The 115,343-nt window shown below is 48.2% G+C and carries 110 protein-coding genes and 3 pseudogenes (1 of these 113 running past the window's edge); 56 read left to right on the top strand and 57 right to left on the bottom strand.

Annotated elements, in window-relative coordinates:
- The 6 genes from NC980_RS08825 to NC980_RS08800 form a co-directional block, all read right to left on the bottom strand.
- Nucleotides 1-806 carry the 5' portion of a hypothetical protein gene (locus NC980_RS08825; RefSeq protein ID WP_190375481.1) on the bottom strand. 43 nt of this gene lie to the left of the window's left edge, so only the first 806 of its 849 coding nucleotides appear in the window; the start codon lies at nt 804-806; its stop codon lies beyond the left edge, outside the window.
- A 5-nt stretch (nt 807-811) separates the two neighbouring features.
- On the bottom strand, nt 812-1,171 hold the full coding sequence (locus NC980_RS08820; protein ID WP_190375480.1) for a hypothetical protein: 360 nt from the start codon (nt 1,169-1,171) through the stop codon (nt 812-814).
- A gap of 80 nt (nt 1,172-1,251) precedes the next feature.
- Nucleotides 1,252-1,557: a hypothetical protein gene (locus tag NC980_RS08815; RefSeq protein WP_190375479.1), complete on the bottom strand. Its 306-nt coding sequence runs from the start codon at nt 1,555-1,557 to the stop codon at nt 1,252-1,254.
- A gap of 82 nt (nt 1,558-1,639) precedes the next feature.
- Nucleotides 1,640-1,840, bottom strand: coding sequence for a hypothetical protein (locus NC980_RS08810; RefSeq protein ID WP_190375478.1), 201 nt, complete (start codon nt 1,838-1,840; stop codon nt 1,640-1,642).
- An 88-nt stretch (nt 1,841-1,928) separates the two neighbouring features.
- Entirely contained in the window at nt 1,929-2,138 is a 210-nt protein-coding gene (locus NC980_RS08805) for a hypothetical protein (protein ID WP_190375477.1), read from the bottom strand.
- The gene (locus NC980_RS08800; RefSeq protein WP_190375476.1) at nt 2,131-2,424 is read right to left on the bottom strand and encodes a hypothetical protein; all 294 of its coding nucleotides are present in this window, start codon (nt 2,422-2,424) and stop codon (nt 2,131-2,133) included. The genes NC980_RS08805 and NC980_RS08800 overlap by 8 nt, the downstream gene beginning before the upstream one ends.
- A 715-nt stretch (nt 2,425-3,139) precedes the next feature.
- On the opposite strand from NC980_RS08800, the gene NC980_RS08795 reads away from it, so the two are divergent.
- The 4 genes from NC980_RS08795 to NC980_RS08780 all read left to right on the top strand — a co-directional run bounded on the left by NC980_RS08795 (nt 3,140) and on the right by NC980_RS08780 (nt 4,665).
- Nucleotides 3,140-3,394, top strand: a complete 255-nt coding sequence (locus NC980_RS08795) for a hypothetical protein (protein ID WP_190375475.1) — start codon at nt 3,140-3,142, stop codon at nt 3,392-3,394.
- On the top strand, nt 3,391-3,555 hold the full coding sequence (locus tag NC980_RS08790) for a hypothetical protein (protein WP_190375474.1): 165 nt from the start codon (nt 3,391-3,393) through the stop codon (nt 3,553-3,555). Before NC980_RS08795 ends, NC980_RS08790 begins: the two co-directional genes overlap by 4 nt.
- A 211-nt stretch (nt 3,556-3,766) precedes the next feature.
- The gene (rd, locus tag NC980_RS08785) at nt 3,767-3,931 is read left to right on the top strand and encodes a rubredoxin (protein ID WP_190375473.1); all 165 of its coding nucleotides are present in this window, start codon (nt 3,767-3,769) and stop codon (nt 3,929-3,931) included.
- A gap of 107 nt (nt 3,932-4,038) precedes the next feature.
- A complete protein-coding gene (locus tag NC980_RS08780) occupies nt 4,039-4,665 on the top strand; it encodes a hypothetical protein (RefSeq protein ID WP_190375472.1) in 627 nt (208 codons plus the stop codon).
- Nucleotides 4,666-5,289: 624 nt separating this feature from the next.
- On the opposite strand, the pseudogene NC980_RS08775 reads toward NC980_RS08780, so the two are convergent.
- A pseudogene (locus NC980_RS08775) lies at nt 5,290-6,154 on the bottom strand (IS630 family transposase).
- A gap of 408 nt (nt 6,155-6,562) precedes the next feature.
- On the opposite strand from NC980_RS08775, the gene NC980_RS08770 reads away from it, so the two are divergent.
- From NC980_RS08770 to NC980_RS08745, 6 genes are all read left to right on the top strand, one after another.
- Nucleotides 6,563-7,801, top strand: a complete 1,239-nt coding sequence (locus NC980_RS08770) for a DUF4331 domain-containing protein (RefSeq protein WP_190375471.1) — start codon at nt 6,563-6,565, stop codon at nt 7,799-7,801.
- A gap of 4 nt (nt 7,802-7,805) precedes the next feature.
- Complete coding sequence (locus tag NC980_RS08765) at nt 7,806-9,152, top strand: tetratricopeptide repeat protein (RefSeq protein ID WP_190375470.1); 1,347 nt, start codon at nt 7,806-7,808, stop codon at nt 9,150-9,152.
- 4 nt (nt 9,153-9,156) lie between these two features.
- Nucleotides 9,157-10,611, top strand: a complete 1,455-nt coding sequence (locus NC980_RS08760; protein ID WP_199298381.1) for a sulfite exporter TauE/SafE family protein — start codon at nt 9,157-9,159, stop codon at nt 10,609-10,611.
- Between the two features lie 165 nt (nt 10,612-10,776).
- Nucleotides 10,777-12,411 carry an iron uptake porin gene (locus NC980_RS08755; protein WP_190375469.1) on the top strand — a complete coding sequence of 545 codons (1,635 nt, stop codon included), beginning with the start codon at nt 10,777-10,779 and terminating at the stop codon, nt 12,409-12,411.
- 101 nt (nt 12,412-12,512) lie between these two features.
- Nucleotides 12,513-14,075 carry a hypothetical protein gene (locus NC980_RS08750; protein WP_190375468.1) on the top strand — a complete coding sequence of 521 codons (1,563 nt, stop codon included), beginning with the start codon at nt 12,513-12,515 and terminating at the stop codon, nt 14,073-14,075.
- Nucleotides 14,076-14,162: 87 nt separating this feature from the next.
- Nucleotides 14,163-14,288, top strand: a complete 126-nt coding sequence (locus NC980_RS08745) for a hypothetical protein (protein WP_277881307.1) — start codon at nt 14,163-14,165, stop codon at nt 14,286-14,288.
- 205 nt (nt 14,289-14,493) lie between these two features.
- Here the strand turns inward: NC980_RS08745 and NC980_RS08740 are convergent, their stop codons facing one another.
- The 3 genes from NC980_RS08740 to NC980_RS08730 all read right to left on the bottom strand — a co-directional run bounded on the left by NC980_RS08740 (nt 14,494) and on the right by NC980_RS08730 (nt 20,151).
- Entirely contained in the window at nt 14,494-14,757 is a 264-nt protein-coding gene (locus NC980_RS08740) for a hypothetical protein (protein ID WP_190375467.1), read from the bottom strand.
- A gap of 376 nt (nt 14,758-15,133) precedes the next feature.
- Nucleotides 15,134-16,084 (bottom strand): XdhC family protein, encoded by a 951-nt coding sequence (locus tag NC980_RS08735; protein WP_190375466.1) that lies wholly within the window; start codon nt 16,082-16,084, stop codon nt 15,134-15,136.
- Between the two features lie 158 nt (nt 16,085-16,242).
- On the bottom strand, nt 16,243-20,151 hold the full coding sequence (locus tag NC980_RS08730; protein ID WP_190375465.1) for a PA14 domain-containing protein: 3,909 nt from the start codon (nt 20,149-20,151) through the stop codon (nt 16,243-16,245).
- 625 nt (nt 20,152-20,776) lie between these two features.
- Here NC980_RS08730 and NC980_RS08725 point away from each other — a divergent pair.
- Nucleotides 20,777-21,820, top strand: coding sequence for a D-alanine--D-alanine ligase family protein (locus NC980_RS08725; RefSeq protein WP_190375464.1), 1,044 nt, complete (start codon nt 20,777-20,779; stop codon nt 21,818-21,820).
- Between the two features lie 70 nt (nt 21,821-21,890).
- Here NC980_RS08725 and NC980_RS08720 read toward each other — a convergent pair whose 3' ends face one another.
- On the bottom strand, nt 21,891-22,574 hold the full coding sequence (locus NC980_RS08720) for a TPM domain-containing protein (protein ID WP_190375463.1): 684 nt from the start codon (nt 22,572-22,574) through the stop codon (nt 21,891-21,893).
- On the opposite strand from NC980_RS08720, the gene NC980_RS08715 reads away from it, so the two are divergent.
- Entirely contained in the window at nt 22,557-23,855 is a 1,299-nt protein-coding gene (locus NC980_RS08715) for a glycosyltransferase family 2 protein (protein ID WP_242026542.1), read from the top strand. The genes NC980_RS08720 and NC980_RS08715 overlap by 18 nt on opposite strands.
- Here the strand turns inward: NC980_RS08715 and NC980_RS08710 are convergent.
- Complete coding sequence (locus tag NC980_RS08710; RefSeq protein WP_190375462.1) at nt 23,852-24,271, bottom strand: hypothetical protein; 420 nt, start codon at nt 24,269-24,271, stop codon at nt 23,852-23,854. The genes NC980_RS08715 and NC980_RS08710 overlap by 4 nt on opposite strands.
- A 73-nt stretch (nt 24,272-24,344) precedes the next feature.
- Nucleotides 24,345-24,665 (bottom strand): c-type cytochrome, encoded by a 321-nt coding sequence (locus NC980_RS08705; protein WP_190375461.1) that lies wholly within the window; start codon nt 24,663-24,665, stop codon nt 24,345-24,347.
- 90 nt (nt 24,666-24,755) lie between these two features.
- On the opposite strand from NC980_RS08705, the gene NC980_RS08700 reads away from it, so the two are divergent.
- Nucleotides 24,756-25,253, top strand: a complete 498-nt coding sequence (locus tag NC980_RS08700; RefSeq protein WP_190375460.1) for a sterol desaturase family protein — start codon at nt 24,756-24,758, stop codon at nt 25,251-25,253.
- A 1-nt stretch (nt 25,254) separates the two neighbouring features.
- On the opposite strand, the gene NC980_RS08695 is transcribed toward NC980_RS08700, so the two are convergent.
- On the bottom strand, nt 25,255-26,232 hold the full coding sequence (locus tag NC980_RS08695) for a TIGR03885 family FMN-dependent LLM class oxidoreductase (RefSeq protein ID WP_190375459.1): 978 nt from the start codon (nt 26,230-26,232) through the stop codon (nt 25,255-25,257).
- Nucleotides 26,233-26,524: 292 nt separating this feature from the next.
- Here NC980_RS08695 and NC980_RS08690 point away from each other — a divergent pair, with 292 nt between their 5' ends.
- Together NC980_RS08690 and aroF are read left to right on the top strand one after the other, a co-directional pair.
- The gene (locus NC980_RS08690; RefSeq protein ID WP_190375458.1) at nt 26,525-32,302 is read left to right on the top strand and encodes an AAA family ATPase; all 5,778 of its coding nucleotides are present in this window, start codon (nt 26,525-26,527) and stop codon (nt 32,300-32,302) included.
- 392 nt (nt 32,303-32,694) lie between these two features.
- Nucleotides 32,695-33,549 (top strand): 3-deoxy-7-phosphoheptulonate synthase, encoded by an 855-nt coding sequence (gene aroF / locus NC980_RS08685; RefSeq protein WP_190375457.1) that lies wholly within the window; start codon nt 32,695-32,697, stop codon nt 33,547-33,549.
- Between the two features lie 278 nt (nt 33,550-33,827).
- Here the strand turns inward: aroF and NC980_RS08680 are convergent, their stop codons facing one another.
- Nucleotides 33,828-34,742 (bottom strand): tetratricopeptide repeat protein, encoded by a 915-nt coding sequence (locus NC980_RS08680; protein WP_190375456.1) that lies wholly within the window; start codon nt 34,740-34,742, stop codon nt 33,828-33,830.
- A gap of 162 nt (nt 34,743-34,904) precedes the next feature.
- Here NC980_RS08680 and NC980_RS08675 point away from each other — a divergent pair, with 162 nt between their 5' ends.
- The 3 genes from NC980_RS08675 (at nt 34,905) to dusB (ending at nt 37,176) form a co-directional block, all read left to right on the top strand.
- The gene (locus NC980_RS08675) at nt 34,905-35,339 is read left to right on the top strand and encodes a DUF2294 domain-containing protein (RefSeq protein WP_190375455.1); all 435 of its coding nucleotides are present in this window, start codon (nt 34,905-34,907) and stop codon (nt 35,337-35,339) included.
- Nucleotides 35,340-35,421: 82 nt separating this feature from the next.
- On the top strand, nt 35,422-36,036 hold the full coding sequence (locus tag NC980_RS08670; protein ID WP_190375454.1) for a triacylglycerol lipase: 615 nt from the start codon (nt 35,422-35,424) through the stop codon (nt 36,034-36,036).
- Nucleotides 36,037-36,123: 87 nt separating this feature from the next.
- Nucleotides 36,124-37,176, top strand: coding sequence for a tRNA dihydrouridine synthase DusB (gene dusB / locus NC980_RS08665; protein WP_190375453.1), 1,053 nt, complete (start codon nt 36,124-36,126; stop codon nt 37,174-37,176).
- Here dusB and NC980_RS08660 read toward each other — a convergent pair.
- Together NC980_RS08660 and NC980_RS08655 are read right to left on the bottom strand one after the other, a co-directional pair.
- The gene (locus NC980_RS08660; protein ID WP_190375452.1) at nt 37,165-37,845 is read right to left on the bottom strand and encodes a Uma2 family endonuclease; all 681 of its coding nucleotides are present in this window, start codon (nt 37,843-37,845) and stop codon (nt 37,165-37,167) included. The genes dusB and NC980_RS08660 overlap by 12 nt on opposite strands.
- A gap of 19 nt (nt 37,846-37,864) precedes the next feature.
- Nucleotides 37,865-39,139, bottom strand: a complete 1,275-nt coding sequence (locus NC980_RS08655; RefSeq protein ID WP_190375451.1) for an ATP-binding protein — start codon at nt 39,137-39,139, stop codon at nt 37,865-37,867.
- 46 nt (nt 39,140-39,185) lie between these two features.
- Between NC980_RS08655 and glsA the strand changes: the two genes are divergently transcribed.
- Together glsA and NC980_RS08645 are read left to right on the top strand one after the other, a co-directional pair.
- Nucleotides 39,186-40,172 carry a glutaminase A gene (glsA, locus tag NC980_RS08650; protein ID WP_190375450.1) on the top strand — a complete coding sequence of 329 codons (987 nt, stop codon included), beginning with the start codon at nt 39,186-39,188 and terminating at the stop codon, nt 40,170-40,172.
- Nucleotides 40,173-40,223: 51 nt separating this feature from the next.
- Nucleotides 40,224-41,126 (top strand): hypothetical protein, encoded by a 903-nt coding sequence (locus NC980_RS08645; protein WP_190375449.1) that lies wholly within the window; start codon nt 40,224-40,226, stop codon nt 41,124-41,126.
- On the opposite strand, the gene NC980_RS08640 is transcribed toward NC980_RS08645, so the two are convergent.
- Nucleotides 41,123-42,088 (bottom strand): glutathione S-transferase family protein, encoded by a 966-nt coding sequence (locus NC980_RS08640; RefSeq protein WP_277881306.1) that lies wholly within the window; start codon nt 42,086-42,088, stop codon nt 41,123-41,125. The genes NC980_RS08645 and NC980_RS08640 overlap by 4 nt on opposite strands.
- A 489-nt stretch (nt 42,089-42,577) precedes the next feature.
- Here NC980_RS08640 and NC980_RS08635 point away from each other — a divergent pair, with 489 nt between their 5' ends.
- The 4 genes from NC980_RS08635 to NC980_RS08620 all read left to right on the top strand — a co-directional run bounded on the left by NC980_RS08635 (nt 42,578) and on the right by NC980_RS08620 (nt 48,403).
- Nucleotides 42,578-43,054, top strand: coding sequence for an MgtC/SapB family protein (locus NC980_RS08635; protein WP_190375448.1), 477 nt, complete (start codon nt 42,578-42,580; stop codon nt 43,052-43,054).
- A 220-nt stretch (nt 43,055-43,274) separates the two neighbouring features.
- Nucleotides 43,275-43,652: a hypothetical protein gene (locus tag NC980_RS08630; protein ID WP_190375447.1), complete on the top strand. Its 378-nt coding sequence runs from the start codon at nt 43,275-43,277 to the stop codon at nt 43,650-43,652.
- Nucleotides 43,653-43,964: 312 nt separating this feature from the next.
- Complete coding sequence (locus NC980_RS08625; RefSeq protein WP_190375446.1) at nt 43,965-47,939, top strand: magnesium chelatase subunit H; 3,975 nt, start codon at nt 43,965-43,967, stop codon at nt 47,937-47,939.
- A 107-nt stretch (nt 47,940-48,046) separates the two neighbouring features.
- Nucleotides 48,047-48,403, top strand: a complete 357-nt coding sequence (locus tag NC980_RS08620; protein WP_190375445.1) for a single-stranded DNA-binding protein — start codon at nt 48,047-48,049, stop codon at nt 48,401-48,403.
- Nucleotides 48,404-48,617: 214 nt separating this feature from the next.
- Here NC980_RS08620 and NC980_RS08615 read toward each other — a convergent pair whose 3' ends face one another.
- Nucleotides 48,618-49,085, bottom strand: a complete 468-nt coding sequence (locus NC980_RS08615) for a response regulator (protein ID WP_190375444.1) — start codon at nt 49,083-49,085, stop codon at nt 48,618-48,620.
- Nucleotides 49,086-49,513: 428 nt separating this feature from the next.
- On the opposite strand from NC980_RS08615, the gene NC980_RS08610 reads away from it, so the two are divergent.
- Nucleotides 49,514-50,827, top strand: a complete 1,314-nt coding sequence (locus NC980_RS08610) for a trypsin-like peptidase domain-containing protein (protein ID WP_190375443.1) — start codon at nt 49,514-49,516, stop codon at nt 50,825-50,827.
- On the opposite strand, the gene NC980_RS08605 is transcribed toward NC980_RS08610, so the two are convergent.
- The 4 genes from NC980_RS08605 to NC980_RS08590 form a co-directional block, all read right to left on the bottom strand.
- On the bottom strand, nt 50,824-52,071 hold the full coding sequence (locus NC980_RS08605) for an MFS transporter (RefSeq protein ID WP_190375442.1): 1,248 nt from the start codon (nt 52,069-52,071) through the stop codon (nt 50,824-50,826). The two genes, NC980_RS08610 and NC980_RS08605, sit on opposite strands and share 4 nt — an antisense overlap.
- A gap of 44 nt (nt 52,072-52,115) precedes the next feature.
- The gene (locus NC980_RS08600; RefSeq protein ID WP_190375441.1) at nt 52,116-52,532 is read right to left on the bottom strand and encodes a fasciclin domain-containing protein; all 417 of its coding nucleotides are present in this window, start codon (nt 52,530-52,532) and stop codon (nt 52,116-52,118) included.
- Between the two features lie 85 nt (nt 52,533-52,617).
- Nucleotides 52,618-52,878, bottom strand: coding sequence for a hypothetical protein (locus tag NC980_RS08595; RefSeq protein WP_190375440.1), 261 nt, complete (start codon nt 52,876-52,878; stop codon nt 52,618-52,620).
- A 71-nt stretch (nt 52,879-52,949) separates the two neighbouring features.
- On the bottom strand, nt 52,950-53,441 hold the full coding sequence (locus NC980_RS08590) for a TIGR00725 family protein (RefSeq protein ID WP_190375439.1): 492 nt from the start codon (nt 53,439-53,441) through the stop codon (nt 52,950-52,952).
- A gap of 29 nt (nt 53,442-53,470) precedes the next feature.
- On the opposite strand from NC980_RS08590, the gene NC980_RS08585 reads away from it, so the two are divergent.
- Both NC980_RS08585 and NC980_RS08580 read left to right on the top strand, forming a co-directional pair.
- Complete coding sequence (locus tag NC980_RS08585) at nt 53,471-54,442, top strand: glycosyltransferase (RefSeq protein ID WP_190375438.1); 972 nt, start codon at nt 53,471-53,473, stop codon at nt 54,440-54,442.
- 107 nt (nt 54,443-54,549) lie between these two features.
- The gene (locus NC980_RS08580) at nt 54,550-55,266 is read left to right on the top strand and encodes a response regulator transcription factor (protein ID WP_190375437.1); all 717 of its coding nucleotides are present in this window, start codon (nt 54,550-54,552) and stop codon (nt 55,264-55,266) included.
- Here NC980_RS08580 and NC980_RS08575 read toward each other — a convergent pair.
- A complete protein-coding gene (locus NC980_RS08575) occupies nt 55,229-56,068 on the bottom strand; it encodes a histidine kinase dimerization/phosphoacceptor domain -containing protein (RefSeq protein WP_190375436.1) in 840 nt (279 codons plus the stop codon). The two genes, NC980_RS08580 and NC980_RS08575, sit on opposite strands and share 38 nt — an antisense overlap.
- A 371-nt stretch (nt 56,069-56,439) precedes the next feature.
- Here NC980_RS08575 and NC980_RS08570 point away from each other — a divergent pair, with 371 nt between their 5' ends.
- Nucleotides 56,440-57,138, top strand: coding sequence for a PHP domain-containing protein (locus NC980_RS08570; RefSeq protein ID WP_190375435.1), 699 nt, complete (start codon nt 56,440-56,442; stop codon nt 57,136-57,138).
- Nucleotides 57,139-57,185: 47 nt separating this feature from the next.
- On the opposite strand, the gene NC980_RS08565 is transcribed toward NC980_RS08570, so the two are convergent.
- Nucleotides 57,186-57,947 carry an SDR family oxidoreductase gene (locus NC980_RS08565; protein WP_190375434.1) on the bottom strand — a complete coding sequence of 254 codons (762 nt, stop codon included), beginning with the start codon at nt 57,945-57,947 and terminating at the stop codon, nt 57,186-57,188.
- Nucleotides 57,948-58,153: 206 nt separating this feature from the next.
- On the opposite strand from NC980_RS08565, the gene NC980_RS08560 reads away from it, so the two are divergent.
- Nucleotides 58,154-59,437 carry a Glu/Leu/Phe/Val dehydrogenase gene (locus tag NC980_RS08560; RefSeq protein WP_190375433.1) on the top strand — a complete coding sequence of 428 codons (1,284 nt, stop codon included), beginning with the start codon at nt 58,154-58,156 and terminating at the stop codon, nt 59,435-59,437.
- 58 nt (nt 59,438-59,495) lie between these two features.
- On the opposite strand, the gene malQ is transcribed toward NC980_RS08560, so the two are convergent.
- Nucleotides 59,496-61,007, bottom strand: a complete 1,512-nt coding sequence (malQ, locus tag NC980_RS08555; protein WP_190375432.1) for a 4-alpha-glucanotransferase — start codon at nt 61,005-61,007, stop codon at nt 59,496-59,498.
- Nucleotides 61,008-61,111: 104 nt separating this feature from the next.
- Between malQ and NC980_RS08550 the strand changes: the two genes are divergently transcribed.
- Nucleotides 61,112-61,540 (top strand): NUDIX hydrolase, encoded by a 429-nt coding sequence (locus NC980_RS08550; RefSeq protein WP_190375431.1) that lies wholly within the window; start codon nt 61,112-61,114, stop codon nt 61,538-61,540.
- Nucleotides 61,537-61,926, top strand: a complete 390-nt coding sequence (locus NC980_RS08545; protein WP_190375430.1) for a RidA family protein — start codon at nt 61,537-61,539, stop codon at nt 61,924-61,926. The genes NC980_RS08550 and NC980_RS08545 overlap by 4 nt, the downstream gene beginning before the upstream one ends.
- Nucleotides 61,927-62,052: 126 nt before the next feature.
- Here NC980_RS08545 and NC980_RS08540 read toward each other — a convergent pair whose 3' ends face one another.
- Nucleotides 62,053-62,625, bottom strand: a complete 573-nt coding sequence (locus tag NC980_RS08540; RefSeq protein ID WP_190375429.1) for a thioredoxin family protein — start codon at nt 62,623-62,625, stop codon at nt 62,053-62,055.
- Nucleotides 62,626-62,654: 29 nt separating this feature from the next.
- Nucleotides 62,655-63,410 (bottom strand): HAD family hydrolase, encoded by a 756-nt coding sequence (locus tag NC980_RS08535; protein ID WP_190375428.1) that lies wholly within the window; start codon nt 63,408-63,410, stop codon nt 62,655-62,657.
- A gap of 113 nt (nt 63,411-63,523) precedes the next feature.
- Here NC980_RS08535 and NC980_RS08530 point away from each other — a divergent pair, with 113 nt between their 5' ends.
- Nucleotides 63,524-64,285, top strand: coding sequence for a hypothetical protein (locus NC980_RS08530; RefSeq protein ID WP_190375427.1), 762 nt, complete (start codon nt 63,524-63,526; stop codon nt 64,283-64,285).
- Nucleotides 64,286-64,291: 6 nt separating this feature from the next.
- On the opposite strand, the gene NC980_RS08525 is transcribed toward NC980_RS08530, so the two are convergent.
- Nucleotides 64,292-65,326, bottom strand: a complete 1,035-nt coding sequence (locus tag NC980_RS08525; protein ID WP_190375426.1) for a molybdopterin-dependent oxidoreductase — start codon at nt 65,324-65,326, stop codon at nt 64,292-64,294.
- Between the two features lie 126 nt (nt 65,327-65,452).
- Here NC980_RS08525 and NC980_RS08520 point away from each other — a divergent pair, with 126 nt between their 5' ends.
- Nucleotides 65,453-66,892 (top strand): serine/threonine-protein kinase, encoded by a 1,440-nt coding sequence (locus tag NC980_RS08520; RefSeq protein ID WP_190375425.1) that lies wholly within the window; start codon nt 65,453-65,455, stop codon nt 66,890-66,892.
- 41 nt (nt 66,893-66,933) lie between these two features.
- On the opposite strand, the gene NC980_RS08515 is transcribed toward NC980_RS08520, so the two are convergent.
- The gene (locus NC980_RS08515; RefSeq protein WP_190375424.1) at nt 66,934-67,497 is read right to left on the bottom strand and encodes a phycobiliprotein lyase; all 564 of its coding nucleotides are present in this window, start codon (nt 67,495-67,497) and stop codon (nt 66,934-66,936) included.
- A 113-nt stretch (nt 67,498-67,610) separates the two neighbouring features.
- On the opposite strand from NC980_RS08515, the gene NC980_RS08510 reads away from it, so the two are divergent.
- The gene (locus tag NC980_RS08510; protein WP_190375423.1) at nt 67,611-68,186 is read left to right on the top strand and encodes a Uma2 family endonuclease; all 576 of its coding nucleotides are present in this window, start codon (nt 67,611-67,613) and stop codon (nt 68,184-68,186) included.
- Here NC980_RS08510 and NC980_RS08505 read toward each other — a convergent pair.
- The 3 genes from NC980_RS08505 to lexA form a co-directional block, all read right to left on the bottom strand.
- On the bottom strand, nt 68,183-69,523 hold the full coding sequence (locus NC980_RS08505) for an MFS transporter (protein ID WP_347272562.1): 1,341 nt from the start codon (nt 69,521-69,523) through the stop codon (nt 68,183-68,185). The genes NC980_RS08510 and NC980_RS08505 overlap by 4 nt on opposite strands.
- Before the next feature lie 26 nt (nt 69,524-69,549).
- A complete protein-coding gene (locus tag NC980_RS08500; protein WP_190375422.1) occupies nt 69,550-69,705 on the bottom strand; it encodes a hypothetical protein in 156 nt (51 codons plus the stop codon).
- Nucleotides 69,706-69,797: 92 nt separating this feature from the next.
- Entirely contained in the window at nt 69,798-70,418 is a 621-nt protein-coding gene (gene lexA / locus NC980_RS08495) for a transcriptional repressor LexA (protein ID WP_190375421.1), read from the bottom strand.
- 179 nt (nt 70,419-70,597) lie between these two features.
- Between lexA and NC980_RS08490 the strand changes: the two genes are divergently transcribed.
- From NC980_RS08490 to NC980_RS08480, 3 genes are read left to right on the top strand one after another with little or no spacing between them, the layout of a single operon-like run.
- Complete coding sequence (locus NC980_RS08490) at nt 70,598-71,512, top strand: class I SAM-dependent methyltransferase (protein ID WP_190375420.1); 915 nt, start codon at nt 70,598-70,600, stop codon at nt 71,510-71,512.
- Nucleotides 71,513-71,515: 3 nt separating this feature from the next.
- On the top strand, nt 71,516-72,301 hold the full coding sequence (gene cbiQ / locus NC980_RS08485; protein ID WP_190375419.1) for a cobalt ECF transporter T component CbiQ: 786 nt from the start codon (nt 71,516-71,518) through the stop codon (nt 72,299-72,301).
- Nucleotides 72,283-73,119: an ATP-binding cassette domain-containing protein gene (locus tag NC980_RS08480; RefSeq protein ID WP_190375630.1), complete on the top strand. Its 837-nt coding sequence runs from the start codon at nt 72,283-72,285 to the stop codon at nt 73,117-73,119. Before cbiQ ends, NC980_RS08480 begins: the two co-directional genes overlap by 19 nt.
- 42 nt (nt 73,120-73,161) lie before the next feature.
- On the opposite strand, the gene NC980_RS08475 is transcribed toward NC980_RS08480, so the two are convergent.
- Complete coding sequence (locus tag NC980_RS08475; RefSeq protein ID WP_190375418.1) at nt 73,162-74,580, bottom strand: tetratricopeptide repeat protein; 1,419 nt, start codon at nt 74,578-74,580, stop codon at nt 73,162-73,164.
- 100 nt (nt 74,581-74,680) lie between these two features.
- Nucleotides 74,681-74,929, bottom strand: a complete 249-nt coding sequence (locus NC980_RS08470; RefSeq protein WP_190375417.1) for a Ycf34 family protein — start codon at nt 74,927-74,929, stop codon at nt 74,681-74,683.
- 182 nt (nt 74,930-75,111) lie between these two features.
- Between NC980_RS08470 and NC980_RS08465 the strand changes: the two genes are divergently transcribed.
- From NC980_RS08465 to NC980_RS08455, 3 genes are all read left to right on the top strand, one after another.
- The gene (locus NC980_RS08465; protein ID WP_190375416.1) at nt 75,112-76,413 is read left to right on the top strand and encodes a CCA tRNA nucleotidyltransferase; all 1,302 of its coding nucleotides are present in this window, start codon (nt 75,112-75,114) and stop codon (nt 76,411-76,413) included.
- Nucleotides 76,414-76,572: 159 nt separating this feature from the next.
- Nucleotides 76,573-76,758: a hypothetical protein gene (locus NC980_RS08460; protein WP_190375415.1), complete on the top strand. Its 186-nt coding sequence runs from the start codon at nt 76,573-76,575 to the stop codon at nt 76,756-76,758.
- 261 nt (nt 76,759-77,019) lie between these two features.
- Nucleotides 77,020-77,718, top strand: a complete 699-nt coding sequence (locus NC980_RS08455; protein ID WP_190375414.1) for a pirin family protein — start codon at nt 77,020-77,022, stop codon at nt 77,716-77,718.
- A gap of 144 nt (nt 77,719-77,862) precedes the next feature.
- On the opposite strand, the gene NC980_RS08450 is transcribed toward NC980_RS08455, so the two are convergent.
- On the bottom strand, nt 77,863-78,174 hold the full coding sequence (locus NC980_RS08450; RefSeq protein ID WP_190375413.1) for a DUF3181 family protein: 312 nt from the start codon (nt 78,172-78,174) through the stop codon (nt 77,863-77,865).
- Nucleotides 78,175-78,231: 57 nt separating this feature from the next.
- Complete coding sequence (locus tag NC980_RS08445) at nt 78,232-78,543, bottom strand: 2TM domain-containing protein (protein ID WP_190375412.1); 312 nt, start codon at nt 78,541-78,543, stop codon at nt 78,232-78,234.
- 192 nt (nt 78,544-78,735) lie between these two features.
- Here NC980_RS08445 and NC980_RS08440 point away from each other — a divergent pair, with 192 nt between their 5' ends.
- On the top strand, nt 78,736-79,173 hold the full coding sequence (locus NC980_RS08440; protein WP_190375411.1) for a response regulator: 438 nt from the start codon (nt 78,736-78,738) through the stop codon (nt 79,171-79,173).
- A gap of 70 nt (nt 79,174-79,243) precedes the next feature.
- Here the strand turns inward: NC980_RS08440 and NC980_RS08435 are convergent, their stop codons facing one another.
- From NC980_RS08435 to NC980_RS08425, 3 genes and pseudogenes are all read right to left on the bottom strand, one after another.
- Entirely contained in the window at nt 79,244-80,074 is an 831-nt protein-coding gene (locus NC980_RS08435) for a hypothetical protein (RefSeq protein WP_190375410.1), read from the bottom strand.
- Nucleotides 80,075-80,303: 229 nt separating this feature from the next.
- Nucleotides 80,304-80,549 (bottom strand): annotated as a pseudogene (locus tag NC980_RS08430) (type II toxin-antitoxin system HicA family toxin).
- Nucleotides 80,546-80,758 carry a 2-oxoisovalerate dehydrogenase gene (locus NC980_RS08425; RefSeq protein ID WP_190375409.1) on the bottom strand — a complete coding sequence of 71 codons (213 nt, stop codon included), beginning with the start codon at nt 80,756-80,758 and terminating at the stop codon, nt 80,546-80,548. The pseudogene NC980_RS08430 and the gene NC980_RS08425 overlap by 4 nt, the downstream one beginning before the upstream one ends.
- On the opposite strand from NC980_RS08425, the gene NC980_RS08420 reads away from it, so the two are divergent.
- On the top strand, nt 80,733-81,038 hold the full coding sequence (locus tag NC980_RS08420) for a hypothetical protein (RefSeq protein ID WP_206753802.1): 306 nt from the start codon (nt 80,733-80,735) through the stop codon (nt 81,036-81,038). The two genes, NC980_RS08425 and NC980_RS08420, sit on opposite strands and share 26 nt — an antisense overlap.
- A 21-nt stretch (nt 81,039-81,059) precedes the next feature.
- Here the strand turns inward: NC980_RS08420 and NC980_RS08415 are convergent, their stop codons facing one another.
- Nucleotides 81,060-81,203 (bottom strand): hypothetical protein, encoded by a 144-nt coding sequence (locus tag NC980_RS08415; RefSeq protein WP_190375408.1) that lies wholly within the window; start codon nt 81,201-81,203, stop codon nt 81,060-81,062.
- Nucleotides 81,204-81,419: 216 nt separating this feature from the next.
- Here NC980_RS08415 and NC980_RS08410 point away from each other — a divergent pair, with 216 nt between their 5' ends.
- Together NC980_RS08410 and mutL are read left to right on the top strand one after the other, a co-directional pair.
- Complete coding sequence (locus NC980_RS08410) at nt 81,420-81,635, top strand: hypothetical protein (protein WP_190375407.1); 216 nt, start codon at nt 81,420-81,422, stop codon at nt 81,633-81,635.
- Nucleotides 81,636-81,732: 97 nt separating this feature from the next.
- On the top strand, nt 81,733-83,370 hold the full coding sequence (mutL, locus tag NC980_RS08405) for a DNA mismatch repair endonuclease MutL (RefSeq protein WP_190375406.1): 1,638 nt from the start codon (nt 81,733-81,735) through the stop codon (nt 83,368-83,370).
- On the opposite strand, the gene NC980_RS08400 is transcribed toward mutL, so the two are convergent.
- Nucleotides 83,371-84,330, bottom strand: coding sequence for an aldo/keto reductase family protein (locus NC980_RS08400; RefSeq protein ID WP_190375405.1), 960 nt, complete (start codon nt 84,328-84,330; stop codon nt 83,371-83,373). It lies immediately after the preceding gene.
- Nucleotides 84,331-84,471: 141 nt separating this feature from the next.
- Between NC980_RS08400 and NC980_RS08395 the strand changes: the two genes are divergently transcribed.
- Entirely contained in the window at nt 84,472-84,723 is a 252-nt protein-coding gene (locus tag NC980_RS08395; protein WP_190375404.1) for a hypothetical protein, read from the top strand.
- A 110-nt stretch (nt 84,724-84,833) separates the two neighbouring features.
- On the opposite strand, the gene NC980_RS08390 is transcribed toward NC980_RS08395, so the two are convergent.
- The gene (locus NC980_RS08390) at nt 84,834-85,061 is read right to left on the bottom strand and encodes a hypothetical protein (protein WP_190375403.1); all 228 of its coding nucleotides are present in this window, start codon (nt 85,059-85,061) and stop codon (nt 84,834-84,836) included.
- Between the two features lie 213 nt (nt 85,062-85,274).
- Complete coding sequence (locus tag NC980_RS08385) at nt 85,275-88,178, bottom strand: pentapeptide repeat-containing protein (protein WP_190375402.1); 2,904 nt, start codon at nt 88,176-88,178, stop codon at nt 85,275-85,277.
- A 78-nt stretch (nt 88,179-88,256) separates the two neighbouring features.
- Here NC980_RS08385 and NC980_RS08380 point away from each other — a divergent pair, with 78 nt between their 5' ends.
- The 4 genes from NC980_RS08380 to frr all read left to right on the top strand — a co-directional run bounded on the left by NC980_RS08380 (nt 88,257) and on the right by frr (nt 91,314).
- Nucleotides 88,257-88,616, top strand: coding sequence for a CU044_2847 family protein (locus tag NC980_RS08380; RefSeq protein ID WP_190375401.1), 360 nt, complete (start codon nt 88,257-88,259; stop codon nt 88,614-88,616).
- Nucleotides 88,617-88,958: 342 nt separating this feature from the next.
- The gene (locus NC980_RS08375; RefSeq protein ID WP_190375400.1) at nt 88,959-89,849 is read left to right on the top strand and encodes an alpha/beta fold hydrolase; all 891 of its coding nucleotides are present in this window, start codon (nt 88,959-88,961) and stop codon (nt 89,847-89,849) included.
- A 201-nt stretch (nt 89,850-90,050) separates the two neighbouring features.
- Nucleotides 90,051-90,779 (top strand): UMP kinase, encoded by a 729-nt coding sequence (gene pyrH / locus NC980_RS08370; protein ID WP_190375399.1) that lies wholly within the window; start codon nt 90,051-90,053, stop codon nt 90,777-90,779.
- The gene (gene frr, locus NC980_RS08365; RefSeq protein WP_190375398.1) at nt 90,766-91,314 is read left to right on the top strand and encodes a ribosome recycling factor; all 549 of its coding nucleotides are present in this window, start codon (nt 90,766-90,768) and stop codon (nt 91,312-91,314) included. The genes pyrH and frr overlap by 14 nt, the downstream gene beginning before the upstream one ends.
- A gap of 153 nt (nt 91,315-91,467) precedes the next feature.
- On the opposite strand, the gene NC980_RS08360 is transcribed toward frr, so the two are convergent.
- Together NC980_RS08360 and NC980_RS08355 are read right to left on the bottom strand one after the other, a co-directional pair.
- Nucleotides 91,468-92,499 carry a tetratricopeptide repeat protein gene (locus NC980_RS08360; protein WP_190375397.1) on the bottom strand — a complete coding sequence of 344 codons (1,032 nt, stop codon included), beginning with the start codon at nt 92,497-92,499 and terminating at the stop codon, nt 91,468-91,470.
- Entirely contained in the window at nt 92,499-93,191 is a 693-nt protein-coding gene (locus NC980_RS08355; protein WP_190375396.1) for a sigma-70 family RNA polymerase sigma factor, read from the bottom strand. Before NC980_RS08355 ends, NC980_RS08360 begins: the two co-directional genes overlap by 1 nt.
- A gap of 136 nt (nt 93,192-93,327) precedes the next feature.
- On the opposite strand from NC980_RS08355, the gene NC980_RS08350 reads away from it, so the two are divergent.
- Nucleotides 93,328-93,888 carry a glyoxalase-like domain protein gene (locus tag NC980_RS08350; RefSeq protein ID WP_242026540.1) on the top strand — a complete coding sequence of 187 codons (561 nt, stop codon included), beginning with the start codon at nt 93,328-93,330 and terminating at the stop codon, nt 93,886-93,888.
- A 246-nt stretch (nt 93,889-94,134) separates the two neighbouring features.
- Here the strand turns inward: NC980_RS08350 and NC980_RS08345 are convergent, their stop codons facing one another.
- Together NC980_RS08345 and NC980_RS08340 are read right to left on the bottom strand one after the other, a co-directional pair.
- On the bottom strand, nt 94,135-97,686 hold the full coding sequence (locus NC980_RS08345; RefSeq protein ID WP_190375395.1) for an EAL domain-containing protein: 3,552 nt from the start codon (nt 97,684-97,686) through the stop codon (nt 94,135-94,137).
- Between the two features lie 218 nt (nt 97,687-97,904).
- Nucleotides 97,905-98,966 (bottom strand): hypothetical protein, encoded by a 1,062-nt coding sequence (locus NC980_RS08340; protein ID WP_190375394.1) that lies wholly within the window; start codon nt 98,964-98,966, stop codon nt 97,905-97,907.
- A gap of 110 nt (nt 98,967-99,076) precedes the next feature.
- On the opposite strand from NC980_RS08340, the gene NC980_RS08335 reads away from it, so the two are divergent.
- The gene (locus NC980_RS08335) at nt 99,077-99,997 is read left to right on the top strand and encodes a metallophosphoesterase (RefSeq protein WP_190375393.1); all 921 of its coding nucleotides are present in this window, start codon (nt 99,077-99,079) and stop codon (nt 99,995-99,997) included.
- Between the two features lie 124 nt (nt 99,998-100,121).
- Here NC980_RS08335 and NC980_RS08330 read toward each other — a convergent pair whose 3' ends face one another.
- Entirely contained in the window at nt 100,122-101,585 is a 1,464-nt protein-coding gene (locus NC980_RS08330) for a leucyl aminopeptidase (RefSeq protein WP_190375392.1), read from the bottom strand.
- Nucleotides 101,586-101,828: 243 nt separating this feature from the next.
- Here NC980_RS08330 and NC980_RS08325 point away from each other — a divergent pair, with 243 nt between their 5' ends.
- A complete protein-coding gene (locus NC980_RS08325; RefSeq protein WP_190375391.1) occupies nt 101,829-104,045 on the top strand; it encodes a transglycosylase SLT domain-containing protein in 2,217 nt (738 codons plus the stop codon).
- A 180-nt stretch (nt 104,046-104,225) separates the two neighbouring features.
- Here the strand turns inward: NC980_RS08325 and NC980_RS08320 are convergent, their stop codons facing one another.
- Complete coding sequence (locus tag NC980_RS08320; RefSeq protein WP_190375390.1) at nt 104,226-105,053, bottom strand: PHP domain-containing protein; 828 nt, start codon at nt 105,051-105,053, stop codon at nt 104,226-104,228.
- 22 nt (nt 105,054-105,075) lie between these two features.
- Between NC980_RS08320 and nei the strand changes: the two genes are divergently transcribed.
- A complete protein-coding gene (nei, locus tag NC980_RS08315) occupies nt 105,076-105,906 on the top strand; it encodes an endonuclease VIII (protein WP_190375389.1) in 831 nt (276 codons plus the stop codon).
- Between the two features lie 236 nt (nt 105,907-106,142).
- On the opposite strand, the gene NC980_RS08310 is transcribed toward nei, so the two are convergent.
- The 4 genes from NC980_RS08310 to tyrS form a co-directional block, all read right to left on the bottom strand.
- Nucleotides 106,143-106,664: a hypothetical protein gene (locus tag NC980_RS08310; protein WP_190375388.1), complete on the bottom strand. Its 522-nt coding sequence runs from the start codon at nt 106,662-106,664 to the stop codon at nt 106,143-106,145.
- A gap of 85 nt (nt 106,665-106,749) precedes the next feature.
- The gene (locus tag NC980_RS08305; RefSeq protein WP_190375387.1) at nt 106,750-107,145 is read right to left on the bottom strand and encodes a hypothetical protein; all 396 of its coding nucleotides are present in this window, start codon (nt 107,143-107,145) and stop codon (nt 106,750-106,752) included.
- Nucleotides 107,146-107,349: 204 nt separating this feature from the next.
- Nucleotides 107,350-108,054: an orotidine-5'-phosphate decarboxylase gene (gene pyrF / locus NC980_RS08300; protein WP_190375386.1), complete on the bottom strand. Its 705-nt coding sequence runs from the start codon at nt 108,052-108,054 to the stop codon at nt 107,350-107,352.
- Nucleotides 108,051-109,259, bottom strand: a complete 1,209-nt coding sequence (gene tyrS, locus NC980_RS08295; RefSeq protein ID WP_190375385.1) for a tyrosine--tRNA ligase — start codon at nt 109,257-109,259, stop codon at nt 108,051-108,053. Before tyrS ends, pyrF begins: the two co-directional genes overlap by 4 nt.
- Nucleotides 109,260-109,518: 259 nt before the next feature.
- Between tyrS and NC980_RS08290 the strand changes: the two genes are divergently transcribed.
- The gene (locus NC980_RS08290; RefSeq protein WP_190375384.1) at nt 109,519-111,432 is read left to right on the top strand and encodes a PBP1A family penicillin-binding protein; all 1,914 of its coding nucleotides are present in this window, start codon (nt 109,519-109,521) and stop codon (nt 111,430-111,432) included.
- A gap of 118 nt (nt 111,433-111,550) precedes the next feature.
- Here NC980_RS08290 and NC980_RS08285 read toward each other — a convergent pair whose 3' ends face one another.
- Both NC980_RS08285 and NC980_RS08280 read right to left on the bottom strand, forming a co-directional pair.
- Entirely contained in the window at nt 111,551-112,180 is a 630-nt protein-coding gene (locus NC980_RS08285; protein WP_190375383.1) for a hypothetical protein, read from the bottom strand.
- A gap of 135 nt (nt 112,181-112,315) precedes the next feature.
- Nucleotides 112,316-112,852 (bottom strand): phycobiliprotein lyase, encoded by a 537-nt coding sequence (locus NC980_RS08280; RefSeq protein ID WP_190375382.1) that lies wholly within the window; start codon nt 112,850-112,852, stop codon nt 112,316-112,318.
- A 201-nt stretch (nt 112,853-113,053) separates the two neighbouring features.
- On the opposite strand from NC980_RS08280, the gene NC980_RS08275 reads away from it, so the two are divergent.
- Nucleotides 113,054-113,962 (top strand): ABC transporter ATP-binding protein, encoded by a 909-nt coding sequence (locus tag NC980_RS08275; RefSeq protein WP_190375381.1) that lies wholly within the window; start codon nt 113,054-113,056, stop codon nt 113,960-113,962.
- Entirely contained in the window at nt 113,963-114,736 is a 774-nt protein-coding gene (locus tag NC980_RS08270) for an ABC-2 family transporter protein (RefSeq protein ID WP_190375380.1), read from the top strand. It abuts the gene before it with no gap.
- Nucleotides 114,737-114,790: 54 nt separating this feature from the next.
- On the opposite strand, the pseudogene NC980_RS08265 reads toward NC980_RS08270, so the two are convergent.
- Nucleotides 114,791-115,343: pseudogene (locus NC980_RS08265) on the bottom strand (hypothetical protein); the annotation flags it as partial.

Here is a 115,343-nt window from a genome sequence, read left to right as displayed (position 1 = left end):
GACCAGAAGATCTCAGCACCAAATACCGAAAGGAAGCCGTAGATCGAAGTTGTTACAACTGAAACGCCTGGCGCGGATGTCGCAAAGAACATTGCTCCTTCTGCAAGGTACACAACGAAGATTACAACGCCGTTAAAGAGGATCGCGCCGTTGCCATGCGTCTTAACTTGAACCTCTCGCAGCTTGGTTTCTAGTCGTTGCGCCTCTGCTTTCTTCTCTGCATAAGTCAGAGATTGCGCGATTTGCTCATCAGTTTGGATTGCGTTCTTAAGCTGGCGTTGCCTAACCTCTAACTTGACCCGTCGAAGGAACATCGCCTCGATCGCGTTGATTCCAGCCGCAATCAGAATTGCGATATAGAAGTCGCCATCGAACCAAACAATAAAATCAGGCTCACCAAAAGGTTTCCATTGAAGCTTAGAGCCATCGGGATTCCGAACGCCTACCGCATTCGGAAGGGTTGCTAAAGTCCCTGCTACCGCATTCCCAGCAGCACCTAAAGGCAATACTCGTTCAATTCTCGCACCGTCATTAATCAGAGGCTTGGGGATGAACCGAGCGGACTCTTTACCATTCAACATTTGGTAGGCGTTCTCTGCCGTCAAACCGCAAAGCAGAACAGCAAAGCCTTTCATTAAATACTGTCCGCCGCCGTCAGAATTGGGATTCGTTAGCCACTTAAATCCGTTGGATGCCCAATTGATCGGCTTAAACAGGGCATGACCTAAACCTGATTTACGCTTAGGCTTAAAGGTTTTGCTGCCGACTTCTTCGTACTCGATCGTTTTCGTTGCGCTAGTTTTCATTGGAGTTACCTTGCGATTTGTATACAGTCTTTCTTGATGTTGCAAACTTGCTTACCGTCGAATGAGCCGATCACGTTGTTGTGTTTGTCTAGCAGGGTTAACGGCTCCCCTTCGACCATCGAGTTGATTAGCACTTGAGCATTCCTGGATGCCAAGTCGATCACGTTTTGCTGAGTCCCGTTCAGGATGATGAAGTTGCGAACGGGTTGCCCTATTCCTGCTTTCTGATAGGTCTTAGCAATTTCACCCTTTGCCTCAATCTGGCGGGTTTGATTGCGTGTGGTTTGATCTATCTGCCCGTCTTTGATGGCTTGAAGCTGTGTCTGTTGACCGACGATCGACATTCCCGTAACGAAGGCAGTCACAGAAAACAGCCCCGCTATGACCGAACCGCACCAAAGGAACGTTCTAAAAGTTGTTCCATCGGAACTTGAAAGGCGTTTAATCATGCTTGATTAACCTCATGTCGCAACCGCTCAAGGATTGCTGCCATTAAACTCAAGGCATCACCTGGATCGATTTCCTCAATGATTGATACTGCCCTAGCGAGGTTGGGGGACATCGGGATCTCATTCCAATGGGCTGTATCAGGGATCGTCAGGTTATTACTGTCATCTGCCAGCCAGAGCGAGAGGGTTGCAATCAGCGCCAATTTATCGTTAGCGGCGAGCCTTTCGAGTGAGTCTCCGAAGGCGTGGATTAGATGATGGGACTCTGCGCAATTCGTGTAGTAACCAACGGCTTTAGGCATAATTAAAAAATCCTCAAATGATTTGCGTTGTTTGTTGGGTGAGCCGTCCGTTAGTTGGTAGCTGGGGACGGCTTCAAATTGCCTATCGTTTAGCGTCAAAGTTAGTGATCATCGGGCGATCGTTGGGCGCTTCCCGATAGACCTTAGACCCCGGTGCGGTTTGAGTGAAGACTGTCCCCGGCTTAATCGTGGGTTTTGCGCTTTGGGAACAGGCAGATAATGTCGCGGCAAGTAAAAAGACTGCCAGCATTGAAATTGAGAGTCGGTCAATAATACGCGCCATCTTAGGAGTAATCCTCATGTTGATAGTGGGTGATCGCCTACCGGAGCCGTGGAAAGTTTCCGGTAGGCATTAGAATTTTGCTTGTGTATTAAGCCTCTGGTGCTTGTCGATAGCTTTCGTTTCTCCGTTGCTCGATCTCGGTAGGTTCTATGAGATCCATCTCAGACATCCGATGGAAACTCGCGAACCATCGGAGCCGCGCTTTGTCGCCTTTGACTTCCTGGATCTGACCTCTAGCAAATGCCGATAGATGCCCTGGACACTCGCGCCAGCAAACAAAATCGCCAACCTTAAACACTGACAAGTCCCTCCGATTGAGTGAATAGTGCTGATTCTGCTTGCCGTTTCCAGCCCGATACGGCAGCACTGATCAATAGCTTTCGAGCGTTGCTATCGCCTCGCTTAACCATCTCAAGCAGTTGTCCGAATCGCGCACCTGAGTAGTTGACGTAAAGACTTAGGGAATCTTGAAACAGCTTGGAGTTGACTCCCCGCTTGCGTGGTGCTGGTCGCTCCCCAAGGACGATCGCGAGATAGTTAGCGAAAATCTCATCCATTCCGTTTGTATTAATCTGCGTGGTCATTGCTTGAGTTCCTTTGAGTGATTGGGCTTCATCGTCAATCTGAGTATTTGGGGGAGACTAGAACGGCAACAAATCGGCAAAGTGGCAAGGCTTCCGATCTGGCTTGACGTGGCAGTTATCCCAATCAGCACGCGCCCTCAGTTTGCAAAGTCCTTTGTCATACTCTCTGCACTGGGAACAGGTCGCAGTCGTTTGTACTATCATTGTGAAAACCTCTCTGTCATACGATGGGGTTGAGCCGTTCCCGTGGTTTGGTCGCTAGGGGAGCGGCTTTTGCTTTTCTGGAGAATCCAGAGGATCGGCTTCTGATAGTCAAAAGCTCGATCTCTGAAGTCTTTGTGTAGTGCCCTTCTGGAGTCCCCCTGTCGGTCTCCTTCCCAGATAGCGGCGTATTTACTTGGCTTGGTTCTGTGTTTGCCCTTAAGGGCTTCCGGTGTCTCTGGCAGCTTCATCAGCGCCCCCTGTGTCCGGGTTGTCTCAGGGTTGTTTCTCCCCTCGCATATTTCAATAGTACACCATTGTTTCTATTTTGGTATTACTTTTGAATTTAATTTTGTTATGTCTATCGTGTTAGAGAACCAGAACTAAATCCCCTATTAGCATCAAGTACGGAGATTTAGCTTGATTTCTAGGCGATAGTCTGTTCTTATCTTTTGGTATACTATTGAAAAAACAGAGTAGGATTAAACCATAGTTATTGATTGGAGATACAAAAATGGTCGCGAGTCCGGTTCTAATGCCACCCCGAAAAGCAAAGACATTTAAATTAGATGAGGAATTGATCGAAGCCCTGGAGCGTCTATCGGAAGGGTCTAATGAAAGCCTTGGGGCATATGTTGAGCGGATTCTGTGGCGGTACTGTCAGGGTGTAGGGGCTATCCCTCCAGATAAAGAGCCACCCAAAGACCCAAGGGGTGGTAGACGTGAGGGTGCGGGAAGAAAGCCCAAGTCGCAAGAGGACGAAGCATGAGTAAGAACCTAAGCACTGCCCAAAGTTTTATCGTTGATCTTGCGATCGCTTCCCAAGCTTTTCTGAAGGAATGCGCCCAAGCCAACCGATGCGCGATCGATGAGTTGGATGAAGAGATGATCCGAGAGTACGCAGCAACGCAGGTGAAAAGAAAAAAGTAGGGTTTTTTACCGCTACGGGTAAAAAAGCAAATCCCCTGAGAAGCATAAGCACTTATCGGGGGATTAATTTGTGGAACAGACAGGAGGCTTGTAAGTTATTCTTTGCAGGATAACCAGGCTTAGGGCGGGGCTTTCCTCCTTCTCAAGGTGGTGTGTTAGCAGGCACGATCCCGGTACAAGTAAAGGCTCTAGATCTTTAGGAGAGCAGCTTATGAAGAAATACATTTGTAGCGTCTGTGGCTACACTTACGACCCCACTGTAGGAGATCCGGATAGTGACATTGCACCGGGTACGGCTTTTGAGGATATTGCTGAGGATTGGGTCTGCCCGGTTTGTGGTGCGGCAAAAGAGGATTTTGAGTTGGAGGAGGGCTAGATAGATCTTGCGGTCGGGCAGAAGTTTCGACTGAAGACCAAATCTAACAGTGGCAGAGGAACAGCTGATCGCGTTATCCTTGGGTCGCACTGATGGAGCGGTGACAAATGGAAAGCGGCGATTCTAAAGCTGAATCAGCAAGACAACTTTCAAATCTAGAGGAAGGCGATATCGTTGTGCTAACGCTTGATCCTGGGTTCCATACAGAGCAACCAAAGCTTGGGTCACTCAACAGACCTGCTGTAGAAAGAACTGCAAGGATCACTCTCAAACTTGCCAACTCATTCACGGTTGAGAACAGACGCTTCTCGACTTCAAGCGGGAAAGAGATGATGAACGTTGGGAACGGTTGGCGCATTGATGCTGACAGTAAAGCTTTTATTTCAGTGCCGACTCCAGAACAACTTGAAAGACTCCCAGATCCCGATGGCAACTACACGGAAGCTCAGATACGTCGAAGAAACGAGAAGACAGTAGCAGAGATTCTAGAGGAGATTAAGCAGTATTTAGATGTAGATTCAAACGAGTTGAGAGAGAGAGTAAGAAACATTAAATATTTTCTTAAAGATGATACTCAGAAAGAAATCACCAGAGAAATCAACAGTGATGTGATTAGCGAGTTTGCTGATGAAAATCGAGATTTGAAAAAGAGACTTGCTCAACTCGTACCGTTAATAGAAGATGCCTTAAAAGTGGCGGTATATCACGGTGTAAAAACTGGAGTAATCAAGTAACCGCGCTTGCGGAAACTAAAGAACCTTCTCAGCACAACATTTTGATTTGATGAAGCAAGCAATCGTTCTCCCTGAGAATTCCGCTTTAGGCTGCATTATGGGTGCGTTGGACGTGGGAAAGACATGAACGGAAGAGCTTTGTTTATCGTAGCCGTATTGATTGGCTCAACTTGAGCGGGAAGCCTTGTGGGTCGTCAGATTGGTAATAAATTCTTGGGGACGGTCTTTGGGTTCTCCGTGGGGTGTTACGCTCTCGGAGCCACTAAGAAGCGCACTTTCCTCTAGGTTTTCCTAAGCAAACAGACAAAACCCCGAACTCTCCTAAGATTATCCGGGGTTGCTGCTTTTATAGTTGAGTTTTGACCTGCTCCCAGACACTCAGAGCGCCTTCACTCCATCCGTCCCGAAAAGCATCTTCAGCTGCTCGAAGGCAGTGCTTATCAACGTATTGAATATAATTCTCGTAGACCCAATCCGGTCGCCCGCCATTAGAACAGCCTCTAAAGCTTTGAGCTGTCAAGACTCGCATCTAGGACATCTACTTTTCCTGCTTCCACGCGGTCGATACGGCTTTTGTCATATATAGCGGTTGCTCATAAGCTTGCGGCAGCGATAGATATGAGATCAAACCGTTGCATCTTTGAGAACTGCTTCCATTGCATCACGCAAAGATGGAGCTTTGTCTAAGCGTTTGCGAATCCGACTTTTGAGCCAAGCCCAACACTGCTCAATCCGATTGAAGTCTGGCGAATAGGGCGGCAAATACAGCAATTGACAGCCTGCTGCTTCGATGACTCAGCAACCCGCCCGTCGTGATGAAAGGTAGCATTATCGAGAATCACCACTTGATTCGGCTGAAGTTGCGGAACTAAGCAGGTTTCGAGCCAGGTCTCAAAGACGGTGCGATTACATGCGCCTTCGACAGTGAACGAGGCAATGAGCTGTGCATTGCGATAGCCTGCAATCATGTTGATGCGTCCTCGTCGGTTCCCGGATTTGAGTGCAGACACTCGTTCTCCACGAGGAGCATACCCATAGTCATCGCGCTCATCCGTGCCGGACTCATCGACATACACGAGGTGAGGCGCTTTCAAGTCCCCGACTTCAGTGCAGAACGCACTGCGCCGCGCTTCGTCGCGCTGTTTATAGCCATCCGTTTTTTTGCGGGTATGGTCGATTTTCTGCAAGGCACGAGAAATCGTGCGTTGACTCACGCCACACCAAAGTTGAGCCAGTTCTGCTTGCGTTTTATCGTGATTCGTATGCACAAATGCTCGAAACTTCTCCCAGTCGGTGATTTTGCTGCTCGACTGCACAGTTTGTCTCGGTTTCGGCTTGATGTCTCCGGTTGCTGCTTTGCGCTGACACCACAGGTTAATCGTATTGCGACTGATGTTGAACAGTTGGCTTGCGGCGCTTTTTTCAGTCCGTCCATTTCGATGGCTTGCATTACTTTGCGCCGCAAGTCATCACTGTAAGGTTTTGCCATTGGATTAGTAGAGGGAGACGCGGAACTCTTTCAGCTTATGTCCTAGTTTGGCTGGCTACAGCTATATTTTCCACACACCATTCAAAGGAGCACAAATTTTGTCTTTCTACATTGCTTTCCTTACCCGGTCTCGGTAGAGTCAGTCTCACCATTCGCATTTCAAGCCATGTCGCCTTTCCACGAACAGTCACTCCGTCTGGAAGTCAATCTATCCTGCGAAGGGTTCTCCTTGCCGTATTAAAGGACTAGCATTCCATCATTGGCTTCACAATCCGTTTGATGTTGCGGTGGTCTTGCTCAATCCTGTTGTTCAAATGATGAATCCAGCTTGGATTGTTAAACGTACTTCTACAGGTGACCTTAGTTTTGTTTGAAGCTAAGCCTCTCACTCTCGCTCTCACACTAGGAATGAAACGTCTTTGGGGATTATCCATGCGGAAGATTCAGGCTACGATTTACATCTTTCTTGACTCGATACAGTCGCTCGCTCAACAGTTTATGAGTTGGCTTCGTATCGTTGGGGTTGGAATTGTGATGTCACTAACCTTGCTGTTGATCGCACTGCCAGCTAGAGCTTCAGACCATCAAGATACGACTTTTCTAGCAACCCAGCGCACAGCAGCAGATTTAACGGATTTGTATGTGTTTGAAAGCCCGACAGATCCAAGCAAAGTCGTCTTGATCATGAATTTTGATCCCTTAATTACTCAAGGCGAAAACCGCCCCTTTGATCCGAGTATTCTCTATCAATTCAAAATTGATAACAATGGAGATGCGATCGAAGATCGCGTGATCCAAATCAAAGTCAACGATAGAGGTCCTAATCAGACTGTCTCAGTCTTCGGACCCGATCGTCCAGAAAGAATCGGTACAGTTTCGACTCTACTCGGGCGCAGGCGGCAAGGCAGAATTAATGAAGTCTTTGCCGGTCCTGGAGACTCAACCGTTTTTGTTGGAACACGAAAAGATCCGTTCTTTTTCGATTTAGAACAGTTCTTTAAAATCATTCCTGATCGCAATTACTTAGTTCAGCCCAATCCCAGTCCGCCCTTTACAGTACAGTCTTTTCGTCCGCCGGGTGAAGCCCAAGATACTCTTGATCCGTTCAATATTCACTCAATTGTGATAGAGCTCCCCAGGGCACAGATTGGAACCGGAAAAATTGGGGTTTGGATGACAACCAGCGTTTCGGATCCAAGCCGTAGAGTTGGTAATTTTGCTCAGATCGAACGCCTTGCAGTTCCGGCTTTAAATGAACTCTTTATGGATTTCAGCGCGCACAACGAAAGTAACCTCAGGACACCGACAGAGGATGCTGCGAATCAATCGAACTTCATTCGTGCTTTTGTAAATGCGATCGGAAGACCTCAAGGAATTGCTGATGCCGTGATTTCAGTTGCAATTCCCGATGTGATACAAGCTGACCTCTCTAAATCAGCCGGAAGCTATTTCGGAACGCAACTCGGTCAAAACTTTGGAGGTAGACGACCGACCGATGATGTGATCGATGTGACTGCTTCAGTTGTTTTCGGAAGCGCTGTGACAAATATTACTCAAGGCGCAATTCCAGCGCTCACAACCGACAATGTGAATGCCAATCCTGCTAACTTTCTGCCTACATTCCCCTATCTAGGCAATCCTCGCTAAGCATATGGCTCAACGACTCCTAGGGCTATTCCTGGTGCTAGTTATTCTACTCGGTCTGCTCGGATCTCAGAATGTCCTGGCGCTTGGTGTCGACGGCACATCTATCTCTACTGAGGATTCAGATCGCGTATTTCCTGACTATTTAGAGCGCTCTAAAATTATCAGAAACTATGAAGGGCTAGTGCGTCAATCTCCGAACTCGTTTCTGCTGTTGCGTTTGTTAGCGGCTCAATATTTGAGGCGTTTCCGCGAAACAGCAGATGTCGAAGATCTACTCAGAGCCGAATATGCCGCAGCACGATCGCTGTCTCTACAGCCCCATCATAATGCTTCTGCTTCGATGCTTCTTGCTTCAGCCTTGCTCTCCCAACATCGCTTTCAAGAAGCATTACAGACCGCTACCAAAGCGCAGCAATCTGCACCTGATGATGTCAGTCTGAAGATGCTGAAAGCCTCGATTTTGATGGAGCTTGGGAACTATGAAGCAACAGAAAAACTTCTACAACCGATCGAGACTCAATCGGATTCTGGGCAAAGAGCGATCTCAGCTCGTTACCTAGAGCTAACAGGTCACTTAGCCTCTGCCCGAAGATTGATGGACAGTGCTATTCAAGAGATGGACAATTTCTATACGAATCCAGCAGAAACTGTTGCCTGGTTTCATGTGCGGGCGGGTGATTTGGCTTTCTTAGCTGGAGAGCTTGCCCAAGCTGAGCAACGCTATCACGAAGCACTGACCATATTTCCGCATGATGTAGCCGCGTTGACTGGATTGACTCGGCTATATGCTGTACAGCATCGCTGGCAGAATGTTCTAGAAACTGCCAATCAAGGCATCGATCAAATTCCTTTGGTCGAAACTCTAGGATATAAAGCAGATGCTCAACGGGCACTGGGAAACCCAGACGGAGCAATTGCAACTGAGGAGATTATTGAAGTCGTTGCTCATCTGAGTAAGGTTCAAGGCATCTACGATCGAGCTTTAGCGGTTTACTATAGTGAACATGGGATACATTTATCAGAAGCACTAGAGATCGCTCGTCGTGAAGTCAAGATTAGAGATGATATCTATGCCGAGGATACATTAGCTTGGGCTGCTGCTGCAAACGGTGCTTGGCAAGAGGCACAGCAGGCAGCAGAACGAGCAACCCGATACAAAACTGAAGATGCACTGGTGCAATTTCACCGTGGAATAATTGAGCTACATTGCGGAAATCGAGGGGAAGCAGTTCAACGATTGACGCAAGCTTTGACGCTGAACTCCCAATTTCATCCTAAGTATGCTGCCGAGGCTCGTCAAGCTTTGGCTCAACTTAAAGCTGCTACTGTTCAAGATTCATTAGCGTCTTAACTCAATGATGAAAATCTTAGTGCGTGGGTTAACTTGGATAACTGCGATCGCAGCGACCTCTTTATTCTGGATATCTCCGGCAGCTGCCCATCCCTTGGGCAATTTCACCATCAATCACTATGCAGGGCTGCAAGTCGCGCCCGAGCAAATCACGGTTGATTATGTGCTGGATATGGCTGAGATTCCAGCTTTTCAGGAGATTCATCAACTTGATACGAATCGAAACCGCAAAGCTGATACAACTGAAACGCTCAACTATCCGGCTGAGAAATGCCGTGAAGTTGGCGCTCATCTCAAGCTACAAGTTGACCATCAGCCGTTGTCTTTTTTATTAGACAATGCGAAGGTAGAATTTCCGCCGGGTGTGGGTGACTTAGCGACATTGCGCCTAACTTGCGCTTTTCAGAAAGAGATCGAGAGCCCTGCGATTCATAGTATTGAAGTTGAAGATCAACTCTATCCCCAGCGTTTAGGCTGGCGGGAGATGACTGTGGCTTCAGATGGCATTCCAATTCAGAGCAATTTCACTGCTTCTAGCATCACAAACCGTCTCACCCAGTATCCGACTGAGTTATTGATGAGTCCTCTTGACCAGCGAAAAATTACGGTTGAGCTAAATCCAGCCCAGCCCGCGTCTGTCCCCAAGCTTCCACCCCTGAATCATTCAAATCAGGCATTAGAAGGCAGAAGTAATGACGCTTTTACCCGCTTGATCACACTAGAGAAACTTGACCTTTCGACTACAGTACTGGCGTTAGCGATCGCATTTGTTTGGGGTGGGTTACACGCGCTTTCTCCAGGGCACGGCAAAACAATTGTGGGAGCCTACCTCGTCGGTTCTCGTGGAAAAGCAAAGCACGCTCTTTTTCTAGGATTAACTGTGACGCTAACGCATACCGCAGGCATCTTTGCGCTAGGGCTTCTGATGCTGAGTACTTCTCACTTTGTCCTCACGGAAGAAGTTTATCCTTGGTTGAGCGCGTTTTCTGGAATACTAATGGCAGGGATTGGACTGCGGTTATTGATGAAGCAAGCTCAACATCACTCTGAGCATCATCACGATCACCATCATGCCCATGAGCATCATCACGATCATCATCACCATCCCCATTCTCATTTGCCAACCACTCCAGATGGATCTGAGATTACCTGGTCTAGTCTATTAGCATTGGGAATTTCGGGTGGTTTGTTGCCTTGCCCTTCTGCGCTAGTTGTTTTATTAAGTGCGATCGCCTTGGGTCGAGTTGGGTTTGGACTGGCGCTAGTTTCTGCATTTAGCTTAGGGCTCGCAAGCGTTTTAACTGGAATTGGATTGCTTCTTGTTTATGCTAGATCGTGGTTTGAACAACTGCCTCTTCAAGCTCCTAGAAGTAACTTGTTTCCAGCCGCTAGTGCATTACTGATTACTCTAGTCGGTGTAGGAATTACAACAAAAGCACTGTTTACTCACACACTATAATGCTGTTTTGGAGAATTCATATGAAGCGATTTAGCTTGATCTTTTGGGTCACGGCTCTGTGTATTATTGTCTCTTTTGAAGCAACCGCAGCATTCAATGCGAGGCTTTTTTGGCTAAATCTAGGAATGTAGTAACATTGTAAATAAATTGTGAGAAGATTTTTCAATGTTAAAATTCAGCTTAAATGCTTTGGCTCTTTTAGGAGGCATCTCGATTGCTACTGCTGCGGGAGCTTCGCCGTTGCCGGAAGCAATCACCGAGCAGCGTCCTGGTTCATCTAGTCTAGATCGCAACACCGAAACACTTGAGCAGGTTACGTCTGTTTCTCAGCTTTCTGATGTTCGTCCGACCGATTGGGCATTCCAGGCACTTCAGTCACTGGTTGAACGCTACGGCTGTATTGCAGGCTATCCTGATAGGACATATCGCGGAAACCGTGCCCTGACTCGCTATGAGTTTGCCGCAGGTCTAAATGCCTGTCTCAATCGTGTCAATGAACTGATCGCGGCTTCAACATCAGACTTGGTGAAGAAAGAAGATCTAGCAACATTGCAAAAGCTACAGGAAGAGTTCTCGGCTGAACTCACTACTCTACGCGGTCGCGTCGATGGATTGGAGGCTCGAACCGCAACGCTAGAAAAACAGCAGTTCTCTACAACAACTAAGCTAGCGGGCGAAGCTGTCTTTGCCGTGACGGACGAGTTTGGAGTCAGGGAAACAGGAGGAAACAACGCTGTTCTACAAAATAGAATCCGATTGGCGCTCAATACTAGCTTTACAGGTCGAGATCTGCTCGTAACCCGTTTGACAGCGGGGAATGCGAATGCTTTTACTTTGACCAACCCGACTCTACCAGGTGGCACCAACGCTGAAGGACTACAAACCTTTAACTTTCGGAGTACAGGCGGCAATCAAATTAATCTCGATCGCGTATCCTATTCCTTTAATCTCAGCGATAAATTCAATGTCTACATTCCCGCAGTCGGAGGGCTCCACTCGGACTATGCACCTACGAACAATCCTGCTCTAGATTCTGGTACAGGTGCTACAGGTCCACTCTCCCTATTCGCTGAGCGCAACCCAATCTACTTGATTGGAGGAGGCACAGGCGTCGGCATTAATTTTCAGCCAAGTTCTGCATTAACAATCAGTGCGGGTTACCTAGCAGATAATTCTGGAACAACCAGTAATATTGCTCCTAGTGCAAATAGCCCGACGGACAAGAATGGTTTATTCAATGGAAGCTATTCCGCCCTCGCTCAGGTCACATTCAAACCCAATGAAGCGCTAAGTATTGGTTTAACTTACGTCAATGCTTATCGGCGCTCAGCCATTTTTGATGCAGGCAGTGGTGGTACGGGCGTACTGGGAACTCTGCTCGCAAATCAAGGATTCAATCTACTAGGGGATGTTGCTCCAGCCCAAGTCAATGCTTATGGTGCTGAAGTTGCCTTCAGGCTCAGTCAAAATCTGGTACTTAATGGATTTGCATCTTATGTGAATGCAAATTTTGTCGGAGATGGTCGAGGCTCACAGGATATCTGGACTTATGGGGTCGGGGTCGCGCTGCCTGACTTTGGTAAAAAGGGCAATTTACTAGGCTTTATTGCAGGAGTCGAACCTTATTTAGGTGATGCTGTGACCAATAGCAATCCCCTGCACTTTGAAGGTTTTTATAAGTACCAACTAAACGATCGACTCTCAATTACGCCAGGCGTAATCTATATCGTCAATCCCGGTCAAGACAGCAGAAACGACAATATTGTGATCGGGACGATAAGAACAACCTTTACGTTTTAGCTCCTTGCTGACGCTTCCATTGACAAGTCTCGCTTGTGCGGGACTTTTTTGGTTAGTGAGTTTGTTCAACCAGATCATTTGTCACTAGAGCCGTAAAGGTAATGCACCACTCCACTCGCCAAGCGATCGTGAAAGTTAGCTCTTTGATTTGGCTAACACAAGTCATGATGATTAATCCTGCCGCATCTAGCGAATTGCCGTCTTCTCCAACCATTGCACCATCCGTCGATCCTAATTTTTCAGATGTCTATCTAGATGATGCTCGCACTCAACTGATGAGAACCTACCAACTGAACCAGGTCAAAGCGACTTCTGATGCGATCGTGACTCAAAATTTAACGAGTTTGGCAGAAACTGGAGGCACAGTCAGCGGATCGAATACACCGAGCAGCTTTGGGGCAGGCACAACTGGTTTTAACGGGTTTGATGTGCGAGCTTCCGCTGCAACGGCTCAAACCTCAATCAAACGTGCAACAACGTCCGCAGAAAACGTCCGCTACCAAGGCGCAAAAGAATTTCTAGAACTTCTTGGAGCAAATCAAGGACTCTCTGATAAACCGGCTCGCCCTAGTTTGATCAATCCTATTAGTCCAAACCGTACAAATACTTTTAATCCGAATCCTACCAGTTCTTTTAATCCGAATCCTACCATTTCTTTTAATTCTCAGCCTTCCTCGGTTGCCGGATCCCCTCAAGCTGTTTTACCAGTCGAACCTCCATCAGTTTCTAAGTCGAGACTACTCAATGGGTTAGAAGTGATTGCTGAGCCTCGTACCAATACTCTGACATTAATCGGGTCTCGGCGCTTGGTCGAAATTGCAACACTGAAGTTGAAACAGTTAGATGTTTTAACCAAGCAAGTTGCAATCAACATCAAAATCATTGATGTTGATTTAATCAAAGGAAGTAACTCTAATGCCGATTTACAGTATCAGGCAAATCAAACGATTGGGTTAGGATTTGATACGACAGGTTCATTTTTTGCCAACTTAGGCAGAACTGCAACAGGAGCAGGGGCTGCTGTGCCTTTAGCTCGTAATTTTTTACTAAATTTACTAGCTTCAATTCAAAATCAATCTGCAAAGATTTTGACTAATCCTACTTTAGTTGTTCAGGAAGGCAGTTCAGCGCAAGTAAATCTTACTCAAGAGATCTTTTCAGGGTTTGAGACAATCGAAGATACTCGATTCCTAAATAACCCAACGACAGTTACTCCACTCCGCCGCCGCCCGATCATTCGACCTGCGGGTGTGATTGTGAATGTCACCGTTGATCGAATTGATTCGCAAGGCTATGTCACTTTAAATATCTCACCCGAAATTAGCGCACCTTCAGGAGCGGTTTTTGAAGATCAAGGAACTCAAGCTAGATTGTTGCTTCAACGTCGCTTAGAAACAGGTCGTATCCGACTGAAAAACCTTCAAACCTTGATTCTGACAGGCATTATTCAAGATCAAATTCAGTCTAATGTTACAAAAGTACCTTTGTTAGGAGACATTCCTCTGCTAGGTCGCCTCTTTCAACGTCGATCGACCACGACCGAGCGCCGAGAGGTTGTGATCTTAGTAACACCTCAAATCTTAGAAGATGGCGATAGTCTCCCTTTTGGAATTAACTACAAACCGGGTGCAGAGATACAAAAGCTGCTAGAGGAGCGAAACTGATCTAGATTGCGCGCAATCCAGCCTAAGTTTGAACCGAGCTTCAGCAGGGCTGTGTTAGCCCTGCTAAGGATTAAGCCGGATTAAGCCATGTCTAGCTGTCTTAAGCACGCTTCTAGCCAGGACGGCATCGTCCAAAACGTAGTTGCAGTCGGCGCAATCTGGGCAGTAGGGCTGGAAATTGCCTGTCAGGACTGCGAAAGTTCTCAGCCATAACAAAAAGCGCCCACAATCGAGCGCTTTTGATCAGATCTTATGAATGAGCTTTAGAGAGCGCTCAAGGCATCGTTGCAGCACTTTCTTGGGTCGGAGCGTCTACGGGGATGAGTTCATCAGGATCTTCTGAGGGGACGACTTCAGGACTCCCCTTCTGTGTCTGAAGATTCTCGTGCCTCTTCCCGACGCTCTCGACGAAGATACCTCACAAAGCTACGAAACTCTCGGCGATCTCCGGTTCTTCCCAGTATTCAGGAATTAACATACCTTGAAAGTTTAAGGTCTTGGTTGAGGTTTCATCGGTTCCGTAGTTTCTCAGCATGTACAGTGCTGTAGCGATCGCGTTTCTGATGATTGGATTCAGTTCCCTCATCTGGGCATCAGATAAATGCTGACAATGAAAATCCTCCATCTCATTGCGAACGTACATCGCAATGATCATCGCGGTGTCTTTATTCGTCTTTGACAACTGGGGGCGCTTTATCTCCATATCTGAGTATCCACTGGGATTTATCTCATATTAATCATGAGCGCTTTTCAAGTGAAAAAGCCCGCTTCAGATCATTTTCCAAATCACGCCGCTCCGACAGAATCCCCTAAGCCACTAGCCCAAGCATCAACAGAAGGAAGTTACCTTACTGTTACCTTTAGTTACCTTGATTTCTAAAAAAAGGTAACTCCTGAAATGCTCTTCACGTAAGGGTTTAGCCATATCAGTTACCTTAGTTACCTTAGTTACCTTAAAAAAACAATAAATAAATAAATAGGTAACAAGGTCTCTAAACTGGTACGAATTTGGTACACTACTTATTGACAATCCTTGAGATTGCTTATATTCGTGGGTTCTAGCCTTCAACTTGCCTCAACGATTGCGAGAGCGATCGACCTGTTCCCCCACGTCTGACTAAAATCAGTTCTGCACTGATGCTCACGGCGATTTCTTCCGGTGTTAATGCACCAATATCTAACCCGATCGGCGCGTAGATCGATCGAAGTTTCTCTGGTGAAATTCCGGCTTTCTCGATCGCTCGAAAAACCTGTTTTACCCGCTTTTCGCTGCCAATCATTCCAAGATAACGACAAGGCAAAGTACGATCGAGTAATGCTTGGAGGGCAGCTAAATCATACTGATACCCGCGAGTAACCAGCGCTGCATAAAGTTCTGTGTGTGTTGCAAGTTGAGCGACAGCATCAGCGATCGGACAGTTAAAAACCTCGGCATTGGGGTAGAGATTGGCATTTGCCCATTCTGAACGATCGTCTTGAACTATCACTTGAAATCCAATTAAATCGGCAACCTTCGCCAATTGAATCCCACAGTGTCCTGCTCCGACAATTAGTAATGTTGGGGATGGCTCAATTATTTCAATAAATGCTTCATCGAGACAGTCTTCTGAGAGATAAGGAGACTGATGTGGAGCGAAAGGAGTCACGATCGACACCGATTGTCCAGATTCGAGTTGGGTCAGGATTTGCTGAGTGAGAGCAAGATATCGATCGCTCTCCCAGCGCTCCAGCCAGACGCGCATTATTCCGCCGCAAATCCCTTGCGTGTCCCGTTGCGGTGCACCTGTGAGGTCAATTTCTACCCATTGCTTTTCTCCAGTTTGCAGCACCTTCCGAGCTTGCTGAATCACTTTTGCTTCTCCGGCTCCACCCCCGATCGTGCCAAAAATTTCGGTTTCGGTAATGATCATTTTCGCGCCGACTTCACGCGGTACAGAGCCTTGGACTTGCATCACGGTTGCCAGCACTGCAGGCATTTTTTCTAACAGTTGACGATAACAATTAAGCATGACCCAACTGAGCGGACATGACCTGATTGTAGATGAGAATCTCTGTGCTTCTAGACCTAATGGGGTGCGTTGATCGTGTCATTCCGCTTCGAGCATAAGCAGAATGGCACGAAAGACAGGGCTGTAAGCTTCAACCCTGTCTTTCAGATTAGTCCACGCTACGCGGGTCGCCAGCGTCCAACCTCACCCGTGACCAAGCTGGAATAGTATAGGTTGCCGTCAGTCCCGGTTTTGATTTGCGTTAAGCCAAATAGACCCTCGGCAAAGCGCCGCTGACCAACAACTCTACCTGTTTCATCGAAGATCAACGCATCCACAGTGCCCCGGCTCATATCGGTGATGAATAGATTACCGTCATAGACAGCAGGGAAAGTGCTTCCGGTGTAGAAGTCGCCAACATTGATCGCATTGCCACCGCCGCCATCGTGACGATAGCTATAAATCGGATTCGTCACCATTTGACCACTGCTATAAAATGCTTGGACATTGGGCAGCCTGTCATAGCCACCCGTTCTGAAGTTGCCTTCATATGCCACCCAGCCAAAGTTTGTACCAGCCCGTCCGGTGTTGACTTCTTCCCACTGTGACCAACCGACATCACCGATGTAGGGCTGTCCATTATTTCGGTTAATCGTAAAGCGGAACGGATTTCTCAAGCCAGATTGCCAGATCTTCGATCGATTGCTTTGCGGATTGCCATCAAAGAACGGATTCGAGGACGGCGCATTACCTGTGATTGGATCGATCCGCAGAATCTTACCGGATAGGTTGTCGAGCGTTAAGCTACGGAATGCTCTTGGATCAACTGAATTATATGAAGCACCATCGCCATTACTCACATACAAGTAGCCGTCCGTACCAAACTTCACGGTTCCGACTGTATGAGATTCACTATCGATAATCAGGAAGTCCTGAACGTAGTTGCCATTCGCGTCTTTCCCCGATTCGGGAACGTTGAAATCGTTGGTGCTGTTTAAGTCTGGGCGGCTGATGTACTGCCAAAGACTGTTTCTACCAAGAATCACCACTTCGCTGCCCGGAGCGATCGACACCACTCCGTTGGTAATCGTTGCGGTAAATCGTCCTAATCGTGCGGTACGGTTGCCTACGCCATCACGAGCCGCCAAGCCAGAAGCACTGCGCGTTTCAGGGGGATCATACGAATACAGCAAGTAGACATACGGATTGCCATTAAAGAATTGCGGATGCACCGCTAAACCGAGCAAACCACGATCGCGGGGACTATTGACAATCTCAGAGATGTCTACGACTGGCGTTTGTTGCAACACTCCATTGCGAGTGACTCGCACTACGCCATTTTTCTGAGCAACGAACATGTATTCACCGCCTGGTGTCCAATCGAACGCAGTCGGCTGCAAAAGTCCCGAAATTACTGCTTGACGACTGATATTACCAAAATCATTGTCTGCGATCGACAACATTGCGGTTGGCTGAGTGCCTAAACTACCCCCGATCGGATTGCTCAAGGTGACATTGACGGTTTCATTGCGCTCGCCTTCTGTATCATCTCTGAGCGCGATCGTGAAAGTCTTTCTGGTGTCTCCAATGGCAAAATTGAGGATCCCAGAAGCTGCGGTGTAGTCTGAACCAGCCGTCGCAGTCCCATTACTAGTGGCATAGTTAATGCTGCCAGCAATGGCGGTATTTCCATTGCGTTGAACAGTGATTGTTGCCGCTCCAGCATTCTCATTGACGTTGTATTCTGCGGCGCTAAATGTATAGCTGGATGGCGAATCATTATCGATAATCGTTATCACCGCCGTGCGGTTGATTCCCAAGGTGGCGGTCGTGTTTGCTCCTAACCCAGATAACCCAAGCTTAAAATTTTCGATGGCTTCTGCGATGCCGTCATCCAGAATTGGAATCTCTACTATGTTGCTGGTTTGACCTGGTTTGAATGTGAGTTCTTTAAAGGCGAGCGGACCTACGGTGGCGGTGAAGTCTGTCCCTGCTTTGGCGCTCTCTTCTTCGATAGTGTAGAGGACGATTGCTTCCCCATCGCTACCGCCGACTCGATCAACGCGAATCGATGCCGTGCCTGCATTTTCGTCGACGGTGACGCTATTTGTTCCGATGACGAACGCTCCCGGATTCGGCACGCTGTAAAGCTGCGATTGCGGAATGATTTGACGAGCTTGATTGGCACTAAACCAACCGAGTTGTGCCAAGGCATCGGAACCGTTTTCATAGTATTCCATGCGAATGTCGTATCGCTGTCCAGCTTGCAAGGCGATCGTGCCTCTGCGTTCAGTTGCAGGTTGATCCGCAAAGTTGTTAATGACCAGTTGCCCATCTACAAACAGCCGTATCCCATCATCGGTGGTGGTGAAGAAGGTGTAGGTATCGCTGTAGAGAGGCTGAACCTGACCCGTCCAGCGAACCGAGAAGGTATCAGGAGCAATGCTCGAATCAGGTGAACTCCTTGCCCAGTTAAAGTTCACGTTTGCATCAGTCCGAGCAAATTTAAAGGCTGTGAAATCGATGTTGTCAAAGTATTCACCGCGTAGACCATTACCCGTACCCGTGGGTGGCGGTGGCGGAGTACTTGGGGTGCTACTGTTAAACAGTTGAGTTGTCGGGACGACTTGCTTTGTGATCCCTGGAGCCGCCCAAGCGAGTTGTGCGACCGCTTGTCCTCCGTTCTCGAAATACTCCATACGAACGTCATACCGTTGCCCGGCAACCAGGTTAATCGTGCCGGTGCGCTCAGTTGCAGGTTGATTAACGAAGCTGTTGATCACCTGCTGTCCATTGATGAACAGCCGTACTCCATCGTCAGTCGTGGTAAAGAACTGATAGGTTCCGGTGGTAGGGGCAAGCAGTTGACCTGTCCAACGAACCGAGAAGGTATCTGCACCGATGCCAGCATCGGGTGAGCCGTTCCCCCAGTTGAAGTTTACGGTGCTATCGGTGCGGGTTAGTCTTGAATTCGTGAAGTCGATGTTGTCGAAGTATTCACCGCGTAGACCATTCTCAGATGCGAGGGGTGGGGGCGCAGTGCTAAACAGTTGAGTTGTCGGGACGACTTGCTTTGTGATCCCTGGAGCCGCCCAAGCGAGTTGTGCGACCGCTTGTCCTCCGTTCTCGAAATACTCCATACGAACGTCATACCGTTGCCCGGCAACCAGGTTAATCGTGCCGGTGCGCTCAGTTGCAGGTTGATTAACGAAGCTGTTGATCACCTGCTGTCCATTGATGAACAGCCGTACTCCATCGTCAGTCGTGGTAAAGAACTGATAGGTTCCGGTGGTAGGGGCAAGCAGTTGACCTGTCCAACGAACCGAGAAGGTATCTGCACCGATGCCAGCATCGGGTGAGCCGTTCCCCCAGTTGAAGTTTACGGTGCTATCGGTGCGGGTTAGTCTTGAATTCGTGAAGTCGATGTTGTCGAAGTATTCACCGCGTAGACCGTTCCCCTCGGCAAGTACACCTGTATAGGAGGCAAGCCGATCGCGCTCAAACGGTAAGGTGGACTCGATCGCACCTGTTGCTGCTTCGAGTATCCAGTTGCCACCTTGGGCAAGATTGCCTGTGATATCAACTGAACCTGCAACATCTGCTCCCGTAATTTCACTGAGTTGGGTGATGAGCGTCGAATTGTCAGCCGCAACGTTACAGCCGTACAGCAACAAATCTGCATCAGCAGAGAGCGCATCTGACCAGGTTTGGAGTTGATTACGGTAGTGAGAGATCGAACCGAGATCGAGTATTGCGCTGCCGAGAGTGAGGCTACCGATGCTGCCGTGAGACAGAATGTGAATGCTGGCAATGTCTCGATATTCTGCGAGAACTTTGCTAATTTGATCAACTCCATCGCTGCCGGGATCAAGCAGCACAACTTTTGTACCCGCGATCGCGCTTTGGGCAAAACTTTGAAAGTGTTCAACCGAGGAATCAATAAAAACCAAGCGATCGGGAGAGTTCGCTGGCTGCGCTGCCCGGAGTGTCTGCGAACTGGTTGAACTAGTTAGGTTAAACGGGGCAGGATCAAACAGGGAAGAATGTCTTAAATTCAGAACATTTAAGACATTAGAAGAATTTTGCATTTTTCTTAAACATAAAATCGACGGGGGGGCAAGCGCCAACATGACACTATAAATGAGGTCGCCAAAAATCGTAAGGCAAGACCCAACCTGACTTGAATCGGCAGATGTACAAGATGTAAGGTTGCGGCATCGATCACCCTGGGCGCCCTCTACATACTCGAGCGAGCATCCTGCGGACCACAGACTTAAAGCACTGTGATAAAGGTTAATAACGTTCTCGATAATTGCTGCGAATTGACCCGCGAAACATCAATTCAGATGTAATTCTGGCGGTGTAGGCGCTGACTTCAAATCCTGCTTGAGAATCTGACTCCATGCAGTAGATGAGGGGATGCTAGCTTATGGCGCTGTTTTGATGCACTTGCTCGAAGAGTATCACTGCTTCGGAAAACACGTAGAAGGCAGCGGCTGAACTTTAACGAAATTTTAAAGAGAAGTTTCCTTCTTAGAGCAAAGTTTCATAATGCTTGATGCCAAAGAAATGGGTGATCACGCTCTGTAGATGGTGTTATACCCATTTGATTTATGCACGTTGCGCTTGATCGATCGTTGCAGAATTTCTGGACTTCCCCTAGACGCAGTTCTCCAAATGGTCTAAAGTGCCAAAGAAAATTGGGATCAGATTATGACAAAGCTTAACGTTGGATTGCTTTTTGGTGGGCGCTCTGGTGAACATGAAGTCTCGATCGCATCGGCGCGATCGATTGCCCAAGCTCTCAGCGATCCGACCAATGCCGAGAAATACGATTTGATGCCGTTCTACATTCAGAAAGACGGACAATGGCGCTCGCCTGACGTGGCGCAGTCGGTGTTGCAGTCCGGTGCGATCGATTGTCCCGATCTCGCCACGAATCTCTGGCAATTTCCCTCAGAAGCGGCACAGGTCGATGTCTGGTTTCCGATTCTGCACGGGCCAAATGGGGAAGACGGTACGATCCAAGGCTTGCTGACCTTGATGCAGAAACCCTTTGTTGGCTCTGGAGTGTTGGGATCTGCGGTGGGAATGGACAAGCTGACGATGAAGATGGCATTTGCTCAAGCAGGCTTACCGCAGGTGAAATATTTGGCAGTCAGTCGGGCTGAAGTCTACTCAAATCCCTGTGTTTTTCCTAAGCTGTGCGATCGCATCGAAGCGGAGCTTGGTTATCCTTGCTTCGTCAAGCCTGCTAATCTCGGCTCATCAGTCGGAATCTCAAAGGTGCGGACTCGTGCAGAGCTAGAAGCAGCGTTAGACAGTGCGGCAAGTTACGATCGACGAATCATTGTTGAAGCGGGAGTCGTAGCGCGTGAAGTCGAATGTGCAGTGTTAGGAAATGATCAAGCGAAGGCTTCAGTCGTGGGTGAAATCCGCTTTGATAGCGATTTTTATGATTATGAAACCAAGTACACCGCAGGCAAGTCCAGCCATGTCATTCCAGCGAATTTACCTCCAGAAATTACTAGCTTGATTCAAGAGCGAGCACTACAGGCGTTTCGTGCCGTGGATGCTTCGGGCTTAAGCCGCGTGGATTTCTTTTATGTGGAATCCACGGGTGAAATCTTGATCAATGAAATCAATACATTGCCTGGTTTTACGGCAACCAGTATGTACCCGATGATGTGGGAAGCGGCAGGAATTTCTTATCCAAGCTTAGTAGATCAGTTAATTCAGCTTGCGCTGGAAGCTTGAGCGACGATCGCAACCCACTTTAGAATTTCTGGTAGCGACGCAATTAATCGCGTCGCTACAGTGCCGGATGCTATCGCACGTACCAGTAGTAAGTCACCATAGGAATTACCGTTGCTGCAATCAGCAAACCAACCACCCAGGGAAGTGCATTACTTTGCGCGGTTTCTTCTCGCGATGCGAAGGTTCCCTCGGTTTTCACCTGATCGACCACTACAGGAGGCCCCGGATCAGGTTCACCCGACAGCACCGCAACTAAACGATCGCCCACATCCAAAAATGCCTGATTGTAGCGATCGCCCTTCTGCAAGGGAACCTGCATCGTCTCCTGAGAGACACTCTGAGCAATCTGATCAGACAGGATAGACTTGACTTTTTCGCCAGTGACGATCGCAGAATTGTTCGTCACGCTGTCTAAAACCACCAGGGTTTGATTGGCGCTGGCTTCAGGCGTGGGGAACCATTGCTTGAATAATTTATCGGCAAACGAACCGATCGTTTCATCGTAGTCGAGCCGTCGAATCGTGACAAAGTGAACTTCTTGTCCCGTTTTGTTTGCTAAATCAGTGAAGGTTTCGGTCAGTTTGCCTTCATTGAAGCGACTGATAATCTCAGCTAAATCAACCACGCGCACGTCATCAGTAACAGGCGGCACTTCGTACAAACTGGTTGCAAAAGCGGGAGTAGTCCAAGCCAAGGTAGCCAAAACCAAAGCAAGGAGCCAGCCCCGGCAGAAAGGATGGAGGAGCTTTTTCATAGTGCGATCGTGGTATCTCTTTCTCTCTCAAAATACAACGGTTTTGAAATCTATGCGATAAGGTTAAAGGCGTTGGGTGTTAGGTTCGGCATGGTGTTGCTCGTTGCGTTTGTCCTGGTTGTTTCAGTCGTTGCGATCGCGATTTTTTCTCAAAGGCTCGATCAAGCGCTCAAAGATGCGCCGACGATTGCGGTGCGATCGCAGCCCGTTGAGCCGTTGCCCAAAGTCTCTGTGATTATTCCGGCGTACAACGAAGCTGCGAATATTGAAGCTTGTGTGACAGCCGTGCTGGGGAGTACAACGCTAAATGCGGATCAGCTTGAAGTGCTAGTCATCGACGATCAATCGACGGATGAAACTAAAGCGATCGTGGAGCTTTTTCAGGAGTCACGGCAGGATGAACGATTGAAGCTATTCTCGGCGGGAGAGCGTCCTGCGGGTGAAGTTTGGGTCGGGAAAAATTGGGCTTGTACTCAAGCGGTAAAACACGCACAGGGCGAATTTTTGCTGTTCATTGATGCGGATGTGCGACTCAAGCTGCAGTGTGTTGAAACGACGATCGCCTATGCTCAACAAGAAAAGATTGATCTATTATCGCTGGCAGTTGTGGTTCTTTGTCGGCACTGGTCGGAGTGGTTAGTGCAACCCCTGATTGTGATGCTGCTGGCGGTTGGGTTTGAGTTTGCCCCTGTTAATGATCCAAAGTCAGACACTGCATTTGCAGCCGGCCCGTTCATGTTGTTTCGACGCAGCGCGTATGAGGCGATCGGGGGCCATGCTGCCGTCCATGATTATGTGGTGGAAGATGTTGAGCTAGGTCGCCGGATTAAACAGAAAGGGTTGAAGCTGTGGTACGGCTTAGGGCGAGGACTTGCTGAGGTGCAGATGTATCGATCGTTTTCGGCTTTATGGGAAGGCTGGACAAAAAATTGGTTTGAGGGATCGAATCGCAATTATCAGTCTACGCTCTATTGTGTGTTTGTGACGCTGCTGATTTTTGCAGTGCCTTCGATTGGACTAGCGATTGGGCTAACGAATCTTGTATTTTCCGGTTTGACGATTTGGAACGCGATCGTTTTGGGATTGAGCGCGATCGCATTGTTGCAGCATTATTTGATTCGAGCTAGGAACGAACCGCTGCTCTCAATTTCGCCGCGATACTGGTGGGCAATGGGGATAGGCGGATTGCTTCTGTGTGCGATCGTGCTGGGATCGATCGTCAAAACCGAAACCGGATGGGGCTGGACATGGCGTGGACGATCGTTAAGTGCGCCTTCTTAGGTTTGCTTCAGCTTCGAGAGCATATCTACAGTGTCGCCTAGTGCGGTGGTCAGGTTGTTGCGGGTTTGAGCGTGGCTGAGTTGTTCGGCTTTGAGAGCTTGAGCGAGTTGATTGCGATCGCGCCAGACCTCAGTCAATTGGGCTTGCAGTTCAGCAACGGTTTGCAGTTGGGCAATTTCAGGATCAATTTCAGAAGAGTAGGGCTGACTTTTTAAGCGATCAAGTTCAGCCTGCAATTGCGCGATCGTCTGCTGCATCGCTTGGGTTTGATTGCGGCGCTGTTCGGCTTCAGTTTCATAGCGTTTACGCCAGTTATCGGCGCTGGCATGGGCCATGAGTTCCGAAGCCCGCACTGCTTTCACTTGCTGCTGTAAGTCTTTGACTTCTCTGAGCCAACCGACAACCTCTTGAGACATGGCAAAGCATCCTTTTCACGATCGATTTTCCGTGTTCCACACGATAGCCTAAGTTTTCCAACTTAGAGCAGTCTTATTTCCAGTTTTGGCTGGCTCGATCGAGGACATACTGAGCCACTGTCTGAATCTCGGTCTCACTGAGTCGGTCTTTGTATGCCGACATATTCCCTTTGCCGTTGGTAATAATGCTGGCGATCGCGTCTACGGTGCTGTATCCGTTCTTCTCTAATGCTTTCAATTTCAGCGTTTTACCCCGTCGCACAATGTTACCGCCATTCACATGACATCCGGCACACTGCACCTCAAACAGCTTTGCTCCGCTGGGTTCTGCTGCCCAAGCCGGAGTAGCGCACAGAAATAAAGCCGTTAACGCGATCGCAATGATTTTCAGCATTTGAATCTCAGAATCTTATTTTCGGATTTTGACACATCCGGGAAATCTTCGGCACAATAACAAATGTTGTGAGGTTAGGAGAAGCGGGTTGTGCTTGGAAGAATCGGCATTGGCGTATTGTGTTTTGCGATCGCGTTTGTGTTAGCAAGCTTGGTTGAATATTGGGTACATCGACTGATGCACAAGCCGTATAAATTGGGCGAACGGCATCGCGATCATCATCGCCGTAACGAAGGACAAGGCGTACTCTGGGAATTCTTCGACTACCTCAAGGGCACAATTTTGATTATGGGGCTGTTGTTCTTTGTGTCGCTCGAGGCGGGAATCGGTTGGTTTTTGGGTGGATTGGTCTACGCTGCATTCTCGTCTTACGCGCATCAGCTACAACACGAAAATCCCACCAAATGCTTTTGGATGAAAATGCCTGTTCATTACGTACATCATAAATACGGTATGTGGCATCACAATTTTGGTTTAGCTGTGGATTGGTGGGATCATGTGTTTGGCACTTACAAGCCCGTTGAATGGTTGACCGAGCAAGAATTAAGCCAGCCCGATCGCAATTACTTACAGTTGCGCTGGTGGTAGGTTAAGCGTAGAGTCGCGAACGTGCGATCGTAGGCAACACACCCTTGCCAAACGCTTCAATAAACTGTTCTTGTTCACGATTCACATTATGTAAATAGAGCGCATCAAATTCTAAATCAACATATTGCTGGAGCCATTCAACAAACTGACCCGATTCAGCAGAAATGAGGACAAGTTCATCCATTTCTTCGGGTTGAACTAATTCTGCCATCTGGTCAAACTGCTGAGGACTCCGTAAATCAGATAACACCGCACTCTGAAAGATATTCGTGCGCCATTGATCGTGCGCCATTTCACGCGCTAACGCTTCATTCTCAGCATACGAAAGCTGGACTTTGAGATACATCGGCTTTCCGGTTCCGCCCCCTTGCCGAAATGCTTCGACGACTTGCTTCAGTTTTGGCAGGGGCTGAGAAACTGTAATCAGCGCATCTGCCCATCCTCCGACCCATTTTGCCGTTTCAGGCGTGATTGCAGCTCCAATTATTTTTGGAGGAACGATCGCTCTTGTATACAGCCTCGCTTCCTCCACTTGCACCAAACCATAGTGCGTTACCGTTTCTCCCGCCCACAACGATCGCATCACATCCACACATTCTTTGAGGCGCTGATTGCGTTGGGCTTTAGCTAACCAACGATCACCTGTGATTAATTCATTCAGCGCTTGCCCACTGCCAACACAGATCGAAAACCGTTCTGGAAACATCTCCGCCAAAGTTGCAGCGGCTTGAGCAATGATTGCCGGGTGATAGCGCTGTCCGGGCGCACACACCACGATAAACGGCAAACTTGTCACCTGCATCGCAGCGCCCAGCCAAGACCAAGCAAATCCGCTTTCTCCTTGACGTTCACTCCAAGGATGAAAGTGATCAGAGCAAGAAATGCGGGTGAATCCGGCTTGCTCTGCTGTTTGCACAAGCTTGATTAATGTACTCGGCTTAAATTGCTCGTGCGAGGCATGATAGCCAATTTCAACCATTTTGATTTCCTGCTCGTCTGATAAATTGTTGCACTGCACTTAGGGTCTGCACTTAGGGTCGCTTTCCTCAAGTAGCTTATTGATTAGATATCGATTTACAAATCAGACGACCTCTATCGATCGAAAGAAACCCCATAATTCAATTAAGCGATCGCGCCTGAGCTGAAAATGGCTCGAATGATTTTTTGTGATCTACATCTACTGCTATGTGTGATCTCATGACATGAGCGCCCCACAAATTAGGGGCATTCTCTGCATAAGATTTGCGGCTTTAAGAGACTTAAACCCCATCATGCAGGCAACATTTGACCCAATAGCTGGATTATCGGGCTACTCAGCGATCGAAATACTTTATCAAGGCTCGAGAACTCTGGTTTATCGTGCTGTCCGGATCGCTGATCAAACGCCAGTTATTCTCAAACAATTGCGTCATGAAGCGTCGTCCTTAGAAGAACAGGTAGGGTTTCGCAATCAATATACGCTGGTCAAACAGCTAGAGATCCCCGGAATCGTCAAGGTGATCGGATTAGAGTCTTGTGCAGAGGGGGATGTACTCATAATGGAAGATTTTGGCGAATTGTCTCTGTCTGACTACTTACAGCAAATCAAACAACAGTATCAGCAAATCTCGATCGTTGACTTTCTCTCGATCGCGCTGCAACTCAGCATTACACTCGGTCACTTACACAATCATAAAATCGTTCATAAAGACATCAAGCCTGCAAACATTCTGATCGATCCTGACGCAAAACAAATCTGCCTCATTGACTTCAGCATTGCCTCTCAACTGTCTCATCAAACTCAGGAACTCCAGCACCCCAATCAACTCGAAGGAACTCTTGCTTATCTCTCTCCCGAACAAACGGGACGAATGAATCGTTCGATCGACTACCGCAGCGATTTCTATTCGCTGGGTGTGACGCTCTATGAGCTTCTCACCGGACAAGTTCCCTTTGTTGGGGAAGATGCGCTTGAGATTGTCTACAGTCATCTAGCAAAGGAACCCCCTGAGCTTCAAGCGCTCAGATCAGAAGTGCCCGGTGCGATCGCCGAAATTGTCATGAAGCTGATGGCAAAAAACGCAGAAGATCGCTATCAAAGCGCAAAGGGATTACAGGCGGATTTGCAGCACTGCTTGGATGAGTTTAAAACAACCGGAACGATCGCACCGTTTGAAATTGGCAGGCGCGATCGCATTGCCCAACTTGACATTCCTGAAAAGCTGTATGGGCGCAATTCCCAACTGCAAACAGTGTTGGCAGCGTTTGAGCGAGCGAGACAAGGGAGTTGTGAATTAGTCGTGATCGGCGGCTATTCTGGAGTGGGCAAAACCGCCTTAATTCGAGAACTCTTCAAGCCTGTTACTGCAAGTCATGCTCATTTTATTGCGGGCAAGTTCGATCAGTTCAAGCGAGAGGTTCCCTACACCTGTATTGCAGAAGCCTACGGGGAACTCATTCGCCAAATTCTGGGCGAAACTCAGGAACAGGTAGAATTCTGGCGCGATCGCTTTTCTGCTGCGGTCGGATTGAATGGGCAGGCTGTGATTGACATTATTCCAGAGTTGGAATGGTTGATCGGGCAGCAGCCACCCTTACCCGAAATCCCCCCAGTAGAAGCCCAAAAACGCTTTTATCAAACCTTTTCTGCCTTTATGCTGGCAGCATCAACACCAGAGGCTCCCCTAGTTGAGTTTATGGACGATTTGCAATGGGCAGATACAGCTACAATTTCAAGGCTGCCTGAGTTTTTGAGTTGCCCAGAGAACCGATATCGCCTATTAATTCTGGCTTATCGGGATAACGAAGTCGATCTAACTCACCTCTTGATGCAGGTGTTGGCACAATTGAAATCAAAAGTGGAATCAAAGGCGTTTAGGTTTGAACACATCACCTTAGAGCCTTTGTCGCTGCATGATGTAATGCAATTTCTTGCAGATACCTTGTGTTGTCATTATTTCACAGTTCAACCTTTAGCAAAATTGCTCTATGACAAAACGCAAGGAAATCCTTTCTTTTTGATGCAACTGCTCAAGTCGTTGCATTCTGAAAACTTTCTCACCTTTGATTTTGAGACAAATTCCTGGCAATGGGACATTAAGCAGATTCGTCAATTCAAGATCAGCGAAGATGTTGTGGAGTTAATGACTGCAAAATTCCAAACGCTCTCAGCACAGACTCAATTTGTGTTGCAATTAGCTGCTTGTATTGGAAATCAATTTGATCTCAAAACGCTTTCTACCGTTAGTCAGCTCTCTGCCTTTCAGACCCTACAAGCGCTGTGGAGTGCGATCGAACAAGAATTTATCTTGCCATTAGATCAGCATTATCGTGATTTTTTAGATGAAACCGGGACTATAGATCTGAAAGTCCAAAATCCAAAATTTAAGTTTTTCCACGATCGCGTCCAGCAAGCCGCCTACACCCTAATTGCTGAGGATCAAAAGCAAGTCACACATCTTGAAATTGCTCGTCTCCTACAACAGCATCTCTCAAATTCCGAAATTGAATTGAACATCTTTGAAATCGTCAATCATTGGAATATCGCGCTCGATCTTGTCGTTTCTAATGCAGAGCGGAGCCAACTTGTACAGCTCAATCAAATTGCTGCATCGAAAGCGAAATCCTCTGCTGCTTATCAACATGCTCTAAACTATTTGCAAGCTGCAATTCGTTGTTTACCGGATGATTGCTGGCAAACGAACTATCACGCTACGTTGACCCTGTACGAAGATGCAGCACAAATGGCTTACCTCACAGGGCAATTTGTTCAGTTAGAAGCACTATGCAACCGAGTCTCAGCGAATAGTCTAGATTTATTCGATCGTGTGGAAGTCTGGGAGTTTTGGATTCAAGCCTGCATGGCACAAAATCACATGGTTGATGCCGTCAATTTTGCGATCGTCATATTGCAAGCTTTAGGAGTTTCCATTCGCAAAGATTCAGTAGGTTTAACTGATGCGACAACGGCTCAACCTAACTTGCTGGTTCTTTCTGAAGCAGAAGTTGAGTCACTTGCTAAACTCCCCCCGATGCGCGATCGTCACTATTTGGCGGCCTTACGAATCTGTGCCAGCGTTGAACCGATCGTTTACTTTACCACTCCAAAATTACATCGTCCGCTAGTTGAGACTGCAATTCGTCTATCAATGCTGCACGGAAACGCACCAGAAACTGTGTTTTTCTACGCGGTTTATGGGTTGGTTCTGTGCAGTCATACTGCGAGTTTACGATTAGGATTACAGTTTGGGCGGCTTGCCTCAAAGCTATTGAACAATGTAGTCAACAAGGACTTACAGGCTCGAACATTGGTTAATCTGGAAGGATTTATCAAGCCTTGGGAAATCGCAGTTCGACAGACAGTCCCCCAACTGCTCAAAGCGCATCAACTTAGCCTTGAAGGTGAAGATTTAGAGTTTGCTGCGCTTGCCCTACACTATTATTGTGTCCATGCTTACTTTGCAGGCAACAAGCTACAGCCCCTACACTCAGAAATGCTGTTGTGGGAGCAAAAGATGGATAGCTTGCACCAAGAAGCAATCTTGAATTTTCACAGAATCTGGACATCGGGTGTTGCAGCCTTAACTTCTCAGCCTAGTGATGTTTACCGTTTGATCCAGCAGCAAAGTCACTGTTTTGAAAATAATCTAACTGAAGGCTGTTACCGCATACTCAATACCTTAATTCTCAGCTACGGGTTTGGAAGATATGATATTGCGATCGCGACTTCCAATCAGCTTAAAACGTGCATTCATAGCATTGCGGGGATGTACTGTGTTGCTATCTACAATCTGTATGATTCACTGGTGAGCTTGGCAGCTTGCTCAGACTATCCTGCTGATAGTGCCTCAATGCTTGAAAGCGTCGCTCTCAACCAAAAACAAATGCGAATCTGGGCGCGGTTTGCTCCGATGAACTTCCAACATAAGTATGATCTTGTGGAAGCTGAGCGCTATCGCATTCTTGGAGAAACTTATGCAGCCATGGAACAATATGATCGCTCGATCGCAGGTGCGATCGAGCATGGTTATATTCAAGAAGCAGCATTAGCAAATGAACTTGCTGCTAAATTCTACTTCAGTCTGAGCAAGCCAAAAATTGCTCAGGCATACTTGATCGAAGCGTACCAACAGTATCAGCAGTGGGGCGCAACTGCAAAAGTTAAGCAGCTCGAAGCGCAGTATCCTCGCTATTTTTCTACACCTGATCCCATACACTCTGCTATTATTACCCACACCAAGAGCAGCAGCAGTACGAATAGCGGATTTTTAGACCTAGCAACCATTCTCAAAGCGACCGAAGCGATCTCTAGCGAGCTGGTGCTCAATCAATTGCTCGATCGACTGTTGCATATCATTTTGGAAAATGCGGGCGCACAGAAAGGCTGTATTGTTCTCGATCGTGAGGGTGAGCTTTTTATTGAAGTAGCAGATACCGACCAAGAAAAGTCAGCAGTTGTCGTAGAAGCAATCCCGCTCACCCAAAGCCAAGATGTTCCCTTAACTGTCCTCCAGTACGTAGCTCGCACTCAGACTCCGATCGTCTCAAGCGATGCTGCATCTGAAAGCACCTATGCGAATGATCCTTATGTTCTCAAGCATCAGCCTCAGTCGCTCCTGTGTAATCCAATGATTTATCAAGGAAAGCTCATTGGATTGATGTATCTAGAGAACAACCTGGTAAAAGGAGCGTTTACGACTGATCGCTTAGAGACTGTGAAAATTTTAACGGGACAGGCTGCCATTGCGATCGAAAATGCAAAGCTTTACGCAAGAGAGCAAGAACGCTCTTACCAAATCGAACAATCCCAGCAGCGATTAAACCTCTTGATCCAGCAATCTCCGATCGCGGTATTAGAGTGGAACAAACAATTTGAAATTCAAGCCTGGAATCACGCTGCTGAAGCTGTCTTTGGTTATTCAGCCGAAGAAGTTATGGGAAAGCATTGCCGAATGTTTATTCCAGAGGAATTTCAGCCTTATGTCAATGAGGTTGTAAACGGAATTTTGCAGCAAACAGGCGGAACCCATGCGATTAATGAAAACATTAGGAAGGATGGAGAACGCATTACCTGCGAATGGTTTAATGCACCGCTGATTGCCCAAAATGGAGAAATTTTAGGGGGCGTTTCGATCGCGCTGGATGTGAGCGATCGTCAACGCCTAGCGCTTGCTATCCAGGAGAAGAATCAGAGCTTAGAGCAAGCTTTAACAAAGCTCCAGCAAGCTCAGATGCAGATGGTGCAAAGTGAAAAGATGTCAGCGCTTGGTAACTTAGTGGCGGGTGTGGCTCACGAAATCAATAACCCGCTCGGCTTCCTGAATGGCAGCATTAATAATGCAGCAGAGTTTGTGCAGGACTTACTGAAGTATGTAGACCTGTATCAGCAACATCATCCGAATGCGGCTCCGCCTGTACAAGAGTTTGCGGACGAGATTGATGTTGAGTTTCTCAAAGCCGATCTGCCTAAACTGTTACGCTCGATGAGAACGGCAACGGAGCGAATCAAGGCGATTAGTACCAGCCTGCGAACCTTCTCCCGCGCTGATACAGAGGGTACGATCACAGCAAACCTTCGCGAAGGCATCGACAGCACCATTCTGATTCTCAAATATCGGCTTAAAGCGAATGATCAACGTCCTGCCATTGAAGTCGTGACGAACTATGGAGACATTCCCAATGTTGACTGTTTTCCGGGACAACTGAATCAGGTGTTTATGAACATTTTGGCGAACGCGATCGATATGTTCGATGAGATGGCACAACACTCTTCCTTTACTGAGCTAGAAGCCAATCCTTACCAAATCACGATTCAAACCGCCAAAACCGAAGAGAACAAGGTAGAAATCCGCATCCGCGACAACGGCAAGGGAATGCCCGAGGAGGTCAAATCGAAGATTTTTGATCACTTATTTACGACGAAAGCGGTGGGCAAAGGTACAGGATTAGGATTGGCGATCGTCCGTCAAATTGTGGTCGAGAAACATCAAGGAGCGATCGAAGTGCATTCGGCGATCGCTCAAGGAACAGAATTCGTAATTTCACTTCCGATCAAACATGAAAGCGCTTGAAGCTACATTCTTGAAATCATGACATTACCCGATCGGGGGCTTGACTTCCGCTCGATTTCTCTGTTACGGTTCAAAGTATCGAACTTTATAGCCAAATCAGCAAATGCGTTACAGCGTTTCCTACTTTTACTTTTTTTGGCGATCGGCGGCTCACCCGGCGAGGTAAATCCTCATGTGTCCGTCTGGTGAGCCGCAGAATTAAGATCTGCGGCTTTTTTAATGTCCTCAATTTCTGATTGCAATGACTCACCTCACTTCCTGGCTTTACGGTTTTTATTTTTTTACCCAAAGGCGTTCTGGGTGAGTTTTTTGCATTTGCAATTGCCAACCCGGAACCCAGAAGGCTCCGGGTTTTTTGTTGAAGTTCATTCCATCCACAGGAGTTTCAGTCCATGAAAGATGCAAGATTAGTCCGCAAAGCCACCCCTGATCAGCGATCAATTGTTTCTTTATCTAAGGAGGTGTCGATCGGCGGTGAGGAAGTCGTGATTATTGGCGGCCCTTGTGCAGTCGAAAGTCTGACGCAAATGGAAACGATCGCCCGCGAACTCAAATCGGCTCCGATTCAAGCATTAAGGGGAGGTGTGTACAAACCACGCACTTCCCCTTACGCTTTTCAGGGGGCTGGTTTAGAAGGGTTAGAAATTCTTGCAACGGTGCGCCAGCGTTATGATCTGCCTGTCATCACCGAAGTGATGGCCATTTCACAGATTGAAGAAATTTCAGCATATGCAGATATGCTGCAAGTTGGAAGTCGCAATATGCAGAATTTCGATCTGCTCAAAGCTTTGGGACAGGCAAGGAAACCAATCCTACTGAAGCGCGGACTGGCAGCGACGATCGAAGAATTCATCATGGCAGCCGAATATGTGATGAGCCACGGTAATCCCAATGTAGTGCTCTGTGAGCGGGGTATTCGCAGCTTCGATAGCTACACGCGCAATGTTCTCGATTTAGGTGCGGTTGCAGCCCTGAAACAGCTTACACACCTGCCTGTGATTGTTGATCCGAGTCATGCAGCGGGACGGCGGGAATTGATTGCGGACTTGTCGAGAGCGGCGATCGCTTGTGGAGCGGATGGATTGATTATCGAGTGTCATCCTGAGCCGGATCAGTCCGTGTCGGATGCTCAGCAAGCGCTGTCGATAGAAACAATGATGCAATTGGTTCGCAGCATCAAGCCTGTTGCCGAAGCAGTCGGACGAAAAATGTACGGTGTAGAATGTCCGCAGTTTGCGATCGCCTAAACCACAACAAAGAATGCGGCAGATTTTTATGAATTACGAGCAGACGCAATCGATAAAAACCTACCGCATTCAAATCAGCTTGAGATCTAGCTTTGTGGCATCTCTTCCGGCACAGATGCAGTAGAAGGACGCTTCAGCATGAAGGTTGCGACGATAATGCCAACGCTCGCCAAAATTGCGGTCGAATAGAAGGTCAGATCATTGCAGATTCGGACTCATTCTAATGGATTCGGGTCTATCTCCTTTTCGTCCCATTGGCAAATCGTCATGATTTCGCATTAGTTGACTCGGTTTCGCAGTTGCCCGCGTCCAAGCCGCTCAAGCTGCTGTAGCTGCTGTTCTGTTTTCTTTGCCCACGCTGCATTGCCCTGAGCCACAAACAGATCTTTTGCATACCGCAAGACTCGTTCTGCATCTGATGTTTTGCCCTGCCGCACAAAGGCTAGACCTGCGGCATAATAGCCGTTCGCAAACTTGGAATTAATTTTCGTGGCTTGACGAAAGGCATCTAATGCTCGATCGAGAGTGTTCTGATAGTAAAACACTAAGCCTAAACTGTAGTGCGCCTCGACATAGTTAGGATTGCGCTGAATCGCTTGCTGAAAGGCGGCGATCGCGTTCTGGGCTTTTCCCTGCTGCTGATAAGCTTGCCCTAGCTGAAATAAAGGCTCCGGTGCATTCGGACTTAAGTTTGCTGCTTTTTGAAAGGCTTGCGCTGCGCCTGCATAGTTCTTTTCCTGCGTCAGCACTAAACCGAGATTGTATTGCGCCACGCCAGAACTTGGATCAAGTTGGACTGCTTTGGTCAAATAGTCTCGTGCTTGCTTGATGTTATTGCCCTCAAGCAGCGCCGCTCCTAAATTTGCATAAGCCATCGCAAAATTTGGATCGGCTCTGAGCGCTTGATAAAAAGCATCCGCAGAGGGCTGTAGCTGTCCCGCTTGTCTGAGGGCAAGACCGAGATTATAGTGAGCCGCAGCAAGGTTAGGATTGAGGCGCGTGGCTTGACGAAAGGCAGCGATCGCGTCATTCAGTTTGCCTTGCTGAATTAGCGCTAAGCCTTGATTGACTTTAGACTCAGCAGACGGTTTAGCCGCTTGTGCAATCTGCAGTGGAGCTGCCTGAACAGATAGCACTCCAGGCAAAAAAACAAGCAATCCACTGGAGATTAGAATCGTTTTGAGAATTGACATAAGACACTCTGAGAAATTTCAGGAACAGCGGACATTCTTCTCTTAAATCCTTTCTATTGATAGAGGAGAAAATTACTTAAACTTCCTACCTTAAGTCTAGGTTAAATGTAACTTTATACTTGTCTGCTCAATTTCGATTGAGATTGAGATATTTGATTCAACATGACAAACGACAATCCAACCCGTGGACAGATTGAGCGCACGATTGGACAAAAACTACAAGCACTTTATCGAGAGCGAACCGGCCAGCGTCCAGAAAAAGTCACCTGTCAATTCTTTGATGAGAAACTCGCGATCGTTCTAGAACAAATCTCGACACCCGCAGAATGTTTTCTAATTGAAGTAGGACAGCAGGAGATCGCTCAACTGTTTCGGAGTGAACTCGAAAACCAGATGAAAGCTGAAACCATTGCTTTAATCGAAGAGGTTGCTGCTGCCGCAGTCGTTGACGTGCTGAGTAGCACAAATTTACAAGCTGGAGTTTCGGCATTGATTGCAATCCTAAAAGAGCCGCCAAGTGTGCGCGATCCAGAGTCAATTCCAAAATCCAAACGCCGGAATGACACAGAACGATCGCCAGAAGAAGCGCCCGAATAGGACATTTGCGCGGCTGTCTATTTCATCACACTAACTGCAACCGAAAATAGTAGCGTAGAAGAAATACGTTTCTCGATTGACAATGACACTCAATCCAGTTGTCTTAGTTCATGGCATTACTGATACCTTTGCGCTGTTTAACACGATGACTCAAGCGCTTGAGCGTCAAGGTTGGAGGACTTATGGATTAGATTTGCTTCCGGCAAATGGAGATTGTGAACTCGATCGACTCGCGCAACAATTGTCGGAGTTTATCGAAGCGAACTTACCTGCAAATCAGCCGATCGATTTAGTTGGATTCAGTATGGGCGGATTGGTGAGTCGCTATTATGTTCAGCGCTTAGGGGGCATTGATCGAGTACAGCGCTTTGTCAGCATTTCTGCGCCGCACAATGGCACGATCGCAGCTTATTTGTCGCAACGTCCGGGTTGTTCGCAAATGCGTCCAAACAGCGAATTTATTAATGATTTGAATTGCGATGTGAAGATGCTCGATCGCATCAATTTCACCTCAATTTGGACACCGTTTGATGGAATTATTGTGCCTGCAAATAGTTCAGTGTTACCGGTGGGTGAATCGATCCAAATCCCCGTACCGCTTCATGCTTGGATGGTGACGGATAAACGATCGATCAATCTTGTTGCAGAAGCATTAAGAAGACCTTTGCGTGAACACGAAGCCGGATATAAACACTAATCATTCTCGGAAGCTGAAGCATTTCAGCCGAACTCTGGCAGGATCGTCTATGCTGGAAAACGTCGAATACGATCGCTTGTGCTGGCTATGTTGACTCTTTCCTCCGACCTGCAAACCCGCCTTGCTCAACCTCTGAAGATTGGAGAATTCGAGGTCAAAAGCCGCGTGTTGCAATCGCCGCTATCGGGTGTGACGGATTTAGTATTTCGTCGATTAGTGCGTCGTCACGCGCCCGATTCGATGATGTATACGGAAATGGTAAATGCAACAGGTCTGCACTATGTCAAAGAGCTACCAATTTTAATGGAAGTTGATCCAAACGAACGTCCGATCAGCATTCAACTCTTTGATTGTCGTCCTGATTTTTTGGCAGAAGCAGCGCAAAAAGCAGTTGGTGAAGGTGCAGATACAGTCGATCTCAACATGGGCTGTCCGGTGAATAAGATCACCAAAAATGGGGGCGGTTCATCGCTGTTGCGTCAGCCAGAACTGGCAGAAGAAATTGTGCGATCGGTCGTCCGAGCGGTCGATGTTCCGGTTACGGTCAAAACCCGCATCGGTTGGACAGAAAAGGAAATCAATATTCTTGACTTTGCTAAGCGCATGGAAGATGCGGGAGCCAAAATGATCACGGTTCACGGACGCACCCGCGCTCAGGGATACAACGGTGCTGCAAAGTGGGAATGGATCGCGAAGGTCAAAGAAATTCTCTCGATTCCGGTGATTGCTAACGGCGATATCTTCTCGGTTGAAGCGGCTGTCAAGTGCTTAGAATTCACCCAAGCGGACGGTGTGATGTGTTCGCGGGGAACGTTGGGATATCCGTTCTTGGTCGGCGAAATTGATTACTTTCTCAAGACTGGAACCGAGAAAATTAAACCCACGCCGATCGAGCGATTAGAATGCGCCCGCGATCACTTACAAATGCTCTGGGAATACAAGGGCGATCGCGGTGTGCGCCAAGCCAGAAAACACATGACTTGGTACTCGAAAGGCTTTGCAGGAGCGGCAGAACTGCGCGGACAGTTAAGCGTAATCGAGAATGTGAATCAAGGTTTGGAATTGTTGAATCAGGCGATCGAGCGATTGTCTCGATCGAGTTGGCAAGAAGAACCAGAAGCAGAACTCTTAGCGATTTGAGATTTGTTGCACAAACCACAAAGCAGCCGTTCCATTTGTCTCGTAGGCTAACCGAGATAATGTTTGCTCGATCAACCGGATTGATAATCCTTGCAGTGCGATCGAACTTTCGCACTGTTGATATCTGCCGTCTGCTTGTAGTGCAAACGCGACCACTCTTGCCCCGGAAACATCAATCACCCAATACTCTAGAATTTCTAGCGCTGCATAAATCTGTTTTTTCTCATCGAGATCAGTTGCTAGAGTTGTATCCGCCACTTCACAGACTAAATTCGGAACGTGCCATTGACGTAAGTTAATGCGTCGAGGTTCACCTTCTTGCCAACGGGGAGAATTGCTTCCAAGATACAAAACCTGATCCGGAGAAGCAGCACGTTGATTCGGCTTTTCGAGAACACAGCCTCCGAGACAGTCAAAGGATTGTTCGGGATGTTGACTAAACCAAAAAGCAATCAGCATCGTAATCAGTTCTCGCACTCTAGCGTGATCAATGCCCTCCCAACCCATATCAATATACAGATAGCCTTGATTGAAATAGATCTTGAAATGCTCTGGTTGCTCGATTTCGGCGGTTTTACAACAAGCTAGATAATCGTTCCATGTGGCAATCTGCCAGACAGGAACTTCATCGGACGATCGACGAATGATTCTCTGAGCGATCGTAGACATAAAAAGCAAGCACAAGAGATTATGCTAATTCTATCTGAGATTGCGGCAGCGTCACAGTAACGATCGTGCCTTGATTGACCTGACTTTCAATCTGAATCTGTCCGTTGTGATTTTCGACAATCGCTTGCGCGATCGCTAATCCCAATCCTGATCCGCCTGTTGCCTTTGTGCGGGCTGGATCAACGCGATAAAAGCGATCGAATAAATGCACGATCGCATCTTCTGGAATTCCGATTCCAGTATCAATCACTTTCGTTTGTAATCCAGATTTCAACTGCGCTAGTTCTACTATGATTTCTCGGTTCTCTGGAGTGTATTTAATTGCGTTGCTGATTAAATTTGTGAATAATCTTGATAACTGATCGCGATCGCCTTGCAGCCAATATTCTAGGCTGCGATCAACTTTGTATGAGAGTAAAATTTCTTTTTCTGCTGCTGTCATTCCTTGTTCTTCCAACACTTCATCGAGCAATTCATCAAGTTCGATCGTGCTACGCTGCGGTTGAACCATGCCGCTATCTTGCCGAGCAAGAAAAAGCAAATCATCGACTAGTTTTCCTAAGCGTCGAGTCAAGCGTTCAATCACTTGTAAATGTTGCTGTTGCGTTTGTGGCTCTGGATCTGGATCAGAAAGTGCAACTTGTACGTTTGTTTGAATGATTGCGATCGGGTTTCTCAGTTCATGGGAGGCATCTGCTGTAAATTGTTTTAAGCGCTGATAAGATTCACGAATCGGCTGCATAGCAATGCCGGAAAGAAACCAACCGATCGCGGCAACAATCCCGATCATCGTTGCTGTTCCAATACTTAAATCACGAAATAGCTGACGAGTTGGCTTTGTCACCTCAAACCAGGGATGGCTCACGCGCAAATATCCCAATACTCGCTGCCCAATCTGAACGCGCTCTGTGACTTGCCGTAAAAGCTGTGTCTCTGAAGCATGAACGGTTTCACCATCATGATTAAGATGTAACGGCACAGAAAGCGGGTCGGCAAAGGTTGACCAAAGCTGCTTTCCATTCGGATCAAACCATTCGAGATCAATGTGATCATCTTCGAGTGAAATCGAATTATCACGAAAACTGGCTTCGACATTAACGCTGACTTGATCGCCCACCGCTTGAATGACCAGCGATCGCTGCACCACTTCGGCAACGTGATTTAACGTATCGTCAATCCGCTCGATTAGCGTCGATCGGACATAGAAATAGAATCCACTCGCAAATACAAACAGCAATACTGCTGTTACCGTTGTGTACCAAAGTGCTAATCGTCGTCGCGTCGTTTGAAACATATTAGGAAAATAGCGATACTATCTGTTTGCTGCGTCGGTTAAATCAATGTCTCATCCGTTCCAAGGCTTCCTCGAAGAACTATATCTAAAGTATCGCAATCTCAAAGACGGCGAAGTTGCGACCTATATTCCGGAGCTTGCGAAAGCCGATCCAGATTGGTTTAGTATTTGCGTTGTTACTGTTGATGGGCAAGTATTTGAAGTTGGAGATTCAAGCCAACTGTTTACGATTCAATCGATTTCAAAAGTCTTTGCCTACGGTATGGCACTGGAAGATCGCGGGCGTGACACTTTACTGAGAAAAGTCGGAGTCGAGCCAACGGGCGATCCGTTTAATTCGATTATTCGGCTCGATGAAAACTCCAAGCGTCCAGATAACCCGATGGTGAATGCAGGCGCGATCGCAACCACAAGTTTGATTCAAGGATGCACTGCCACCGAGCGAGTAAATCGATTGTTAGAAATGTTTCAGAAATATACCGGACGTGATGTTTTTATCGATATTTCTGTATTCATGTCTGAGCGCACAACCGGACATCGAAATCGTGCCTTAGCGCATTTAATGTATCACTTTGGCATGATTGATGAAAAGATCGATGAAACATTGGATCTTTACTTTCAACAGTGTGCAATTTTAGTAAACTGCCATGATCTAGCAGTGATGGCAGCAACATTAGCAAACAAAGGAATTAATCCGACGACTGGCGATCGCGCAGTGACTACCGAATATATTCGCGATATCTTATCTGTGATGTACACCTGCGGAATGTACAATTTTGCGGGCGAATGGGCTTATAAAGTTGGGCTTCCGGCAAAAAGTGGCGTTTCCGGAGGTATTATCGCAGTCGTTCCCAATCAGGTTGGCATTGCTGTCTTTTCGCCATTGCTCGATGTTCACGGAAATAGTGTACGTGGTATTAGAGTGTGCGAAGAACTTTCCCGCCATTTTCAACTGCATATCTTTGATTTGCCGATGGGCTGTACTCACTTCCTACAAAAGCTCTCAAGCAAAGATTCATCAACATCGGTTTAAGCAATCTTGAATCGGGTGTAGGGTTGAAGATAGCAACTAAGAGAACGAACAATGGCAACGCAACGGCAGCGAAAAACACCCATTCAAAACGGCAAAACTCCGACGATCGCACCAGAAGCTAGTCCTTCTAACAATGCAGAACTGCTCGAAAAAATCGAAGACCTGAAGCATGAGCTAGAACAAACGCAACAAAACGAGAAAAAACTGCAACACACGATCGAACAGTTGCAAACTCAAATCAAGGAGCAAACGGCGATCGCCCAAACGCTCGAAGTTAATCTCGAAAAAGCGAATCAAGCTCAATCTGATCTCAAAGAAGCTCAGCAAACCGCACTGAAACTAGCTGAAGAAAATAAAAAGCTAACAGTGGAGAATCAGCACCACACTCAAGAAGTGACGCAGTTGCAAAATAAGCTCAAGCAGGCGGAGAAAACTGCTGCTGAAAAAGCATCTCATCTGCAAGCAGAGCTTGAACAAGCCCAAAAAGATGCGCTGAAACTTGCAGAAGCTAACCAAAAATTGATTGCAGAACATCAAGATTCTCGATCGCAAACTGAAAAAGCGGCTCACCTTCAAGCCGAGCTTACCAAAGCCCAAAAAGACGCGCTGAAACTCGCGGATGCCAACCAAAAATTAATTGAAGAGAACAAACAGCTTCAAACAAACGCTGACAAAGCTGAGCAGCTTCGTGCAGAGCTTGCACAGGCTCAACAAACTGCATTGCAACTCGCAGAGTCTAATCAGAAACTAATCGAAGAAAGTCAGAAGCTTCAAGAAAAGCAGCCGAAACCAGAATCGAAATTAGCGCCCAAAGCGCCAGCCAACGATACAGACTTCAGAAGTCATCAAGACATTCTGAGAAAGCGTCAAGCTGCCGCTTTAGCACACCCAGTTTTCCCAACTGATCCTGCGTCGCCCAAAGTTTCAGATCAAGAAATGGGTTGGTTTGATTAGTGAAAGCGGTGACGATCGTGTGGCGCGTCGAAATCAATCTCAGGGCCGATCGGCACAATCCGAGTCGGATTGATCTGCGTTTGGCTCATGTAGTAGTGCCGCTTAATGTGGTCGAGATTGCAGGTTGGCTTAATCTGCGGATGCTGATAGAGATCTTTCAGGTAGTTCCACAGATTCGGATAATCAACAATTCGACGCACATTACACTTGAAATGGCTGTAATACACTGAATCAAATCGCAGCAGCGTTGTAAACATACAAACATCCGCTTCTGTAAGTTGATTGCCGCATAAATACCGCTGCTCTGATAACACCGTTTCCCAATGATCTAGATTCTGAAAAAGCTCTTTAACTGCTTCTTCATAAGCTTCTTGAGTAGTGGCAAATCCCGATCGATAAACCCCATTGTTAATTGGCGTATAAATCTTGTCGATCACGTCATCAATTCGCTGCCGTAAAGCCTGCGGATAAAGATCGATTTCTTGCGTTGCGAACTCGTTAAATTCAGTGTCAAGCATCCGAATAATTTCGCGAGATTCGTTATTCACGATCGTTTGTTTCTCTTTATCCCAAAGCACCGGAACGGTAATTCGTCCCGTATACTTTTCATCTGCTTTCAGATAGATTTCTTGCAGATATTCGGTGTGATTCACAGAATCGAGAATTGCGCCAGGATTGTTTGAGAAATACCAGCCTTTATCGCTTAATACTGCATCCACAATCGACAACCCAATCGCAGATTCTAGCCCTTTGAGCGATCGCATAATTAGCGTGCGATGCGCCCAAGGACAAGCAAGTGAGATATAAAGGTGATATTTATCAGGCGCAGCTTGAAAGCCGCTTTTGCCATCAGCAGTGATGCGATCGCGAAACTTTGTGGGAGTTCGATTGAATTTCCCGCTTTTATCGCGTTCATTCCAATCGGTTGTCCACGTGCCGTCTACCATCATTCCCAGCGCCATATCGTACTCCCGAATCTAGCTAAATACCATCAGGTTAGTACAGCGTCTTTTCTAGCAACTCTTTCTTTGGGTACGACCGCAGCTTGATAAACAAGCGCTTCTAGATTTGGCATCTCTTGCCAACAATGAGTGCAGAACCAGTACAATTTGCCATGACGAACGTGACGTAAAAGCTTTTCAGAGCAACAAGGACATTCAGGCATGACTTTTAACCGTAATTGGAATAGAGGCGTTACTGTGTTTTGGTTTTCACTCACAGCCCTATTTAAACGATAAGAGAGCAACCTGATCTTCGCTATGGGCAAGCTACCCGTTCTGTGGGTGGAGTTCCCTAGGTCATCGAGTTAAATTTGGTAATGATTTCTATAACCAAAAAAATATTCTAGATACGATCAAATCATTGGGTTGTTATCAAAAGAAATAAGAGGCTACGAGAATTGTTCTGGGTTTCTCGCATTGATGTTTTGTGATGGTAAATGTTTACAGATTATGGCAAATTATTCGATCGATATTCACAACTGGGGCGGATTGCTATTTCGGTTAGGGAGCGCGATCGTTGCAGGCGGCGCGATCGGCTGGGAGCGTCAGCAGCGCCACAAAGCAGGGGGACTCAGAACCCATATGCTCGTCAGCTTGGGATCTGCTTTGTTTATTCTCGTCCCGATCGAGGTGAGCGGTTCAGCCGATGGCTTAAGCCGCACAATTCAAGGTGTAGCGACGGGTGTTGGATTTTTGGGAGCCGGAGAAATTTTGCACCGATCGCGCCCCAACAGAAATAGTCAGGAAGTCAAGGGCTTAACCTCTGCTGCCTCAATTTGGGTTACAGCCGCTTTGGGCATCACGGCTGGAGCAGGACTTTGGCAGCTTACCGTCCTGGGGACCCTGCTCACTCTGATGACCCTGGTTGTAGTGAAGCGCTTGGAGCAGATTGCGCTCGTTTCTAAGCAGAATGATTCGGAAGAATGAGGGAAGTATCAAGTTTCAGCGATCTTGCCGAACAATTTCTGTCGCTCTTATCAATGGCGGGTAGACTGGTTATAACTACATTAGTTCACAATCTAGTTCAAAATCTCATACGCTCCATTATTCAAACCTGAATAGGATCTGCCCTAGCTCACATTGCCCTATTTAAGAAAAGCGCCTTTAGCAACCTTCACCCTGTTGTCCTGCTGCTTTCCTGCGTCCAATGAATGCTGATACCTTTGATCGCGGTTCTAATGCTTGTCCGGTTTGCCATCGCGTCGGTGGGCTGCCTTCCGTTAAATCGGTGGGTGGTTTGCTTACCTGCCCGCATTGCCAATCGCGCCTCGTCGTCAGTCTGAGCGGTCATTATGTCCGCGACCCGTTTCGGGTGAAAAAATTATCAAGTCAGCAGCTTCGCAGGCAAAGCCGCCCAATTGCCAGAATCCTGAGAGATTCCGGCATTGCCAAACATTCCCCGCTCATCGCGATCGTCAGTAGCTTGATGGTCGTCGGCTTTTCAATGTCGATTCTAGGTCGAGCGGAGAGATTACCAGATTGGGTACAACAAGTCATTCTGAAAGATTCAGAGGTAAAAGATTAAGATTCGTAACAATGAATCTTGAAGAAAGATTAACAAAAGAATAAACGATTCTCAAATTTCTGTAACGGTAAGTAACAAAAAATTGCAGGTTTTTTATCAATTTGTGTCGGATAAGCGCCGGAATGCTCTTTCTGCATACGTTTTCTGGTAAAAACACAAATGTAGATGAAATCCCGATCGCGATCGCAAAGCCGAGAAGATCGCTTTACAAAGCGTTACATTCTCTAGCTTGGTTCAGGTTCAGATCTGAACTGGGTGCTTCGTTCGCTGGTTGTTTTAACAAGAGAACACGCATACAAGGAGTCTGAGCGAATGTTCACTCACGTCAAGCCCACCGTTCGACACATTGTTCCTGAGAACCTGGCAGGACGGTCTTTACTCAAGGTGGTCTATGTCGTGTTAGAGCCACAATATCAAAGTGCGCTCTCCGCCGCCGTCCGATCAATTAACGCGAATCATCCGAAAATTGCGGTCGAAATCAGTGGCTATCTGATCGAGGAACTCCGCAACCCAGAGAACTATGAAGCCTTTGAGAAAGATGTTTCTGAAGCGAACATTTTCATTGCTTCGCTGATCTTTCTTGAAGATTTGGCTGAAAAAGTCGTTGCCGCAGTTGAGCCGCATCGCCATCGCTTAGATGCCGCAGTGGTGTTCCCATCGATGCCACAAGTGATGCGCCTGAACAAATTAGGCAGCTTCTCGATGGCACAGTTAGGGCAGTCGAAGAGCGCGATCGCGCAGTTTATGAAGAAGCGCAAGGAAAACTCTGGCGCAGGCTTCCAAGACGCAATGCTGAAGCTCTTAAACACGCTGCCGAAAGTGCTGAAATATCTGCCGATGGACAAGGCGCAAGATGCTCGCAACTTTATGCTGAGCTTCCAGTATTGGCTCGGTGGCAACGCTGAGAACCTGGAAAACTTCCTGCTGATGTTGGCAGATAAGTATGTGTTTAAGGGTGAAATCGGCGGTACAGTTCAAGATCCGCAAGTTTACCCGGATCTGGGTATTTGGCATCCGATGGCTCCGACCATGTTCGAGGATCTCAAAGAGTACCTAAACTGGTTTAACTCGCGCAAAGATATTCGAGAAGATATGCGCGATCCGCTCGTTCCAACCGTTGGCTTAGTGCTGCAAAGAACGCACTTAGTCACAGGTGACGATGCTCACTATGTGGCAATGGTGCAAGAAATCGAATCGATGGGAGCGCGGGTAATTCCGGTGTTTGCCGGGGGCTTGGACTTCTCGAAGCCTGTTGATGCGTTCTTTTATGATCCGATTACCGGAAGCTCGATCGTCGATGTCGTGGTGTCGCTCACCGGATTTGCCCTGGTCGGAGGTCCTGCTCGTCAAGATCACCCGAAAGCGATCGAAGCCTTGCGCCGTCTGAATCGCCCGTACATGGTGGCATTGCCGCTCGTGTTCCAAACTACTGAGGAATGGCAAGATAGCGAACTCGGTTTACACCCGATTCAAGTGGCGCTGCAAATTGCGCTTCCAGAACTTGATGGCGCGATCGAACCCATCATTGTTTCCGGTCGAGATGGCGCAACCGGAAAAGCGATCGCTCTGCAAGATCGCGTCGAAGCGATCGCCCAACGCGCTCTCAAGTGGGCGAATTTACGACGCAAGCCGAAACTGCACAAGCGAGTTGCCATCACCGTGTTCAGCTTCCCGCCGGATAAAGGAAATGTGGGAACAGCCGCTTACCTTGATGTGTTCGGCTCTATTCATAAAGTGATGGAATCGCTGAAGCAAAACGGCTACGATGTTCAGGATTTACCGGAGTCGGCTGAAGCGTTGATGCTGGAAGTGCTGCATGATGCACGGGCACAATACAACAGCCCAGAACTCAACATCGCCTACAAAATGTCGGTGCCAGAGTACGAGGAACTGACTCCGTATCATGAGCGATTGATTCCGTCTTGGGGTCCTGCTCCTGGACATCTCAACACTGATGGACAGAATCTATTGGTGTATGGAAAGTCATTCGGCAATGTCTTCATTGGAGTTCAGCCGACCTTTGGTTATGAAGGCGACCCGATGCGGTTGTTGTTCTCGCGATCGGCAAGTCCCCACCACGGATTCGCAGCTTACTACACCTATCTAGAAAAAATCTGGAAAGCAGATGCAGTGCTGCACTTCGGAACGCATGGATCGCTCGAATTTATGCCAGGTAAGCAGATCGGCATGTCTGAGGAATGCTACCCCGATAGCTTGATCGGTACGATTCCCAACCTGTATTACTATGCAGCGAACAATCCATCGGAAGCCACGATCGCCAAACGTCGATCGTATGCCGAAACCATCAGCTATCTGACTCCGCCTGCTGAGAATGCTGGATTGTACAAAGGTCTAAAAGAACTCAGCGAATTAGTCGGCTCTTATCAAACGCTCAAGGACTCCGGACGAGGTGTTCAGATTGTCGATACGATCATGGACAAAGCCCGGATTTGCAACCTTGATAAAGACATTACCTTCCCGGATAACGCTGGTGAACTGACGCAAGAAGAGCGCGATACGATCGTTGGTAAGGTCTACATCAAACTGATGGAGATCGAATCGCGATTGTTACCCTGTGGATTGCACGTGATTGGTAAACCGCCGTCAGCCGATGAAGCGATCGCAACGCTGGTGAACATTGCCAGCCTTGATCGACCCGAAGAAAATATGCTGAGCTTGCCTCGGATCATTGCTAATAGCTTGAACCGCGACATTGATGAGATTTTCCAGAACAGCGATCGAGGCGTTCTCGATGATGTGCAACTGTTAAACGACATCAATCAAGCGACTCGTGCGGCGGTAACTGCAATGGTAAAAGCCCAAGTCGATCAAGACGGTCGCGTTTCTAGAACTTCGATGTTGAGCAATCTGTTCAACTTCGGCGGCAAGAAAGAGCCTTGGATCGAAGCACTCCAAGAAGCGGGCTACCCGAATGTGGATCAAGAAGCGATGAAGCCGTTGGTCGAGTTCTTGCAGTTCTGCCTCAAGCAAGTCGTTGCAGATAATGAGTTGGGTGCATTGCTCACCGCGCTCGAAGGGGAATACATTCTGCCGGGGCCGGGTGGTGACCCGATTCGGAATCCGGATGTCTTACCTACCGGAAAGAACATTCACGCGCTTGATCCGCAATCAATTCCAACTGCTGCGGCTGTCAAGTCGGCAAAAATTGTGGTCGATCGTCTGATCGCTCGTCAATGTGCAGAAAACAATGGCGCTTATCCTGAAACGATCGCCTGCGTTCTCTGGGGAACCGACAACATCAAAACCTACGGTGAATCTCTCGCACAGATTCTCTGGATGGTTGGTGTTCGTCCGATGCCGGATTCACTGGGACGAATCAACAAGCTTGAACTAATTCCGCTCGAAGAGTTGGGCAGACCTCGGATCGATGTCGTGGTTAACTGTTCTGGTGTGTTCCGCGACCTATTTATCAACCAAATGGCATTGCTCGATCGAGCCGTCAAAATGGCAGCCGAAGCCGAGGAACCGTTAGAGATGAACTTCGTTCGCAAACACGCGATGAAACAAGCCGACGAACTCGGAATCAACCTGCGTCAAGCTGCAACTCGCGTGTTCTCTAATGCTTCCGGTTCGTACTCGTCAAACATCAACTTAGCAGTTGAGAATGGCACCTGGGAAAACGAAGAGGAACTACAAAATATGTACCTCTCGCGCAAAGGGTTCGCCTTCTCCTCAGATAATCCTGGAATGATGGAACAAAGCGAGCAGTTGTTCCGCGCTTCGCTGAAGACTGCGGATATGACCTTCCAAAACCTTGATTCTTCTGAGATCTCGCTTACCGATGTCTCGCACTACTACGATTCTGACCCGACTAAGATTGTGTCTCGGCTGCGCGATGACGGTAAAATGCCTGCTTCTTACATGGCAGACACCACTACCGCCAATGCTCAGATCCGCACCCTTTCTGAAACGGTACGACTCGATGCCCGTACCAAAATGCTTAATCCCAAATGGTATGAGGGCATGTTAAGCCACGGATACGAAGGAGTTCGGGAACTGTCAAAGCGATTAGTCAACACAATGGGCTGGTCAGCTACCGCAAACGCAGTAGACAACTGGGTTTACGAAGACACCAACACCACCTTCTTCAAAGACGAGGAAATGTGTAAGCGTCTGCTCGACCTCAATCCCAACTCGTTCCGCAAGATGGTGACGACCTTGCTCGAAGCCAACGGTCGCGGCTATTGGGAAACTAGCGAAGAGAACCTCGATCGACTGCGCGAACTCTATCAAGAAGTCGAAGATCGGATCGAAGGCGTTGAGTAACCCCCCTTGAAACAACATCAGGAGGCACGATCGCTCGTGCCTCTTTTTTGTGTCTAACCTCTGGTCACTGGGCACTCTGAATTAAATCTCAACAAAGAGGAAATTTTATGTCGAGCGCGGGACTCAATCAGTGGATTGTGAGCGGCAATCTCGCCGCCGATGCCACAATAAAGACGGTAACGCTAAAAGATGGTAGAGAGGCACAGGTTGCAAATGCAGCGCTTTATGTCCGCAAGTCTCGCAATCGGGAAGAGTCGTTTACTGTATCGCTCAGTATTTGGGAAAAATCTTCAGCTTGGCGAGCACTGCCCTATCTGAAGAAAGGATCGCTGGTAATTTGTACCGGATCAGTCGAACCCAATCCTTATATTTCTAGTGTGGGAAATGTGCCGAGAGCCGGCCTGGAAATGACCGTTTTGGATGTCCATCTTGATCGCGTCAAAGAAGAAACTGAAGCTACATAAAACAGGGGCGGTCGCCCATACGATCGCCCTTTTTCAATTACTTGCCGTCTCAACCGTCACTTCTACCGACATCCCTGATGTGATCGCCTGCTCAAATCCTCGAACACTGTCACGATCGAACACCACCCGCACCGGAATTCGCTGCAAACATTGGTGAAGTACCCGTCGCGTTAGGAGAGGAAATTAGGCTCTTCTGGCTCCCTCTTAGAAATCATCAAGCAGACAGTTGCAGCCCACAGAGGGATAATCGTGCTGGGTTCAGCGCACTATCAAAAGCGCGAATGGAACAAACTGTATCTTTCATCGGGACTAGAGCTTGAATCGCCTCAATCAGTGGCTCGAAATCAATCGGTTTTTCAAGATGCACCTGAAAGCCTGCTCGGATGGATTGTTCTTCATAGTGAGTCCCGCTTAGGGCAGTAAAGGCGATCGCAGGAAGATAATTCCACTGGGTCTGGCTGCGAATCTGCTTCAAAAGGCTGTATCCATCAATCACAGGCATAACAATATCACTGAGTAACAGGTCGGGTTGGAACTGTTCTAAAGCATTTAACGCAGCGGTCGCCGAGCCGACCGCGAACACAGTCGCTCCTTCCATCTCAAGCACTGTGGTTAATAGAATTCTTGTATCCTGGTCGTCATCCACAAGCAAGATACGACAATCTTCTAACTTCTCGATCATCGGTTTGACCTCTCAAAAGCACAGGGTCTGGCAACGAGCAACGTCAGCACAACTCCGATTTAAAAATGAAGATAGCGGAACAAACTCTATATTCGCAACATTACTAGAGTTAGGTGACAACTCAAACGATTCTTGATAAACATTTTTATGCGGAAGCATTACTCAATCGCTGGCAGAGTAAGCACTTCAAGTTAATGAACTAATGTAAACTACTAAACTTTGAATGAGGCTTAGAAAGCTATTCTGAATTTTTAAATTGACGATGTCGGAGTTTCTCGATCACTTGTCATCTTGCCTTGGAAATAGATTAAGACCAAATTAAAAAATCAATGTATAATCATCGAACCCTACCCGGTTAATGCTGAAACGCCTAGCAACGCGGCGGTTTGGGCGTTTCAGCTACCTCGTCCCTACCTCCTCATATCACTATGATTCAAACCCCGATTTGGAGCGTTGTGCTAGCAAGTGTATTTTGGTGGCTGACGCTGCAAACTCCCATTCTGAGTGAACCGATCGCGTCTCAACAGCCCAACGCCAAAATCGAAATCGCTCGAATTCGATCCGGCGTTCTCCCCGGTGTCATCATTGGTGGACATCACGAAGGCTGGTTGAATATTGTGCAGCAACGCTACACCGCCTCCAGCGATCGCGATGACCGTCTGGAAGAAGCCGCCCGCTATTTAGTCGAAGATGAACTGGTGCAAGCTGGATTGGATATCGTGCGATCGCAGCCGAGTTCAGTTTTTGAAGAAGCCTCTCACGATCCAGAACCAGGACGGTTTCTGATTGGTGGAACCCTGACCAAAGCACGGCTCAACTCCTATCAATCCTGGTTCAAAGGCGGTGTGACCAAAGACGATCGCACAATTCGCTGGGAACTGTTCGATCGCCAACGCTCTAAAGTGGTGTACCGTCAGGAAATTATCGGCAGTGCCGAAGCAGAAGGCATTGATAATCCAGCCGCAACCTATGAAGCCATTCGCGCCAGCATCAAACAGTTGCTTGAAGAACCGGGCTTTTTAGCAGCACTCAACTCCACTCCTGTAGAGACGATCGTTCAACCACCATCCCGGTTTGAAGTGGCAGCCTTAGCCGTCTCGAACCAACCGCTCTCGATCGCTCAATTAACCGGACGTAGCGTTCCCGCGATCGTCAGAATTCGCACAACTAGCGGACGTGGAAGTGGATTTGTGATCGATTCTTCGGGACTGGTAATCACGAATCATCATGTCGTGGGTTCTGCATTTACAGTGAATGTCGATCTGTATGATGGCAGTACCCGCATCGGGCGAGTTTTGCGGCGCGATTCTGAACTTGATGCCGCACTGGTTCAACTCGACGGCGAATCGACCGAAATTTCTGGCTTACCACTTTGTCAGACGAATGCAGTGCGAGTCGGAGAATCGGTGATTGCGATCGGCAATCCTTTATCCCTTTCTAATAGTGTAACTCAAGGCATTGTGAGCGGATTTCGACGCGATGGCGATCGCAGCTTAATTCAAACAGATACCGCGATCAATCCAGGCAACAGTGGCGGCCCTTTAATGAATCGCCAAGGTGCAGTGATTGGGATTGTGACTGAAAAGATCGCCAGTAAAGGGATTGAAGGACTGGGATTTGCTTTACCCATCGAACAAGTGCTGCATCGGCTGAATGTCCAGATCGTTCAACCCGTTCGCGCAGCACTCGATGACTGTGGCAATCCGATTGCAACCTCTCAATCGGAGCAACGATCGCTCTAAGTCGTCAACAACTGATCTTTGGGAATGGCATAGGGATCTTTGCCATATCCCAAAGCAAACCGGAATGAATGCGCCACGCTTTTACTAGACAGCGTCATAAACACAATCAATGCCGTGAAGACGACGATCGACGAAACCGCATACAATCCCCGATAGCCGATCGCACTAGAAACACTGCCTAAAATCGGGCCTGCTAAAGCAATTCCAAGATCAAAGCCACCGACGAACAAACCGAAAATCCGTCCGCGTTCAAACGGCTGACAGCGATCCGCAACCAGCGCAATCATAATCGGCAGAACTGTTCCGCCGCCAAATCCTTGTATTGCGGCTGAGAGTAAAAACAAGCTTGCAGAATTCGCTTGCCACAACAAGAGCATTGCAACGGTATAACAAAGCAACCCGATCGTAATAAATCGTCCCCGCCCATAGCGATCGCTTGCCTTTCCAGCCACAAACCGCGCCAGAAATCCAGTAATCGCCCCGGCTGTGTAGAACAATCCGGAGTTTAGCTCCACTCCAGCACTCTTAATGTGGAGTGGAATAAAGGTTGAAATTGCTCCAAATGCAATTCCCACAAGCAACATCGTAATCGTGGGAACCCGGATACGATCGCTGAGCAACAATCGCCAAAATACACCTTGGGTTTTAGAGTTTTGCGGTTGATGCTGGACTGGCGGCGCATGAACGAACATGGCGCAAGTCAGGCTCATCATGCCCAGCAGTGAACTCATCACAAACACAGCGCCATAAGTGGTGAGTTCTTGGAGATACCCGCCCAGCGCTGGGCCTAATGCCATCCCGATCGGATTCACTAAGCTCATATATCCGATCAGTTCCCCCCGATTCTCAGCCGGTGCGAGGTCAACGACCAGCGAACTATATGCCGTTGTCAGCGCGGCAATGCTAATCCCGTGAAAGGCTCTAACCAGCATTAACAACGGAATCGACTGCGTGAGTAAATGACAAACTGGAGCCAGTGTTGCAACCGCGATTCCAATCAGCAGGACAATCTTGCGTCCCTGCTGATCTGCCATTCTGCCAGCTTGGGGACGAAAGATTAATAAGCCGATCGCAAATGCGCCCATGACAATTCCAAGCTGATTGTCCGGTGCGCCGATCGACTGTAAATACAACGGCAGAGTGGGTAAAAGGCTGGCTAAACTCGCCCAAAACAACAACCCTGCTGTAAACAATACCCCCAGATTTTGCCGTGTCTGGGGGGTTAACTTGGCAAACGTACTCAACGCTTTATTCCCGATTAATGAAGGATCCTAGAATATGAAACGGTTTAGCTTCCCGCGAGAATAGCAGGCATCAAAATGCCATCGATCGCATGAATCACACCGTTATCCGCCAAAATATCTGCTTTCGTCACAGCAATATCGTTAACTTTGATTCCACCCTGATGACCGACCGCAATCACCGATCCTTCAAGCGTTGGCGCTTCTTCGATTTCGGTCAAATCCTCAAATCGAACATCACCATCCAAAATGTGATAGCTCAGAACGCGACGTAACTTCGGTAAGTCTTCGAGCAATGCATTCAGGGTTTCCTTGGGCAACTTGGCAAAGGCTTCATCAGTCGGAGCCAGTAGGGTGAACGTCCCATCATTTTCAAGCTCTGAAGCAATGCCAGCTTTGTCGATCGCCGAAACCAGCGTTTTGAATGATCCCGCTTCGGATGCAGTTTGTAAAAGATTTGCCATAGTGACTGTCCTATTTAATTCTCCCTTTAAGAAAGAACATTGCGATCGAATAAACATCGAACGAAAGGGAGAATTGAGGACAAAGCTAGGAATCGCTAGATCCTTGTGTGCTGTCTAAAAGGTTCTTTTTCGACGTTCTTAGCTCATTCCATAAACCTTTGATCTGCTCATAAGCATCATCGGGTGAAATTTTTCCCGATGTTTCTAAACCGCATAACAAGGAGACACGCTGAGCGAATTCCTGTAGATTTGCATTGAAAGCTAGGTTCTCTGGAGTGAAGTTTCCCCGGTAGTGTGCATTCGGGTACAAAAAATCTTGTTTTTGTTGCTCTGGTGTCTTGTCCACAGTTCTACCCTTCGTTTTCGCTTGTCTCTGTATTGTAGAGTTACAATTCTGTACTGAGAAGTGAAGATGAATTATTTTTGTGCTGCAAGAATCGCTTTTAGTTGAGAGAGTGCTTCTTCTACGGTTGCTGCAATGCTCACCCGTTCTGGATCGAGCGATCGCCAAAACGTTTGAGAGATCGGATCTGCGCCCAACAAAATCACAAACTTCTTCGCTTTAAGCGCTAAAGCAATCTCTGAAGCCGTTCCCGCACCCATGCCGCAAGCCACGATCACCTGACTCGATAGCACGTTGATGTTATTTCGCGCATTTCCCATATCCGTGATGATTGGAATGTCGATCGCATCGCTCATTGCGGAATTCTGGTGCGGCAAAATGCCGATCGTCAATCCACCACAGCTTTTTGCCCCTCGGCTAACTGCATCCATGACTCCAAGATTGCGCCCACCGCTCAAGATCACCCAGCCAGACCGCGCAATGCCCGCACCGAGTTCGTAAGCTGTTTGAATTTCGAGCGGAGTCGCTTCTCCAACTCCCATGACCCCGACGATCGTTTTGGGCATTTTGATCACAGAACTGATGCAACGTGGATATGAGTTTTTTACCATTCGTTTCGATTATTGTGCCAATTTACAACGGTGAAACCGATTTACCCGCCTTGCTCGATTGCCTACGGGCACAGACTTATCCCCACTTCGAGTGCTTGCTAGTCGATAACAACAGTAGCGATCGCACCGCCGAACTTTTAAAGGCAGCAGAATCAGAGCGCATCCGATCGCTGAAGCAATTCCAGATTCAAAGTTCTTATGCGGCTCGTAATACGGGCATTCAAAATGCAACCGGAGAAATTCTTGCCTTTACCGATGCCGACTGTCGCCCCGACCCGGACTGGCTGACCCATTTGGTGCAGCCATTTATCGATCCAGCCGTGGGATTGGTCGCTGGAGAAATCAAAGCGCTTTCGGGACGCACCTTGTTAGAGCAATACGCCGATCGTCAAGCAACCCTCTCGCAAAAACACACGCTGAATCATCCCTTCTGTCCCTACGGTCAAACTGCCAATCTCGCCGTTCGGAGGGCAGCACTGCCCCAAGTCGGCTTATTTCGTCCCTACTTAACCACTGGCGGCGATGCGGATATTTGCTGGCGAATTTTGCGCCAAACCGATTGGCAATTGCGCTTTGCAGAAAGCGCGATCGTGCGTCACCGTCATCGCGCTACCCTGGCTGAACTCCGGAGCCAATGGCGCAGATACGGACGTTCAAACCGCTATCTTCATGAGCTACACGGCATCGCCCTGATGCGCGAACCCCATTTTGCGGAATACCGTTACCGATCGCTGCGCTGGCTCCTGAAAGAATTACCGATCGCATCGCTGAACCTGCTTCGAGGCAAAGCCAGTTGGGTCGATTTGATCAGTACCCCAATCGGACTGCTTTGTCTGCAAGCTCGCGCTCAAGGGCAACGACAAGCGCAACTTTCAAAGGCAGCCCATACGATCGAACCCGTAAGCAATTCCTGCTTACCAAACTTAATTGATTCAAAATTCGCTAAATTTGAGTAAATGCGTGGGTTTAGCGAGACGTTTCGTTTGGTTCTAGACTTGGGAAGTCCCCTAAGCCGAAACCCCGACTGAACCCACATCAAACCTATGCGTTAGAGGAATCGATCATGCCGGAGCAACTTCTATTAGTCGATGACGAACCTGGACTCCGGGAAGCGGTACAAGCCTATCTCGAAGACAGCGGCTATACGGTACACACTGCGACCAATGGACAGGAAGGATGGGAAACCGTGCAGCGCGTCCTGCCCGATCTCGTGATCACCGATGTGATGATGCCCCAAGTCAGCGGCTACGAATTCCTCAAGCAACTGCGCGACGATCCCCGCTTCAAAACGCTGCCTGTGATCTTTCTCACCGCACGTGGCATGAAAAGCGATCGCATTCAGGGCTACGATGCAGGCTGCGATGCTTATCTACCCAAGCCGTTTGATCCGGAAGAACTCGTGGCGATCGTGGGACGGTTGCTTCAGCAAAGAGCAGATATCAAATCGACAGGCGGCGATAGTGATGTCAATCTTGCAGCACTTTCGCGCCAAATTGCTGAAATTCAAGCCGAACTCAAAGGGCGAGGCGCGATCGCTCAAAAGACCACTCCGATGAAGCTCGATTTCACCCCCAGAGAACAAAGCGTTCTCGACTTAGTCGTTGATGGGTTAATGAACAAAGAGATTGCCCGTCGGCTCGATACGAGCGTCCGCAACGTCGAGAAATACGTCAGCCGCCTGTTTAGCAAGACAGGCACCAATAGCCGCACTGAGCTAGTCAGATTCGCACTGGAACACGGACTCATGACTCCCAATCAGCAACGTCAAACTGGAGCGTAATAGCAGTGTGGGGGCTGCGATCGATCGTCAAGTTCGCGTTTAGCTGATACACGAGCGAATTGATGATCTGGAAGCCTAAAGTTTGAGGGCTGCTCAGGTCAAAATTTGCGGGTAAACGATCGCCCGTGTCGCTTACGGTGAGGACAACTTGCGAATCCTCGATCCGGAGCGACACTGCAATTTCTCCAGCTTGATCAGAAAGTCCATGTTTCAGCGCATTTGAAATCAGTTCGTTCAAAATCAACCCAACGGCAACGACTTGATTTGAAGCCAGTTCGATTTCTCCACGGACAAGGGTTTGCAGCGTGATTCGCTCTGGCTCGATCGCATAAGTTTGCGCCAACAACAGAGTTAACTCCTGCACATATTCACCGAGGTGAATAGTTGTCGCATTACTCGATTCAGATAATCTTTCATGCACCAGCGCCACCAACCGGATTCGAGTCTGGTAATTCCGCAGCAAGGATTGAACAGCGGCATCTTGCGATCGCAGCACTTGCAGATCGATCAAACTAGCAATAATCTGCAAATTGTTCTTAATGCGGTGGTGAATTTCTCGCAGCAGCATCTCTTTTTGCTGCACTGTCGCTTGCAACTGGTCGATCGCAGAGCTTTTTGCCTGAATCAGCGATCGTGCTGCTTGCAAAACTTGAATTGCGGTCTGTAACTCTTGATCAATCTCGGTTTGAAAGGTGGGATTTAGCGCCGTTTGGGTCAACAAGCGATCGCGAATCGAGGCGAGGGTTTGCCGGATCATTTCGATCTGCTGGGCAAACTCGCCGTTATTCATACTAGAAATCATTTACGTCTCAGGAACTCAATCAAAATTAGCCGAGTGCTGCTGCGAAGGCGACTGAGCAAGGGGCAACATCAATGCACCATCTCAGAGTGTTCAGAGGCTTGCACGACATTTCTGCAACCCATGCAAAAAACACTTTTACTAGCAAGGAACTTAACGACTCATGCATTTGGGGCTTAATATCATAATTTACCATTAAATACAAGGTTGAATACTCTGAATGTACCAGTTTTCTCTCAAGAACGGTCAATACACCTGATGATCGACATCAGCTATACTCAATGTCTTAAGTGTTAAATACTGAAACGTTTTTTTAAGCGGTACATTACAGTAGAGATAGACTCGTGAAATGCCAGTAACGTTTGAGGCGATTTATGGCTGCTAATCTTGCTTCCAGTTCGAGGGTCGCGACACCAGCCGCACAAGATGCGTTAGCGCTACGAGAGGTTTTCGCATCGCTAACGGCTGAAAGTTGCCCGCTCACCTACAACTTCCACATGCACACGACGCACTCGGATGGACAGCTACATCCCGAAGCACTCGCACAACAGGCGATCGACCTATCGCTCAAGGGATTTGCCATCACAGATCACCACCAGATCAACGGGTACAAAATGGCACAGCGATATCTAGAAACCCATCAGGTCGGTGCAACAGTTCCGCAGCTATGGACAGGAGCTGAAATCACCTCCAGATTGCTTGAAACTGAAGTACACATTCTAGGGTTCGCGTTTGATCCGGAGCATGGCGCGATCGCGTCTTATTTGCAAGGCAGCGCACCGCGAGGAGAATGCGCTCAAGCTGCACGAGTGATTAGTGCCATTCATCAAGCAGGCGGAATTGCGGTGTTGGCGCATCCAGCGCGATATCGGCGATCAGTAGATGAATTGATTCCAGCCGCAGCAATGGTAGGAATTGACGGGGTAGAAACGTTTTACGCCTATAACAATCCGAAACCGTGGAAGTCTAGTCCCAAGGAAACCGAGCGAGTCACACAGCTAAAGGCTCAATACGACTTGCTCAGTTCTTGCGGAACGGATACTCACGGTCTGAGTTTGTTACAACGCCTCTAGCATCAGCTTCCAAAAGTCTCCGGAAGTACGCCTTCCGGGGGCGAGGTTTAAGCCTGAGTGCCTGCCAGGCTCATTCCTGGAAGAAAGGTTGCAAGATATTTCTCCACGCCTTTTGGATCTTGCAGCAGTTGGGCTGAAACTTGAGCTGCTTGCTCACCGGGATACACATCCTCGACCTGTTCCTGCACCGCACGCAATGCCGTTTGCGCTACCTCGATCGGTGACACTTTTGGATCGGGCCAATCTTTTGCCAAACTTGTATCTACGGTTCCAGGCAGCACCGCAACAACGAGTGTTCCTTGAGCGCTTAGCTCCGCTCGAATACAGTGTGTTGCTGAAAGGGCTGCCGCTTTTGAGGCGCTGTATGAGCCGCTAAACGGCAGGTTGACTTTTGCTAGCAGCGAAAGCACATTCACGATCGTACCGCCGCCATTGGCTTGCAAAATTGGTGCAAACGCTCGACACAGATTCATCAATCCGAAGTAGTTGACTTCCAGTTCTGTACGCGCATCATCAAGCGTTGGCGCTGCGATAATACCTTGATTGAGCGAAGTGCCTGCGTTGTTAATCAGAAGAGTTACATCCGAGCATTTTGCGGCAGCCGCTTGAACCGATTCGAGATTTGTTACTTCCAGTTCGATTGGGACAAGGCGTTCAGAATCGAGGGCAACGAGCGGATCTAACTTAGCTAAGCTCCGGGCACAGACATATATTTTTGCAGCATTAGCGGCTCTTAATCCATCTACAAACTGCCGACCAATGCCCCCATTCGCTCCCGTTACAAGCGCGATCGAGCCTTGAATTTGCATGATTTTACTCCTGGAAAACCTACTGCCCAGTCTACCAATTGCATAATTTGCAGTGAGAGAGCTTGGAGACAATGACATAAAGCATTGAAGAATTTTACGATCACAGTAGTGTCTGCTACGTCTTGTACCATTAACTTCTGCATCAAAAAGTGTGGAGTGATACTCGATCTTGATAAGGTAACACCAGCTTTTTATCGAAATGGGTTATGTCCTCCCTATTATCAGATGCCTCACTCCGATTGCAGCAAGCATTGAAATATACAGCACTTTCAGAGGACGCGATCGAGTCTTTGAAATCCGCAAAGGCATCGCTTTCAGTGTCGATTCCGGTGCGAATGGATGACGGGTCGCTGAAAGTGTTTCAGGGCTATCGGGTGCGGTATGACGATTCACGGGGCGCAGGTAAAGGGGGAGTGCGGTATCACCCGAATGTGACGCTGGATGAGGTGCAATCGCTGGCATTTTGGATGACGTTCAAATGCGCCGTGCTCAATCTGCCGTTTGGGGGGGCGAAGGGTGGCATTACGGTTAATCCAAAAGCCTTATCGCGGCTTGAGCTAGAGCGCTTGAGCCGGGGATATATTGACGCGATCGCCGATTTTATTGGGCCGGATGTGGATATTCTGGCTCCCGACGTTTATACAAATGCAATGGTGATGGGCTGGATGATGGATCAGTACAGCATCATTCGGCGGCAGAATACTCTAGGCGTTGTAACTGGAAAGCCGATCGCGATGGGGGGCAGTTTGGGACGAGATACGGCAACGGCAATGGGAGCGTTGTTTGTGATCGAGGCAATGTTACCTAAGTTTGACAGAAAGCCCCAAGACACCACAATCGCAGTGCAAGGATTTGGGAATGCGGGAGCGACGATCGCAGAATTGCTGTATCGGGCTGGATATAAAGTGGTTGCAGTCAGCGATTCTAAAGGCGCAATCTATTCCGAAGCTGGACTAGATATTCCCAGCATTCGCCAACACAAAAATGAAACTCGCGCTCTGCAAGCGGTGTACTGCGAAGGTAGCGTCTGCACGGTGACCGAGCACGATCGCATCACCAACAAAGAACTGCTTGAACTAGATGTCGATGTGCTGCTGCCTGCTGCGTTAGAAAATCAAATTACCGAAGCAAATGCGAACAACATCAAAGCAAAGCTAATCTTTGAGCTTGCAAATGGCCCGATCACCTCTGCTGCCGATGCGATTTTAGAGCAGAGAGGGATTTATGTGTTTCCAGATATTCTAGTTAATGCGGGCGGTGTCACTGTCAGCTATTTTGAATGGGTACAGAACCGCAATGGCTTGTACTGGACATTAGGCGAAGTGAATCAAACGCTCCAGCGCAAGATGGTTGAGGAAACAGAGCGCATTTGGTCGATCGCACAAGAACTATCGATTCCTGTCCGAACGGCTGCTTATGTTCATGCCCTGCGACGATTGGGAGAAGCTCTCGATGCCAAAGGGACTCGCAACTATTACACCAGTCGATGAACGACACGCGCCCTGAGAAGGACGCGGTTTCTGTCGCTGTTTCAGGGATAGTTCTGCATTAATTTGAATGCTTGCTTTGTGGAGCGCGTCCGAATAGATGCGTCAGGCTTGCAAACCGATCGCGAATCTCATCGCTCAGCATCTCCGATCGATACCGCCAGCCCCAATTGCCTTCTGCTTGCCCTGGTGCATTCATCCGGGCATCGGTTCCTAAGCCCATCAGGTCTTGCAGCGGAATGATAGAGAGTACGGCAACTGAACTCATTGCCACGCGAATCAAATCCCAGTGAATGCCTTGATGGCTAATGCAGCCAAGATAGTTCAATAAGTTATCGCGCTCATAGTCTGAAAGCTGCTCATACCAGCCGATCGTTGTATCGTTATCGTGTGTTCCGGTATAAACAAGACAATTGTGTGGATAGTTAAACGGGAGATAGGGATTATCCGGAGCAGATCCAAAGGCGAAGTGAATGATCTTCATGCCTGGAAACTCAAACTTGTCTCTCAGTTGTTCTACTTCGGGAGTGATTACACCCAGGTCTTCAGCTAAGATTGGCAGCTTACCTAACTTGCGATCAAGCATCTGAAAAAACAACTCTCCTGGTGCTTCGACCCAGTTTCCATTTATTGCCGTTTCTTCACCCTGCGGCACTGCCCAGTAAGCTTGAAAACCGCGGAAATGATCAATCCGAATCCAATCGACTAAATCTAACATGGCTTCAAAGCGCTGCACCCACCACTTGAAGTCAGTCTTTTCAAGGTACTCCCAATCATAGATGGGATTGCCCCAAAGCTGTCCAGTTGCACTAAAGTAGTCCGGTGGAACACCCGCCATCAGTTCGGGATGACCCGTTTCAGGATCAAGCCTGAAATTTTGTGAGTTTGCCCACACATCCGCACTATCGTGCGCGACATAGATGGGAATATCTCCAATGATCTGAATCCCATTTTCATTTGCATGTTGTTTGAGCTTAATCCACTGTCGGAAAAACTCGAACTGGAGGTATTTTTGGTAGAAAATCTCGTCTTGTAAGCGTTCTTGAGCGTGTCCGATCGCTTCCGGCTTAAACCGCATCAGTTCCGGTTCCCACTCGTACCAGCTTTTCCCACCGCTTTCTTCTTTCAGCGCCATAAACAGCGCATAATCTTCGAGCCAGTAGGCTTTGCGAGTACAGAACTCAGCGAACTCTCGTTGCTCAGACTCGCGATGCTTGAATGCTTCACAAGCTTTACGCCACAACGGAGCTTTCGTCGCATAAACGCGATCGTAATCCGTTCCATTCAGCCAGAACTCCGGCAGATTGGCAAAGTCTGATTCTTCTAATAATCCCCGATCGCGCAGCGCTTCTAGACTAATCAACAACGGATTCCCTGCCATTGATGAATACGAGGCATATGGTGAATTTCCATAGCCTGTTGGCCCAAGTGGCAACACTTGCCAATACTGCTGACCGCTCTGCACCAAGAATTCAATAAAGCGATGAGCTTCAGATCCCAACTCACCAATACCAAATCGACCAGGGAAACAGGTAGGATGCAGCAAAACGCCGCTCGATCGTTTCAAAGACATAAAATCAACGCGAGGAAAAGGCTCCCAGAACTGTAACATAGAGCGAAAAGCGCAATCTCTGCCGAAAGAAGAATCAAGATTTATTCGGAAAACGTAAACTTTCTATGGCTCATCGCAATCCCGCTCCCACCGTGGACATCATTATCGAATTAATCGATCGTCCTCATCGTCCGATCGTCTTAATCGAGCGCCTCAATCCTCCCCACGGTTGGGCAATTCCCGGTGGATTTATTGATTACGGCAATTCTGCTGAAACGACTGCACACAACGAAGCGATCGAGGAAACCGGACTCGAAATCGAATTGGTGGATCTGCTGGGTGTGTATTCTGCTCCCGATCGCGACGAGCGCCAGCACACGATGAGCGTTGCTTATATTGCGACTGCTAAAGGCGATCCCAGAGCGGGAGACGATGCGAAAAACGTGCGCGTGATCAACATTTGGGAGATCCCACCAAATTTATGCTTTGATCACGATCGCATTTTGCACGATTATTTACAGTACAGAAATTATGGAATGCGTCCAAGGTTATGAAGAAAGTAATTCGGACTGATGCGGCTCCGGCTCCGGTTGGCCCCTACAATCAAGCGATCGTCGCACAAGGATTAGTCTTTGTCGCAGGGCAAATCTCGCTTGATCCTAGAACGGGTGAGATTGTCGGTGCGGGTGATATTGTGGCGCAAACCGATCGAGCCTTAACCAGCATGAAGGCAATTCTAGAGGCGGCGGGTTCGTCGATGGCAAACGTCGTAAAGACGACGGTGTTTCTGAAAGATATCAATGATTTTGCAGCCATGAATGCGGTGTATGCCAAGTATTTTGAGGAAGAAAGTGCGCCTGCTCGAATTTGTGTGGAAGTCGCACGATTGCCCAAAGATTTGTTGGTTGAAATTGACTGTATTGCAAGCGTGAATAATTAACGGCTTGTCGGTAGGGATGTTCTCATGGAATAGCTCTACAGTTAGAAAACGCGATCGCTGCTTTCTCAACGAGCAAGCGATCGCGCTTGATTCGACTAATCGGGCATACTATTCGGTCAAATGGTGTTAGGACTTCTCGACCACTTGAGCGCTATGTCCGCGTGGATCGCTTGGTTTGGCGCTTGGCTTGGTGCTGGCAGGTGAGGAAAACGCCGAAGTTTGTCCGATGCTTTGGGCGTGGGGAAGTTCTGTGCCCATCGATAACGCAATCAAATTCTCTTCTACGATCGATCGCGGTTGCTCACCAATCGCTTGAGCGATCGCATTCCCTGTTTGATCCATATAAACAAAGTGCGGAATGCCATCGACGCGATAATGCAGAATTTCGGGCAGCCACTTGTCGTTATCCACATTCAGCATGACGAAATTCACGCGATCGCCATAGCTATCTTTGAGTGATTTTAGCTCTGGAGCCATTGCCTGACAGCTTGTACACCAATTAGCATAAAACTCCATCAGTGTCGGTTTGCCGTTGGTTAAGGCAACTTCTAGTGGTGTAGAAGCAGCAGACATTTCATTCAGCGAAACGCCTGTCGTTTGAGTGCGGAGTCCAAGCACCATCGCAACAGTAAGCACGATCGCGCTAATCACAATCAGAAAATTGCGGACACGAGCCGCGATCGGGGTTGAAGATTCCATAGCGTTTGTGAGTTCCTATCTTGCTTCTTTCAGTGTACCGAGATTACTGCGTCGGCGAATTCACAAAATCCCATTCCTTCCGGCTGCGTGGTGATGTAGGTTGGTAAGTGCTTTAGTTGCGTTTGATAGTGCTGAATGTTGGCAACTCCGATCGACATTGAAAACTGAGACGCATCAAATAAACTTTCATCATTTGGACTATCGCCAATAGTTGCAACTTGCTTCAGGTTGTACTGAGGAAATTGATCGCTTAAAACCTTTAATAGTCCCTGTGCTTTGTCTTGTTGCAGTAGTTTAATGTGACATTGAACATTGCTATAAGTGAAGCCAAAACCACGTTTTTGACAGAGCAAGCTTAATTGATTAAGGTCTGAAACTGCTAACCCAGCAACATCAAATGTCCAATCGGTAAGACGAAACGCATTATCACTGGATTCTTGAATCTGTGGAAACTGCGATCGTAGTTCTAAAAACATTGCGGCTAACTTCTGGCGATGCACTTTCAAGTCCGCGATCGGTACTAATAATTCTTGTGTTTCACCTTGATAAAACAATCCGCCGTTTTCGGCGATCGCCCCTACGATTGGTAAGTAATGGACTAAACCATTCACCCAACCCGCTGATCGTCCAGTTACAATCAGCACCGCAACTCCGGCTTGATTCAGCCGATCGAAGGCTTGTAACAGTTGAGGCGTAAATTTTTGACTGATGGTTAACGTTCCATCCATATCAGTTGCAATGAGTTGAATTGACTGCAAACCGGGAGCGCTACTGAGCGGAATCATCGTTAACTGCCTCGCATTGACTCCTTAATTCTTTCATGTTGTAGAAACACTGAAATATTTACTCTGGTTTCTGGGCACTCTGAAACCGACGATTCTCGCCCTGAAAAAGTCCTATGTCACCTCACGCTTATCCCCTGCTTGCTCAAGCTGCTGTCAAAACTCAGCCCGCACCTAAGCCACAAGTTCAAACTGGGGCAAACATTTGGATGACGACTTCGGGGGCGCTGTTTTTGATGCTTGTTGTGTTAGGAATTCTCTCCACAATCCAAGCTAGTAAGCTGAAAAAACAAGTGAAGTTTGAGATGCTCAAAAATCGCGAGTACCAGAAAAAATTGAAATATGCGGTAGAAACGATCGGCAAAATGGAGCGCAACCCCGATCTGATTCACTCTCGCGAATTTAACCTCGATTATCTCCGGATGCGAATGGCGGAAGAAGTGTTTCACTTTGCGATCGTCAATCAAATTAAGATTCGCGTTAAAGATAAAATCACGGTCGCCCTGCGTCCGACCCAAGCCAATCAAGGCGAAATTGGCATTGCCAGCACAGGTCGCCAAGTCGATGAAATCTTTGATGTGCTATACAAAACAGGTGAAACGGCACAATCGACTAGAGTTTTGTTCCGCATTCAAATCAAGATCCTGAAGCTTCCAACTCAGCCTACTTCAGTCACCATTAATCAGATTATTGATTGCTTTGAAACCTTCCTCAGCCCAACCCACGAGAATGATACGTGGCAACCTGCGGTACAAGGCAGAATTGCCAATATGCGCTGGGATCAAAACGCTAAACCAACACCATTGCTGGTGTTAGAGCAAACGCAAGAAGGCTCAAACGTGACGTTTAGAACGACTCGCATGGCGAATAACTCGTGATGTCGTCTAAGCTTCTAGTGTAGTTTGAATCCGCAAAATCCCAGAACTGCCGTCTTTGCCGTTGGAGTCCTCGATCGGTTGCTGTTGTCGCTCCGATGTTGCTTTTGCTAACAAGTTATACTTTCCAGCTTGATCCGGCTTCCACAAATAGCGCCACAGCGTCCATTCATGCGGCGATTCTGGACGATTTTGTTCCGCAGTTTGCCAGGTTGAGCCATTGTCAGCGCTGACTTGAATCGATTGGATCGGAGTTGATCGATCCAGCGCAACCCCCGCAAGCATTACGCCCTTCTCCCAGTTATCGCGGCTCAATGTTACTTGATGGCGCTTATTCCACACTCTCGAATCTTGCACCTGACGCATCAGTGAATGAGTTGGAATCTCAGCCGTATTCGACCAGCCTTGGTTCTCCCAGAATCCGGTTTTGGTTTTCGCGATCGCCTCGATCCCGACAATCCATTTCGGTTGCTTCTGCCCAAAATGTCCCGGAATCAGAATTCTCACTGGATAGCCATGTGCCGCCGTCAACGGCTCACCATTCATCCGATGTACCAATCGCACTTCTGGACGCATCACTTCCGCCACAGGCAGCGTCGTTTCGTACCAATCTGCGCCCTTCATCGCAAACTCGATCGCGCTCGATTTCACACCTGCCCGTTTGAGAAAGGGTAAAAGCGGTGTGCCTGTCCACCGTGCATTTCCGATCAAATTCCCACCTGCCGGATTTCCGATACATTCCATCGTCAGGTAAAACTCTTCCTGCGGTGCATTCAGAATGTCTTGTAGGGTGAGTGTAATCGGCTGATTGATTTCTCCTGTAATTTTGAGTTGCCATTTCTCTGCATTCACCTGAGAAGCCAGCGCATAAGACTGCACATAGAACTCATCAATCGGTGTAATCAAATGATCGGGGAGCGGTGCAGTGGGTTCGATCGAAAACAACAGATCCATTGCCTTAGCCTGACAGCCGCCCAAAACGCTGGCTGCAATCAAGCCACCTGATGTTTGTCCCAACAGCCTTAAAAGTTCTCGACGGTTCACGGAATTTTAGCGATCGACAGTGAGATTATTCTAGTCTCTGCTGACCGCCCGAAAAAGCGTCTGCATAAATCTGCTCAAGTAGAAATCCAGTGATACAGTTGATTAGCATCATTTCTTTACCGAGCTATGAGCTTACCGCTTCCTGATGGCACGATCGTTCAAAATCGCTACCGGATTCTTCGAGTCTTGGGGCAAGGCGGTTTTGGGCGGACTTATCTAGCACAAGACACGAATCGGTTTAACGAAATCTGCGTTCTCAAAGAATTCGAGCCACGATCGCAAGGCTCAAAGTACGCTCAAAAAGCGGAAGAACTATTCACCCGCGAAGCTAAAGTCCTGCATCAACTTCATCACCCGCAGATTCCGCAGTTTCGCGAGTTGTTTCAGGTGAAAACGCAGAATCGAGAGCTATTGTTCTTAGTGCAAGACTATGTGGAAGGGAAGACTTACGAAGAACTGCTCAACGATCGCCGCAATCAACATCTCACTTTTAGCGAATTAGAAGCAGTTCAACTGCTGCAACAGCTTTTGCCGGTTTTGGACTACATTCATCAAGCAGGCATTGTGCATCGAGATATTTCACCCGATAACATTATTTTGAGACAGTGGGATCAAAAGCCTGTCTTAATTGATTTTGGTGTGGTGAAAGCGGCGGCAACTCAAGCCGTTCATTCGGCTCAAACGCTGGTCGGAAAGCCGGGATATGCACCGATCGAACAGCTTCATAAAGGCAGCGCCGAACCGAGCAGCGATCTTTATGCGTTAGCGGTGACGATCGTGGTTCTGCTCACCGGACGAGATGCTCAATCCCTGTTTAATCCACGTGATCTCACTTGTCAATGGAAACAGTATGCAAATCCTTCTGCGCTGTTCGCTCAAGTGATTGATCGAATGTTGAGCAATCGACCGAGCGATCGTTATCATTCCGCTCGTGAAGTCTTGGATGCGCTGTCGATGGTTTCTCCAGGTGTCCTAATTCCTGCTGTGCTGCCGCAACCGACTCGATCGACGCATCAAGGAACGGTTGCACTTGCAGGAAGACATCCGCGCCGATCAACGATCGCCACAACTGGAAATTATCCTCGCCCTTGGTTTGAGGCTGCTTTTGATTTACCGTTAGCTCTAATCAAATTTACCTACAGAACGCTTAAGGCAGTGTTCCGCCTGATGTTTGGCATTGTTCGCTTTACGGTATTTGGCATCTTCAAGTTTATTTTGAAGCTGTTGTTTTGGATTCTCGCGCTGTTTAGCCTGATTTGGCTTGTGCCGCAAGTGTTTCCCTATGTCGCAAAATCAGTTCCCCGGCTTGATCAAGTCATGCCGAAACCGACAACAGTGCAGGCGATCGACTATGCAGCAGAATGTCAAAAGCTTGGCATTGATTACAGTGAGTTTATTGTTCAAGTGAACGAGGAATTCTATCGCAAGTATCCCGACCGACGCGGCAAACCGTTAAATCAAGGTCAAGCCGATCAAAAACTTCGGAGCGAATGGCATCGAATTGCTCAGAATCTCTTAAATCAGAAATCAGGTCGTAAATCTCTCACCAAAGTTGCAGAGTATTAATAAACAAGCCCCCAAAATTCTAGATTTTGAGGGCGATTTCATTAGCTGTTTGCGGCTGCGGCATCTGCCGTCTGTGGATCAGGCTTCGCACCGCCCATTCTCACCTCAGAACAGAACGATGCCATACTAAACCCGCCAAACCGCTTCAAAATGCTGTGACGTAACCGTACATTCGGGCTTTCAAACCACAGCCGCTCTTTGGAATACATCGTGTCATATTCCGTAATTAGCGTTAATTCGTTGTTTTCAGCCATTTCATAGCGTCCTGCAACCGGAGCCTTCTCTGCATATCCCATTTCTCTAAGGAGTTTGCCCTGCATCGGGTTTTCTGGATCGGCGATCGGCACAAGAACGGTCGATCCAGCGTGCTTTTCTTCGTCCCATTCCATCGTTCCGTCCCAAGTCACACGCGCTCCGCATAATGCCGTCGCTGGATCAACTTCATACATCTGGCAAAGCGCTAGGACTGCCGGATCAGCTTTATCTAAAAGTTCGATCTCGATCGTGGATTTTCCACCCTCCTGCTGCTTAAACGCGAGATGGTGGCTGGTTCGCATTGACGACCATTTTCCCGCGCTTTGTTCAAAAAACTCAACAATGTCCATGAATCGATCCTATGGCTGGTTTTTATTCACTTTCCTATTCTAAAAGGTTCAGCCGCGTGAAAAATCGAACAGGATGTTAAGTTGAAGATCCGATTGCCAAACAGGAGCGCCCGATGCAAACGCAAATGAAGCGAGTGTCCCCCAAAGAATATCTAGAGCTTGAGCGCAAAGCCGAGTTTCGCAGCGAGTACCGCAATGGAGAAATGAGCCCGATGACCGGAGGAACAGCCAACCACAACACAATCTTTATTAACTGGTGCGCCTTGCTTAAATCTCAGCTACGCGGAAAGAACGCTAAAGTTTTCGGGGGCGATCTACGGCTCTGGATTCCTGACTATCAACTGTATACCTATCCAGATGTGATGGTGATAGAAGGAGCGCCAATCTTTCTCGACGATCGTAAAGATACCGTGACAAATCCCACCTTGATTATAGAAGTGTTATCGAAATCAACAGAAGAGTATGATCGTTCCGCTAAATTCAAGATGTATCGATCGATTCCTCAGTTTCAAGAGTATGTGTTGATCAATCAGTATCAGGTTGAAGTCGAACACTATACAAAGACTGCTGAGGGCTGGTTGTTACGCGAGTATGGAGCCGATACAGAATCAATTTTGCTGAAATCCTTTGGAGTTGAAGTCGCGATCACAGACCTTTACGAAGGCGTAGCCTTTGAACCCGAAAGCTAGTTTGCTTTTTTCTCCTTCCACGGCGCGAAGAAAGGCAGCAGCAACAATCCGGGTAACGCCAAAATCGCAGTCAGCAGAAAGAATGCTGTCCAGCCCATTGACTGTGCCCACTGTCCGGCAGGTGCAACCAAAATATCGCGACTAAATGCAGCTAAGCTCGATAACAATGCGTATTGAGTTGCAGAGAGTCCAGGATTACATAAACCCATTAGAAACGCCACAAACGCGGCTGATTCTAATCCCGCACAAAAGTTTTCTAAGTTAATTGCCAGAATCATCAAGGGGAAATTTTTTCCAACCTCGGCAAGCAGAACATAAAGCAAATTTCCACTCGCTTGCAGCACCGCAAAAAACCAGAGCGATCGATTCACTCCCATCCGCGTCATAATTGCCCCACCTGCTAGCGTCCCCACAATCACCGCAACAATACTCAATGCTCTCGGCGTGGCTAAATCTTCCGGGCTAAACTTTAAGCCGTTATCCAGTAGAAACGGTGTGGCAACGTTTCGCAGCAGTGAATCTCCGAGCCGATACACCACAATAAACGCAAGAATTGCGATCGCTCGTCCGGCTCCGTTGCGCCCAATAAAATCCTGAAATGGCAATACTACTGATTCTTTTAGCGTCTCAGGCGGTCGAATTTGCGTCGTCGGCTCTGGCGCAATGAGTGAACTAATCACACCGATTGACATCAATAACGCCATAATCACATACACCCACCGCCAAGGCATGACTCCCGCTAGATAAAATGTCACCGCTCCAGCAACTAAAATCGCCAACCGATAGCCAAGCAAAAACACCGAAGCCCCTGCACCCCGTTCGTATTCTTGCAAAACCTCGGTTCGATAGGCATCTGCGACAATATCTTGACTCGCGCTAAAAAATGCCACCACCAAAGCAGCTAAGAAAAACGGGCTAACCGAAAGCGCCCGTATGGTCTGCCAAAACTCGCAAAAGCCTTTGAATACTGTTTGATTTCGACAGACATCTACCGAATTAACCGCGACTTGCTGAAGTTGGCTTGTGTCTTGAAATGCCATCCAGCCGATCGCGAGTAGCAAAATAACCTGACTCACAATTAGCCAGCCGCGTCTGCGTCCAAGCAGCGGGGGCACAAAGCGATCGAGAAACGGCGACCACAAGAATTTCAGCGAATAGGGGATTGCTGCCACGCTAAAGGCTGCAATCACCTTCAGATCGACTCCTTCTTTACTTAACCAAGCTTGAAGCGGATCTTTTCCGGTTAAGTAAAACGGCAAACCAGATGAGAAGCCGAGCAAAATCAGAGCCGCCATTTTTCGACTCTGAAAGACTCTGAGATAGGGTTGAGTATTCACGGGGATGAAGCGCCGAATCGAGAACGTTAGCCATCATCGCACAGACAGCGCGATTTGAATTTTTCGATCGCACAACCTCTAAGATTGTTCCGCCATTGATCTTCGTTCAACAAATCAATATGGCAAATGTTGAATTTACCCGATGCCGTAGAGACGCGATTAATTGCGTCTCTACCATTCACGCATTGATCCGTAATCTAACAAAATTGGAAAAAATGGGAACATCAAATCGCAACGTCCCCCATTTATTTGTTCATTCCAAAATTTGGTTAGTTTAGATTTTCCCGTAACCGCGCCAAACACCAACTAGAACTCCTTGAATCTCAACTTCCGAAGCAGGAACCTCGGTCATTGGATACAGCTCACGATTGGGATTGCCGGGTTTGAGAATGACTTTATTACCTTTGCGCTCAAAATATTTCAGCGTGGACTTACCTTGATGGTGTGCTGCGACGATCGTGTCATTTTTGACCGTTTTCGGATCACTGACGGGCTGCAAAATTACAATATCGCCGTCATCAATAAGGGCATCGATCATGCTGTGACCGCGGACTTTCAGCGCAAAATGATTCGGCTTCAGCAGCAAATTCGACAAATCGAGGTACTCAACTTCGACATCTGGGAAGGTTTCTACCAGGCTGGTTGCCGCGATCGCGCCCCGAATGGGAACTCCCTGCGGTAGCGGATTAAGAATGCGAATTGTACGGGCTTGTCCCTCTGTCCAGCCGATGTAGCCCTTGTTGCGGAGATGCTCCAAGCGGCTTTGAACCGGAGCCGGAGACTTGAGATTCATCGCGGTCATCATTTGCCGAATCGATGGAGCGTGTTGGTGGTCGCGGATGTATTCGACCAGCCAGTCGTAAAGTTGTTGTTGGGCTTCGGTAAGGGGTTCCATAAACTCCTACAGAGATGACGAAGAACTAAAGTATTTTAGAACACTTGTATCACGAATTTGTACACTCGTCTAGTAAATTTGTTTATTATTTTAAGAACATTTGTATCTTTAATTCTGTCATTTGTCGAGCGATCGCGAGTTGTAGAATTAGGAACGTTAATGAAATCCTAAATTTAGATATGACAGCTACTCGCGAAACCAAGCCTAGTTTGACTTCCCGGATTGTCAACGGCATTTTATCGATTCCGCCTGTGTTTAATTTGGCGAGGGTTCGCGCTCGAAACATGATGATGAAACGTGCAGAATCAATTGGAGTTCCTTGGACAAAGATTGTTGCCGATTTGCAAGCGCGAGATTGGTCAAAAGAATTTGAAAGAGTCAATAATCCAGCGTTGAAATATCCCGAATATTATTTGCGTCCGTTTCATGCGTATGAAGCCGGGAATTTAGGGTGGGAACCTGCAACGGAAGTGGAAGTTGCAGCGTATGCGGTTCATGCTCGAATTTGGCAAGATGCTGGCAAAGATGGCGATCGCCGATTGCGGCAGAGTTATCACGATGTTTTGAAAGCTGAGATTTCAACTGCACCCAAAGATATTATTGATTTCGGGTGCAGTGTGGGAATGAGTACCGTGGCGCTGCAAGAAACGTTTCCGGGTTCAACGGTGACAGGAGTGGATCTTTCGCCCCATTTTTTAGCGGTCGCTGAGTATCGCGTCGGAAATCGTCCCGATGTCCATTGGCGACATGCTGCGGCTGAATCGACGGATTTACCGGCGGGTTCGTATGATTTAGTTTCGGCTTGCTTGCTGTTTCATGAATTGCCCCAGGATGCGGCGATCGCGATTCTTCAAGAAGCAAGAAGATTGCTGCGTCCGAGCGGTCATCTTGCAATTATGGATATGAATCCGCGCTCTGAAGTTTATGCAAAAATGCCGCCGTATATCCTGACCTTACTGAAAAGTACAGAGCCGTATTTGGATCAGTATTTTGCGTTGGATTTGGAGGGGGCGATCGTACAGGCGGGATTTGCTCAACCGTCACTCACTTGCAATTCTCCGCGTCATCGTACTTTGATCGCTCAAGCGTGTTAATCGATGCAGCTTTGGATTGATACGTTTTCTTACCGCAATCGACTACGGAGATTACCCCCGCAACAGAAGGTGCTGTTTGCGGGGATTGTTCTACTTTTTGCATTGATTACTCGCCCGATCGTTCAGTGTGCGATCGGGCTGTGGATGAGCGTATGGATTGTGAATTACGCTGGAATTCCGAGCAAGATTTACGGGCGAATGTTGAGTGTTGCGATCGCGTTTTGGCTTACAAGTATTCCTGCATTGTTGATTGCAGGTGTTGCTTTGTCTGAACGATCAAGAATTCAGACAGATGTGTTATCGGGTTTCTCGATTGGTTCACATTACCTGTATCTGAGTCAGCAGGGGATGTTACAAGCAGGGTTGATTTTTACGCGCACGATCGCAACAGTTTCGTCCTTATATTTCCTATTATTAACAACTCCCCTTTCAGAGATATTAAAGGTAATGCGTCAAGCAAGATGCCCAGAAATATTAACTGAATTATTATTACTGATGTATCGATTTATTTTTATTTTGCTGTCTACTGCAAACCAACTTTGGATGGCTCAACATTCACGCAATGGATACTGCACCTATCAACGCTGGTTTTATAGTTTGAGCCTTTTAGTGAGTCAACTTTTTCGTAAGACAATGGAAAACTATCAGCAATTTGTTTTATCAACGGCTGCAAGAGGCTTTAATGGGACATTTCGAGTTTGGTCGCTGCAGCAATATCAACCTTCACGACGATATACGATCGAAGCTGGTTTCGGCTGCTTTCTGCTTTTATTGAGCCTATGCTTTTAGAATTTCGCGAGATTGACTATACATATTCAGGTGTAACAGAGCCTGCAATTCGAGGCTTAACGCTGCAAATTCCGAGCGCAAAACGAATTGCTTTAATCGGTCAAAACGGTTGCGGCAAAACGACCTTATTTCTACTAGCAAATGGGCTATATCAACCGCAGAATGGCGAAATTTATTGGCAAGGAGAACGGCTGAAATACGATCGACGATCATTAATTAACTTACGGCGAAAAGTTGGCTTAGTCTTCCAAAACCCCGAACAGCAAGTCATTGCTTCAACCGTAATTGAAGATATTTCCTACGGTTTATGTAATCTAGGTTGGAAAGATTCACAAATTGAAAGCGCGATCGCTCCAGTGCTCAATGAATTCGGTTTAACTGAATTCGCAAATCGCCCAATTCACCAGCTAAGTTTAGGGCAAAAAAAGCGCGTTTCTCTTGCAGGTGTAATGGTTTTGCAGCCTGAATTACTGCTGCTGGATGAGCCAACCGCTTATCTCGATCCGCTCCATACTCGCGCCCTTGCTCAAAGCTTAGAAAACATTCACGCAGCAGGAACCACGATCGTTATGGCAACTCACGATCTAGAGTGGGTGTATCGCTGGGCAGACTGGGTGATTGTACTTAATCAAGGGACATTAGCCCTTGAAGGAACACCCGAAGCTGTGTTTGCAGAAACAGAAAAACTTGAATTGCTGCAACTTGGAGTGCCGCTTACGGTGAAATTGCTTGCGTTGCTAGATACGTTAGAACAACAAGAAAGCCATTCAGTGATAGAAACGGTGCGCTCTCAATTGCTTGGTTCTAGAAAATCCTGAATTAAGTGATTAGAGCTCCTTAATCCAGGATCTCTAGATTGTTCAAACCCTATTTTTGATTTGAGCCAGTGTGTTTCGATAGCCTTCCGCATCGCCTTTTTGTAGATATAAATCGGCTGCTCGTTGCAGATCCGCGATCGCGCTCTGCCGATTCCCCATCCGCTTTAGCAAAACGCCTCGGTGATAAAACGCTTGCGCTCGGCTCGAATCCAGGCTAATCGCTTGGCTAAAATCCGCGATCGCACCCTGCAAATCTCCGCTCTTCATTCTCGCTTCGCCGCGATTTTCGTAAGCATCTGGATTGCTGCTATCTGCATCTACAGCAGCACTAAAATCTTGAGTTGCTCCAGAGCGATCGCCCAGTTTCGCTCTCAATTCTGCCCGTTGAGATAGCGCTGCTGCAAAATTAGGCTGAATTTGCACTGCCTGAGAATAATCGGCGATCGCGCCTTGTTTATCGCCACTTGCTGCCCGCACATCTCCCCGGCTCTTCATTGCCGGAGCAAAGTTTGGATCGAGCTTTAACGCCTGGTTGTAGTCTGCGATCGCGCCTTCGGAATTGCTGAGCGCAGCGCGAATCATGCCGCGTTGATGGAAGAAAACCGCCAGATTTGGATTGAGCGTGGTGAGTTTGGTTAAGTCCGCTTCAGCCGCTTCCAGAAAGCCGAGTTTTGCATTCACCTGAGCACGGTTGTAGTAGGCATCGGCTAACATCGGTTTGAGCCGGATTGCTTGAGAAAAATCTGCGATCGCGCTGTCTGAGTCTCCGATTTCATGCTGAATGGTGCCACGGGCAACAAAGGCTTCAGCAGAATTCGGCTGCAACTTAATCGCTTCGTTTAGATCAGTCAGTGCCGCTTGACGATCGCCCTTGCGTAACTTGACAAAGCCCCGATTTACCAAAGCAGGCGCAAACTTCGGCGCAACTCGTAACGCCTGGTCAAAGTCCGCGATCGCTTCATCCCAGCTTTGCAGTTGAGTCCGAATATACCCGCGATTCACGTAAGCAGTGGCTAAGTTGGGATTGAGCTGGATGGCTTGATTTAAGTCCGCGAGTGCAGCATCGGTTTCTCCCAAGCTAAATCGCGCACTACCCCGATGCGCGTAGATCATCGCATCGGTCGGATTCATCCCTGCAGCTTGGTCGAGGTCTTGAATTGCGCCTTGATGATCGCCAAGCTGCGATCGCACTGCCCCCCGACTCACATAAGGACTACTCCAGCTTGGATTTAGTCGAATTGCCTGATTGTAAGACTCTAGCGCATCACGATATTTGGCATCGCGGGCGCGATTTTCGCCCTGGCTGAAAAAGTTTTTGGCTTGCTGAATTTGCTCTGCTGCCTCCGGAGTCAGCTTTGGCATATCAGGTTTGGCATCTTGAGCCAATGCAGGAACGGCAGCAAGCCCGATCGCGGCAATTGCGGCGGTGAGATGACACGAAGAACGACGAATAAAACGCATAGTTTGAAACCTGCTTCTCGCGGAGTAAGGTTTTTCCTAGCCTTCCCCAGAAGCAGGTTTTAAATTACACAGCACAATCGGAATTTACGGATGCGGTTTGCTAGGTTGGGATTAATTCTCCGGGCCTGAGCTTCGCCCACTTTCCTTTTTCCTCTTTGAAGCTGAGGCAACCGACGACATCCCACTCCATTTCGATGTGATCCCCGCGATCGCGAATATTGACATTGATCGTCGGTTCAATTGCCTCAAAATCGGGAGTTTCGGTCAAATGAGGCTGTTCGTGCTGAGTTTCGACCGCATTGTAGGTAGTGCAGCTATCGACATAATGGCAGTTTACGCAAATACACATGGTTTCCAGTTCCTCTGCATCACAATAGAGGGGTGGGTTGCTTGCTTTTCTGCTACTCTAGCTCAGGCACACTCAATTGATCACCCCAAATAGGTTGATTTATGTTGCGCTCGAACGGTGGAAAGCTTTTCTCCGACTCGGTTTTTTTGTTAAAGTACGACTTCGATCTAGGTTAGCTCCGCGTGAATTTGCAGTTAGAACATTATCGCAACGTGGCATTGGTTTCGTCGGCCCTCTCTCCGGAAACATGGCCCTTCAGTCTAAAGTGGTTGCCTAAGTCCGCGAGTCTAGTCGGCGGTACGGTACGAGATGCGCTGCTCGATCGTCATTCTGAATATCTCGATCTCGATTTTGTCCTACCGAGTGATGCCGTTGAGACGGCACAAGCGATCGCTCGGCATTATCGCGCTGGATTTGTGGTGTTAGATGCAGAGCGCCAAATCGCCCGCGTCGTGTTTCCACAAGGGACGGCGGATTTTGCGCTTCAGGTGGGAGAAACGCTAGAAGACGACTTACGGCGACGAGATTTTACCGTGAACGCGATCGCCTACCATCCCCACACCAAAGATTTGCTCGATCCGCTGCACGGATATGAGGATTTGCAGCAAAAGCGGCTCAGAATGGTGTCGGTTGAGAACTTATCAGAAGATCCGCTCCGCCTGCTGAGAGCTTACCGCCAAGCGGCTCAACTTGGATTTTCGCTAGAGTCCGAAACCCAAGCCGCGATCCGTCAGCTTGGATCGAATCTGAGCAGAATTGCGGCTGAACGAGTGCAATCTGAGCTGAACTACCTTTTAGGAACGGCACGCGGCACAAGCTGGATCAAGACTGCCTGGAAAGATGGGGTATTGCACGACTGGTTTCCGAGTGCAACATTGCCTCGCCTCGCGCAGATTGCGGCGATCGATCACGTCACTGTGCATTTGCAAGAAACCTGGACGGAGTTTTGGTCAGAACTGAGTCGGACGGTGCGCGGTACTCCTAAAGCCTCTGAAGCGAAAGGATCAGTCCGAACTTGGGTGACGATCGCGAAACTTGCGAGTCTTTTGCCTGATGATCCCGAAGCGGCTGAGGCGCAATTGTGGCGGTTGAAATACAGTCGTGCAGAAATTCAAGCGGTGTGCACTGTTTTGAAAGCGCTGCCGCAGTTGAAATCAAGAGCGGCAATTTGCGATTGGTCACTGGCGGAGCAGTATCAATTCTTTCAAAGCGTAGGGGCGGTGTTTCCTGCGATCGCGCTGCTTGGGTTTGCGATTCAGCTTCCGGTGGAAGGCGTGGCAATGCTAATCGATCGGTTCCTTGATCCCGCTGATCCCGTGGCACATCCGAGCCCAATTTTAACCGGACAGGATCTAATCAGTGCGCTCCAGATTCCACCGAGTCCAAAAATTGGAAAACTTTTGGCGGCGCTGCAACTTGCACGAGCCGAGGGCAAAGTTTCCAGCCGTGAGGAAGCGATGGAACTGGCGCGGTTATTGATTTGAAATTTAACTTCTGCGATCGGGCTTTCACGTTAAGCTGTAGTCTGGATTCCGTTAACGATTTGATTACAGCAAAAGACTGGCAAAACTTCTCAGTTATGGAATATAATCGTCAACTGTGTCTAAATTCAGCAAAGACTGTGACAAAGTAAGGGGTAAACAATGGCTAAACGCCGCAACCAGAAGAAAGAAAAAGCTCTGCGTAACCAAGCATACGCACGTAAATTTCGTAAGCGCACGAATACGGGACGTTTTGGCAATCGGGGCAGACGATTTGATGGCAACCGCGATGAGTCTGAAGGTGATCAAGGCGAGAATCGGGTCGCTGAAGGCGCTGCGGATGTTTAGGCTTGTATGAAGCTTCGTCTGTAGCGTCGCTCGACAACTGTTCGCATTAGCTTATGAATAAGTTCACGACGGTATCCCTCGACTCAGGCAGTTGAGGGATTTTTGATGGAAGAGATGCTGTAGCGAGCATTCAGAGATTTGGGGTAAAGCTTCCAGGGCGATTCTAACTCGACTGTTTGCACTCAAACAATCTGTGTGTTATCCTAAATTCATACAGTTTGGATCCAAACAATTTAGGTAAAATAAATCTTAGAGGTCTCTATGCTGACGCTTCGCAAATCGAACGATCGTGGACACGTCAATCATGGCTGGCTGGATTCCTACCACACTTTCTCATTTGCGAACTATTACGATCCATCCCACATGGGATTTCGCAAACTGCGGGTGATTAATGAAGACCGCGTTGCAGGAGGGGGTGGCTTTGCTCCACATTCTCACCGAGATATGGAAATTATTACCTATGTGCTGGGAGGTGCATTAGAACACCAGGACAGCATGGGGAATCGCGAGGTCATTCGTCCGGGTGAAGTGCAGCGCATGACGGCTGGAACAGGAGTAACTCACAGCGAATACAATGCTTCTAAAACCGATCCGGTTCATCTTCTGCAAATCTGGGTGTTACCGGAGCGATCGGGCTTGGCCCCTGGATATGAGCAAAAGTTCTATCCTCCTGAAGAAAAGCGCGGACAACTGCGACTAATTGCCTCACGCGATGGGCGGAATGGTTCTGTAACCGTGCATCAAGATCTAAATTTGTACGCAGCGGTCTTAAGCAACGGTGAGAAATTGACACATCCAGTCGCGCCTGATCGCCATCTTTGGGTGCAAATTGCGCGGGGATCTGCGATCGTGAACGGCGAAGTTCTAACGGATGGAGACGCAGTAGCGATCGCAGCGGAACCGACGTTAGAGCTAATCGGACAAGAGGATGCCGAAATCCTAGTGTTTGATTTGGCTTAGTCGTTTGCAAAATCTTCTAAAAATGACGATCGCCCGAATTCGATTTGCCACTCATCGGGCGATCGTATATCTCTTGTAAAGCCAGCTCAGCGAACTATCTCTACGTTGTCGAATGCAGAGGTTGAATGCAGAGTCGTATCCCATCTACAAATTGCGCTGGAACTCCTCCAGAGTATCGATCAAATTCACCTGACACTGCATCGGCAGCAAATCGAGCAGCGGAACTTCTCGCTTCCCACCGCCTAACTTTACCGGGATGTTTTGAACGATCTTGAGGACTTCATCTTCTTGAATTGCCTTTCCACCAGAAATCAGGGGGAAAAGCCGCTCCGCTAAAAGGGTATGTAAATGAGCATCGTTGAGATAAAGATGCCATTTTGCGACATCAATATAGACAGATTCACCAATCTCGGCAGCTAATGCCTCGATCGTTTCTGAGGTACTAGAGGTAGCCATATGTTTATAATCGGGTTCAATTCTTTAACCGTACTAGGTTAAAGAGGCCGAAATCTCCTACCTCTTGGTTGATTTTGATGGTTTTTCTTTCGGTTTAAATCCGGTTGCTTTAGAAGTTGCAGGAATCGGTGTATCAGAATAGTCCGCGATCGCAAAAACATAAATCGCATGAGCTACCAATGCGGCAAACCAGCCGCTTGTAACCCAAATTGACCAATCCCAATCTGCCTGCTGAAGCGTTCGGAAAAACCAAATTCCCGAATTAGTCGCAGCAAATAAAGCAACATGGGTTGCAAAGGTCATACGATCGTCGAGTTGACGATAATCAGCATCTTTGCGATCGGGAACGCGAGACCAGCGAGGAGGCATAAGATTTCAAGATGAGTAGACAGACTTCTTCATTTTTGCACTTCCAACCCTAGACAAGAGCGCTCTTTTTGAAGTTTTCGAGAGGAATTTTTTGTAACGAATCCTTTCGACCCAAGTTTGGTAGGATATTCATGACTTTTAACTAAATTATGAATTTAGCCACCCCAAGGAGCTAATAGGGAAAGTTTGGATATGGTTGCTTCTCCCGGTTCTCTTAATTCAACCGCTATTCCGATTCATATTCTGCTAGTTGAGAACAACCCTGATGATGCAGTTCTCATTCGCCGCACGTTTCTTCGGGCGGGGAGAAATGATTGGAAGCTCGCACAGGTTGAACGGCTGGACGAAGCGATCGCCATCTGCAAAGAATATTACTCCCAAACCGGAAAAAATTTTGACGTGATTTTGCTGGATCTGCGGCTTCCCGATTCGTGCGGTCTAGAAACCGTTGTCAAATTTCGCCGAGCAGTCCCCGATATTCCTATCGTCGTCATTACTGGGGTACGTGACGACGATTTGGCAATCGCATCGATCCGGGCGGGTGTGCAGGACTACCTCAGCAAAGATGAGATTACCATTCAGCAGCTTTTGCGATCGGTGCGATTTGCGATCGAGCGAATGCGTCAATAAATTAGAGATGACATAACTCTTGGATAGCTCGAAGACTGCTTTCAACTTCGCTAACCGTTGGCAAGAGTTGCTAAGCCTGTAAAAGTTTCTGCCAGAGTTCAATCACTTCTTTTAGTTGAGCAGGTAACTCATTGTGCAATGGGTTTGCATACTCGATCTCTGTATTGCCGTCAGTGAGCTTGATTGTGTCAAAATCGGCTCCACGATCGGAAAAATAACGCAGTCGATTCAGGTGCTCGAATCGCTGTTGGCGCACTTGCTCTAGAAAGTTGTTCACCTGTTCACGAGTCAATCGCTTAACGATAACCGGAGTTGATCGAATGTTCGGGGCGATCGTTTGCCGAGTCACAATGCCTTCGGAGTTGAGCTTTGTAATCGTGGTGATGTTGGCAATGCCTCCCTCGGAGACAGATTGGAACACGATCGGTTCTTCAGGGTTGCTTGTCCCATCTTCTGGGGTGGTGAAGCCTAGCTGAAGCCTTGGTGACGGGTTTGTTAGGCTTGCGGTCTGATTCAGTCGCAGTTGGGAGCCATTTTGATTCGTGTGGTAGACCCAACTGCGTTGTTGTCCTGTGACGATGACTTGCCGACCGGGAAGCGCAATCATAGTACAAAAGGCGTTGGCTGCAGGCAATCCAAAACAGCCATTCCAGGTGCGGGCTTGTGCGGCTGAAATCTTCAGTTGTGAAGCTGGGATTCTAAAGGTTCTGGCGATCTCACGCTTGACTCGTCGCGCTACCGCAGCAGGCAGTTCATCAGAAGAATTTGCAGTCTCTTTGTCTGCGGTTGCTTGAATCTGTGCTGGAGTTTTAGCGCTGATTGAAGCTTGAGGTAAGGCTGCACTAAATAAAACTGTTCCTGCTAAGAGAACTGCTGAGTATCGTTGCAGTAGGGTTTTCATTGCATTTGTCCTAGATTGAGAGGGTGCGATCAGAGTGATCCGAGTGTCCTAATTCTGGCGGAGAGGTAAGAAGATCAGAGGAGCAGTTACAGAATTAGAAACCTATTCAAAGGACAAATGCAGCGATCGTGCTTTACGTAGTTGCATTATCGCTCTACGGTGAGCATTCGGGATTCGTTGCCTTTGGGTCTCGCGAACCGCCTTTGTTTAAGTAGCAAGTGCATTCAAATCATTTTTGAAATAGGTAAGTGATCAATTCGTCACAGCTTAAGCCTAAATGAGCGGCGACATCTCTCAAAATTGCAGAAAGGGTTCCGACTTTAAGCAGATTGTGGGCAGGAACTGTAATATGATGCTCTCCATTTCACTCTGTGGTTAACCGTGTATGGCTACCAGTTTGATGATCGATAGTGTCGTCGAACTGTTCAAGCAGCTTGGCAAGTTCTAAGCCAGAGAGGTCGCGAGGCAGTTTCACGAAGCAATGACCTCATCTCGCACGAAATGTAGGCGAATTAATTTTGGGCGGTCTTGCTCGTCTGGGAAGTGACATCGGACAGCATCGCGGATCTCTTCACGTAGGCGATCGACATCATCGGCTTCCGTAAAGATCGATTCGCCTAATGCACGGGCAGTATAGCCTCCTTCGGGTGCATCTTCGATGAGAAATACGATTTCGGTTGTCATGCGCGATCGCGCTTTTATCAGCAAGTTACTTATACAAGTTTGGCAAGTCTTGAAGCAGACGATCGCACTATTCATCCTGAACGGTGAGCATTCGGGATTCGATCGCGTTCCACACCTGCGGCGACACTCGCAAGGCGGCTTCTTTGCAGCGAATCATCAGTTGATTGGCATAGAGATAGTTGTTGATGAATCGATTTCTTCTGCGGACAGGTTAAGCCATTTAAGATCAAAATTAAGAGCATCGTACCAGGCTTGTTTACATCGCTCCTCAAAAGCGTAAAGTACATCGAATCGTAATTTCTTAGCTTGAATAGAGGCTTCCATTCTGCTTTTGGAGTTGTTTATCGATCGCTTGTCCGCTCTGTTTCCAAGCCGTATCGAGAACCAATGTTGTCAATTTCTTCAGCGCTTCTGTGGTCAGAATCAAGACAGGAGCGAAAACCATAAGAATTCAACCGACAATTGGAGGGACTTGTCTTATTGATACAGCGCGATCGTACTCCAACACGGATTGTTCAAAGAAATTACAGAAGTTCTGTGACTCAACAGCGAGTATTTTTAACTCATACCCAATCCCAATCAATTTGTTAATGCTACAGATCCTTCGCCCCCTAAATCCCCCATTCTGGGGGACTTTGGGAATTCACAATCCTTCTTTGGCTTGAAGTCCCCCACTCGTGGAGGATTTAGGGGGCTTGCAAGATCTGTAGCGATTAAAGATCAATTTGGTATCAGTCGCGAATATTCAGAACTCAATGGCGAGTATTCAGAACTCACTCGCGAGTATCTAGAACTCGATGACGAGTATTCAGAACTCACTCGCGAGTATCTAGAACTCAATGACGAGTATTCAGAACTCGATGACGAGTATTTTTAACTCAATAGCCAGTGTTTGAAACTCGACCACGAGTATTTTTAACTCGCTCACGAGACTTACGACTTCAAGCCCGACTTCATTTTTGTAAACTGAAGAAATGGGACATCAGATTCAACCACTACCGATCGAAGTTGTTCACCTCATTGCTGCCGGAGAAGTGATCGATTCTCTTGCCGCAGTCGTGCGCGAACTCGTCGAGAATGCCATTGATGCCGGAGCCACACGCATTACCGTTTCCGTTTGGGCTGACCAATGGCGCGTGCGAGTCGTGGACAATGGTGCAGGAATGAGCTTAGAGAATTTGCGCCAAGCTGCACAGCCACATAGTACCAGCAAAATTCGCGATCGCGCCGATCTGTGGCACATTCAAAGCTTAGGATTTCGGGGGGAAGCTTTGCATAGTCTGGCTCAACTCTCAAAGTTAGAAATTCTGAGTCGGACTGCGGATGATGCAGGTTGGCGGGTAACTTACACAACTGAAGGAGAAGTCGATCAAGTCGAATCGGTCGCGATCGCACCCGGAACGATTGTGATTGTCGATCGCTTATTTGAAACCTGGGAAGCTAGACGCGAAGGATTACCTTCTACCTCACAACAATTAAAAGCTGTTCAACAAACGATTTATCAAATTGCTTTAGCTCATCCACACATTACTTGGCAGGTCTATCAGAACGATCGACTATGGTTCAATCTTTGGGGCGGTCGTTCTGCAAAAGACTTGTTACCGCAACTGTTGAAAGATGTGCGAATTGATGATTTAACCGAGCTTCGATCAACTGCAATTTCTTTAGTGCTAGGATTGCCCGATCGCACACATCGATATCGCCCCGATTGGGTCAGAGTGGCGATTAATGGTCGATTTGTGCAATTTCCAGAACTAGAACAAACTATCTTAGGCGCATTTCGTAGAACATTACCCCGCGATCGACATCCAATCTGTCTTGTTCATCTGCAACTCAATCCCGAACACATCGACTGGAATCGCCACCCTGCTAAAGCCGAAGTTTACTTACACAATCTTGATGATTGGAAAGAGCGGATTAAAGCTGCGATCGCTCAAGCCCTCCGGATCAATCCTGAAACCGTTCCCGATAGTCTTTACACCTCACAAGTTAGCCAACTGATCAAAGCTGCTGAATCGGATGCAGGTTATCATGTCTCGCGTGAGATTCCTGCTGAACCTTCTACGCTATTTCCACTAAAAGCACTGACTCAAGTTCACAATCGCTACATTCTGGCAGAGCATTCTTCAGGAATGTGGTTGATTGAACAACACATTGCTCATGAGCGCATTCTGTTTGAAGAGATTAGCGATCGCTGGCAACTAATTCCGCTTGAGCCTGCGATCGTGCTGAATCAACTCTCCCTGTCGCAAGTCGAACAATTACAGCGCATTGGCATTGAAGTTGATCCATTCGGAGAGCAACTTTGGGCAGTACGATCGGCTCCTGAACTATTAACTCAACGCGAAGACTGTGCCGCCGCATTGATCGAACTTAGCTTAGGCGGAGATTTGCAGGCGGCTCAAGTGGCAGTTGCCTGTCGGAGTGCCATTCGCAATGGGGTGTCGTTGTCGATCGACCAGATGCAGAGTTTGATCGATCGCTGGCAGAAAACCCGAAATCCACGCACCTGTCCGCATGGTCGCCCGATTTATCTCTCGCTTGAAGAATCTAGCCTGGCGCGATTCTTCAAGCGACATTGGGTGATTGGAAAAAGCCACGGACTCGAATAACTATCGAGCGGCTGTAGAAGGTAAGGCTGGTTCAAGAATCCGATCGATCTCTTTCAGCACATCATCTGTCAAGTTCACATCAACCGCCGCCGCATTATCAACCACCTGCTCTGGACGACTCGCACCAATAATTGCACTGGTCACGCGCTGATCCCGCAATACCCAAGCTAAAGCAAGCTGTGCCATTGAAATGTTTAACTGTTGTGCGATCGGCTTTAAGTTCTGCACTGCGGTTAACACACGATCGTCGAGCAAATCGTTCATAAATCCGTTCATCTTGTCGTTTGCCGCGCGCGAATCTTGAGGAATGGCTTCACCCGGTTTGTACTTGCCTGTAAGCACTCCTTGAGCCAGCGGAGACCAAACGATCTGACCAATCCCATTCGCCGCGCACAACGGAAACACTTCAGCTTCAGGTTTGCGCCATAACATCGAATACTGAGGTTGACTCGACACAAACTTCTCAACATTCGGAAGGTTCAAAGCGGCTTGAATTTGCGATGGATTCCACTCACTAAAGCCAATATACCGAGCTTTTCCTTGCCGAACGACTTCCGTTAAAGCTTCCATTGTTTCCTCTAACGGCGTGTTCGTATCATAGCGATGACATTGATACAGATCGACGTAATCGGTTTTGAGTCGTTGAAGGGAAGCATCAATCTGTTTGCGAATTTGGGCGGCAGATAAGCCTCGATCGACATCGGACATCGGAAAGTAAACCTTCGTTGCCAGAATGTAGGAAGCGCGATCAATACCCTGCAATACTTCCCCTAATAGTGATTCTGCTGCACCCCGTCCATAGACATTCGCGGTATCGATGAAGTTAATCCCCACATCGAATGCTTGATGAATGCAGGCCTCAGCTTGTTGTCGTTCTACACCACCACTGTAAGTTAACCAAGAGCCTAAAATAATCTCTGAAGCGTTGAGATCACTGTTTCCTAACTTGCGATATTTCATCGTGATTTTTCCGTGATTAACTTACGATTTGAAGCAATTTGTCGATCTAGCCGAACCATCTTAGACAGCGATCGAGTCTTGCTCCTCTATCAGATGAGATAAGATTAAGCCAAGCTGATGCAGACCTCAGAGGGGAGAGTAATGTCGCCGATTAGAGATGAACTTCTCAAAATTCTAGAGACAGCGCCCGATCGTGCCATAGAGCAGACACTCCAATATTTGAAATCAATTCTGCCAAATCTTTCTTATGAGTCGGAGCCTGAAGACTCTTCTGTTTCGCTGAATCAATCGCGATCACAGTGGGTGGAGCAATTGCGCCAACGTCGAGCTAGGCTCTCAGTTAGGAGTGGACATCAAACTGTGATTGAGATGCGGCAAGAGGAGCGATTTTGAGCTATTTGGATACGAGCATTATTGTTCCAGCATATTGTACAGAGCCTCTGAGCGATCGCGTTGACGAAGTTTTGCTTCGAGAAGCTGAAGTGGGTAGATGACTCGTGAACTCATAGGATAAATGCAAGACCTTCTGGCATTTCGCCAACGTATTCGATCGAGGCTGAGCGTCCTTCTCTCAGTGGAAGTGCGTTGTATATGTCGTCTTGATTTGAAGAATGGGCTAAGACCTGACCTTGAATGATTCCCATCTGTTCATCAAGTTCGGCTTCTACGATGAGCAGCCACTCTCCTTGAAATCTTTGGGTCATTTGCTCCCAAGTTAGAATTTCAGACATTGCTCGAAATCTCACTCTGTTTGAGAAGTTCTAGCTTGAGTATACAGAGGTTTGATTGCCGTCTGCATTGAGTCGATCGCGAATCGGTTCTGTGAAGTTTTGAGCGATCACATACTTTAGGATGCAACAATAGCACGATTGATCGTGCTATTGTTGCATCTCTGCTTTGCTGTGTGGAAGAAAGAAGAATTTCTAATCGATTCGATGTGCTGCTCATTTTACGTTTTTAAGTTTTAATTGCTTTTTCAGCGCAAATGGAATGTTCGCGACGTTTTCCCAGCCTTTGATGCCCTGCCAGATTGTCTGACTGTTCCACTTGATATCTTCCAAATTAGGACACTCACGAAATGTCCGTGAATTTGAGGGGTCTATGAGTCTATATTTAAAACAAGTAAAACGCGCACCGCGCAAATTCGCACCGTGAAAGTTAGCACCGCGCAAATTCGCACTGCTAAAATTAGCACCACTCAACTTCGCCCGCAAATCCGCATCGGTCAGCACCGTTCTCCTAAGAAAAGCACCGCGCAAATTCGCACCGTGAAAGTCAGCACCGTTCAAATTCACACTCAAACTCGCACCGCTTAAATTCGCACTGCGCAAATTTGCACCGTTCAAACTCGCACTCAAACTCGCACCGCTTAAATTCGCACCGCTCAAATCCGTACTCAAACTCGCACCGCTCAAATTCGCATTCATAAGGTAAGCACCGCTCAAATTCGCGCTCAAATTTGCACCGCTCAAATTCGCATTCATAAGGTAAGCACCGCTCAAATTCGCATACTCAATGTCAGCACCGCTCAAATTCGCACGCTCAAGGTCAGCACCGCTCAAATTCGCATCCATAAGGTTGGCTTTTGCTAGCTTTGCTTGTCGGAGCGATCGACAATTCCCAAAGATCCGCTCTCTAAAATACGGAAACATTTGATTATGTTCTCTTTCTGCCCAACATCCTCCAGCAAGATTGTTAACTGCTGCTCTTTCCCCTAGATTGCCATCTGTAAGACGCTCAATTCGATCGTAATCCCGCTTCACCGTCTCCTCTCGCCAAAAAGACTCGGCTGGAATTCCTAAAACCATAGTTGGAACCAGCAATAATCCAGCTAACTGCGATCGTCGCCACCGCAAACTCTTCTGAATAAACGCCTTTGCTCCCAACACCGCTTCTGGCTTATCCTTCAGCAATCGTTTAGCATCCTTCAGCAGTCGCCCATCGAGCAGATATTGCCGTTTTCGATGCGTCTGCCATTCCCGCTTAGCATCCTCGATTTTATCGACTAGCCGTCGCGTCTTCCGATCGCTCTCCCGCCACCCGACAAACCGCTTCCAAGAAAGCATCAAAGCCTCATGGCTCAAATCAATCACATCTTGCCCATCAATCCGATCGCTCACCAACAAACGCCCATCGACTAGCGCAGTAATCACTAATGAGATCGCTTCTTTCTCCCCCGCATCCTTTCCCATCGCTAACAGGTCGATTTTGGCTTGTCTCTGACGAGTATCTTTCGTTCCTTCTCCCGTCCGCACCAACCGCAACAGCACTCGTTTTGCCCAGTTTTCCTGCTTCCGGGCTGCTAATTGTTTGTAGATCTCTTCGGCATGAGCATTGAGCGCCCCGGTCACGCCACCCAATTTTCGGTAGGCATCAAACGTTAATTCTGTCCCCGATCGCTGCTCCCACAACTGCTGTAAAGCAAATTCCAACAATGGCAGACAGTTCTCTTCTGCTTCCACATCCTGCAAAATCTTCGTCAATAGTTTGGGTTGCAGAGACATTCCCTGAATTTTTGCGGGATTGACGATCGCTGCTTCCAACTCCGCTTCTGCCATTCTGCTCAGTAAGACTTGATTGGTCTGGATTGCCTGTGTCAGTGCTGGATATGCCAAGCAAGCCTCGAAAAAGTCTGCTCTCATTGTGATCACAGCTTTGATTCGTCCCGATTCTGGTAGATTTAACAACAAATCGATAAATTTTGCCTGTTCAGCGGGATTGCGACACAGCGTAAAAATCTCCTCAAATTGATCGACAACGAGCAAGATCGGCTCATCTCCTGGAATTCGAGGATAAGCATCCGCAACCGGAGGGGCAATCACATCGCCCACATACAAACTAGAAATCTGCGATCGTAAGGTCTCTAACGGTTCCGTTCCTGGCTTGATCGGCTCCAACACCCGCCAGCCCAACTCTTCCAACCGAGGCATCAATCCCGCCCTTACCACCGAAGATTTCCCGCTCCCACTCGCCCCGATCAGCGGCACAAAGTTCGATCTCGACAACGCCGCCACCAAATCTTGCACCACGCGATCGCGCCCAAAGAAAAACTTTGCCGTCTCTGCTGTAAACGCCAACAATCCCTGATACGGATTCGTTTCATCAATCGGTTGAGGCGTGACAGGCTCGACCTGAAACCGCACCACTTCGATCGGGCGACCCACACTCAGCCGCACCGCTTCTTGTCCTGTCCCCTTCAATTGCTCATAGACAAACGAAAACAAGCGATCACCCGTCACCGCCTGCGTCTTCGGGTCAGCATTGTCTCGACTCAACCCTGCCAACACTGCTCCCGTAAACAAACTATGCTGATCCGATCGCTTCGCATAAGCCTGCTCAAAACTGCGACAAGCCGTAATCGCCAAATAATCTTTTTTCGAGAAACTGTTAAAGGTCTGCGCTAAAAGCTCTTTCTCTAACAAATATCCACTGTGACAGCAATCTAGCAGCAAGACCAAATTCCCCAGATCCGCCTCTCCTAGCACCGCATTCAAATCATTGAGCGACAATCCCTCTGCCTGCTGGGTCACTGCCTGCTCTCGATCGACACTCACGGTGCAATTTGAAGTAGCAAGGAACGCCTCCGTCTTCCCAAATCCCTTCTTCAATGGAAATGCGTGCCCCGTGTAATAAATCAGCGCTTCTTGCTTCTGTGCCTGCTCTAGCAATCGTTCAATTGCCTGTTCCAAATCTCGACGCTTAACTTGCCCCACAAGTCGCTGCACTTCAAACCCGCCATCACGCTGTAATACTTGCGCGATCGCTTCTGCATCTCCTCTGGTCTTACTCAACGATTTCAGCGGAGCCTGATTGCTATCGATGCCGATTACGAGTGCATACCGCGCCATAAAACCGGAGAAACAAACTGCGTATATTTTATACTTTCTAATGAAACTTAATCGCCTAGTCTAATTCGGAGAACTTTGATGTCAGAAATTCAACCCCTGCAAATCCGAGAAGAAAACGGCGAAACTTACACCATCTATGTTGCGGTCAAAGATGATGACGCTGATATTCTCCCTCCCTCCGAAGATTCCGATCGTGAAAGCTACGGCATTGATCTTCAAGCGGTCATGGTTGAAATGGTGGAAGTGCATCAAGCCATCCAGGCTTATACTCGTTATGCGATCGGTGCCTTCAAAAACTTCAGCACAGAACACATCGAGGAAGTTAACTTAAAGTTTGGCTTAAAAATTGGTGGTAAAACGGGCATTCCTTTTCTGGCTGAAGCAACGAGCGAAGGTAACTTTGAAATTGAGGTTAAATGCAAATTCCCGAATAAATAACCCGATTCGACTTCATTCGCAGCTAGAACCGTATCCGCTCTGCTTGTCGTTGCATTCGTTCAGCTTGTCGCCGTATCTGCTTTGCTTGTCATCGTATCGGTTTAACTTGTCATTACGATCGTTAAGCCGTTCTTGGTGAAAACCGCAGCATTCGCCACGAACATTACAACATTCATCGCAAACGTTACGACATTCGCCACAAACGTCGCAATTTTCTCAGTAAAACTACTTGCTGTCGCCTAATCTCTGCGGAAAATCCTGAGAAGAAGCTGATTCAGTGTTGCAAGGTAAGCGCAAACATCGTTTTACAATGATGTAGAAGCTGCACCTCTTGTATTGATAATGTTTGAAAGCTTTCTACCGCCCGAAGTCGCTCAACTCACTGAAGAGACCTCGATCGCGCTCGCTCGTCAAATTCGTCGATCGCCCATTCCCACTTCAATCAGTCCCGAACCGATCGAAACTGCATACGTGCATCAAGGCGCGGGTGGTACTCCGATTCTTTTACTTCATGGCTTCGATAGCTCAGTCTTTGAATTTCGTCGATTGTTACCGCAGCTTGCAGAGTATCATGACACTTGGATAGTTGATCTACTCGGATTTGGGTTTACCGATCGCCCCATCAATCTGCCCTTCAGCCCAGAAGCCATCAAAACGCATCTTTATGATTTTTGGAAAGCGAAGATTGATCAGCCTGTGATTTTAGTGGGTGCATCAATGGGCGGGGCGGCAGCGATCGATTTTGCTCTGACTTATCCCGATGCGGTTGCGAAATTAGTTCTACTGGACAGTGCAGGATTTGCGGCAGGGCCTGCAGTCGGTAAATTCCTCATTCCTCCGCTCGGCTATCTTGCCACCGAATTTCTCAGACGACCAAATGTGCGGCGCAGCGTCAGTCTGAAGGCTTATTATGATCCAGCCTTTGTCACCGCAGATGCCGAACTTTGTGCTGCTCTGCACTTGAAGCTTTCACGCTGGAATGAAGCCTTAATTGCCTTTACAAAGAGCGGCGGCTATAACTTCTTGAGCAATAAAATCTCTCAAATTACTTGTCCAACCTTGATTCTTTGGGGCGACTCAGATCAAATTTTAGGCACGAAAGACGCAACTCGGTTTGAAAGCGCGATCGTCAACAGCAAACTCATCTGGATCGAGCAGTGCGGTCACGTTCCCCACCTGGAAAAACCCGAACTCACAGCAAAATATATTCTTGAGTTTTCAACAATTTCATAAAACTTTCAAGCACTGTAGAATTTGCAACACATTGCATCAGCCACTCTGATCTGGAATTGCTAGAGTTTGAGCCATCACCTGAACAATCTAGTTTTTGCCTCAGTTTAGCGTGTCAAAAATTGCGACGCGATCGCCAAATAGGGTCACAAAATTCCGATCAACTGCTATCTTTAGTTGGAACAACTATCGACAAAAAAATACATGGGAGTCACGTATCGGCGGATTTTGCTGAAACTTAGCGGTGAAGCTCTAATGGGAGAGCTTTCCTACGGGATTGATCCTGCCGTCGTTCATGGCATTGCCGAAGAAGTGGCAGAATTGGTGCAGGAAGGAATTCAAGTCGCGATCGTCGTCGGCGGCGGAAATATTTTTCGAGGAATGAAGGGTGCAGCCGCAGGCATGGAACGCGCCACCGCTGACTATATCGGCATGATCGCCACGGTCATGAACGCCATGACGCTGCAAGATGCGCTAGAGCAGATCGGCATTCAAACACGAGTCCAAACCGCGATCGCAATGCAAGAAGTAGCGGAACCGTATATCCGTCGCCGCGCCATCCGGCATTTGGAAAAAGGAAGAGTCGTCGTTTTTGGGGCGGGTTCCGGCAATCCGTTCTTCACAACAGACACCACCGCCGCCCTGAGAGCCGCCGAAATCAACGCAGAAGTGCTGTTTAAAGCGACAAAAGTAGATGGAGTCTACGACTCTGATCCGGTTAAAAATCCCGCTGCCAAACGATACCAGAGTTTAACCTACTCGCACGTTTTAACGCAGGATTTGCAGGTCATGGACAGCACCGCGATCGCATTGTGTAAAGATAACGATATCCCCATTATCGTATTTGACTTGTCTGTGCGCGGAAATATTAAGCGGGCAGTCACAGGAGAATCTATCGGAACCATTGTCGGAGGTTTTTGTGAAGTTTGCTGACGTTGAAGACCACATGAAAAAGGCGATCGAGGCTGTTCGCCGCGATTTCAATACGATCCGGACAGGTCGCGCCAATGCGAGTCTGCTCGACAAAATTACCGTCGAGTATTACGGTGCAGAAACACCGCTCAGACAGTTGGCAAATATTTCCACCCCGGATTCAACCACGATTCAAATTCAGCCCTACGATCGCAGCAGCATGAGCGCGATCGAGAAGGCGATTTCGCTCTCAGACATCGGTTTAACGCCGAATAATGATGGCTCATCGATTCGGTTGAATATTCCACCGCTGACCAGCGATCGACGCAAAGAACTGGTCAAACTGGCAGCGAAGTATGCAGAAGCTGGAAAAGTTTCGATCCGTAACATCCGGCGGGATGGCGTGGATACGGTGAAGAAACAGGAAAAAGACAAGGAGGTTTCTGAAGACCAGTCTCGCGACACGCAGGAGAAAATTCAGAAGCTGACGGATAAATATATTGCTGAGGTGGAAAAGGTCTTGGCTGAGAAAGAAAAGGACATCATGACTGTCTAAGTCGGTGGATGTCATTGAATTGAAGACCTTCATCCCCTCTTGCGGAACTGGGCTAACGCCACGCTCCGCAAGAGGGCTGGGGTGAGGGCAGATTGGTGGTCTGATGGTTAATGCAGTTTGCCTACTTGCAGGCAGTTCAGAATTTTAAGATCATTACCATTTGAATTTACGCGATCGCAGTTGTCTCAATTGCTCTCCTAATTCTTTTTGCTCTTCAGCAGCATTGAGTCGTTGCGCGATCGAAAATGCCTGTTGATAGTAGGTTTCTGCTGTTGATAATTTGCCTGTTTGCCGCTGATGCTGCGCCATCATTTTCAGGGAAGCAAGCATTTGCCAAGTGTCGTTGCGCTCGGATGCCATTGCTAAACGTTGATTGAGCATTTCGACGAAGCGAGTTTCTTGTCCCATGCCGCGATACGCCAGCATCAGTCCGTCGAAGGCTCGAAATTGAGACGGTAAATCGCCGTTTTCTCGCGCTAGGGTCATGGCTCGATCGTGAGCGCTGAATGCAGATCGCGCATCGCCGATCGCCAAATAAGCTTCACCTAAATGATTCAGCGTGTTCGCGGCTCCGATCGGATCTTTCGCCTGATCGCGGAATCCTCGTGCTTGCTCAAGCAAGGCGATCGCGCCGCGATAATTTCCTTGAGCGTAAGTTGCTAATCCCAGATTGCTCAGCGATAAGCCTTGTCCGGGCCGATGTTTAATGGTCTGCGCCAGTCTCAACCCTTCTGCAAACGATCGTGCCGCCTCGCGGGTTTGTCCGCGCCGCAGAATCACTTGCCCCACGTTGTTATAGCCGTGAATCTGACGAATGGTGTTGCCCTCGTCTCGTGCCGTTGCTAAGCTGCGCCGAAACGCATTCTCCGCTTCATCCAGCCGTCCTAAACTGATGTAGGTCATGCCTAGCAGATCGTAAACGCGCCCCTGCGACGGCACTTCACCCGCTTGGTGATAAAGCTCGATCGCTTGCCGCCAGTTGGAGATCGCCTGCTCTAGTGTTCCGGCTTGCTGCGCCTGAATACCGGACTGAACCAAGCGATCGGCGGTTTGTCGGACTGTGCCTTGAGTACCGAACGCAGGATTCAGTTGGCGAGTCAAGTCTGAGGCAAAACTGGGCGCAATGAACGCTCCGCTAATCAGCAAATTGAGCGCAAGTGAGCAAACGAGGTTGAGATTCAACATTAGAAAAATTCGAGTTCTTCTAGGCTTTGATCGAGCGAATCAGCCGCCGACTCGGAAACTGACTCTTGCTCTCTAGCATTCCCACCTAGATAAATCGTTCTAATATCGTCGGGTAAAAGTTTTTCTAACGCTTGGTAGCCTTCCTGCAATCGCGCTTTCACTTCTTCGGGGTTAACTTCTTCGCCTTCTGCCTGCAAATATGCCGCAATTCGGGTTTCGCTCCAGTGAAACGTTTGCGCCATGACGACCATTAATCGCAGTGCAGGCGACATCTGTTCTAGTGACCGATCGAGATAACACCAAAACGGCGGAGAGCAAGCGCGAATGTCGTAATGGATTTCTTCGACTGCGGGTAGCTCTGCTTCATTAATGCCCGATGCAGTCACGGCTAAGAGCCAAGTTTGAAACGTTGCACCTTGACTAAAAGCGCGTAAATCGACTCCAGCCAGTTCATGAAAGACGTGCCGCCAGATGAGGGCCAGCAAGTATTCTGCTTGAACGGGCGATCGCGCTGATCGTGTAATCAGCGAATACACCAGCGGACTATAGCGACAAAATAGCGCCGTAAAAAACTGCCCTGAATCCGGGTAGCGCTGAAACAGCGTCAGCAATTCTTGATCGCTGTGATGAAACAGCGCTTTAACGATCGAATGATTTGCCTCTGGAAAAGTTGGAATCGTGACGGCTTTCATAGATCCTGCCTGAGTCGAGTTAACTACTATATACAGGCAATGGCGAAAACGGCGCATTTTTTTTGGTCGTTTATCTGAAAAACGCTGTGTTTTTCTAAAGCTTGCGGATGCCTCCGCTTTGGTATTGATAGAATGAATGGAACGTTTTCGGCAGCCCGTTGCTCTAGTCATTAAATCTATGGATAGCTTGTTTTCTACTCAAGGCATCATGATCATGTTGCTCGGTGCATATGCCGTTGCAATGTGGCTTTTCCTGACGAGCGCACCCAAAGTTCACACGGTCATGGTTTCCGATCTTGAAAGTGCCCGCGATTTTTATGGCGGAATGTTGAAACTGGCGGTGGCTGAGGTTCCGTTGCACTATTACTACAACTACGAACAGTCGCTGGGAACGGCAGGGATTAATCCGATGTATTTATCGGGTTCGATGGGTAGCACAACTGCGCGTGGCAATGGCAATGATGGACTGTGGTATCAGTTGAAGAAAAATACACAGCTTCATGTGATCTCGGGCGCGACCCTGGGCGAGAAAGATCGTCAGCGGCATGTGTGTTTCGATCGCAATTGTCTCGATCAAATTCTGTTGCGCGTTCAAGCTCGCGGCATTAAGCACAAAATTCGTCGCGAAAGACCGCTGAATTTTTTGGTAAAAGACTACTCTGGACAAGTGGTAGAGCTTGCAGAAGTGGTGAATTAGAGTTTAATTTTTCCAGAAGCGAGGAGTAAGGCGTGGTCTTGCTCCTTGTTTTTTTTTGCTCATTTGGCTTTGACATCCTCTCATACCAAATTGATTTTTGAGTGCTACAGATCTTGGAAGCCCCCCAAATCCCCCACGAGTGGGGGACTTCAAGCCAAATCTGTTTCGGATTCTCAAAGTCCCCCAGTATGGGGGATTTAGGGGGCGAAGGATCTGTCGTATCAACAAATTGATTCGGTATCACACCTATGCTAGATCGGCTCTATAGAAGCGCTGGCTTGATAAGAGCGTGGTGATCGCTTCTTGGCTTAAGGCTTTTGAGAATAATCGTCCTTGACCAAATTTGTAGCCCAGCTCTCGGAGTCTTTCGAGTTGCTGCTGGGTTTCGATGCCTTCCGCGATCGTGTTCAGTTCCAACTGATTGCTCAAAGCCACAATTGTTTCAACAATTTGACGATCGCGTTTGCCGGACTGAATCTGATGCACAAAGCAGCGATCGACCTTGAGATTATCAATTGGTAAACGATGGAGGTAGCTTAACGATGAGTACCCTGTGCCGAAATCATCAATACTAATTTGAATCCCTCGTTCTTTAATCTGGTCGAGCAACTGAATGGTAGACTCAGTATCCTCAATCAACATACTTTCAGTAATCTCTAAGGTCAGAGAATCGCCTTGCAGCCGTGTTTGAGCAAGAACACGATCGATCTCTTCGAGCAGATCCGATCGGCGTAAATCCAGAGCTGAAAGATTTACGCTCATCTTCATTCCAGAAACTTCAGGAAAAGTTGACTGCCATCTAGCAAGCTGATCACAAGCTGTCCGAAGTGCCCAATAGTCTAGCCGGGTAATCAGTCCTGTTTCTTCCGCAACTGCAATGAATTCTCCAGGGAGTTTCAAGCCCTGAGTCGGATGCTGCCAGCGAATCAGCGCTTCAAATCCAATCAAACAGCCTGTGTCCAGCGCAACAATCGGCTGATAGTGCAGCACAAATTCTTGATTGTCGATCGCTCGGCGCAGGTCGTTTTCTAAATCCAGATGCTTCAATGCACACGCAAGCATTGAAGCATTAAAGATTTCATACCGTCCCTTGCCATTGGTTTTTGCCCGATACATCGCAATATCAGCATCACGCAATAGGTCAGAAGCTTCAGCATACGCTTTCGTGCCTAGCACAATACCGATGCTAGCTGAGGTATAGACCTCTCGTTCTTCAATCAAGAGCGGAGTCTGTAGCGTGAAGAAGATTCGCTCGGCGACGTGAATCGCTTCTTGCATGTCCTGAATCTCATCGAGCAAGATGACAAATTCATCCCCCCCTAATCGAGCGACTAGATCAATGCAGCGGACTGTTGTTTGCAATTTTTGGGCGATCGCAATTAGCAATTGGTCGCCTGCCAAATGCCCCAAGCTATCGTTAATCACCTTGAAGCGATCGAGATCCAGAAATAGCACAGCAAAGCAATGATCCTGTAAACATCCCGCTCGATTGATCGCAAGTTCTAACCGCTCTATTAACAAATGGCGATTGGGTAATCCCGTTAGTGCATCATGTAAAGCATCATGTTTGAGCTGACTTTGAACTTGAATACGCTCTGTGACATCGCGAGAGGTGGTCTGGAGCTGAACAATTTCCCCTTTCGCGTTCACAATCGGCTTTGTCAACGTCTCAAACCAGATGTAGTGACCCGATTTCTGACGAATTCGATAGGTCACGGGCAGCGGTTTTCCATACACTGCCGGTATGTGAGCTTGTTTGTGGATGTAATCGCGATCGTCAGGATGAAAAAATGAATAAGGATCTTTTCCCAACATTTCGTCATATCGATACCCTAGAAGCCCTTCGCAAGACGGACTGACATAGCAGTATCTTCCCTGCAAGTCGTGAAGACAAACCAAATCGTTCATATTCTCGGCTAATAACCGATAGCGGGTTTCGCTCTCTCGCAATGCCTCTTCCGCCAATTTGCGATCGCTAATATCAACAATCAACCCATCCCAAAGCACGTCGCCATTGGATTGTCGAGTGGGGCGTGCAACTCCCTGTAACCATTTCAATGTTCCCGCAGGAGTAATCACGCGATATTGACATTGCCAAGTTTGCAGGCTTTCGTAAGACACTGCAACAGAAGCATGCAGTTGTTCTGCATCATCAGGATGCGTTAATCCCCACACAACCGTTGGATCTTGCAGTGCTGCATCAAATTCAAAGCCATAGACATCGCGAAAACCAGAACTAATGTAAGTGAATTGATCAGAACCATCGGGTCGGAGGCGATAACCATAGAGAATTCCAGGCACATTGTCTGCCATCTTTTGAAATCGGCTTTCACTTTCCCGAAGTGCAGTTTCTATGCGGCGGCGCTCTTCTAGTTCCTGTTGTACCTGCTGATAAAGATTGGCTTGCTGAATTGCAACTTCTAGCTGGTTTGCAACGGACTGAGCGAGTTCAAGCTGATCGTCTTGCCAGACGAGGGATTGTTGGGTTGTCGCGATCGTAAAACTACCCCAAATTCTTCCGTCAATCACCAGGGGAATCAGTAACCGTGCTCCGGGCAAACATCGAACATTTTCCTGGTTAATCGCGTCCTCCAGACAGGATGTATCTTCAACTCGGACTTGCTGCAATTGCTTGAGTTGCTCTGCAAACGGATTTCCCGCATCGGCAATTTCTAACCCGATCATGGCTGGGGCGCTCGGATCATGATGAAATTCCGCAACATACTTCCAAATTTCTTGCTCTGGTAGGTACTGCACCACAAAGCAATCGAGATTTTTCAACAGCAGAGCCGTTTCTTTAGTGGCAGTCGCAAAAATGGTGTCTAAGTCTAACGAGTTACGGATTGCCTGAAATACTCGATTTAATGCCTGTTCGCGGAGGATTTTTTCTTGTAGTGCAGTAACGTCACGTCCCACCGATTGAATTTCGATCAGTTGTCCCTGCTGATCAAAAATCCCCAAATCTAGCCACTGCGTCCAGCCTGTTTGATCATTTGCACGAACGTCTTGATTAATACTTTCAAAGATCGGATGATTTGGGCTAAGCGTAGCAATCTTGCAATGAAGTTTTTCTAAGTCATGTTGGGGAACAAAGCTACTCCACTTTGTCCCAACAATTTGATCTAGAGTACGACCTAGCGCATGACAGAGCGCATCATTGGCAAAGGTAATCGTGGTATCTGGCAGCGATCGTAAAATTAAGTCTGTTTGCGCCTGTACTAACTGGCGGTAGCGGTATTCACTAACTAACAGCGTATTTTCCACGACCTGCTGCTCTAGTTCGCGGCGTTTGCGTTCAGCCTCACTGCGCTTTCTCTCGCTGATATCTTGAAACGTTGCGATCGCGTACCTCACCTGTCCCTGCTGATCCAGCATTGGTGTCGCCCAAACTTCCAGAGGAATTACACGGTCAGCATGGTGAATTTCTATGTCATCCACCCAAACGACTTCGCCCTTTAAGGCGCGATGATTGGGTAAAGCATCCACTGGGTAAAGCTGCTGAGTTCCTTGCTGATACAGTTGAAATGTTTCAGAGAGTCGTTCGGAATGCACTTGGGCTGCGTAATGCACCCCTAGCAATGAGCGTCCAGCCTGATTGATATAGACGACTTTCCCAACGGAATTATGCACAGTAATCCCGATCGGCGTAGCATCTAGAAACTGAATTAGACGAGGTTCGTCTCCGGATACGGTTGCGCCTGCAATCAGAGACTCGACTAAGAGCTTGACAGACTCTGGTGTTTTTTCCCAGTCCTCTGGCGAGACTTGCTCACAGGGGAAGGGTTGCTGTTTTGCCATCACCCCAGCACCTTAGATTTGATAAAGAGATTGATAAAGCGATTGTCTAAGAGTTTACCCGCCTCCCAGATCTATTCTTAGTTTTTGTTGATTGAAAAATAGCATGACTGTAGAGATGTGATCGATCGCGTCGCTACCAACAATTCCGCCATGATCGATTCTGTGCAACGTTCACCAATCAACGTTCATCAATCAAATGAGTATGACATTTAAGAGAGCTAAGAGAGCGCAGCTTTGCGTTTGAGGATGATCATTGTTTCGCCGACGATCGGAGGACGCGCTAGTAGAGATCCTTGAGCATCAGTAATTTCAAGTCTAGGCAAGTCGAAGGTCTGGGATCGTGCCCAGAGTTCGTTGGCAAATTGATCCTGCTGCTCTGCACTAAAGCGATACCAATCTTCGGAGACGCGCACCTTGATCTGGGCGCGATCGATTTGCGGTTCAACTCCCATTACCAAACCCCCAATGAACCGATCGCTAATTTCCATGATTTGAGATTGAATTGCGGCAACTTGTTTTTGTTCTGGGGTGAGTTCTGGTTCTGGAGAAGTTGAAATCGGTTCTGCGACTGATTCAGGCTGGGATGCTGCTTCGACCATTGGTTCTTCGACAATTGGTTCAGGAACAAATAGTTCAGGGGCTGGTTCAGAGATCGGTTCAATTGTCGAAGGTTCTACCGGAGCCTCGGCAACAGAGACTTCAGCAGGCTCAACCTCCTCTATAACTGGGACTGCAGCGATAACTGGGACTTCAGCAGGTTCAATCACCTCTACTGGAGTCGAAACAATCTCAGGAGCCGCTTCGGGAGTAGTGAGATTGGTCGGGAATTGAGTCGGTTGAACTGGAACCGTCACAGGTGGGCGACTGGCAACTTGAACGGGTTGTGGAGGTTTCGAGGCAAAGAGCGAAGACGTGAACCAAAATAAAACGACGATCGCCCCTGCGACAATGCCGCTCAACGCTCGATCGCCCAATTTTCCGGTCAGAGTTGCAGGCAGACGATCGCGAATCACAGTCAGCAATTTTCTCCAAACAGGCAAGAATCGTTCTGCCGCGATCGTCAAGCCCGTCGCAATTTTCACCAGTAGCGGATTGAGTTCGTTAGCCGCTTCGACGCGATCGGCAGCGCTCTCTAGAATCCGGCTCGTTGATCGGAGTGTCCCGATCGTTCTCGTTTTCAGCGTCGTCAGGATCTTGCGGGCGGTGGCTTGAGAGTGTGGCAAACTGGACTGGGATTCTGTCAGTGAGTTTGTAGGGGAATTTGCATCTGGGTGTGACATGGATGTGATCTCCTCGACAAATGAAATCCGTTAGCGTCCGGTAGAGTGAAAACCAGTTGAACTTTCAATCTATCATCTGTCGATCGCACTGTTGTTTAGAACTAGCCGATATGAGTCTAAAGCGTCGTCAACTTCTGGTTTTAGGAGGATTAGGTAGCCTCGGTCTTGTGGTTGCCGGAAAAACCTTGAGTCGTTCCCCTGAACCGTCTTCTGGCATGGCTCAAACCGTGGCTGAGCCGCCCAAGCCCTCTGCTAATGAACTGATGCTGCGCTTTGTTGCCATAGCAGATTCAGGGGCAGGCGATCGCAACCAGTTTGCCTCAGCAGATGCGATGGCAGCCTATCACCGCAAAAATCCCTATTCGCTGGTCACTCTAGCAGGCGACAACATTTACGACAGTGGCGAAATGGAGCGGATTGGCGTTGCCTTTGAGCAACCTTACGCCCCGCTCCTGAAGCAAAATGTCCGCTTCCGCGCCTGCTTGGGAAATCATGACATCCGTACCGAAAACGGCGATCCGCAAGTTCGTTATGCCGGGTTCAACATGAACGGACGTTACTATACTTACCGCGAAAAAGATGTCCAGTTCTTTGTGCTCGATACTAACGGTAACGCCGATTGGAAAGACCAGATTGCTTGGCTCGATGCTGAGTTGGGGCGCAGTTCTGCACCCTGGAAAGTTGTTTATGGGCATCATCCGATTTATTCGTCGGGCGTGTACGGCACCGATCCAGTCATGATTCAGAGGTTCGCCCCGCTATTCAAGAAACATCAAGTCCAGCTTTATATCAATGGACATGAACATCATTACGAGAGATCGACCTCGATCGACGGCACAACCTATTTAGTGACCGGAATTGGTGGCGCACATTTACGCCGCGTTGGACGCTCGAAGACGACAGAGTACGCTGTGTCTCGCTATGGATTCAGCGCGATCGAAGTTTATCCCGATCGTCTCCAGATCGAAGGGATTGGCACAGATGGACTGGTGTTCGATCGTGGAATCGTCGCCAGAGCCGCCACTGTATGATCTCAAATCTCTAAATGGTTGCTGTAAGCCGTTCAGCCTCCACCCAGAATCGAGGGAGGATTGCTTTTCAGACTGTACTGTGAGTTGGGGAATACAACCCTCCCCAACTCACAGATCTTTAAACCTAACTCAGCACCCAATCTACCAGCAGCCTGACACCGTAACCCGTTGCGCCTGCCCCGTTGTAGCCATTCTCTTTATCTGTCCAAACTGGGCCTGCCACATCTAGGTGCGCCCAAGGAGTCTCTTTGACATACTGCTTGAGAAACAGTGCTGCTGAAATTGCACCACCTGCCCGCGCTCCGGTGTTTTTCATGTCCGCAATGCCCGACTTCATACTTTCAAAGTATTTTTCTTCCATCGGCATCCGCCAAAGTTTTTCGCCCGATTGCTCACTCGCTTTCAGGAGTTGATCGGCAAGTTCATCGTTGGGACTCCACAAGCCCGCAATGTTATCACCCAACGCAATCACACAAGCTCCGGTAAGAGTCGCTAGATCGACGATCGCATCCACTCCTAATTTCTCTGTATAAACCAACGCATCCGCGAGCGTTAAGCGTCCCTCCGCATCGGTGTTATTGATTTCGATCGTCTTGCCGTTCGATGCCGTGAGAATATCTCCGGGGTGAATCGCCCGACCACTGATCATGTTTTCCGTCACTGCCGAGATAAAATGCACCTCGACATCAGGTTTCAGTTGCGCGATCGCTTTAACGGCTCCAAAGGTTGCACCCGCGCCACCCATGTCGGTCTTCATCATTTCGATGCCACTCCCTGCACCTTTGATATTCAAGCCACCGGAATCGAACGTGAGACCTTTACCAATGATCGCCACTTTCTTGCGCGGGGTTCCTTGCGGTTTGTAAGTGATGTGAATGAACTTCGGCGGCAGGTCAGACGCTTGAGCGACACCCAGAAAAGCTCCCATCCCCAGCTTTTCGCAATCTTCTTTTTCGAGAATTTGAATCTCTAAGCCGTGTTCATTCGCGATCGCCAGCGCGGTTTCTGCCATGGTGACCGGAGTGACGTAATTTGCTGGAGCCGCTACCAGTTCACGCGCTAGAAATACACCAGAGCAGATTTGACGCGCCTTTTCGATTGCCGCTTCTTGTCCGGCTAAACCAAGCAGCTCGATCGCGTCGATCTTGCCGTTTTCGTCGGGTTCTGACTTAAAGCGCACATCTTTGTAAAGCCCCAGTTCGATGCCTTCAACGATCGCTTGCGTAGTTGTCGCCGCATCATCGTTGCAGAGCGGCAAGCTCACACCGAGCGTTTTGCAGCGTTCGCGCTTGGCTAACTTGGCAACCGCAGCACCCGATCGCCGCAATGCCTCGCCATTGAACGCCTCTGGTTTACCTAATCCCACCAAGAGAAGTTTCCGAATCGGGCTGCCTGCGATTCGAGTCAATGCCGTACTGCCGGATTTCCCTTTGAACTCAGCATCTGCGATTAATTCTGTGATCGCACCGGATAATTTTTGGTCAAGCGCTGCCACATCGCTCGACAATTCTGCGCCTTCAAATAGCCCGATCGCTAGGCCATCACCTGACCATTCAAGTAGGGGAGTTCCCGTGACTGTTAAATTCATGCCAATCGCCCTTAAGAGTGGGTTCTAACGTCTGTTTTCCAGTATCGATCATAAAGTGGGGAGTCGGGAGCCGGGAGTGAGAAGCGATTTTCTGGAGTGTGGCGTTATTCCCTTTGCAAAAGATGATGTGGCTTTGCCCCTATCTCCGCACTCCTCGCTGAATTGATTGCTTCAGAATCATTAAAACTTTGCTATAACTGCTTACAGTTTGCGTCAAATTGCCCCTTCTTTCTGGATTCTCCAATGCGAAAGCCACTGTTTCAAGCGCGGAAGTTTTGGTTAGTGCTAGCAACTGGAGTTGGAGTGATCGGCATCGTGGCGGGTGCGTTGATCCCGATCGAAAAACTTCAGCAAGTCTCGCAAGTGCCCTCGAATGTTGTAAATTCGCTACAGTCTGTGACAGCTCCCGAATCGGGTGGCGTTGGAACTCCGAGCCGGTTAATTAGCCCATTGGTGGCAAAATCGGCGACGGAGCGAGCCGGGGCGCTCAAGCAGGCGACACAAAGCGCCAGTTCGACTTTAGAGCGCGATCGTGCTCGATATTTGTTGGCAACCGATTTGATTGCTCAAGGTCAAGGTGAAAAAGCACTAGAGCAACTGAAGGATCTAGAGAAAAGCTATCCAGTTTTAGCGGCGCAAATTGGGATGAAACGCGCCCAAGCGTATGAAGTTACAGGCAAGCAGAAAGAAGCGGCGCAGACCTTACAAGCGATCGTTAAACAGTTTCCGAAAGAACCCGCCACGGCAGAAGCACTCTTTACTTTAGGGCGCAAAAATTCCCAATATTGGGATCAAGCTTTAGCCCAATTTCCATCGCATCCAAGATCGATCGAGATCGCTAAAACTCGCCTCAAGCAAAATCCGAAGCAGCTTCCCTTACTGTTGATTGTTGCCAAATACGGCACAAGCAGCAATGGATACACTGAGCTACTGGATAAACTCGTTTCGCAGTATGGCACTCAGTTACAGCCACAAGACTGGGAAGCGATCGCATTCGGTTACTGGGAGAACCAAGTTTATGATAAAGGTGCGATCGCGTATGCTCGCGCTCCTCAAACTCCACTGACCGCATATCGATCGGCGCGAGGGCTGCATCTAAGCGGCAGGCCAGGAGCCATCGAACGCTATCGTCAAATGGTGCAGCAGTTTCCCAACTCTCCAGAGGCAGGGTTAGCGTTGACGCGATTAGCCGCATTAGCCGACACTCCCCCCACTGCGATCGCGTATCTCGATCAAGTGATTCAAAACTTCCCCGATCGTGCGCCAGAAGCTTTAGTAGAAAAGTCAAAGCTGCTCGACAAGATGAACAGTGCGAAAACGGCTGCACAAATGCGGCAGTTGGTTCTGACTCAATATGCCAATTCGGAGGCTGCTGCTGAGATGCGCTGGGACTATGCTCAACGCAGCGCCAAAACTGGAAACCTCAAGCTTGCAAAACAGTGGGCAGAACCTGTGTTAACCCACAATCCCACCAGTGAGATTGCAGCAGAAGCGGGGTTTTGGGCAGGAAAATGGGCGCAACGAATCGGCAACAATGATCAAGCAGCAAAACTGTTTCAAAAAGTCCTGAGCGAACATTCAGAGTCCTATTACGCATGGCGATCGGCAGCGATGCTCGGTTGGAATGTGGGCGACTTTAACACGGTGCGATCAATGAATCCCCAAGTGCAAAAGCCGCTCGCTCGTCCAGAACTTCCAGCAGGTTCACCTGCCCTCAAAGAACTCTATCAACTCGGTCAAGAGCGCGATGCTTGGTCACATTGGCAGATCGAATTTCAGAATCGGGTACAGCCGTCGATCGCAGAACAATTCACCGATGGCGTAATGCGGTTGGGCGTTGGGGAAAATCTCGACGGGCTTTATATGGTCGGGAGTTTGCGCGATCGTGAAAAACCGGAAGATAAAGCGAAGTATCAGGAGCTAAGAAAGCAGATCGGGTACTGGCAAGCGCTGTATCCGTTCCCTTACGTAGACACGATCGAGAACTGGTCACAGCAGCGCCAACTTAATCCGATGTTGGTAACGGCTTTGATTCGACAAGAATCGCGCTTTGAACCAGACATCAAATCCAGCGTAGGAGCGGTTGGGCTGATGCAAGTGATGCCCGAAACAGGCGAATACATCGCCAATAACATTAAAGTTAAGCAGTTCAAACTTGCTGACCCTGAAACGAATATCAAGTTTGGAACCTGGTATCTAGACTATACGCACTTGCAGTACGACAATAATTCGATGTTAGCAGTAGCTAGCTACAATGCCGGGCCCGGTGCAGTGGCAGGATGGGTGAGTAAAGCGAAATCACAAGATCCAGATGAATTTGTCGAAGCGATTCCTTATTCTGAAACGAGAGGATATGTGAAATCTGTGTTAGGCAACTATTGGAACTATCTGAGACTTTACAATCCAGAGATTTCTCAACGAGTCGCACAGGTGGCAAAAGATCATCCCAAAGGAAACTGACGTGCGATCACGGGTTTCTATCAGAATTTCCGGTCGCAACTATTAATGCAGATGATGCAGAGAACTTTCAGAAACACAAAAAACCTCCGACTTTAACATCGAAGGTTAAATCATCAGGGTGCATCTACCAATCACCGTATTCGAGTCTTCTAGAACTTATCCGGAGAAACCTGAGAATTTTCAGCCCCTAAGGTGGTTCGCTGCCTGCTTGATCGGCTCAAGGAGATCGATCGACACCTTTAAGCTATTGAGCGATCGATATTCATCCGGCTTGCTATCCGCCGGAATGCCGTGAAAATCACTGCCCCCGCTCATCAACAATCCGTACTGAGCGCACATTTCTTTCAGCCGTTCTGCTTGCCAAAGTGTATGGCTTGGATGATAGACTTCCAGCCCCATCAATCCCGCTTCGACCAGTTGCGGTAGAACCTCTTTGACAGGTGCGCCTCGAAATAGAAACGGATGTGCCCAAATCGGAACTGCACCACACTCACGCAGCAATTGAATGCCTGCGATCGCGCTAAATTTCTCGTATTGCACAAAGGCGGGGCGATCGTCGGCTAAGAATCGATCGAAGGCTTCTCGCGTCGATTCCACATGACCCGCTCTCACCAGGGCAGAGGCAATATGCGGACGACCCGGAGCCATGCCTTCACCCATCGAGGGAAGCTCAATTTCATATCCCAGTGCTGCGAGTTTATCGATCATCTCTTGAGCGCGGCGTTTTCGTCCTTCGAGGCGTTCGCTCAACGGGGGAACGAGACGATCGCGATCTGGATAAAAGCCCAAAATATGCAGAGAGCGATCGCGCCAAACGGTGCTTAATTCTAGACCGGGAACGATTTCGAGTTCGGGAGGAGCCGCCGCAATCGCTTCATCCAACCCGGAAACCGTATCATGATCGGTAATCGCAAGCGCACGCACACCGGACTCGATCGCCATCCCTACGAGTTCGGTCGGACTCAGCATTCCGTCTGAGTAAGTTGTGTGACAATGTAGTTCTAACATACCTCTAATCTAGCGCACCCCAATGCCTGAAGGCCCTGAAATTCGCATCTCGGCTGACCAAATTGCAGCAGCACTGGTCGATCGACGAGTGACAGAAATCTTCTTTGCGTTTGAGCGATTAAAACCCTACGAATCTCAGTTGATCGGGCAGTGTGTAACGGCGGTGCGGACTCGCGGCAAAGGCATGGTGATTTGCTTTAGCAATCAGCTTTATCTCTACAGCCACAATCAGCTTTATGGTCGCTGGTATGTGCGCCAACCTCATTCTTATCCACAAACAAATCGACAGTTACGGTTAGCTATTCACAATGCTCAGAAATCTGCATTGCTATACAGTGCTTCTGAGATTGATGTATTACAACAATCCGAGTTAGCGACGCATCCATTCTTGAGTCGGATTGAATTAGATGTGTTAGACGAAGCAGTGACTGTCGAACAGGTTGAAGCAAGGTTTCGAGACAAGCGGTTTTATCGTAGACAGTTACCGATTTTATTGTTAGATCAGCATTTCCTTGGTGGATTGGGAAACTATCTTCGCAGTGAGATTCTATTCGTAGCGCGAGTGTATCCGATGTTGCGATCGATCGATTGTTCTGACCATCAAATTCATGCACTAGCACAAGCTGTTCTAACCGTCACACAGCAGTCTTATCAAACCAAGGGCATCACCAATGATTTAACCCTTGCAATGCAATTAAAAGCCCAAGGACAAAAGCGAAGTGACTATCGGCATTCTGTGTTTAATCGAGAGAAGCGCCCCTGCTTTGTCTGTGGAACCTTGATTGTGAAAGAAATCCTTGCAGGACGGCGATTGTATTACTGTCCTCATTGCCAAGCAAAGATTGTCTCTTGATACCAAATTAATTTTTGAGTGCTACAGATCTTGGAAACCCCCTAAATCCCCCACGAGTGGGGGACTGCAAGCCAAATCTGTTTCGGATTCTCAAAATCCCCCATACTGGGGGATTTAGGGGGCGAAGGATCCGTCGCATTAACAAATTGATTCGGTATGAGACGTTGCATTACCGCTCTATTCAATCAGCATCGAACTGGATATCAACGCAGCAAGAGGCTTTAGAAGTTCGTCGCTCACTCACTGCGGACTCGAATTCCTTGAGCATTGCAATCCCGTAGCCACAGTTGAACCGCTTGCCCAATTACTCCGTCACGGCTTTCCCTGGGCGGAGTGATCGGCTGACTGGGGATAGTCGTGCCAATTCGAGTAAACATCAGCGCTAGTTGCCAACCTTCTGGAGTGCGGGTGAGAAATAGCCAGTGAAATTGTTGCAGCTCGACTCCTTTACCGCTGACAAATTCACGTCCTAACGTTGTGATAAAGGCTTGTTTGAGTGTGGGATCAACGGGTCGATCGCTGTTAAGCGGTAACGGCTCAAATTCAGGTCGTCCGGCTAGCAGGACTGAGCTTCTCGGTGAACGAATGGTGCCAAGGCGCGATCGAGCAGCAATGCGATTGGCATATCCAGGCAGAGCCGGCAGCATTGCTTTTATCATCGGTTCAACTTCGGTCGGGCAGGCAACACGCGCCGCATGAGCCGGAGAAATTGGCAGGAGAGTGGCGATCGCAACACCAAGAGCAATAATTCGCTGCATCGTTATTCAGAGACTTTAGAAATAAAATGTCGATCGTAGTTTGAACCACGATCGACGAGAATCTGCATTGCAGAAGTTCCCAGGATTAGATTATCCCTGATCCTTTTCCGCGCTGGTCAGCATCCATCGTTAAAGCTCCTGCTTCATCTTGATTGATGTCGTACAGTTCTTCAGCCCGCTCTGCCTTTGCCTCCTCTTCAGCTTGCCGCGCATCTCCCGGCACTTCGTAGTACATCTCTGGCTCAATGGCATAGTTGTTCAGCAAGCCTTCTTGATCAACGGTATACCCATCCGTCATTTTGATGCTGCCTTCATCGGTTTGATCATCAGTTGCTGCACTCGCTTCTCGTGCTTCGGTCGGTGTTGTTTTGAATTGCTCACCTTCGCGCTCCTTGCGGGCGGCTGTTTCGGCTGGAACAATTCCACGATCGTAGGTATCTCTGTTAACACGATTAGACGAGTCGCTTGTATTGTTAACCATAAATCTTCTCCTTAATATCAAATGGTAGCTAAGACTACCAATATTAAGGGGTAGGCTACCAGGCAGCGCGAAACAGAATCATCCCCCTTACGCTTGAAATAAATTGCTTTAAAGTCCCGGCTGTCTCACCCATAAGGTCAACACCGCCAGGAGAAATCAGGTTATTTTGATATACGTCGCCATTAGGAGTCCGTAGAACAATTTTCATCCTGCAAGTTCCTCACAAATTCGATCGAACGCCCCTACCGGATCATCCGCTGCCGTAATCGGTCGCCCAATCACCAAATACGTTGCGCCCGCCGCAATTGCCTGCTTCGGAGTCATAATTCGCTGCTGATCTCCCGCTGCCGCCCAAGTCGGACGCACTCCCGGACACACCAACACAAACTCATCGCCGCAAACCTGCCGCAGTTGCGCGACTTCCTGCGGCGAACAAACTGCCCCTGATAACCCGCTTTCTTTTGCCAAAAGCGCCATTTCTAACGCATATTCGGGTAGTTCGAGCGGAATCTTCAACTCAAACGCAAGCGATCGCGCCGATAAACTCGTTAGCACCGTAATTGCGATCAGCTTCGACGGCGTAGCACCCTCTAGAGTATTTGACTCGATCGCTCGTTGTGCCTGCTCTAATGCGGTTTTCCCGGCAGTCGCATGAATCGTAATCAAATCCACACCAAATCGAGCCGCCGCCGCACAAGCGCCCGCAACTGTATTCGGAATGTCGTGGAACTTCAGATCGAGAAAAATTCGTTTCTGACGCTGCTTCAGAATCGTCAAAATATTCGATCCACTGCTGACAAATAGTTCTAAGCCGACTTTCCAAAAGGTAACTTGAGGCAGCTTATCGATGAGCGCGATCGCGGCTGCTTCCGACGGCACATCTAACGGAACAATGATGCGATCGTTCATGGCACAAACCGCACAAACTTACTTTTACCAAGCTGAAGCACTTTTCCACTCAGCGCTTCTGGTGACTCAAACAAACGATCGACCTCACTCATTTTTTCACCCTCCAGTTTCACCGCTCCGCCTTGAATCTGTCGCCGCGCTTCGGAGCTGCTTTTACACAGACCCGCCGCACTCACGAGATAAAACAGTTTCGCCGGAAATTGCACCCCAGACAGCGAAAACTCTGGCACCGAATCGCTCTCGGTTCCCCCACCTTGAACCAGATTCAGCGCTGCGCTTTGAGCTTCAAGAGCGCGTTCTTTGCCGTGATAGTGGCTCACCACATCCAGCGCCAGAAGTTTTTGACGATCGCGAGGTTTCTCCGGCAGTTGATCGAGCGGTAAATCGGTCAGAAGCTCAAAATATTGCTTGATCGCGTTGTCTGGAACTTTCTCTAATTTCGAGTACATACTGAGCGGATCTTCCGACAATCCGACATAGTTCCCCAGAGACTTAGACATTTTCTGAACGCCATCTAACCCCGGCAAAATCGGCATCAGCAATCCAAACTGCGGAGTCTGCCCAAAATGACGCTGCAAATCCCGTCCAACGGCGAGATTGAACTTCTGATCGGTTCCGCCGAGTTCGACATCGGCTTCTAGCGCCACCGAATCGTAGCCCTGCATCAACGGGTATAAAAATTCGTGCAGATAAATCGCGCTTCCTTGCTTGTAGCGCTCTGCAAAGCCTTCTTTCGCCAGCATTTGCCCGACCGTCATCGTTGCCAGCAATTCGAGAATCTTGCTCAAATCCAGCTTAGAGAGCCATTCCGAGTTGTAGCGTATCTCTAACCGCCCTGGTGTCTCAAAATCCAGAATCGGGTGCAACTGCTTCAGATAAGTTGCGGCATTTGCCTTCACCTCCTCTTCGGTCAATTGCTTCCGCACCTCGGATTTCCCTGTCGGATCACCGATTCTCGCGGTAAAATCTCCAATCAATAGCACCGCTGTATGTCCAGCATCCTGAAACTGCCGCAACTTGCGGTAAATGGTACTATGGCCCAAATGAATATCAGTTCCCGTCGGATCAATGCCAAACTTAATCCGCAATGGGCGGTTGCTCTTCTCCAAGCGCACCCGTAAATTTTCAGTCGGCTGAGCCGAATCTGGCTGATCCGGGAAAATCTCGGTCGTACCCCGAAACAGCCAGTCAAGAGAATGAGGCATACTTTATACTTTTGAGAAAAATCAACAGTCTAAACAACGGCTTCTTATTTTGACCTAAATCGAATCCACACGACTAGACGATATTGCTCGATCGATTTGCTCCATTTGCCTGAGTCTCAATTATCCTACTAAAGTTGTTTCACCTCATCTCGGAAATTGTCTCAACGATTCAAGGTCTGACGGAATTTTCTTCCAATCTCTGAATCCTTTCTCATGCCCTACTTCTTTAACTGATTCTTTAACTGAAAGAGAGTTTGCCGTGTCGTCCAATACCCTTAGACAAAAGCAGCAGCAGCAACAACCCGAAACCACAAAGGAATTTTTCCAGTCGGTGGGCAAAGTGACGGGCGGAACGCTGCTGGCGATTACGATGCTGTCAAGTTCAGTCGTTGCAGGCGGTCTTGTCGGACTCGCGATTAGTTTTCGTAATTTGCCGGATGTACGATCGCTGCGTGCCTTTAAACCCAGCGAAACGACGCATATCTACGACATAAAAGGCAAAAAGCTCGCCAGTATTCACGGTGAAGCAAACCGGGAAGTCGTGCCGCTCAACAGCATTTCTCCGCATCTCAAACGGGCAGTAATCGCGATCGAAGACAGCTATTTTTATTCGCATAGCGGGGTTAATGCAGGGGCGATCGCACGGGCAGGGGTAGCAAACTTCACATCCGGGCGCACCGTTGAGGGCGGTTCTACGGTGACGATGCAGCTTGTGAAGAACCTATTTCTGTCGCCGGAGCGTGCCCTTAGTCGAAAAGTTGCGGAAGCCGTCTTAGCGCTAAGAATCGAGCAGATTTTCAAAAAAGACCAGATTCTTGAGATGTATCTGAATCAGGTCTATTGGGGGCACAACACCTATGGAGCGCAGACCGCCGCCAGAAGCTATTTCAACAAAGATGCAGCCAGTCTGAATTTGGCAGAATCGGCAATGATGGCAGGGCTGATTCAATCGCCCGAAGCCCTCAGCCCCTTTGCGGACATGAAGGCGGCAAAAGCGCGGCAAGCCGATGTGCTGAATCGAATGCGAGAACTTGGTTGGATCACAGCATCCGAAGAAGCTGCCGCCCGCAAATATCCGATCAAGCTCGGAAAAATTACCTCGTTCCAGACCAGTCAAATGCCGTATGTCACCGATGCGGTGGTGCAAGAACTGACGCGCAAATTCGGGCGAGATGCAGTCCTCAAGGGTGGAATGCGGATTCAAACGACGATCGATTCTCGAATGCAGCGCATCGCTGAAGACACAGCACGTCGATCGCTTGCCTCGCTTAATGCTCAAGGAGTCGGCGCGGATCAGATGTCGATCGTTGCCGTTGATCCCCAGACACAGTTTGTGAAAGCGATGGTCGGCGGTGTCAATGCAAAGAAGAGCCAGTTCAACCGCGCGATTCAAGCGTTGCGGCAACCGGGATCAGCGTTTAAGCCTTTTGTGTACTATGCGGCTTATGCGTCCGGCAAGTACGCGCCAGATTCCACCATCCTCGATGCGCCTGTGGGATATCCCGATGGCTATGATATGTACTACCCCCAGAACTACGATCGTAGCTTCGGGGGTGCCATGACCCTAAGACGGGCTCTAGAGCAATCTCGCAACGTTCCCGCCGTGAAGCTTGGGCAAGAAATCGGTCTTAATAAAATTGTCGAAATTTGTCGCAGCATTGGAATCAAAAGCCCGATTAACCCCGTGATTTCGCTGCCCTTGGGAGCCGTTGACCTGACTCCGCTAGAAATGGCAAGCTCTTACGCTGCCTTCGCAAATAACGGGTGGTACTCAGAAGCGACTTTAATTGCACAAGTGACTGATAGTAGCGGCAACGTCCTCTTAGATAACACGCCGAAACCGAGACTGGTGCTTGATCCCTGGGCATCTGCTGCAACCAACGATACGCTTCAAGGAGTGATCACACGCGGAACTGCCACTGCCGCGCAGATTGGTCGTCCCGCCGCAGGTAAAACCGGAACCACGTCATCCGAGCGTGATATCTGGTTTGTTGGCTATGTGCCTCAGCTTTCGACTGCCGTTTGGGTCGGGAATGATGACTATACAACTCTGGGAGGTGGGGCAACGGGAGGCACGTTTGTGGCTCCAATTTGGCGTGATTTCATGTCTCAAGCGCTGCAAGATGTCCCGGTTGAGCGCTTCCGTCCTCCGTCGGACTTCGATCGACCTTGAGAAGTCCGTTCGCGATCGTAGCAATCTCCTATCAATCGGTCTCGCTGTGTTCTAGTAGAACGATCCCAAAAAAGGGGCGCATCCCGCACCCCTCAGCCCTGAGTTCAAATCAATTTGATTAGCGCTGCGGTGTATACCATTGAATCAGGTTGTTGACTTGACCTGCTCGGCGTTGGGAGTTGAACAACTCAATGGCAGTCCGGTTGTTGTCCGCGTTCATTTTTTCAGCCGTCCGGTTGCTATCGAGCGTTGTAATGACTGATGCGGCAGCAGCGTTATTGGAATCGCAGTCTTTCACCTCACCGACAACGACGGTGGACGAACTGCGATCGCTAAACGAAGAATTGCTAGAGCGACTCGAATTTTGAGCGCTACTGTTGCGCCCGTAAGCGCTGGAGCGACTCGATTGACTTTGCTGGCTACTTTGTGAACCGCCCGAACCGCCAACGCTGACCAATCCAAATACGCTAACTGAGCCACCCCCACCCGCATTCTGATTTCTTCTGCTCGATTGGCTATTCGAGGCGTTACCCCAAGCGTTGTTGATGTTAGAGCTTGAGGATTGCCGGGAAGAACTATTGCTTTGAATGTTGTTCTGTGTGTTGTTACCCAATCCAACATCCGCCGTGCTGCATTGAATTTTGTCTGCCAATTTGCCGAACAGAGCATCGTTTGCGCGAGCAGGCATCATTCCAGTAAACAGAGTCGAAGCGAGAACCAAAGCGCCAGAGAATTGAACGAGTTTCATAATCAGTTTCCTTGCTTGAGTGTGTGTTGTGAGGTGTTTCATCCTCTACACTCACTCAGTAGGAGGAACGATCGCGCTTTATGCAGCTTGCCAACAAAAAAGGTGAGAAAAATTTTTCCCACCTTGGTAAACGCCTTAAGCGATGCGCTTTTCGATGTATTGTCCGATCATTTGCTGTTCGCCAGCGCGGGAAATGATCGTTTGTCGAGTGCGGTATTTACTGCCAATCAGCTTAAGTTCTTCTTCAAACACCGAGCCTTTGTATTCGGTTCTGAGGCAGAGCGTATCAGAATTGGTGAAGTAGAAGCCTGCGGTGATGGGTTTCGTGGTTGCGAATCCGCGATCGCGGTATAAGACTGAGCCAATCACGCCAAATAACGTCGAGCCTTTCGATTCTGTCCGCCCGGAAACGGTGTTTTCGCTATCCCAGGTGACGGCTGCACCGCAGGTCATAGCGGTTTCGTCTTCGAGTCCATGCAGATGAGCCAGTTCGACCAGTTCGGGCGCTCCCTGCGGTAAAAAGCGAATCGTGATCATGCTGATCATTTCTTTCACTTCACCATCGGGCAAGGTGTAGTAGCGACGCTCCGATCGCCATTGCCCTTCGGATTGTTGAAAAAACGCTTCGATCAACTGATCATCCGCTGTGGAGGAAAGTACAGATACAGTCATAAACACTGCCCCTTCGAGAGAGTAAATAGTAGCTACAGCACTTATACGCTTTGATTCGGAAGCTTCATCACTTCCGTTATATTTAATCAAGCCTAAATTTACAAATTTTAATATACTCAGAAATGGGTAGGTCAGCAATAGACCACGGACAGAGGAATCAGTCTGTCATGATGAAGACAAGCGTGTTGCGTGTGCAAGTTGATGCAAGTTCTAGAAGTTGAGCAATTACAAAAGACGTATCAAAGCGGCGGAAAGACCGTTGAAGCTGTAAGAAATGTCTCATTCAATATCGGTGCGGGTGAAGTCTTGGCGTTTCTGGGCGCAAACGGAGCAGGAAAAACGACCACGATCAAAATGATTGCAGGATTGATTCTGCCCGATCGCGGACAGGTCAAAATTGCTGGACGAGATCCGCATCGTCAATCGATCGCGCTTAAATCCGTCGGAGCCGTTCTCGAAGGCAATCGAAATGTCTACTGGCGACTGACTCCAGAAGAGAATTTAGAGTATTTCGGAGTATTGCGGGGATTAAGCGGGTATGTGGCGCGTCAGAGAGCCAAGGCTTTACTAGAGCGATTTGAACTGATGCCGAAGCGAACAACGATCGTTCAGAGCCTCTCACGCGGAATGCAGCAAAAGCTGGCGATTGCGGTTGCATTAATTCACGAACCGCAGTTACTTCTGCTGGATGAGCCGACTTTGGGGCTAGATGTAGAAGCGACTCAAACCGTGAAGCGCTTAGTGCGAGAGATTGCCGCAGAAGAACGAGCAATTTTATTAACCACACATCAGCTAGATATTGCTGAAGAATTGTCCGATCGCGTTGCAATTATCAAGGAAGGCGAAATTGTCGCACAAGAAAGAACCGAGACACTCATTCAGCAGTTTTCTGGCGATTCATATCGAATTGAATTGGAGCAGGAACTAGACGACGATCGCATCAGTAAATTAAGCGCGATCGATGCGGTGATTGAAGGCAAAACGGTTTATGTTCGTCAAATTGAATTGCTGTATCACGCGCTGGAGATTTTGAAGCCGTTCTTGATCGTGCGGTTGGAAAAAGATCAAGCAAATTTGGTCGATGTGTTTCTGAAATTGGTAAATAAGTAAATGTTTGAGTTATTCGTTGCCCAGCTTAAGTGGAGTTGGATTCAGTATAAACGCTATGCCCATGAGCTTTTTGGTGGCATTGTTGCATTGACCGTGACGTTTTACGGATTATTTCTCAGCGTTGGATATATTGCGGGGGGAAATGTTCGATTTGGCGATCGCTTAGATGCTGTAATTGTGGGATATATTCTGTGGTCGCTGATTATTTTTATAATGAACGGCATTAATTCCACTTTGCAGCGAGAAGCACAAGTTGGAACATTAGAGCAGCTATTCATCTCACCGTTCAAGGTTAGAAGAATTATTTTGTTAAGAGCCGTTTCTGATCTGGTTTTTCAATTGATTTTAATTGCGTTCGTACTACTAATTATCATGGCGCTGACTGGACGATGGCTGACATTTTCGCCCCTGTTGATTTTGCCATTGATCACTGTGGTTCTCGGCGCATACGGTCTCGCGTTTGCGATCGGTAGCCTAACGCTGATCTTTAAAACCGTTCAACAAATTGCCGGAATTCTCAACTTCTCGCTTCTGTTTGTGTTGACCATTCCGACTGAGACTTGGACAGGAGTGCAGCGCTATTTGGGATATTTGATTCCGATGACGACAGGTGCAGGAGTCATTCGAGATTTGATGGCGCGGCAGGCGGGGTTAGATTGGGTTGCATTAGGAGCCGCGTTTTTGAATGGAGCGGTTTATTTCGCGATCGGACTTCTTCTCTTTCGCTGGTCAGAACGGGAAACTAAGCGGCGCGGTAAGTTGGGCGGGTATTAGGGATGTTGCGATCGACAAGACGATCGCGACATTCAAACACATCAAAAACTGGGTCTAAGCTTTAACGCTGCTCTGGGAACCACTTCTCATCTGTTTATTTCTCAGTTTTCGCAATCCAAACACGACTCCATTTGCAGCAATTCCCCAAATTGGAGTAAAACCAAAAGGAACAGGGGTTGCTGCTTGAGTTGTGCCATCCAACACTACATTGTCAAATCTGAGTGTTCCGGCTCCAGCAGTTGCGTTGTATCCATAGATTCTAAAGCTAACGGAAGTAGTCAAGTTCTGAAAGTCTGTTCCTGTAAAGGCAAGCGATAGTGGATAGAAAACGTCGCTCACTGGCAGGGAAAAGGTTGCTAAGACTGCTGCATAGTTGTCTCTGCTGGAGCGAACTTGAACTAATTGAGAACCCGTGGGCGAGCGCCGTCCATCGAAGGATAGCGTGTTGAAGTTCATGCTTCTGCCAGTGTTAGGCGCAATCTCGAAAGTAGCGTAACCTGAGTTCGGGATAAGGAATGGGACAAGAAAGGGGCAAACTCGATAGGCTGAAATTGCTAAAAATCCCGCCCAATTTGCCCTCATGTCTAGTCTAGAAGAACTCTTTTGC

The organism is Leptolyngbya sp. AS-A5 (assembly GCF_039962495.1).
GTDB lineage: Bacteria > Cyanobacteriota > Cyanobacteriia > Leptolyngbyales > Leptolyngbyaceae > Leptolyngbya.
Note: the sequence above shows the minus strand (reverse complement) of the source record. Positions and strands in the feature narration are given on the sequence as shown.

Coding starts and splice junctions, on each gene's coding strand:
- NC980_RS08720 (WP_190375463.1), bottom strand. CDS start 22,574: ATGAAAAAGCTCCTCCATCCTTTCTGCCGGGGCTGGCTCCTTGCTTTG.
- NC980_RS08610 (WP_190375443.1), top strand. CDS start 49,514: ATGATTCAAACCCCGATTTGGAGCGTTGTGCTAGCAAGTGTATTTTGG.
- pyrH (WP_190375399.1), top strand. CDS start 90,051: ATGGGAGTCACGTATCGGCGGATTTTGCTGAAACTTAGCGGTGAAGCT.
- NC980_RS08335 (WP_190375393.1), top strand. CDS start 99,077: ATGAGTCTAAAGCGTCGTCAACTTCTGGTTTTAGGAGGATTAGGTAGC.
- NC980_RS08400 (WP_190375405.1), bottom strand. CDS start 84,330: ATGAAATATCGCAAGTTAGGAAACAGTGATCTCAACGCTTCAGAGATT.
- NC980_RS08790 (WP_190375474.1), top strand. CDS start 3,391: ATGAGTAAGAACCTAAGCACTGCCCAAAGTTTTATCGTTGATCTTGCG.
- NC980_RS08425 (WP_190375409.1), bottom strand. CDS start 80,758: ATGACAACCGAAATCGTATTTCTCATCGAAGATGCACCCGAAGGAGGC.
- mutL (WP_190375406.1), top strand. CDS start 81,733: ATGGGACATCAGATTCAACCACTACCGATCGAAGTTGTTCACCTCATT.
- NC980_RS08510 (WP_190375423.1), top strand. CDS start 67,611: ATGCAAACGCAAATGAAGCGAGTGTCCCCCAAAGAATATCTAGAGCTT.
- NC980_RS08655 (WP_190375451.1), bottom strand. CDS start 39,139: ATGTTTCAAACGACGCGACGACGATTAGCACTTTGGTACACAACGGTA.
- NC980_RS08415 (WP_190375408.1), bottom strand. CDS start 81,203: ATGGTTTTCGCTCCTGTCTTGATTCTGACCACAGAAGCGCTGAAGAAA.
- pyrF (WP_190375386.1), bottom strand. CDS start 108,054: ATGAACGATCGCATCATTGTTCCGTTAGATGTGCCGTCGGAAGCAGCC.
- NC980_RS08550 (WP_190375431.1), top strand. CDS start 61,112: ATGGCTCATCGCAATCCCGCTCCCACCGTGGACATCATTATCGAATTA.
- NC980_RS08580 (WP_190375437.1), top strand. CDS start 54,550: ATGCCGGAGCAACTTCTATTAGTCGATGACGAACCTGGACTCCGGGAA.
- NC980_RS08395 (WP_190375404.1), top strand. CDS start 84,472: ATGTCGCCGATTAGAGATGAACTTCTCAAAATTCTAGAGACAGCGCCC.
- NC980_RS08450 (WP_190375413.1), bottom strand. CDS start 78,174: ATGGCTACCTCTAGTACCTCAGAAACGATCGAGGCATTAGCTGCCGAG.
- NC980_RS08675 (WP_190375455.1), top strand. CDS start 34,905: ATGACAAACGACAATCCAACCCGTGGACAGATTGAGCGCACGATTGGA.
- NC980_RS08470 (WP_190375417.1), bottom strand. CDS start 74,929: ATGTGTATTTGCGTAAACTGCCATTATGTCGATAGCTGCACTACCTAC.
- NC980_RS08625 (WP_190375446.1), top strand. CDS start 43,965: ATGTTCACTCACGTCAAGCCCACCGTTCGACACATTGTTCCTGAGAAC.
- NC980_RS08645 (WP_190375449.1), top strand. CDS start 40,224: ATGGCAACGCAACGGCAGCGAAAAACACCCATTCAAAACGGCAAAACT.
- glsA (WP_190375450.1), top strand. CDS start 39,186: ATGTCTCATCCGTTCCAAGGCTTCCTCGAAGAACTATATCTAAAGTAT.
- NC980_RS08715 (WP_242026542.1), top strand. CDS start 22,557: ATGGAGGAGCTTTTTCATAGTGCGATCGTGGTATCTCTTTCTCTCTCA.
- nei (WP_190375389.1), top strand. CDS start 105,076: ATGCCTGAAGGCCCTGAAATTCGCATCTCGGCTGACCAAATTGCAGCA.
- NC980_RS08515 (WP_190375424.1), bottom strand. CDS start 67,497: ATGGACATTGTTGAGTTTTTTGAACAAAGCGCGGGAAAATGGTCGTCA.
- NC980_RS08730 (WP_190375465.1), bottom strand. CDS start 20,151: ATGCAAAATTCTTCTAATGTCTTAAATGTTCTGAATTTAAGACATTCT.
- tyrS (WP_190375385.1), bottom strand. CDS start 109,259: ATGCCTCATTCTCTTGACTGGCTGTTTCGGGGTACGACCGAGATTTTC.
- NC980_RS08305 (WP_190375387.1), bottom strand. CDS start 107,145: ATGGTTAACAATACAAGCGACTCGTCTAATCGTGTTAACAGAGATACC.
- NC980_RS08680 (WP_190375456.1), bottom strand. CDS start 34,742: ATGTCAATTCTCAAAACGATTCTAATCTCCAGTGGATTGCTTGTTTTT.
- NC980_RS08620 (WP_190375445.1), top strand. CDS start 48,047: ATGTCGAGCGCGGGACTCAATCAGTGGATTGTGAGCGGCAATCTCGCC.
- NC980_RS08375 (WP_190375400.1), top strand. CDS start 88,959: ATGTTTGAAAGCTTTCTACCGCCCGAAGTCGCTCAACTCACTGAAGAG.
- NC980_RS08435 (WP_190375410.1), bottom strand. CDS start 80,074: ATGAAAACCCTACTGCAACGATACTCAGCAGTTCTCTTAGCAGGAACA.
- NC980_RS08725 (WP_190375464.1), top strand. CDS start 20,777: ATGACAAAGCTTAACGTTGGATTGCTTTTTGGTGGGCGCTCTGGTGAA.
- cbiQ (WP_190375419.1), top strand. CDS start 71,516: ATGCAGCTTTGGATTGATACGTTTTCTTACCGCAATCGACTACGGAGA.
- NC980_RS08705 (WP_190375461.1), bottom strand. CDS start 24,665: ATGCTGAAAATCATTGCGATCGCGTTAACGGCTTTATTTCTGTGCGCT.
- NC980_RS08745 (WP_277881307.1), top strand. CDS start 14,163: ATGTCTAGCTGTCTTAAGCACGCTTCTAGCCAGGACGGCATCGTCCAA.
- NC980_RS08350 (WP_242026540.1), top strand. CDS start 93,328: ATGGAACGTTTTCGGCAGCCCGTTGCTCTAGTCATTAAATCTATGGAT.
- NC980_RS08750 (WP_190375468.1), top strand. CDS start 12,513: ATGCACCACTCCACTCGCCAAGCGATCGTGAAAGTTAGCTCTTTGATT.
- NC980_RS08385 (WP_190375402.1), bottom strand. CDS start 88,178: ATGGCGCGGTATGCACTCGTAATCGGCATCGATAGCAATCAGGCTCCG.
- NC980_RS08490 (WP_190375420.1), top strand. CDS start 70,598: ATGACAGCTACTCGCGAAACCAAGCCTAGTTTGACTTCCCGGATTGTC.
- NC980_RS08815 (WP_190375479.1), bottom strand. CDS start 1,557: ATGCCTAAAGCCGTTGGTTACTACACGAATTGCGCAGAGTCCCATCAT.
- NC980_RS08770 (WP_190375471.1), top strand. CDS start 6,563: ATGAAACGTCTTTGGGGATTATCCATGCGGAAGATTCAGGCTACGATT.
- NC980_RS08280 (WP_190375382.1), bottom strand. CDS start 112,852: ATGACTGTATCTGTACTTTCCTCCACAGCGGATGATCAGTTGATCGAA.
- NC980_RS08615 (WP_190375444.1), bottom strand. CDS start 49,085: ATGATCGAGAAGTTAGAAGATTGTCGTATCTTGCTTGTGGATGACGAC.
- NC980_RS08540 (WP_190375429.1), bottom strand. CDS start 62,625: ATGGAATCTTCAACCCCGATCGCGGCTCGTGTCCGCAATTTTCTGATT.
- NC980_RS08520 (WP_190375425.1), top strand. CDS start 65,453: ATGAGCTTACCGCTTCCTGATGGCACGATCGTTCAAAATCGCTACCGG.
- NC980_RS08530 (WP_190375427.1), top strand. CDS start 63,524: ATGTCACCTCACGCTTATCCCCTGCTTGCTCAAGCTGCTGTCAAAACT.
- NC980_RS08800 (WP_190375476.1), bottom strand. CDS start 2,424: ATGACCACGCAGATTAATACAAACGGAATGGATGAGATTTTCGCTAAC.
- NC980_RS08635 (WP_190375448.1), top strand. CDS start 42,578: ATGGCAAATTATTCGATCGATATTCACAACTGGGGCGGATTGCTATTT.
- rd (WP_190375473.1), top strand. CDS start 3,767: ATGAAGAAATACATTTGTAGCGTCTGTGGCTACACTTACGACCCCACT.
- NC980_RS08780 (WP_190375472.1), top strand. CDS start 4,039: ATGGAAAGCGGCGATTCTAAAGCTGAATCAGCAAGACAACTTTCAAAT.
- NC980_RS08345 (WP_190375395.1), bottom strand. CDS start 97,686: ATGGCAAAACAGCAACCCTTCCCCTGTGAGCAAGTCTCGCCAGAGGAC.
- NC980_RS08310 (WP_190375388.1), bottom strand. CDS start 106,664: ATGCAGCGAATTATTGCTCTTGGTGTTGCGATCGCCACTCTCCTGCCA.
- NC980_RS08570 (WP_190375435.1), top strand. CDS start 56,440: ATGGCTGCTAATCTTGCTTCCAGTTCGAGGGTCGCGACACCAGCCGCA.
- lexA (WP_190375421.1), bottom strand. CDS start 70,418: ATGGAACCCCTTACCGAAGCCCAACAACAACTTTACGACTGGCTGGTC.
- NC980_RS08710 (WP_190375462.1), bottom strand. CDS start 24,271: ATGTCTCAAGAGGTTGTCGGTTGGCTCAGAGAAGTCAAAGACTTACAG.
- NC980_RS08275 (WP_190375381.1), top strand. CDS start 113,054: ATGCAAGTTCTAGAAGTTGAGCAATTACAAAAGACGTATCAAAGCGGC.
- NC980_RS08440 (WP_190375411.1), top strand. CDS start 78,736: ATGGTTGCTTCTCCCGGTTCTCTTAATTCAACCGCTATTCCGATTCAT.
- NC980_RS08670 (WP_190375454.1), top strand. CDS start 35,422: ATGACACTCAATCCAGTTGTCTTAGTTCATGGCATTACTGATACCTTT.
- NC980_RS08600 (WP_190375441.1), bottom strand. CDS start 52,532: ATGGCAAATCTTTTACAAACTGCATCCGAAGCGGGATCATTCAAAACG.
- NC980_RS08475 (WP_190375418.1), bottom strand. CDS start 74,580: ATGCGTTTTATTCGTCGTTCTTCGTGTCATCTCACCGCCGCAATTGCC.
- NC980_RS08660 (WP_190375452.1), bottom strand. CDS start 37,845: ATGTCTACGATCGCTCAGAGAATCATTCGTCGATCGTCCGATGAAGTT.
- NC980_RS08765 (WP_190375470.1), top strand. CDS start 7,806: ATGGCTCAACGACTCCTAGGGCTATTCCTGGTGCTAGTTATTCTACTC.
- NC980_RS08360 (WP_190375397.1), bottom strand. CDS start 92,499: ATGTTGAATCTCAACCTCGTTTGCTCACTTGCGCTCAATTTGCTGATT.
- NC980_RS08355 (WP_190375396.1), bottom strand. CDS start 93,191: ATGAAAGCCGTCACGATTCCAACTTTTCCAGAGGCAAATCATTCGATC.
- NC980_RS08795 (WP_190375475.1), top strand. CDS start 3,140: ATGGTCGCGAGTCCGGTTCTAATGCCACCCCGAAAAGCAAAGACATTT.
- NC980_RS08565 (WP_190375434.1), bottom strand. CDS start 57,947: ATGCAAATTCAAGGCTCGATCGCGCTTGTAACGGGAGCGAATGGGGGC.
- NC980_RS08735 (WP_190375466.1), bottom strand. CDS start 16,084: ATGCTTAATTGTTATCGTCAACTGTTAGAAAAAATGCCTGCAGTGCTG.
- NC980_RS08560 (WP_190375433.1), top strand. CDS start 58,154: ATGTCCTCCCTATTATCAGATGCCTCACTCCGATTGCAGCAAGCATTG.
- NC980_RS08420 (WP_206753802.1), top strand. CDS start 80,733: ATGAGAAATACGATTTCGGTTGTCATGCGCGATCGCGCTTTTATCAGC.
- dusB (WP_190375453.1), top strand. CDS start 36,124: ATGTTGACTCTTTCCTCCGACCTGCAAACCCGCCTTGCTCAACCTCTG.
- NC980_RS08455 (WP_190375414.1), top strand. CDS start 77,020: ATGCTGACGCTTCGCAAATCGAACGATCGTGGACACGTCAATCATGGC.
- NC980_RS08810 (WP_190375478.1), bottom strand. CDS start 1,840: ATGGCGCGTATTATTGACCGACTCTCAATTTCAATGCTGGCAGTCTTT.
- NC980_RS08545 (WP_190375430.1), top strand. CDS start 61,537: ATGAAGAAAGTAATTCGGACTGATGCGGCTCCGGCTCCGGTTGGCCCC.
- NC980_RS08630 (WP_190375447.1), top strand. CDS start 43,275: ATGAATGCTGATACCTTTGATCGCGGTTCTAATGCTTGTCCGGTTTGC.
- NC980_RS08330 (WP_190375392.1), bottom strand. CDS start 101,585: ATGAATTTAACAGTCACGGGAACTCCCCTACTTGAATGGTCAGGTGAT.
- NC980_RS08575 (WP_190375436.1), bottom strand. CDS start 56,068: ATGATTTCTAGTATGAATAACGGCGAGTTTGCCCAGCAGATCGAAATG.
- NC980_RS08640 (WP_277881306.1), bottom strand. CDS start 42,088: ATGGCGCTGGGAATGATGGTAGACGGCACGTGGACAACCGATTGGAAT.
- NC980_RS08590 (WP_190375439.1), bottom strand. CDS start 53,441: ATGCCCAAAACGATCGTCGGGGTCATGGGAGTTGGAGAAGCGACTCCG.
- NC980_RS08690 (WP_190375458.1), top strand. CDS start 26,525: ATGCAGGCAACATTTGACCCAATAGCTGGATTATCGGGCTACTCAGCG.
- NC980_RS08285 (WP_190375383.1), bottom strand. CDS start 112,180: ATGAAACTCGTTCAATTCTCTGGCGCTTTGGTTCTCGCTTCGACTCTG.
- NC980_RS08460 (WP_190375415.1), top strand. CDS start 76,573: ATGGCTAAACGCCGCAACCAGAAGAAAGAAAAAGCTCTGCGTAACCAA.
- aroF (WP_190375457.1), top strand. CDS start 32,695: ATGAAAGATGCAAGATTAGTCCGCAAAGCCACCCCTGATCAGCGATCA.
- NC980_RS08445 (WP_190375412.1), bottom strand. CDS start 78,543: ATGCCTCCTCGCTGGTCTCGCGTTCCCGATCGCAAAGATGCTGATTAT.
- NC980_RS08390 (WP_190375403.1), bottom strand. CDS start 85,061: ATGTCTGAAATTCTAACTTGGGAGCAAATGACCCAAAGATTTCAAGGA.
- NC980_RS08325 (WP_190375391.1), top strand. CDS start 101,829: ATGCGAAAGCCACTGTTTCAAGCGCGGAAGTTTTGGTTAGTGCTAGCA.
- NC980_RS08380 (WP_190375401.1), top strand. CDS start 88,257: ATGTCAGAAATTCAACCCCTGCAAATCCGAGAAGAAAACGGCGAAACT.
- NC980_RS08320 (WP_190375390.1), bottom strand. CDS start 105,053: ATGTTAGAACTACATTGTCACACAACTTACTCAGACGGAATGCTGAGT.
- NC980_RS08755 (WP_190375469.1), top strand. CDS start 10,777: ATGTTAAAATTCAGCTTAAATGCTTTGGCTCTTTTAGGAGGCATCTCG.
- NC980_RS08695 (WP_190375459.1), bottom strand. CDS start 26,232: ATGGTTGAAATTGGCTATCATGCCTCGCACGAGCAATTTAAGCCGAGT.
- NC980_RS08535 (WP_190375428.1), bottom strand. CDS start 63,410: ATGATTCCGCTCAGTAGCGCTCCCGGTTTGCAGTCAATTCAACTCATT.
- NC980_RS08585 (WP_190375438.1), top strand. CDS start 53,471: ATGAGTTTTTTACCATTCGTTTCGATTATTGTGCCAATTTACAACGGT.
- NC980_RS08270 (WP_190375380.1), top strand. CDS start 113,963: ATGTTTGAGTTATTCGTTGCCCAGCTTAAGTGGAGTTGGATTCAGTAT.
- NC980_RS08340 (WP_190375394.1), bottom strand. CDS start 98,966: ATGTCACACCCAGATGCAAATTCCCCTACAAACTCACTGACAGAATCC.
- malQ (WP_190375432.1), bottom strand. CDS start 61,007: ATGTCTTTGAAACGATCGAGCGGCGTTTTGCTGCATCCTACCTGTTTC.
- NC980_RS08760 (WP_199298381.1), top strand. CDS start 9,157: ATGATGAAAATCTTAGTGCGTGGGTTAACTTGGATAACTGCGATCGCA.